The organism is Aggregatibacter sp. 2125159857 (assembly GCF_017798005.1).
In the GTDB taxonomy this organism is placed as follows: domain Bacteria; phylum Pseudomonadota; class Gammaproteobacteria; order Enterobacterales; family Pasteurellaceae; genus Aggregatibacter.
In genome coordinates this window covers 1841615-1956957 of the sequence record NZ_CP072548.1, presented here as the reverse complement: position 1 = coordinate 1956957, position 115343 = coordinate 1841615, and the positions used below count along the sequence as shown (strand labels likewise).

95 protein-coding genes, 7 tRNA genes, 1 pseudogene and 1 riboswitch (2 of these 104 running past the window's edge) are annotated in these 115343 nt (G+C 43.4%); of the genes and pseudogenes, 41 read left to right on the top strand and 62 right to left on the bottom strand.

From position 1 onward, the window contains the following. From fucK to folE, 4 genes are all read right to left on the bottom strand, one after another. Positions 1 to 225, bottom strand: partial view of an L-fuculokinase gene (gene fucK, locus J5X96_RS09505; RefSeq protein WP_209363379.1) — the 5' end (the start) only. 1197 nt of this gene lie to the left of the window's left edge; only the first 225 of its 1422 coding nucleotides appear in the window; its start codon is at positions 223 to 225; its stop codon lies beyond the left edge, outside the window. A gap of 108 nt (positions 226 to 333) precedes the next feature. Beyond that, entirely contained in the window at positions 334 to 2100 is a 1767-nt protein-coding gene (gene fucI / locus J5X96_RS09500; protein WP_209363377.1) for an L-fucose isomerase, read from the bottom strand. A 223-nt stretch (positions 2101 to 2323) separates the two neighbouring features. After that, complete coding sequence (locus J5X96_RS09495; protein WP_209364810.1) at positions 2324 to 3073, bottom strand: DeoR/GlpR family DNA-binding transcription regulator; 750 nt, start codon at positions 3071 to 3073, stop codon at positions 2324 to 2326. A 156-nt stretch (positions 3074 to 3229) separates the two neighbouring features. Then, positions 3230 to 3886: a GTP cyclohydrolase I FolE gene (gene folE, locus J5X96_RS09490; RefSeq protein ID WP_021616663.1), complete on the bottom strand. Its 657-nt coding sequence runs from the start codon at positions 3884 to 3886 to the stop codon at positions 3230 to 3232. 291 nt (positions 3887 to 4177) lie between these two features. Between folE and mazG the strand changes: the two genes are divergently transcribed. From mazG to J5X96_RS09475, 3 genes are all read left to right on the top strand, one after another. After that, a complete protein-coding gene (gene mazG, locus J5X96_RS09485; RefSeq protein ID WP_209363375.1) occupies positions 4178 to 4972 on the top strand; it encodes a nucleoside triphosphate pyrophosphohydrolase in 795 nt (264 codons plus the stop codon). A gap of 44 nt (positions 4973 to 5016) precedes the next feature. Continuing rightward, positions 5017 to 6057: a lipopolysaccharide heptosyltransferase II gene (gene waaF, locus J5X96_RS09480; protein WP_209363373.1), complete on the top strand. Its 1041-nt coding sequence runs from the start codon at positions 5017 to 5019 to the stop codon at positions 6055 to 6057. A 129-nt stretch (positions 6058 to 6186) separates the two neighbouring features. Further along, positions 6187 to 7185 (top strand): iron ABC transporter substrate-binding protein, encoded by a 999-nt coding sequence (locus tag J5X96_RS09475; RefSeq protein WP_209363371.1) that lies wholly within the window; start codon positions 6187 to 6189, stop codon positions 7183 to 7185. A 167-nt stretch (positions 7186 to 7352) separates the two neighbouring features. Here the strand turns inward: J5X96_RS09475 and J5X96_RS09470 are convergent, their stop codons facing one another. The 3 genes from J5X96_RS09470 to gloB form a co-directional block, all read right to left on the bottom strand. Continuing rightward, positions 7353 to 8576 (bottom strand): ROK family protein, encoded by a 1224-nt coding sequence (locus J5X96_RS09470; RefSeq protein ID WP_209363369.1) that lies wholly within the window; start codon positions 8574 to 8576, stop codon positions 7353 to 7355. Positions 8577 to 8638: 62 nt separating this feature from the next. Continuing rightward, on the bottom strand, positions 8639 to 9943 hold the full coding sequence (gene hemA / locus J5X96_RS09465) for a glutamyl-tRNA reductase (protein ID WP_209363367.1): 1305 nt from the start codon (positions 9941 to 9943) through the stop codon (positions 8639 to 8641). 188 nt (positions 9944 to 10131) lie between these two features. Continuing rightward, positions 10132 to 10833 (bottom strand): hydroxyacylglutathione hydrolase, encoded by a 702-nt coding sequence (gene gloB, locus J5X96_RS09460; RefSeq protein WP_209363365.1) that lies wholly within the window; start codon positions 10831 to 10833, stop codon positions 10132 to 10134. 20 nt (positions 10834 to 10853) lie between these two features. Between gloB and J5X96_RS09455 the strand changes: the two genes are divergently transcribed. After that, positions 10854 to 11549, top strand: coding sequence for a class I SAM-dependent methyltransferase (locus tag J5X96_RS09455; RefSeq protein ID WP_209364809.1), 696 nt, complete (start codon positions 10854 to 10856; stop codon positions 11547 to 11549). Positions 11550 to 11670: 121 nt separating this feature from the next. Here the strand turns inward: J5X96_RS09455 and tig are convergent, their stop codons facing one another. The 8 genes from tig to pepT form a co-directional block, all read right to left on the bottom strand. Next, positions 11671 to 12969, bottom strand: coding sequence for a trigger factor (gene tig / locus J5X96_RS09450; protein ID WP_209363363.1), 1299 nt, complete (start codon positions 12967 to 12969; stop codon positions 11671 to 11673). A gap of 164 nt (positions 12970 to 13133) precedes the next feature. Continuing rightward, the gene (gene xerD / locus J5X96_RS09445) at positions 13134 to 14027 is read right to left on the bottom strand and encodes a site-specific tyrosine recombinase XerD (protein ID WP_209363361.1); all 894 of its coding nucleotides are present in this window, start codon (positions 14025 to 14027) and stop codon (positions 13134 to 13136) included. Between the two features lie 2 nt (positions 14028 to 14029). Then, positions 14030 to 15190, bottom strand: coding sequence for a 3-phenylpropionate MFS transporter (locus J5X96_RS09440; RefSeq protein ID WP_209363359.1), 1161 nt, complete (start codon positions 15188 to 15190; stop codon positions 14030 to 14032). Then, positions 15190 to 16005, bottom strand: coding sequence for a pyrroline-5-carboxylate reductase (gene proC, locus J5X96_RS09435; RefSeq protein ID WP_209363357.1), 816 nt, complete (start codon positions 16003 to 16005; stop codon positions 15190 to 15192). Before proC ends, J5X96_RS09440 begins: the two co-directional genes overlap by 1 nt. Positions 16006 to 16017: 12 nt before the next feature. Continuing rightward, positions 16018 to 16656, bottom strand: coding sequence for an MBL fold metallo-hydrolase (locus J5X96_RS09430; RefSeq protein ID WP_209363355.1), 639 nt, complete (start codon positions 16654 to 16656; stop codon positions 16018 to 16020). Between the two features lie 65 nt (positions 16657 to 16721). After that, the gene (locus J5X96_RS09425; RefSeq protein ID WP_209363353.1) at positions 16722 to 17282 is read right to left on the bottom strand and encodes a YcbK family protein; all 561 of its coding nucleotides are present in this window, start codon (positions 17280 to 17282) and stop codon (positions 16722 to 16724) included. A gap of 69 nt (positions 17283 to 17351) precedes the next feature. After that, the gene (locus J5X96_RS09420) at positions 17352 to 18836 is read right to left on the bottom strand and encodes a L,D-transpeptidase family protein (RefSeq protein WP_371812523.1); all 1485 of its coding nucleotides are present in this window, start codon (positions 18834 to 18836) and stop codon (positions 17352 to 17354) included. Between the two features lie 108 nt (positions 18837 to 18944). Continuing rightward, positions 18945 to 20195 (bottom strand): peptidase T, encoded by a 1251-nt coding sequence (gene pepT / locus J5X96_RS09415; RefSeq protein WP_209363351.1) that lies wholly within the window; start codon positions 20193 to 20195, stop codon positions 18945 to 18947. A 286-nt stretch (positions 20196 to 20481) separates the two neighbouring features. Between pepT and pth the strand changes: the two genes are divergently transcribed. Both pth and ychF read left to right on the top strand, forming a co-directional pair. Further along, positions 20482 to 21066 carry an aminoacyl-tRNA hydrolase gene (pth, locus tag J5X96_RS09410; RefSeq protein ID WP_209363349.1) on the top strand — a complete coding sequence of 195 codons (585 nt, stop codon included), beginning with the start codon at positions 20482 to 20484 and terminating at the stop codon, positions 21064 to 21066. A 67-nt stretch (positions 21067 to 21133) separates the two neighbouring features. Continuing rightward, complete coding sequence (gene ychF, locus J5X96_RS09405; RefSeq protein ID WP_209363347.1) at positions 21134 to 22225, top strand: redox-regulated ATPase YchF; 1092 nt, start codon at positions 21134 to 21136, stop codon at positions 22223 to 22225. A gap of 48 nt (positions 22226 to 22273) precedes the next feature. On the opposite strand, the gene J5X96_RS09400 is transcribed toward ychF, so the two are convergent. The 6 genes from J5X96_RS09400 to purH form a co-directional block, all read right to left on the bottom strand. Then, positions 22274 to 22549: a DUF1294 domain-containing protein gene (locus tag J5X96_RS09400; protein ID WP_209363338.1), complete on the bottom strand. Its 276-nt coding sequence runs from the start codon at positions 22547 to 22549 to the stop codon at positions 22274 to 22276. Further along, on the bottom strand, positions 22549 to 23811 hold the full coding sequence (gene glyA, locus J5X96_RS09395) for a serine hydroxymethyltransferase (protein WP_209363336.1): 1263 nt from the start codon (positions 23809 to 23811) through the stop codon (positions 22549 to 22551). Before glyA ends, J5X96_RS09400 begins: the two co-directional genes overlap by 1 nt. Positions 23812 to 23926: 115 nt before the next feature. Beyond that, positions 23927 to 24496: a hypothetical protein gene (locus J5X96_RS09390; protein WP_209363334.1), complete on the bottom strand. Its 570-nt coding sequence runs from the start codon at positions 24494 to 24496 to the stop codon at positions 23927 to 23929. A 63-nt stretch (positions 24497 to 24559) separates the two neighbouring features. Continuing rightward, the gene (locus tag J5X96_RS09385; RefSeq protein ID WP_209363332.1) at positions 24560 to 25783 is read right to left on the bottom strand and encodes a DUF711 family protein; all 1224 of its coding nucleotides are present in this window, start codon (positions 25781 to 25783) and stop codon (positions 24560 to 24562) included. A gap of 24 nt (positions 25784 to 25807) precedes the next feature. Further along, positions 25808 to 27097 carry a phosphoribosylamine--glycine ligase gene (gene purD / locus J5X96_RS09380; protein ID WP_209363331.1) on the bottom strand — a complete coding sequence of 430 codons (1290 nt, stop codon included), beginning with the start codon at positions 27095 to 27097 and terminating at the stop codon, positions 25808 to 25810. Between the two features lie 182 nt (positions 27098 to 27279). Next, positions 27280 to 28881 (bottom strand): bifunctional phosphoribosylaminoimidazolecarboxamide formyltransferase/IMP cyclohydrolase, encoded by a 1602-nt coding sequence (gene purH / locus J5X96_RS09375; protein ID WP_209363329.1) that lies wholly within the window; start codon positions 28879 to 28881, stop codon positions 27280 to 27282. A 246-nt stretch (positions 28882 to 29127) separates the two neighbouring features. Between purH and srmB the strand changes: the two genes are divergently transcribed. The 3 genes from srmB (at position 29128) to J5X96_RS09360 (ending at position 37260) form a co-directional block, all read left to right on the top strand. Continuing rightward, positions 29128 to 30462, top strand: coding sequence for an ATP-dependent RNA helicase SrmB (gene srmB / locus J5X96_RS09370; RefSeq protein ID WP_209363327.1), 1335 nt, complete (start codon positions 29128 to 29130; stop codon positions 30460 to 30462). Between the two features lie 247 nt (positions 30463 to 30709). Then, positions 30710 to 34609 carry a phosphoribosylformylglycinamidine synthase gene (gene purL / locus J5X96_RS09365; protein ID WP_209363325.1) on the top strand — a complete coding sequence of 1300 codons (3900 nt, stop codon included), beginning with the start codon at positions 30710 to 30712 and terminating at the stop codon, positions 34607 to 34609. Positions 34610 to 34656: 47 nt separating this feature from the next. Further along, positions 34657 to 37260, top strand: a complete 2604-nt coding sequence (locus tag J5X96_RS09360) for an SIR2 family protein (RefSeq protein WP_209363323.1) — start codon at positions 34657 to 34659, stop codon at positions 37258 to 37260. Positions 37261 to 37381: 121 nt separating this feature from the next. Here the strand turns inward: J5X96_RS09360 and J5X96_RS09355 are convergent, their stop codons facing one another. The 4 genes from J5X96_RS09355 to J5X96_RS09340 all read right to left on the bottom strand — a co-directional run bounded on the left by J5X96_RS09355 (position 37382) and on the right by J5X96_RS09340 (position 41914). Beyond that, complete coding sequence (locus J5X96_RS09355) at positions 37382 to 38638, bottom strand: O-antigen ligase (RefSeq protein WP_209363321.1); 1257 nt, start codon at positions 38636 to 38638, stop codon at positions 37382 to 37384. A 75-nt stretch (positions 38639 to 38713) separates the two neighbouring features. Then, on the bottom strand, positions 38714 to 39793 hold the full coding sequence (gene fbaA / locus J5X96_RS09350) for a class II fructose-bisphosphate aldolase (RefSeq protein WP_033002671.1): 1080 nt from the start codon (positions 39791 to 39793) through the stop codon (positions 38714 to 38716). Positions 39794 to 39917: 124 nt separating this feature from the next. After that, complete coding sequence (pgk, locus tag J5X96_RS09345) at positions 39918 to 41081, bottom strand: phosphoglycerate kinase (protein WP_209363319.1); 1164 nt, start codon at positions 41079 to 41081, stop codon at positions 39918 to 39920. Positions 41082 to 41218: 137 nt separating this feature from the next. After that, positions 41219 to 41914, bottom strand: a complete 696-nt coding sequence (locus J5X96_RS09340; protein ID WP_209363318.1) for a ribonuclease T — start codon at positions 41912 to 41914, stop codon at positions 41219 to 41221. Positions 41915 to 41980: 66 nt separating this feature from the next. Between J5X96_RS09340 and J5X96_RS09335 the strand changes: the two genes are divergently transcribed. Further along, complete coding sequence (locus J5X96_RS09335) at positions 41981 to 42241, top strand: YfhL family 4Fe-4S dicluster ferredoxin (RefSeq protein ID WP_032997744.1); 261 nt, start codon at positions 41981 to 41983, stop codon at positions 42239 to 42241. Positions 42242 to 42300: 59 nt separating this feature from the next. Here J5X96_RS09335 and J5X96_RS09330 read toward each other — a convergent pair whose 3' ends face one another. After that, positions 42301 to 43374: a tRNA/rRNA methyltransferase gene (locus J5X96_RS09330; protein WP_209363316.1), complete on the bottom strand. Its 1074-nt coding sequence runs from the start codon at positions 43372 to 43374 to the stop codon at positions 42301 to 42303. Positions 43375 to 43545: 171 nt separating this feature from the next. Between J5X96_RS09330 and pssA the strand changes: the two genes are divergently transcribed. From pssA to murQ, 3 genes are all read left to right on the top strand, one after another. Next, complete coding sequence (gene pssA / locus J5X96_RS09325; protein WP_209363314.1) at positions 43546 to 44913, top strand: CDP-diacylglycerol--serine O-phosphatidyltransferase; 1368 nt, start codon at positions 43546 to 43548, stop codon at positions 44911 to 44913. A gap of 100 nt (positions 44914 to 45013) precedes the next feature. Beyond that, positions 45014 to 46144 carry an anhydro-N-acetylmuramic acid kinase gene (locus J5X96_RS09320; protein ID WP_209363312.1) on the top strand — a complete coding sequence of 377 codons (1131 nt, stop codon included), beginning with the start codon at positions 45014 to 45016 and terminating at the stop codon, positions 46142 to 46144. Continuing rightward, positions 46141 to 47055, top strand: coding sequence for an N-acetylmuramic acid 6-phosphate etherase (gene murQ, locus J5X96_RS09315; protein WP_209363310.1), 915 nt, complete (start codon positions 46141 to 46143; stop codon positions 47053 to 47055). The genes J5X96_RS09320 and murQ overlap by 4 nt, the downstream gene beginning before the upstream one ends. 25 nt (positions 47056 to 47080) lie before the next feature. Here the strand turns inward: murQ and J5X96_RS09310 are convergent, their stop codons facing one another. From J5X96_RS09310 to glnA, 3 genes are all read right to left on the bottom strand, one after another. Continuing rightward, positions 47081 to 48601 (bottom strand): iron ABC transporter permease, encoded by a 1521-nt coding sequence (locus J5X96_RS09310; protein WP_209363308.1) that lies wholly within the window; start codon positions 48599 to 48601, stop codon positions 47081 to 47083. Positions 48602 to 48668: 67 nt separating this feature from the next. Beyond that, a complete protein-coding gene (locus J5X96_RS09305) occupies positions 48669 to 49229 on the bottom strand; it encodes a DUF5358 domain-containing protein (protein ID WP_021615205.1) in 561 nt (186 codons plus the stop codon). Between the two features lie 142 nt (positions 49230 to 49371). Beyond that, positions 49372 to 50781, bottom strand: a complete 1410-nt coding sequence (gene glnA, locus J5X96_RS09300; protein WP_209363307.1) for a glutamate--ammonia ligase — start codon at positions 50779 to 50781, stop codon at positions 49372 to 49374. Between the two features lie 307 nt (positions 50782 to 51088). Between glnA and typA the strand changes: the two genes are divergently transcribed. Both typA and J5X96_RS09290 read left to right on the top strand, forming a co-directional pair. Then, positions 51089 to 52951 carry a translational GTPase TypA gene (typA, locus tag J5X96_RS09295; RefSeq protein WP_209363304.1) on the top strand — a complete coding sequence of 621 codons (1863 nt, stop codon included), beginning with the start codon at positions 51089 to 51091 and terminating at the stop codon, positions 52949 to 52951. Positions 52952 to 53074: 123 nt separating this feature from the next. Further along, a tRNA-Ile gene (locus J5X96_RS09290) sits at positions 53075 to 53151 on the top strand. Positions 53152 to 53308: 157 nt separating this feature from the next. Here J5X96_RS09290 and J5X96_RS09285 read toward each other — a convergent pair. The 10 genes from J5X96_RS09285 to J5X96_RS09240 all read right to left on the bottom strand — a co-directional run bounded on the left by J5X96_RS09285 (position 53309) and on the right by J5X96_RS09240 (position 59446). Further along, positions 53309 to 53378 (bottom strand) — tRNA-Cys (locus tag J5X96_RS09285). Between the two features lie 192 nt (positions 53379 to 53570). Beyond that, positions 53571 to 54575 (bottom strand): biotin synthase BioB, encoded by a 1005-nt coding sequence (bioB, locus tag J5X96_RS09280; protein WP_209363302.1) that lies wholly within the window; start codon positions 54573 to 54575, stop codon positions 53571 to 53573. A gap of 45 nt (positions 54576 to 54620) precedes the next feature. Continuing rightward, complete coding sequence (gene thiQ / locus J5X96_RS09275) at positions 54621 to 55268, bottom strand: thiamine ABC transporter ATP-binding protein (protein WP_209363301.1); 648 nt, start codon at positions 55266 to 55268, stop codon at positions 54621 to 54623. Then, positions 55252 to 56895: a thiamine/thiamine pyrophosphate ABC transporter permease ThiP gene (gene thiP / locus J5X96_RS09270; RefSeq protein ID WP_209363299.1), complete on the bottom strand. Its 1644-nt coding sequence runs from the start codon at positions 56893 to 56895 to the stop codon at positions 55252 to 55254. The genes thiQ and thiP overlap by 17 nt, the downstream gene beginning before the upstream one ends. Positions 56896 to 56903: 8 nt before the next feature. Beyond that, positions 56904 to 57908, bottom strand: coding sequence for a thiamine ABC transporter substrate binding subunit (gene thiB, locus J5X96_RS09265; RefSeq protein ID WP_209363297.1), 1005 nt, complete (start codon positions 57906 to 57908; stop codon positions 56904 to 56906). A 21-nt stretch (positions 57909 to 57929) separates the two neighbouring features. Then, positions 57930 to 58739: a bifunctional hydroxymethylpyrimidine kinase/phosphomethylpyrimidine kinase gene (gene thiD, locus J5X96_RS09260; protein WP_209363295.1), complete on the bottom strand. Its 810-nt coding sequence runs from the start codon at positions 58737 to 58739 to the stop codon at positions 57930 to 57932. A 127-nt stretch (positions 58740 to 58866) separates the two neighbouring features. Then, positions 58867 to 58954: riboswitch (TPP riboswitch) on the bottom strand. Between the two features lie 109 nt (positions 58955 to 59063). Beyond that, positions 59064 to 59138, bottom strand: a tRNA-Gln gene (locus tag J5X96_RS09255). 38 nt (positions 59139 to 59176) lie between these two features. Then, a tRNA-Gln gene (locus tag J5X96_RS09250) sits at positions 59177 to 59251 on the bottom strand. Positions 59252 to 59279: 28 nt separating this feature from the next. Further along, positions 59280 to 59364 (bottom strand) — tRNA-Leu (locus tag J5X96_RS09245). Positions 59365 to 59369: 5 nt separating this feature from the next. Further along, positions 59370 to 59446: transfer RNA gene (locus J5X96_RS09240), tRNA-Met, on the bottom strand. Between the two features lie 312 nt (positions 59447 to 59758). On the opposite strand from J5X96_RS09240, the gene uspA reads away from it, so the two are divergent. The 5 genes and pseudogenes from uspA to galU all read left to right on the top strand — a co-directional run bounded on the left by uspA (position 59759) and on the right by galU (position 64754). Then, the gene (uspA, locus tag J5X96_RS09235) at positions 59759 to 60184 is read left to right on the top strand and encodes a universal stress protein UspA (protein ID WP_021615195.1); all 426 of its coding nucleotides are present in this window, start codon (positions 59759 to 59761) and stop codon (positions 60182 to 60184) included. 212 nt (positions 60185 to 60396) lie between these two features. Beyond that, on the top strand, positions 60397 to 63021 hold the full coding sequence (alaS, locus tag J5X96_RS09230; protein ID WP_209363293.1) for an alanine--tRNA ligase: 2625 nt from the start codon (positions 60397 to 60399) through the stop codon (positions 63019 to 63021). Between the two features lie 139 nt (positions 63022 to 63160). Then, the gene (csrA, locus tag J5X96_RS09225; protein WP_021615192.1) at positions 63161 to 63346 is read left to right on the top strand and encodes a carbon storage regulator CsrA; all 186 of its coding nucleotides are present in this window, start codon (positions 63161 to 63163) and stop codon (positions 63344 to 63346) included. A 95-nt stretch (positions 63347 to 63441) separates the two neighbouring features. Further along, positions 63442 to 63707 (top strand): annotated as a pseudogene (locus tag J5X96_RS09860) (phosphomannomutase CpsG); the annotation flags it as partial. 156 nt (positions 63708 to 63863) lie between these two features. After that, entirely contained in the window at positions 63864 to 64754 is an 891-nt protein-coding gene (galU, locus tag J5X96_RS09215) for a UTP--glucose-1-phosphate uridylyltransferase GalU (RefSeq protein WP_209363291.1), read from the top strand. Positions 64755 to 64821: 67 nt separating this feature from the next. Here the strand turns inward: galU and cpxA are convergent, their stop codons facing one another. The 4 genes from cpxA to yejK form a co-directional block, all read right to left on the bottom strand. After that, positions 64822 to 66249 carry an envelope stress sensor histidine kinase CpxA gene (gene cpxA, locus J5X96_RS09210; RefSeq protein ID WP_209363289.1) on the bottom strand — a complete coding sequence of 476 codons (1428 nt, stop codon included), beginning with the start codon at positions 66247 to 66249 and terminating at the stop codon, positions 64822 to 64824. 45 nt (positions 66250 to 66294) lie between these two features. After that, positions 66295 to 66993 (bottom strand): response regulator, encoded by a 699-nt coding sequence (locus J5X96_RS09205; protein ID WP_209363288.1) that lies wholly within the window; start codon positions 66991 to 66993, stop codon positions 66295 to 66297. 31 nt (positions 66994 to 67024) lie between these two features. Continuing rightward, on the bottom strand, positions 67025 to 67441 hold the full coding sequence (gene bamE, locus J5X96_RS09200) for an outer membrane protein assembly factor BamE (RefSeq protein ID WP_021615188.1): 417 nt from the start codon (positions 67439 to 67441) through the stop codon (positions 67025 to 67027). A gap of 65 nt (positions 67442 to 67506) precedes the next feature. Continuing rightward, a complete protein-coding gene (gene yejK, locus J5X96_RS09195) occupies positions 67507 to 68529 on the bottom strand; it encodes a nucleoid-associated protein YejK (RefSeq protein WP_209363286.1) in 1023 nt (340 codons plus the stop codon). Positions 68530 to 68654: 125 nt separating this feature from the next. Between yejK and J5X96_RS09190 the strand changes: the two genes are divergently transcribed. From J5X96_RS09190 to J5X96_RS09180, 3 genes are all read left to right on the top strand, one after another. Next, positions 68655 to 68876, top strand: coding sequence for a YejL family protein (locus J5X96_RS09190; protein WP_021615186.1), 222 nt, complete (start codon positions 68655 to 68657; stop codon positions 68874 to 68876). 6 nt (positions 68877 to 68882) lie between these two features. Then, a complete protein-coding gene (locus J5X96_RS09185; RefSeq protein ID WP_209363285.1) occupies positions 68883 to 70622 on the top strand; it encodes a DUF3413 domain-containing protein in 1740 nt (579 codons plus the stop codon). Between the two features lie 255 nt (positions 70623 to 70877). Further along, the gene (locus J5X96_RS09180) at positions 70878 to 71867 is read left to right on the top strand and encodes an amidohydrolase family protein (protein ID WP_021615183.1); all 990 of its coding nucleotides are present in this window, start codon (positions 70878 to 70880) and stop codon (positions 71865 to 71867) included. Between the two features lie 612 nt (positions 71868 to 72479). Here the strand turns inward: J5X96_RS09180 and J5X96_RS09175 are convergent. Then, positions 72480 to 74324, bottom strand: coding sequence for an ABC transporter ATP-binding protein (locus tag J5X96_RS09175; RefSeq protein ID WP_209363283.1), 1845 nt, complete (start codon positions 74322 to 74324; stop codon positions 72480 to 72482). A 79-nt stretch (positions 74325 to 74403) separates the two neighbouring features. Next, positions 74404 to 75312: an AraC family transcriptional regulator gene (locus tag J5X96_RS09170; RefSeq protein ID WP_209363281.1), complete on the bottom strand. Its 909-nt coding sequence runs from the start codon at positions 75310 to 75312 to the stop codon at positions 74404 to 74406. A 113-nt stretch (positions 75313 to 75425) separates the two neighbouring features. Between J5X96_RS09170 and J5X96_RS09165 the strand changes: the two genes are divergently transcribed. Then, positions 75426 to 75767 (top strand): carboxymuconolactone decarboxylase family protein, encoded by a 342-nt coding sequence (locus J5X96_RS09165; protein WP_033002463.1) that lies wholly within the window; start codon positions 75426 to 75428, stop codon positions 75765 to 75767. A gap of 154 nt (positions 75768 to 75921) precedes the next feature. On the opposite strand, the gene nagE is transcribed toward J5X96_RS09165, so the two are convergent. The 4 genes from nagE to J5X96_RS09145 form a co-directional block, all read right to left on the bottom strand. Beyond that, positions 75922 to 77388, bottom strand: a complete 1467-nt coding sequence (gene nagE, locus J5X96_RS09160) for an N-acetylglucosamine-specific PTS transporter subunit IIBC (protein ID WP_209363279.1) — start codon at positions 77386 to 77388, stop codon at positions 75922 to 75924. Between the two features lie 195 nt (positions 77389 to 77583). Then, positions 77584 to 78717: an N-acetylneuraminate epimerase gene (locus tag J5X96_RS09155; protein WP_209363277.1), complete on the bottom strand. Its 1134-nt coding sequence runs from the start codon at positions 78715 to 78717 to the stop codon at positions 77584 to 77586. Positions 78718 to 78834: 117 nt separating this feature from the next. Continuing rightward, a complete protein-coding gene (locus tag J5X96_RS09150; RefSeq protein ID WP_209363275.1) occupies positions 78835 to 80685 on the bottom strand; it encodes a TRAP transporter large permease subunit in 1851 nt (616 codons plus the stop codon). Positions 80686 to 80753: 68 nt separating this feature from the next. Further along, positions 80754 to 81740: a sialic acid TRAP transporter substrate-binding protein SiaP gene (locus J5X96_RS09145; RefSeq protein WP_209363273.1), complete on the bottom strand. Its 987-nt coding sequence runs from the start codon at positions 81738 to 81740 to the stop codon at positions 80754 to 80756. Positions 81741 to 81986: 246 nt separating this feature from the next. On the opposite strand from J5X96_RS09145, the gene J5X96_RS09140 reads away from it, so the two are divergent. From J5X96_RS09140 to J5X96_RS09110, 7 genes are all read left to right on the top strand, one after another. Beyond that, positions 81987 to 82688, top strand: a complete 702-nt coding sequence (locus tag J5X96_RS09140; RefSeq protein ID WP_209363271.1) for an N-acetylmannosamine-6-phosphate 2-epimerase — start codon at positions 81987 to 81989, stop codon at positions 82686 to 82688. A gap of 17 nt (positions 82689 to 82705) precedes the next feature. Further along, entirely contained in the window at positions 82706 to 83584 is an 879-nt protein-coding gene (locus J5X96_RS09135) for an N-acetylmannosamine kinase (RefSeq protein ID WP_209364807.1), read from the top strand. An 8-nt stretch (positions 83585 to 83592) separates the two neighbouring features. After that, positions 83593 to 84465, top strand: a complete 873-nt coding sequence (locus J5X96_RS09130; RefSeq protein ID WP_209363269.1) for a MurR/RpiR family transcriptional regulator — start codon at positions 83593 to 83595, stop codon at positions 84463 to 84465. Between the two features lie 13 nt (positions 84466 to 84478). Then, the gene (gene nanA, locus J5X96_RS09125; protein WP_021615789.1) at positions 84479 to 85357 is read left to right on the top strand and encodes an N-acetylneuraminate lyase; all 879 of its coding nucleotides are present in this window, start codon (positions 84479 to 84481) and stop codon (positions 85355 to 85357) included. 147 nt (positions 85358 to 85504) lie between these two features. Then, complete coding sequence (gene nagB, locus J5X96_RS09120) at positions 85505 to 86308, top strand: glucosamine-6-phosphate deaminase (protein ID WP_209363267.1); 804 nt, start codon at positions 85505 to 85507, stop codon at positions 86306 to 86308. A 53-nt stretch (positions 86309 to 86361) separates the two neighbouring features. Continuing rightward, on the top strand, positions 86362 to 87507 hold the full coding sequence (gene nagA / locus J5X96_RS09115) for an N-acetylglucosamine-6-phosphate deacetylase (protein ID WP_209363265.1): 1146 nt from the start codon (positions 86362 to 86364) through the stop codon (positions 87505 to 87507). A gap of 8 nt (positions 87508 to 87515) precedes the next feature. Further along, positions 87516 to 87592: transfer RNA gene (locus J5X96_RS09110), tRNA-Ile, on the top strand. Between the two features lie 587 nt (positions 87593 to 88179). Here the strand turns inward: J5X96_RS09110 and hemH are convergent. From hemH to J5X96_RS09095, 3 genes are read right to left on the bottom strand one after another with little or no spacing between them, the layout of a single operon-like run. After that, positions 88180 to 89241: a ferrochelatase gene (gene hemH / locus J5X96_RS09105; RefSeq protein WP_021615783.1), complete on the bottom strand. Its 1062-nt coding sequence runs from the start codon at positions 89239 to 89241 to the stop codon at positions 88180 to 88182. Then, positions 89234 to 89656, bottom strand: a complete 423-nt coding sequence (locus J5X96_RS09100; protein ID WP_209363264.1) for a hotdog fold thioesterase — start codon at positions 89654 to 89656, stop codon at positions 89234 to 89236. The genes hemH and J5X96_RS09100 overlap by 8 nt, the downstream gene beginning before the upstream one ends. 7 nt (positions 89657 to 89663) lie before the next feature. After that, positions 89664 to 92753 (bottom strand): FAD-binding and (Fe-S)-binding domain-containing protein, encoded by a 3090-nt coding sequence (locus J5X96_RS09095; RefSeq protein ID WP_209363262.1) that lies wholly within the window; start codon positions 92751 to 92753, stop codon positions 89664 to 89666. Between the two features lie 421 nt (positions 92754 to 93174). Between J5X96_RS09095 and ompA the strand changes: the two genes are divergently transcribed. From ompA to tsf, 7 genes are all read left to right on the top strand, one after another. Continuing rightward, a complete protein-coding gene (gene ompA, locus J5X96_RS09090) occupies positions 93175 to 94233 on the top strand; it encodes a porin OmpA (RefSeq protein WP_209363260.1) in 1059 nt (352 codons plus the stop codon). 100 nt (positions 94234 to 94333) lie between these two features. After that, entirely contained in the window at positions 94334 to 94915 is a 582-nt protein-coding gene (locus J5X96_RS09085; RefSeq protein WP_209363258.1) for a LemA family protein, read from the top strand. Between the two features lie 20 nt (positions 94916 to 94935). Beyond that, on the top strand, positions 94936 to 95385 hold the full coding sequence (locus J5X96_RS09080; protein WP_209363257.1) for a TPM domain-containing protein: 450 nt from the start codon (positions 94936 to 94938) through the stop codon (positions 95383 to 95385). Next, entirely contained in the window at positions 95378 to 96181 is an 804-nt protein-coding gene (locus J5X96_RS09075) for a YgcG family protein (protein ID WP_209363255.1), read from the top strand. Before J5X96_RS09080 ends, J5X96_RS09075 begins: the two co-directional genes overlap by 8 nt. An 81-nt stretch (positions 96182 to 96262) precedes the next feature. Continuing rightward, the gene (gene grxD / locus J5X96_RS09070; protein WP_033002458.1) at positions 96263 to 96592 is read left to right on the top strand and encodes a Grx4 family monothiol glutaredoxin; all 330 of its coding nucleotides are present in this window, start codon (positions 96263 to 96265) and stop codon (positions 96590 to 96592) included. A 283-nt stretch (positions 96593 to 96875) separates the two neighbouring features. Continuing rightward, positions 96876 to 97598, top strand: a complete 723-nt coding sequence (gene rpsB, locus J5X96_RS09065; RefSeq protein ID WP_209363253.1) for a 30S ribosomal protein S2 — start codon at positions 96876 to 96878, stop codon at positions 97596 to 97598. 142 nt (positions 97599 to 97740) lie between these two features. Beyond that, on the top strand, positions 97741 to 98589 hold the full coding sequence (gene tsf, locus J5X96_RS09060; protein WP_109128854.1) for a translation elongation factor Ts: 849 nt from the start codon (positions 97741 to 97743) through the stop codon (positions 98587 to 98589). Between the two features lie 173 nt (positions 98590 to 98762). On the opposite strand, the gene J5X96_RS09055 is transcribed toward tsf, so the two are convergent. Beyond that, complete coding sequence (locus tag J5X96_RS09055; RefSeq protein ID WP_021615773.1) at positions 98763 to 99095, bottom strand: YegP family protein; 333 nt, start codon at positions 99093 to 99095, stop codon at positions 98763 to 98765. A gap of 194 nt (positions 99096 to 99289) precedes the next feature. Here J5X96_RS09055 and manA point away from each other — a divergent pair, with 194 nt between their 5' ends. Both manA and ycaO read left to right on the top strand, forming a co-directional pair. Continuing rightward, positions 99290 to 100492: a mannose-6-phosphate isomerase, class I gene (manA, locus tag J5X96_RS09050; RefSeq protein WP_209364806.1), complete on the top strand. Its 1203-nt coding sequence runs from the start codon at positions 99290 to 99292 to the stop codon at positions 100490 to 100492. Positions 100493 to 100566: 74 nt separating this feature from the next. After that, positions 100567 to 102330 (top strand): 30S ribosomal protein S12 methylthiotransferase accessory factor YcaO, encoded by a 1764-nt coding sequence (ycaO, locus tag J5X96_RS09045; RefSeq protein ID WP_209363251.1) that lies wholly within the window; start codon positions 100567 to 100569, stop codon positions 102328 to 102330. Positions 102331 to 102435: 105 nt separating this feature from the next. Here ycaO and J5X96_RS09040 read toward each other — a convergent pair whose 3' ends face one another. The 8 genes from J5X96_RS09040 to dnaK all read right to left on the bottom strand — a co-directional run bounded on the left by J5X96_RS09040 (position 102436) and on the right by dnaK (position 113296). Beyond that, positions 102436 to 103821 (bottom strand): Do family serine endopeptidase, encoded by a 1386-nt coding sequence (locus J5X96_RS09040; protein WP_209363249.1) that lies wholly within the window; start codon positions 103819 to 103821, stop codon positions 102436 to 102438. A 182-nt stretch (positions 103822 to 104003) separates the two neighbouring features. After that, positions 104004 to 105134: a class Ia ribonucleoside-diphosphate reductase subunit beta gene (nrdB, locus tag J5X96_RS09035; protein ID WP_005700384.1), complete on the bottom strand. Its 1131-nt coding sequence runs from the start codon at positions 105132 to 105134 to the stop codon at positions 104004 to 104006. A 95-nt stretch (positions 105135 to 105229) separates the two neighbouring features. Beyond that, positions 105230 to 105547, bottom strand: coding sequence for a hypothetical protein (locus tag J5X96_RS09030; protein ID WP_209363247.1), 318 nt, complete (start codon positions 105545 to 105547; stop codon positions 105230 to 105232). Between the two features lie 12 nt (positions 105548 to 105559). Continuing rightward, positions 105560 to 107830: a class 1a ribonucleoside-diphosphate reductase subunit alpha gene (gene nrdA / locus J5X96_RS09025; protein ID WP_209363245.1), complete on the bottom strand. Its 2271-nt coding sequence runs from the start codon at positions 107828 to 107830 to the stop codon at positions 105560 to 105562. A gap of 307 nt (positions 107831 to 108137) precedes the next feature. Beyond that, complete coding sequence (gene dnaJ / locus J5X96_RS09020; protein ID WP_209363243.1) at positions 108138 to 109259, bottom strand: molecular chaperone DnaJ; 1122 nt, start codon at positions 109257 to 109259, stop codon at positions 108138 to 108140. A 270-nt stretch (positions 109260 to 109529) separates the two neighbouring features. Then, positions 109530 to 110798, bottom strand: coding sequence for an O-acetylhomoserine aminocarboxypropyltransferase/cysteine synthase family protein (locus tag J5X96_RS09015; protein WP_209363235.1), 1269 nt, complete (start codon positions 110796 to 110798; stop codon positions 109530 to 109532). Between the two features lie 77 nt (positions 110799 to 110875). Next, the gene (locus J5X96_RS09010) at positions 110876 to 111274 is read right to left on the bottom strand and encodes a GyrI-like domain-containing protein (protein WP_209363233.1); all 399 of its coding nucleotides are present in this window, start codon (positions 111272 to 111274) and stop codon (positions 110876 to 110878) included. Between the two features lie 120 nt (positions 111275 to 111394). Continuing rightward, a complete protein-coding gene (dnaK, locus tag J5X96_RS09005) occupies positions 111395 to 113296 on the bottom strand; it encodes a molecular chaperone DnaK (protein ID WP_209363231.1) in 1902 nt (633 codons plus the stop codon). A gap of 334 nt (positions 113297 to 113630) precedes the next feature. Between dnaK and J5X96_RS09000 the strand changes: the two genes are divergently transcribed. Then, positions 113631 to 115058 carry a YdgA family protein gene (locus tag J5X96_RS09000; RefSeq protein ID WP_209363229.1) on the top strand — a complete coding sequence of 476 codons (1428 nt, stop codon included), beginning with the start codon at positions 113631 to 113633 and terminating at the stop codon, positions 115056 to 115058. A gap of 99 nt (positions 115059 to 115157) precedes the next feature. Here the strand turns inward: J5X96_RS09000 and J5X96_RS08995 are convergent, their stop codons facing one another. Further along, positions 115158 to 115343, bottom strand: the 3' end of a protein-coding gene (locus tag J5X96_RS08995) for a copper chaperone PCu(A)C (RefSeq protein WP_209363227.1). Its footprint extends 225 nt past the window's final position; only the last 186 of its 411 coding nucleotides appear in the window; its start codon lies beyond the right edge, outside the window — the gene reads right to left on this strand; it ends in the stop codon at positions 115158 to 115160.

The window sequence follows — 115343 nt, the reverse complement described above, 5'->3', positions numbered from 1 at the left end:
TTTTAAATCAACCTGTTGTTGCGTTAATTTCGCAATCGTATGATCGGCACATACTGTCAATTTTTGCCAAATTTCTTCAAAATCCCAAATGTGATACTCAGGCGATTCACTCCCTGGTTGGGTATTGTTGGCAAGGTGATGGGACGCCACGATTTTGCCTTTGTCATTCATGGCAATTGTGCGTAAATTGGTCGCGCCGCAATCAAAAATCAGAACGATAGACATAAAAGCTCTCCTAAGTGCGGTCAACAATTCATTTGTTTTTTCAACCGCACTGTTGTTTGAATTTTTATGGGATGATGGCACGCACCGAGGTGCGCGCCGGCCATCGATTTATTTATACAGAGGTCCGAAGTTTTGGCAGGCGCGATAGTCCTGACCTTCCTTGTCTTGACCAAAGCCGTTCCAAGCGCTTGGGCGGAACACGTTGGCATCTTCAACGTTGTGCATGCAAACCGGAATACGCAACATGGACGCTAACGTGATGAGGTCGGCACCGATGTGGCCGTAAGTCGCCACGCAGTGGTTTGCGCCCCAGTTTGCCATCACGGAATAGACATCGGTAAAGGCACCTTTACCTGTTAAGTGTGGGGTGAACCAAGTGGTTGGCCAAGTTTCATTGGTGCGGTGGTCGAGCAAGTCGTGGACGTTCTTCGGTAACTCAATAGACCAACCTTCGGCAATTTGTAACACAGGGCCTAAGCCTTTGATGAGGTTAATGCGGTGCATGGTGAACGGCATGCCACCTTTGGTTAAGAATTGGGAGGATAAACCGCCCCCACGGAAGTATTCGTGTACCGCAGGACACCAACGGGTATGTTCCAAACAACGTTTGCCGTCTTCTTCCGTGACTTCCCACGCCGGTTTCATTGTTGGATTGCCATTGGCATCTTTATGTTGACCTGTGCCGTCAAGAGCGGCTGAACCGGAGTTGATTAAGTGGAGGAAACCTTGTTCCGGACGAAAACCGGTAACGCGTTCCACAGAATCTGGGCTCCAGTAAGTTCGCACGTCGGCAAAAATTTGCGCACGACCGGTGAGTTGATGACCAAGCAACATACAGACGGCATTCAAACTGTCGTTTTCAGTGGCAAGAATGTATGGCGGGCGCACACCGTTCCAGTCGTAAGTAGAATTCAGCATGGCTTCCATAAAGTCGCCATTCGGTAAATGGTCGGTCCAATGGCGTTGACCTTGGAAACCGGCAGCAATGGCATTGTGACCAAGTGCTTCTTCGCCAAAGTTTAATTTCGCTAATTTCGGATTACCCACCATCAAGTCACGGGCGATAATGGTCATTTTCACCACATTTTCCCAAAGTTCGGCGCGTTCTTTAGGTGAGCGTTGATTTTCCGGGCTGTTGACGTCAATTCCGTCTTGGCAATATTGTTTTACCCAAGAAAGCGCTAAATCCACTTCTTCCTGATCGTAAATTTTGCGATCCAAGCGGCGTTTGATTTCGGTCATGTCCACATATTCGTTACGCATGCCGAGGTATTCTTGGAAGAATTGTTGATTGACAATAGAACCGGCGATCCCCATGGAAACAGACCCGATAGATAAGTAGGATTTGCCGCGAATGGCCGCAACAGCAAGGCCGGCACGCGCGAAGCGTAGCAGTTTTTCTTTCACATCGGCAGGAATGCTGGTGTCGTTTGCTTCTTGCACTTCAGTGCCGTAGATAGAGAATGCCGGCAAACCTAGTTGAGAATGACCGGCAAGGGCAGCGGCAAGATAAACTGCGCCCGGGCGTTCGGTGCCGTTAAAGCCCCAAATGGCTTTTGGCATGTGCGGATCCATGTCGATAGTTTCGGAACCGTAGCACCAACAAGGCGTAACGGTAATGGTTAACCCCACGTTATTGAGTTTGAATTTTTCTGCACAGGCGGCCGCTTCTGCCACACCGCCAATACAGGTGTCTGCAATCACGCATTCTACGAAAGTGCCATCGGTATGACGAATATGACTTTGTAATAATTCTGCGACCGATTTCGCCATACGCATGGTTTGATCTTCAAGGGATTCACGCACGCCCAAACGACGACCATCTATGGTTGGGCGAATACCGATTTTGACTGGAATAGATTTGAATTGACTCATTTTTTAACCTCTTTAGTGAATTAAAAATAAAGTACAGCGATGTGACTAAATCTTGCTTAGCTTTATTTTTCATGAAAAAAAGAGATTCGCCTACCGTTTCTGAAATTTTGTGTGAAAAGCGTGAATAGGAACACAAAAGAACGGGCAATTTATTAGGGTAAAAATGACCGAATTGCTATTTTTATCTCTAAAACGGGCAAAACGGTCATTTTTTCAGAAAAAATTAAACGGTAATCAGCACGTTATGTTCTTGGCAATAACGTTGCAAGTCTTCGGAAGGAAATTGATCAATAAATAAGATATCGATTTGCGCCAGTTCGGCGAGTTTAATCAGATTTTTGCGTTGCAGTTTAGAGGTGTCCGCTAATAAAAACTTCTTGTCGCAGACATCCATCATTTTTCGTTTAACCGAGGCGTTAAGTTCATTCGACTCCCAAATATTGCCTTCATTATCAATGCCATTGCAGGAGAATATACCGAAATCGATGTGTAGCCGTTTTAAAAGTTGTTCTGACAACGGCCCATAAAAGGCATCGTATTTCACGGAATACATGCCACCGGTTGCGATGGTGGTGATGTTACTTTTGTTCGTTAACGCCGTGATATTGTGCATGGAATTTGTCACCACCGTGCAAGGAATATCGGGCAACATTTGCGCAAAATGCCAGCTGGTGGAACTGGCATCTAATCCGACAATCGCGCCCTCAAAAAGATATTCAAGGGCATTTTGTGCGATTGCTTTTTTGGCATCGGCGTTGTTTTTCTGCCGATATTGAAATGAACTGCCTAAGTCATTCGTTTTGCAAGTCACGGCGGCACCGTGAATGCGATGTAATAATCCTTTATTTTCCAGTGCGGTTAAATCACGGCGAATGGTTTCTACGGCAACGGAAAGCATTTCCGAAAGTTCCGCCACACTGACTTTCCCTTTTTGATTGACATATTGCAGAATTAATTGATCTCTTTTTTGCATCATAAAAGTCCAATCGGGCAAATAGGGTGTTTGCATTATAGGCACTTTTAAATTATTGCAAAAGTAAAAATAACGAAGAAAGTGACCGCCCTTTTAGCCATGAAATCTAAAAAAAAGAATGCCATAAAAGCATTCTTTTGGGATCATTTGATGGGATTACTTATTAATTAAACTCAAAAATTCTTTTCGGGTTTCACGATCTTCTAAGAACACGCCACCGAAAGCCGATGTCACCGTATAGCTATTAGCATCTTTAATGCCGCGACATTTCACACAAAAATGCGTTGCTTTGACATAGACGGCGACATCTTCCGTTTCTAAGATCGTTTGAAATGCCAATAAAATTTGCTCCGTTAAGCGTTCCTGTACTTGCGGACGTTGAGCAAAAAATGCCACAACACGATTAATTTTTGATAACCCGATGACCCATTTTTTCGGGTAATACGCCACGGACACCATGCCATCGATGGTCACGAAATGATGCTCACAGGTGCTGGTTAACGTCACATCATTGACTAACACCATTTCGCTGACTTTCATACGATTGGCGATATTGGTGATTTTCGGAAAGTTGGCATAATCCAAACCACTGAAAATTTCATCAACGAACATTTTGGCAAGGCGGGCAGGGGTTTCTTCGATGCTGTCGTCACGTAAATCCAAACCGATTAAACGCAACACTTCACGCATATGTTGTTCAATGTGTGTGCGACGTTCATCTTTGCTTTCGTCCAACACAATCATGGGGGTTTCGATTCCTTTCTGACGCAGCGCCTCACGCACTTTCGCTGCTTCAGGTGAAATGTGATTCATTTACTACTCTCAATTAAGGCAGGTCAAAATAATGCGGCATTCTAACAAACTCTCCGATAATAATAAAATGAGAATAATTTTAGCTGAGGATGAAAATCTCTCTCGGTGAGAGGCTGTTTGACTGAGTCGTATTCGGCGTGATGTTGATAAAAACACATGGATTTACGAATCACAAATTTTATCACGCCCATTGTCGCACCGTGATATGATGGTTTCTTTCAATACAGGTAGCAGCTGATTGAATCGGTTGAGCCTAAAATAAATTCGCTATTTAATGAAAAGTGAGCCGCTATGCGTTATTCCATTCATGATTTTGTACAATTAATCGCTCGGCTACGGGATCCGGTGAACGGTTGTCCGTGGGATATTAAACAAAATTACACCTCAATGATTGCTTGCCTCAAAGAAGAAACTTACGAAGTGATTGAAGCCATTGAGCAACATAATACAGAAAATTTGAAAGAAGAACTGGGTGACTTGTTATTGCAAGTGGTCTTTCTTAGTCAATTGGCGACAGAAGATCATCACTTTACCTTTGATGAGGTTGTACAAGCAGTGGCGGAAAAAATCGTACGACGCCATCCTCATGTTTTCGGTAACACACAAGCAAACAACGAAGAAGAAGCCTTACAAAATTGGAATGCGATGAAAGCTTTGGAACATCAACATCAAGGCCATACGTCCTTATTGGATAATATTCCGCACGCATTTCCTGCCTTGATGCGTGCAGAAAAATTACAAAAACGTTGTAGTAAAGTCGGGTTCGACTGGGCGGATGTTTCCCCTGTTTTTGCTAAAGTGGAAGAAGAGTTGCAGGAAGTCAAACAAGAAATCGCACGTTCTCCACAAGATCCGGCAAAAATTGAAGAAGAAATCGGTGATCTCTTTTTTGCCACTGTGAACCTCAGCCGACACTTGAAATGCTCGGCGGAAGAAAGTTTACGTAAAGCCAATCAGAAATTTGAGCAGCGCTTCCGCCGTGTTGAGGCCAAGCTTGGTGCGCAAAATCGGACGTTGGCGGAAGCTTCATTAGAGGAAATGGATAGGTTGTGGGATGACGTGAAACGGGAAGAAAAACACCGTTAAAATCCACCGCACTTTACGATTAATTTGACGTTTATCTTTATTATATGAATATCCTGATTATCGGCCCGTCTTGGGTGGGCGACATGGTGATGTCGCACAGTTTGTATCAACAATTATGTCTTCAATACCCTCAATGCCACATTGATGTCATGGCACAGAATTGGTGTAAACCTTTGCTGGCGCGTATGCCGGAAGTTCGCCAAGCAATCGAAATGCCGTTGGGACACGGCAAGTTTGCTTTATGTGAACGTTATCGTTTAGGCAAAGCCTTACGCCAGCGTTATGATATGGCGATTGTTTTGCCCAATTCATTAAAGTCTGCGCTGATTCCGCTGTTTGCACTGATTAAGCATCGTCGCGGATGGAAAGGCGAATCCCGTTATTTTCTGCTCAATGATTTACGTCATCATAAACAACGTTACCCCATGATGGTGCAACGTTATGTTGCGCTTGCGTTTGAGCGCAATGCGGTTCCCTCTGCGACCGAAATGCCGGTCTTAGCCCCAAAATTAACGGTAAATCCACAACAGCAAGTCGCCACCTTAAAACAATTTGAAAAACAAACCGCACTTTTAGGCACGCGCCCGTTGATTGGATTTTGTCCCGGCGCAGAATTTGGCCCGGCAAAACGTTGGCCGCATTATCACTATGCAAAACTGGCTGAAATGTTAATTGAACAGGGCTATGCCATTATGTTATTTGGTTCGGCAAAAGATGTGGACGTAGGCGAGCAAATTCGCAATACATTGCCGGAGGCGTTACAGCCGTTCTGTGTGAATTTAGCCGGACAGACCAGCTTGGATCAAGCGGTCGATCTGATTGCTCATTGCGCCGTGATTGTGAGTAATGACAGCGGATTAATGCATATTGCGGCGGCAACCTCACGCCCGCTGGTTGCCCTTTACGGTCCGACCAGTCCGACCTATACGCCACCGCTTTCCGACAAAGCCATTATTCTGCGGAAAATAGAAGGCGGCTTACTTAAAGTACGTAAAAGCACGGATAGCGCGGAAGGTTATCATCAAAGTTTGATTGATCTTTCTCCACAAGACGTGATGGAGGCGGTACGTTCTTTACAAGCATAATCCTTGTTTTGATTAATAACTGAGAACTATTTGCATTTTATTTTCGATCACCTAGAATGGCTTCGTTCATGCACAATTTAACATTGTGCAGAACCTATCATTTATCTGAAATTATAAAAGGAGTTTTTTATGAAGATTCGTCATTTCCAACTTGCCACCCTCGCTGCGGCAATTGCCTTCTCCGGCATTGCAGCAGCCGATATCACGGTTTATAACGGTCAACACAAAGAAGCCGCCAAAGCGGTTACTGAAGCATTTACCAAAGAAACCGGCATTAAAGTAACGTTAAACAGCGCCAAAAGTGAACAACTTGCCGGTCAATTAAAAGAAGAGGGCGACAAAACCCCGGCAGACGTATTCTATTCTGAACAAACCGCGCCATTTGCGATGTTATCTGAAGCCGGTTTGCTTGAGCCGCTTTCTGCTGATACTATCAAACAAACACAACATAAAGGCGTGCCGGTTGCACCGAAAAAAGACTGGATTGCCTTAAGTGGTCGTTCTCGCGTGGTGGTTTATGATAAGAATAAACTTTCTGAAAAAGACATGGAAAAATCCGTGTTAGATTACGCGACACCAAAATGGAAAGATAAGATCGGTTATGTGCCGACTTCCGGTGCGTTCTTAGAACAAGTCATTGCTATCACCAAACTAAAAGGTGAACAAGCGGCGCTAGACTGGCTAAAAGGCTTGAAAGAAAACGGCAAACTTTACGCAAAAAATAGCGTGGCATTACAAGCCGTTGAAAATGGTGAAGTGCCGGCTGCGTTAATTAACAACTATTATTGGTATGCGTTGGCAAAAGAAAAAGGCGAAGATAAATTAAACTCCCGTTTATACTTCATTCGCCACCAAGACCCGGGCGCATTAGTGACTTACTCTGGTGCAGCGGTGTTAAAAGGCTCAAAAAATAAAGAAGAAGCGAAAAAATTCGTGGATTTCTTAGCCAGCAAAAAAGGTCAAGAAGCCCTTGTGGCTGTTCGTGCGGAATATCCATTACGCACCGATGTTGTTTCGCCGTTTAATATGGAACCTTACGCAAAATTAGAAGCACCTGAAGTGAGTGCGACAACGGCGCAAGATAAAGAAAACGCGAACAAATTAATTGAACAAGCCGGTTTGAAATAAGCTTGTTATCACGGCATCTCATGCGAAGAGATGCCGTGAGTTCACGCACAAAAGTGCGGTCATTTTACTCTCTGTTTTTGACAAGCCGGAGAATCCAACTGATACAGGGAATGTGATTCTCAACAGGTAACACATATTACGCGTTTGTGCTGTTGGAATGAGAGCCCTTATTCTTCAACTAAACGGCGCAATAAACTGCCGTCAAACAATGCACGTTTCACTAAGGCAAAAGCCCCTATCACATCTTCATTGCTAAGCTCTGATGCGACTAATGGCGTATTTTGGACAAATGCCGGTAAGGCATGGCTTTCCAAAGTACGACGAATGGCAGCAAATAAGACGTTTTTCGCCTGCGTAATTTCACCGGAAATCACGATTTTTTCCGGATTAAACATATTCACACTCATTGCTAACACACGCCCGATTTGCGTACCAACGTGTTCGATGAGTTCTGTGGCTACCGCATCTTGCTTATTGCTGGCTTTGCAAATGGCTTCAATGTCATGGGCCTCCAAAGAAAGCCATTTACTTTGGTAACCGTCTTCCAATAACTCCGACATTTTATTTTCAATCGCTGAATTGCTGACCACCGTTTCCAAGCAGCCCACATTGCCGCACATACAACGTTTTCCTAACGGATCCACCTGAATATGCCCGATTTCGCCTACATTCTTCTTATAACCGGAAAAGAGTTCGTGATTAATCACAATTCCCGCACCAACACCGCGATGAATACGCAATAGCAACGAATCGTAACAATCTTTCGTGACACCAAAATAGTGCTCCGCAAGGGCTAAACTACGCACATCATGGCCAATATAGGTCGGTAAATTGAAACGTTCGGCAACGTGATTTGCCAAGTCCCAAGGCGTAGTTAATTCAAAGTGCGGAACCTGTTCAATCATGTTGCTTTTCGTATCCACAAAGCCTGGAACCGTAATGCCAATCGCAATAAATTCACTGCCACGTTTTTGGTTTTCTTGAATAAATTCATCCAAGCGTTGAAATAAAAACTGTTCAAATGCTTGTGGCGTTGGGTAATTCTCAAGCGTAAAGACGGATTTATTCACTAATTTAGCGGATAAATCCATAATGGCTAAGGTTAAATGTTCCCGCCCGATACCCACTAAAATCGCACGAAAATGTTTATGCTCTGCCACAATCGAGGTTGCCCGACGCCCACCGGTCGATTCTTGTTGTTCTACTTCTTTAATTAAACCGCGAGCAAGTAAATGGCGGGTAATTTTAGTCACACTGGCCGGAGCTAGTTGGCTCATTTCAGAAATTTGAATACGGGAAATCGGGCCTTTCTGATCGATAAGCTTATACACCACTGCGCTATTCATTTGTTTCACTAAATCAACGTTCGCGATTTGAGGACTTTCTCGCATTTTTTTCTCCCGCAAAAGTAAGTTGAGTGATGTTAAACGGCATTTAAACACATTCGGAACGACTATTCATCGTCCATGCCTAAGGCTTTGGAAAAGGTTTGCAGCCCTACCGCATTGCCGGTTTTCACCATGGTTTGCATGGCTTTCGTCGGCGCATGAATTAATTTATTCATTAATTTATAACTTAATTCTTGTAGCACTTGTTCCGCCTCTTCGCCTTGTTGTAAGGAAGCGATCGCTTTTTCCAGTAAATCTTGACGAGTCAACTCCGCCTCTTCACGATAACGACGGATCAAATTAGAAAATTGATGGACTTTCAACCACGCAAAGAAATCCGCGCATTCCGCCTGAATAATTTCCTTTGCCTGCGCAGAAGCTTGTTCCCGTTGGCTTAAATTATGTTGAATAATATTTTGTAAATCATCCACCGTATAGTGATAAACACTGTCTAATTCCGCCGCACTTTCTTCAATGTCACGCGGCACAGCGATATCCACCAACAACATCGGACGATAGCGACGCATGATTTGCGCCTTTTCAACCATGTTGCGGCTCATCAGAATATGCGGACTGCCGGTAGAGCTAATCACAATATCCGCTTGATTTAAGCCCTGCTGTAACTGTTCTAGCGGCAGGATTTGAATATTCGCCGTTGTATCCAATTTCTCCACGAGGGCTTCTGCGCGGGCTAAAGTGCGGTTGGAAATCACCATGTTTTTTACGCCATGACGCAATAAATGACGGCACACCAATTCAATAGTTTCCCCTGCGCCCACTAATAAAATGGTTAATTCGCTCAGCGATTCAAAAATTTGGCGCGCTAAACTGCAAGCAGCGTATGCCACAGATACCGCACTTTCACCGATATTGGTTTCTGTACGCACGCGTTTTGCCGTGGAAAATGTTTTTTGAAATAAACGGGATAATTCGCCGGAAATGGCTTGCTGTTCTTGTTGATAGTGCTGCTCGCTCATTTGGTAAGCTTGCTTCACTTGTCCCAAAATTTGTGGCTCGCCTAAAATCAATGAATCCAAGCCACAAGCCACTTCCATTAAATGATTGACGGCTGGCAGGTTTTCATAAGTGTAAAGGCAACGCTGAAGCTCGGCTAAGTCCAGTTGATGAATTTCGGCAAACCATTGTATGGCTTGGCGAATCCAATGTTGCGTGTCTTGTGGCGGGACAGTTTTATTGTGCAGATAAACTTCAGTTCGGTTACAAGTGGATAAAATCACCGCACTTTCGGCTAATTCAATTTGCCGAATATGACGCAAAGCAAAAGCACGTTTTTCGTCAGAAAAAGCGACTTTTTCCCGTAAGGCAACAGAGGCGGTTTTGTGATTAATACCAAGAACTAAAATCGTCATAAAAAATACATGAAAAAATCACCGCACTTTATTATGTTGACACAACAAATACGGCAACCTTTATCCCACTAAAATATAAAAAATAGACATAAAAACGGGCTATATTCTAGCTGAATTGCCCCTATTTGGGCAAATTAGCGTAAGAAAAAAGCCATTAATCTGCAATTTTATTGCGAAGCATCAAATTTCTAAAACGTATCTTTTGCTTGGCGTAATTGCGTGAATTGCGCCAAGTTGGTTGCCGTTAAAAACGGATTAATGTGTTTTTCCAAGCCGATTGTGGTCGGTAAGCTTGGTTTATTTTCAGCCCGTAACTGCGCCACCAAAATGCGATGATTTTCCACCGCACTTTTGTTTGCCCAAACGCGTTGCACAAACGCTAAATTGCTTAACGTATATTCATGCCCCGGGCAAACAATGGTGTCATCAGGCAACGCCGCAAAACGCTGCATGGTAGCGAACATTTGCGCGTAATCACCGGTAAACACCCGTCCGCAACCGGCGGAAAATAACGCATCACCACAAAACAAATGCCCATCCACCCAATAACTCACATGCTGTGCCGTATGCCCGCCACTGGGTAGCACTTGAATTTGGTAATGTTCGGTGATAAGGTCGCCTTCATTCATCACCTGCGTCAGCCCACAAGCCGCACACTCTGCCGGACCATAAATCGGTACTTGCGGAAAACGTTGTTTAAACGCCGCAACACCGTCCGTGTGATCCGCATGGTTGTGCGTAAGCAACAATGCCTCAACGGAAAAATGTTGTTCTTCCAATAAGTGAAACAGCTTGTCGGTTTCGGGCAAATCAACAATGAGCAACGGTAAATTTTCCCGTGCATAAAGCCAAATATAATTATCGTTTAACGCAGGAATCGGAATTAACATAGAACCTCGGAGTTACCATGATGTGGCGTGCTAAATATGAAAAGTCACTGGCGATGCCCAACGGTTGGCAACAACTGCCAAATGGGCGCGCTTATTGTAACGCATTAAACGCTTATTTCGCCCCTTGGTTTACAAAAATTTGTGGTTATCAGATTCTGAAAATTGGCGGACTTAGCGCAGAAATTCAATGTAATTTGCCCTTGCGCCACCAAATTAGCCTCAGCGAAAAAATCACGGAAAATTTGACCGCACTTTTAGACGATCATCATTCAGTTATACAAGCCAAGCTTACCGAACTCCCCTTTATTCAACAGCAGTTGGATGCTTGTGTGTTGGCCAACACGCTGAATTTTGTGCAAGATCCCCATCAAGTGTTGCGTGAAACTCACCGCGTTCTCAACGATGACGGCTATTTATTCCTCAGTCTGTTTAATCCGTTTAACAGTCTATTTTTTAAATCAAAAACAGGCGACTTCCCTTCGCGTCATTATTGCCTTTGGCGGATCATCGACTGGTTGGAATTACTCAACTTTGATATTTTGGAACAGCGGAATTTGGCGCTATCCCATCAAACCGCCGGTTGGTTTGCCCCACTGACAGTTATCGTGGCGCAAAAACGTACCTACCCGTTGATGCTTAATCCGCAAAAAGTGCGGTCAAAAATCCCGGCATTTTTACAACCGGCAGAAGCGTTAAAACAAGCGGAAGATCTTTAGTCTTCGGAGAAAAAATAACGGTCAGAAATACATTCATTTCTGACCGTTTAAATTATGCCGTAGGAAAATTTCCTTCTTGGCGAAAAGACTTAAAAAATTGACCGCACTTTGCGGAAAATCATTAAGCTTGTGGATTCATGATCTCATCGAAGGTTGCCGCTTTTTCAGTGACTTGCGCTTTCGCTAACACCGCCTCAACAGCTTGTTCTTCTAATACGACATTACGAATATTATTCATTAATTCGTTGTTTTTGCTGTAGTATTCAACCACGTCTGCCGGTTGTTCGTAAGCCGATGCAATATCCTCAATCATGGCTTTCACACGTTCTTCATCTGCTTTTAATTCGTTTGAAGCAATCACTTGGGAAAGTAATAAGCCTACTAACACACGACGTTTAGCTTGTTCTTCAAACAATTCGCGTGGTAATTGTGCTGCTTGTTGTGCATTACCGCCAAAGCGTTGTGCCGCTTGTTGACGCAATACGTCAATTTCGTGCTCAACCGCAGAACTTGGTACATCAATTTGATTTTGCTCTACTAAACCGTCAATGACTTGGGTTTTCACGCGAGTCACTAACGCATTTTTCAACTCACGTTGCATATTTTTACGAATCTCATTGCGTAAATCTGCAACAGATTTGGTGTTCGGACCAAATTTCGCAACAAACTCATCGGTTAATTCCGGTAATACCATCACTTCAACTTTCTTCAACGTAATATCAAATTTCGCTGCTTTACCTTTTAAGTTTTCAGCGTGGTATTCTGCCGGGAAAGTGACATCAATAGTGAATTTGTCACCGGCTTTGTGGCCAACGATGCCCTCTTCAAAGCCTGGAATCATACGACCTTGACCCATGAATAAAACGAAATCGGATGCTTTGCCGCCTTCAAATTCTTCGCCGTCAACAGAACCCACGAAGTCAATCGTTACGCGATCTTCAGCTTTCGCTGCGTCTTGACTTTCTGTCCAAGTGGCTTGTTGTTTGCGTAGCACTTCAACCATCTTGTCAATATCGGCTTCAGAGATTTCAACAACCGGTTTTTCTACTTTGATATTTTCCAAACCTTTTAATTCAACTTCAGGATACACTTCAAAGGTTGCGCTGAATTTTAAGTCTTTACCGTCTTCAAATTGTTCAACGGTGAAACTTGGGCGACCTGCGAGATTGATTTTATTTTCGATAACCGCTTGGAAAAAATGGTTTTGTAATAAATCGCCTAAAATATCTTGACGAACAGAAGCGCCGAAACGTTTTTCAATAATGTGTGGCGGGACTTTACCTTTACGGAAGCCGTCAATACGCGCATTTTTAGCAACGCGTTTTAATTCTTCGCGGATAGCCTGAACAACAGTTTCAGCCGGAACGGTGATGGTTACACGACGCTCTAAACCTTGAGTCGTTTCAATATTTAATGACATTATGATGTTACCTCAAATTGATGCACTCGGCGAATGCTCACACCGAACACGTTATTAATAGAAAATAAGACAATGAATTATAACGAGACAAAGGCTTTCAGTCGAGGAAATGCACGATAAAAGCGCATAATCGATTAAAAAACACTCGATTTATCTATACAAAATTAACCACGTGGATGATAGCGTTCGTGCAAACGTTTCAAGCGTTCTTTCGCCACATGGGTATAAATTTGTGTCGTGGATAAATTGCTGTGTCCTAACAACATTTGCACCACGCGCAAATCCGCCCCGTGATTCACCAAATGCGTGGCAAAGGCATGGCGCAAAACGTGAGGGGACAACATATCGCTGTCAATTTCCGCCAGCACCGCATAATGCTTGATCCGATGCCAAAAAGTCTGCCGTGTCATTTGCGTACCGCGGCGGCTAGGAAATAGCACGTCGGAACTTTGTCCATCCAATAAAATCGGTCGGGCAAACAGCATAAATTGCTTCACCCAATGGGTGGCCTCCTCTCCCATCGGCACAATACGTTCTTTATTGCCTTTGCCGATGACCCGCACCACGCCTTGATTCAAACTAATGCTATCGGTATGCAGTGAAACCAATTCCGTCACCCGCAATCCGGTGGCATACAATAGCTCCAACATCGCCTTATCGCGTAGTTCAATCGGCTGATCTAAACTTTGCACATTGAGCAAATCCGTGACTTGCTGTTCGGTTAAATACTTCGGCAAACGGCTGGGTAATTTAGGCGAACTTAACACCGCACTTGGATCGTCGGTGCGGTATTTTTCTTGATACAAATATTGGAAAAGCTTTCGAATGGCACTCAATAATCGCGCCGTGCTGGTGGCTTTATACCCTTGCTCTACCCGCTCACCGAGAAACGTTTGAAGATCGACAGAATCCAAACCAAGCAACGACAACTTGCGTTCACTAAGCCAATCGCAAAGTGCGGTGAGATCCAAACGATAAGATTGCACGGTATTCGGCGACAAGCCTTTGCCTATCCATAATTCATTTAGAAATAAATCGAGCAAGGTCAGATCATTCATGTTTAGCCCCGATGAAGTAAAAAGGCTTCGACTTTACGTGGCGTCACCACGAACGCCAACGCCGCAATGATCGCCATTAAGACAAACGTCATTGATGCTGAATACGGGTAAATCAAGCCGCTAAGCGCGGTCAAAATCGCCACCATCGCGCTGTTTGATATGCCGTTATACAACGCTTGTAGTTTGGAAATATGCGACTGCGGTTGCGTAGTGATATAGCGCACCATGCCGTAATGCGCCACAGCATACGTTAGACTGTGAAGTAATTGCAAAAGCCCGATGAGCCAAATCTCACTTGTCGCAGCAAGCCCCGCCCAGCGCACAATGCACGCCAAGGTCGCCAAATGAAAAAGGGTACTGACCTTCCAGTTTTGCAGTAAACGGCGAGAAAAGAAAAACAGCAAAATTTCGGCAATCACACCTAAGCCCCATAGCAAGCTGGTCTGCGAGACGGAAATCCCCAGACTGGTCCAATACAATACACTATAAACATAATAGGCGGCATGTGATCCCTGAATTAAAGAGGACGCCAACAAAACCCGCAAGGTTGTGTTGTTTTTTAATAAAGCCCAATACCCCACATCGGTGCCGGACTCTTCCGAAGATTCATCTTGCGGGGGAATCGTCGGTGTCACGCACTGCATCACCGAATACACTAATAAAAGTGCGGTCAAAATCCAGACAATATTTTGCTCGCCGAAAAAGCCAATCACATTGCCAAATAAGGTTACGCCAACCACAAAGGCAAGGGATCCAATGAGCCGAGCCTTACCGTAATCCAACTGAATTTGCCGCTGCCAAGTGGTAGCTAAGGAATCCGTAATCGGCATACCTGCCGCATTGACCATCGCAAATAAGCCAATAGCAGAAAATAGCAACCAAAAATTCTCCGCAACAACACTTAAACCGGCCATAATCAATGCACTGGCAAGCGCCAATACACGCAAAGAATTGATCAACTGTGAAGCGCGTTTAATTAAACCGGAAAACAACAAACCGCCGACAAAGCGAAAGACATAAGCACTTGCCAACACCATGCCGATCAGCTCTTCACCATAATGTTGCGACTTCAACCAAACAGGGAAAAAGGGGATAAAAACGCCATACGCGCAGTAATACCCGAAAAAGCTCAAAGCGAGCCAAGTAAAAGGACGAACAAGCATTAAAATAACGTTTCCATTTCTTTTGAACGTGCCACACAAGCTTGCATGGCTTGTTGCACGACGTCATTAAATTGATGTTGATTAAATACATTCAGCGCCGCCGCCGTTGTGCCGCCTTTGGAGGTCACATTTTGGCGCAATGTTGCTAAATCCACCTGCGGATTTTCCACAACCATTTTGGCTGAACCTAACATCGCTTGCTGAACCAATTCACGGGCATTGTATGCAGACAATCCCATGTCAATTAGGCCTTGTTGCATGGCTTCTAAAAATTGGAAGAAATACGCCGGGCTACTGCCAGACGCGGCTGTAACCGCATGCATATGATCTTCCGACGCCACCCAAAGGGTTTTGCCTACGGCAGACAACAAATCCTGCGCAAAAGTGCGGTCGTTTTCTGAGGTGTTTTTTGCTGCAAATAATCCAGCCATTCCCTCGCCCACTAAGGCTGGCGTATTTGGCATCACTCGCACAGTAGATTGTGCAGTCGGCAAAAGCGCGGTCAATCTTTTCACGGAAATGCCGGCAGCAATGGAAATGAGTAATTTATCAGAAAAATCCACCGAACTTAAAGGGGAACACACTTCGGCTAATACCTGCGGTTTTACGGCCAACAATACGACCTCTGCTTGCGCGACGGAGGCGACATTATCCGTTGAGGTGCGTACGCCTTTTTGCGCAAATAAATCACGTTTTTCTTCATTGGGATCGCACACAATAATTTTATCGGCAGGATAAGCTTGTTTTAATAAGCCGAACACGATGGCTTGTGCCATATTGCCGCCACCGATAAAGGCGATAAGTTTATGTTGCATAGCTATTTCTCGTTACTTTATGTTGACATAAGGATTGGTTTTCTTTTCCTCGCCAATCGTGGTGTAAGGGCCATGACCGGCGACAATAATCATATCATCGCCTAAAGGATACAATTTTTCACGAATGGACGTAATGATGTCCTCGTAACTTCCTCCCGGAAAATCCGTCCGCCCAATACCGCTTTTAAAGAGTACATCACCGGTAAATGCGATACGTTTTTGGTGCTCAATAAAACCAATATGACCTGGCGTATGGCCGGGTAAATGTAACACTTCAAAAGCAAAATCACCTATCGTCAACACTTCACCTTCCTGATCCAACCAACGATCCGGTTCAAAAGCGGCGACATCAAATAAAAGACCGAATTTTTCCGATTGTTGTGGCAAGCTTTTAAACCAATATTCATCTTTTGAATTTGACCCTAAAATTAGCACGTTGAAATGTTGTTTGACTTTTTCTGCCGCACCCACATGATCCAAATGACCGTGTGTCAGCAAAATTGCCTGTAAATTTAATTCCAATGCTTCAATGCGCTTAATCAGTTTATCAGCTTCGCCACCCGGATCGATAATGGCGGCATTTTTATTTTCATCCCAAATTAACGAGCAGTTTTGCTGAAATGCCGTGACCGGAATAATTTCAATATTCATTGTTTTTCCTGTGATTTGAACAAAAAAACCGCAACAAAGTGCGGTTTAAAATTGTGTTGTTTTGACTAGCTACCATTCCATGTACGAACCGGGCCGGTATCCATGTGAATAAAATTACTGCGCGGATAATACCCAACGCCTCCATTTTGGAGCGATTGTACGGAATCACGTAGTGTTGCCAGTGGCACGCCATCAATACGAAAATCAATCGCCTGACCACGAATGTGATAACTATTGCTTGCCACGCCATGACTACGACGATGCATTGCCGCATTACTGGCGGCAGAGCGATAGCCACAAATAATTTGAATTTCCGTATTACGTAATCCTAACTGTTGTTGAACGCGGTAGAATTTTGTAAACAACTGCGGATCCATTTTATGCACCTGATTGGTTCGTTTATCACGCAAGAAGTGATCGAGCAGTCGCAATGTATTGGTGCTAAAACCACGACCAAGTGCAAATTCGGCACCTAATTTTTCGCCGGTATTGATATTACGGAAATTCAATATCCGTGGTTTAGGTGTGGAAACGGCAGCCAAAACGGTATTTGGTAATAGCGTTGCACCTAGCACAATGCCGCCTAAAGATAACCATTTACGGCGACCGTGGTTGATATGATTCATTTTTTCTTCCTACCTTTGTTCAACATTTTACCATTTGACTATGATCGTCTGTGTTAGTTCGACAAAAGATTACTGAACATAGTGTTTTAACACGTTCCAGTCAATATAACTTAAATTTGCCGCTTTGTCATAACCGTAAATATCTGGCAACGTATGCACTTGGTCTTTATCAACCCAGGCGGTGACGTAATATAAAAACACCGGATTGTCAGATTTGATGCTGGCAGATGTTGTTTTTCGGCTTTTCAGCACATTTTGTTTTCGTTCATCGCTCCAACCGGCTTCTTTCAATAAAATAGTTGCCAACTGATCGGACTTCTCAACACGCACGCAGCCGGAACTTAAATCCCGTTTTTTATTGGCAAATAAATTACGTTTTGGCGTGTCATGCAAATAAATGGCATCAGAACTTGGCATATTAAATTTGTAGTTCCCCAACGCACTGTTGTCGCTTGGTGCTTGACGTAAATGATATGGGAATTTATTCGCTGTCATATTTTCCCAATCAATTGTGTAAGGATCGATGGTATTGCCTTTGCTATCAATAATCGTATAACCATTACGATAAATGTAGCTCGGATCTTTTCGTACTTTTGGAATAATATCCTCGTTAATTAAACGCGTTGGCGCATTCCATGGTGGGTTGACAACCACATTGCTTAAACGGCTAAACATGACCGGCGTTTTACGCTCGGGTTTCCCCACAATCACGCGAGAGGTTAATACCGCTTCGCCGTTACGATAATACGTGAGCTGATAACTTGGAATATTAACAAAGATCCCATTTTCAAATGCCGGCAGAATTCTTAAACGTTGCGCATTGATTGCGAAACGGTGTAATTCGGTTGTTTTATTTTTTTCTACCCCTTTTGCAATGAGCGCCTTCACGCGATCCAATGTCTGTTGAAACAAAGGATTATCACTGGAGAGGTTTTTAACAAATGCCAAATGATCGTTATTTTTGACCGCACTTAACCACGCAGCAATTTGATTTTCATCGGGTTTACCGGCTTTATAACTATTTTCTGAATACAACCATTTTTGCGCCGAACGTTGTACGTTGTTGGCATAATATAAATAGTCTAAAAACGCATCGGTTAACAAAATATCTTCGATTAATGCACCATTGCCCGCAATACGATGCGCTGCATTGAGTGCTTCGGCGGAACGTTTGGAAATTCCTGCGGCAACCATCAGCGCATAATCATGGAGAAATTGTTGCTTCGCCTGAACATCCGTCCAAAGTGGGGCGAAATTATTTTCGGCATAAATTTTTGCAATGAGCGATTTAAATTGCAACGGAGTCTCGCCAATACGATCTGCTAGCGCTTGTTCTACTTGTTGCTGCCTTTCCTCGGCTAGGCGCATTTCTTCAGAACCACTTTCAAGCTCTAACTGTTGTGTAGCTAAGTCTGCTTCATTTTTATCCAGTTCCGTTGATAAATTTTGCGTAACCTGTGATTCAACCATTGCTGATGTGTCGGCCTGAAGCAAGCCGCTGTACGACAACATCCCAAGAAAAAAGAGGCTTGGCTTAACGCATTTCCGATTCATTCTTAACGATTCCTAAAATAAATAACAATAATCACCACACATTGTGGTACAAAAAAACGCCTTATTCTAACAAAACATCGCGTGCGAAGGAATGCTTTACCTGCGCCTTTACACTTTTTCCCATGTTCTGCTCAATGTCATGATAGCCACAATGACATTCACCGCATCTTTCATGCCTTCAAGCGTAATCAATTCATGCTTACTGTGAAAGTTATACCCACCGGTGAAAAGATTCGGGCAAGCTAATCCTTTTTCCGCTAACCAAGCGCCATCGCTACCGCCGCGAATGACTTTGTGATTTGGCGTAATTCCGCAGTGTTTCATGGCAAGATCCGCTAATTCGATAGATTGCGGCACGTTTTTTACTGTTTCGTACATATTTTTATAGCTATTGGTCAGCACCAGTTCAATCGGTTTTAGTAGGCGTTTTTGCTGATTAAATTGAGCCACTAAATCACGAATAAACTGTTTCCGCTTTTCAAATTCTGTTCCATCAAAATCGCGAATGAGATAATGCAGTTCTGCTTTTTCAATGTCGCCGGAAAAATGATTTAAATGGAAAAAGCCTTCTCGCTGAGCAGTGTTTTCGGGAGTTTCTGCCGGTGGAAAAGCGTGCTGAAATTCACAAGCCATGGTTAAGGCGTTAATCAGTTTATTTTTTGCCGAACCGGGGTGAATATGACGTCCGTAAAATGTGACTTTGGCAGAGGCAGCATTAAAGTTTTCATATTCCAATTCCCCCACGGCGCCACCGTCGATGGTATAAGTCCAATCGCATGGGAAATCCTCAAAAGGGAAAAATTGCATACCCAGCCCGATTTCCTCATCCGGCGTGAAGGCTACTCGAATATTGCCATGAGGGAGATTTTCCGTTTTTAGGCGATAAAGTGCGGTCATAATTTCTGCAATTCCGGCTTTATTGTCTGCGCCCAACAAGGTATTTCCATCCGTCACAATCAGGGTTTTACCAATGAATTGATGTAAGAAAGGATAATGGACGGGGCTGAGAAATTCCTCGCCGACACCTAACGCAATATCGCCACCTCGATAATTTTCAATCACTTCAGGATGCACGTTTTTGCCACTGCAATCAGGCGACGTATCTAAATGGGAAATAAAGCCAATCGTCGGTGCATTGGAATCCACGTTAGCCGGTAAATATGCCGTGAGAACACCGTGTTGACTCAACACAATGTCTTGCAACCCTAATGCCACCAGTTCCTGTTGCAGGTGTTTGGCAAGGGCAAGTTGACCGGCAGAACTCGGCGAAGTTTTTGCGCCCGGTTTAGATTGGGTGTCATACGTCACATAATTTAAAAAACGTTCCAATACAGGTTCTTGAGAGAATAAATCTTGCATGCGTGATGTTCTTCTTTTTTATTTTTACTAACAGAAACCAAGGTGTGTGTTTATTGGGCCATCAATGGCATAAAGCACCGGCAATAAACACCTTTTGCTTTCTATTTTAAAGCGGTCCACGCTACCACGCAAAACCTTTACATCGCACAATACTTAAGCAGATGCAGGATAAACCAAAATCACAGGAAAGCAGCACCATTATGCACTACACCTTATCGCCTTTTCATTGAGAAAAAACCGACTTTCCGCTACAATACGCCACTATTTTTATTCAAATAAACAGACTATGTCAGAAATTAAGTTAATTGTTGGACTTGGCAATCCCGGCGATAAATACGCAGACACCCGCCACAATGCCGGAGAATGGTTAATTGATCGTTTAGCGCGGCGGTTTAATGTCACATTAAATGCGGAAAATAAGTTTTTCGGGAACGTGGGAAAAACGCTGATGAACGGCAAAGAAATCCGTTTTTTGGTGCCGACAACCTTTATGAATTTAAGCGGCAAAGCGGTAGGCGCATTAGCAAATTTTTATCGTATTAAACCCGAAGAAATTTTAGTCCTGCATGATGAGTTAGATTTACCGCCCGGCAGCGTTAAACTGAAATTAGGTGGCGGACATGGCGGACACAACGGCTTAAAAGACATTGTTGCCGCATTGGGCAATAACAACAATTTCTATCGTCTGCGCATTGGGATCGGTCACCCGGGACACCGTGATTTAGTAGCAGGTTATGTGTTAAACAAACCGTCACCCAGTGAGCGCGAAGCACTGGAAAAAGCCTTGGATGAAGCGACAAGTTGCGTGGAATTGCTTTTCAAAGATGGCATCGTCAAAGCCACTAATCGACTAAATAGTTTTAAAATTTAACCGAAAAGTGCGGTCAAAAAACACGGTCAATTTCAACCGCACTTTTCTTCACCAATAAGGAAAAATTATGGGATTCAAATGTGGTATCGTGGGCCTGCCGAATGTGGGCAAATCCACCCTTTTCAACGCCTTAACCAAAGCCGGCATTGAAGCGGCAAACTATCCGTTTTGCACCATCGAGCCAAATACCGGCGTGGTGCCAATGCCGGATCCGCGTTTAGACGCCTTAGCAGAAATCGTCAAACCTGAACGCGTATTGCCCACCACCATGGAATTTGTGGATATCGCAGGCTTGGTGGCCGGTGCCAGCAAAGGCGAAGGTTTGGGTAACAAATTCCTCGCTAATATCCGTGAAACGGACGCTATCGGCCATGTCGTACGTTGTTTTGAAAACGATGATATCGTACACGTTGCGGGCAAAATTGATCCATTAAATGATATTGAAACCATCAACACCGAACTGGCGTTAGCCGATTTAGACAGCTGTGAACGTGCGATTCAACGTTTACAAAAACGTGCTAAAGGCGGCGATAAAGACGCGAAATTCGAACTTTCCGTGATGGAAAAAATCTTACCGGTGCTTTCTGAAGCAGGCATGATTCGTTCCGTGCCGTTGGACAAAGATGAGTTATTGGCAATCAAAAGCTACAATTTCTTAACCTTAAAACCGACCATGTACATTGCCAACGTGAACGAAGACGGTTTTGAAAATAATCCTTATCTCGACAAAGTCCGTGAATTTGCTGAAAAAGAAGGCTCTGTCGTGGTGCCGGTGTGTGCCGCCATCGAAGCGGAAATCGCTGAACTCGATGATGATGAAAAGCTCGAATTTTTACACGATCTCGGCATTGAAGAACCGGGCTTAAACCGTGTCATTCGTGCAGGCTACGCGCTTTTAAATCTACAAACTTACTTTACCGCCGGCGTAAAAGAAGTCCGCGCATGGACGGTTTCCGTGGGTGCGACCGCACCGAAAGCGGCTGCCGTCATCCATACCGACTTTGAAAAAGGCTTTATCCGTGCAGAAGTGATTGCCTACGAGGATTTCATCCAATTCAAAGGTGAAAATGGCGCCAAAGATGCCGGTAAATGGCGGTTGGAAGGAAAAGATTACATCGTACAAGACGGCGATGTCATGCACTTCCGTTTCAATGTGTAAAACAGTCTAAAAATGAACCGCACTTTAAGACACTAAAGTGCGGTTTTTTTATCTCTTATAAAGAAAATAACAGGTTGGCAAGACAAGCCACAAGATTGCGCTGATGATCACCATCAAGCTGAAATACCAGCGTTGCGTTTTATGACGAAAATGTTGTCTGCCTAAATGAATCCCGATAAACCCACCCAGCAAGCTCAATAGCAATAATGTACGCTCAGGAATGCGCCATTGTTGACGGATAGCGCGTTGTTTATCTTGCCACATCAAAAAATAAGCGGCGATATTCACCGCCGCTAATACTATGACCAAAAGTGAAATTGGCATTAAGCGTAAACCGGAAGACGTTTACAGATTGCTAATACTTTTTCTTTCGTTGCAGCAACCACTTGTTCTTCATTGTCTTTACCAAGTGCGTCTAACACATCACACATCCAGCCGGCAAGTTCACGACAGTCTTGCTCGTTAAAGCCACGACGGGTCACGGAAGGTGTTCCCACACGAATACCGGAAGTCACAAATGGTTTTTGTGGGTCATTCGGTACAGAGTTTTTATTCACGGTAATGTTTGCTTTACCAAGTGCCGCATCCGCCGCTTTACCGGTTAAACCTTGTTGAACTAAATCCACTAAGAACAAGTGATTTTCGGTACTGTTTGAAACCACCTTGTAACCGCGTTGTTTAAACACCTCCACCATAGCTTTTGCATTTTTCAATACATTTTGTTGGTAGATTTTATATTCCGGCTCTAACGCTTCTTTGAAACATACCGCTTTTGCCGCAATGATATGAACTAATGGACCACCTTGACCTGCCGGGAAAACAGCAGATTGAAGTTTTTTATACATCTCTTCATCACCGCTGGCGGATAAAATTAAACCACCACGTGGACCACCTAAGGTTTTATGCGTTGTTGTGGTAACAACATGGGCATACGGAAGTGGATTCGGATAGACGCCCGCCGCAATTAAACCGGCAACGTGTGCCATATCCACGAATAAATAGGCGCCTACTTCATCTGCGATCTCACGCATTTTTTTCCAATCAACCACTTGAGAATAAGCAGAGAAACCGCCCACAATCATTTTTGGTTTCACTTCATGCGCTTGTTTACGCAACGCATCGTAGTCAATCAAACCATCATCAGTAATGCCATATTGTTCTGCATGATAGATTTTACCGGAGAAACTCACGGAAGCACCGTGGGTTAAGTGGCCACCATGTGCCAAGCTCATGCCTAAAATGGTGTCGCCCGGATTCAATAACGCCATATAAACGGCCGCATTCGCCTGTGAACCGGAGTGCGGTTGCACGTTCACATAATCTGCGCCAAATAATTCTTTCGCACGATCAATCGCCAACTGTTCCACAATGTCAGCGTACTCACAACCACCATAATAGCGTTTGCCTGGATAGCCTTCCGCATATTTATTGGTGAATTGAGAACCTTGCGCTTGCATTACGCGCGGGCTGGCATAGTTTTCAGAAGCGATTAATTCAATATGTTCTTCTTGACGACGATTCTCATCTTGAATGGCTTGCCATAAAACCGGATCGTAATCAGCGATGTTCATGCTTTTTTTAAACATTGTGTTTTCCTCGTTGTTTGCATTATTTGCGTATAGTTTACCTGTTTCCAAGTAAAAACTTAATCAAAAATTTCGATCATATTTTTCATTATTACAATGAAAAACATTCATTTATCTAAATCGGGCTTTTTTCTTTCACTAATTTCTCAATTAGTTTAACTTCTTTTGTTTTCTCTCCAGCGCCCAGTTTACGGCATTGGCTGGTTTCTTTCGTATAAGTATTAAAATTGGTCATCCTTGTTGGGCTTTTTATTTTAATCTTCATATCCAAATGATTACCGCAGTTATTACAAGGTGAAACAAATTTCTTATCTAATTCTTTAAATTCTGGAGATTGTTCAATAATTTTCGCAACTAGTGGTGAATGGGCGGTTTTAAATAGACGATCGGTAAAATCATAACTTAACTTACCATCACTCGCCTGCCATTTAGCTTTGGCTTGCAATAAATAGCGCATCCAACCTTCTTTTGTATCAATCTGTGAAATGCCGCGTAGAAGCACAGTTTGATCCGGTCGATAAGTGACGTAATCAAAATGCTCAACAGGTAAAGGGGATTTGGCTGCAGGTTTTACATGGCCAATCCAATCGCCGACTAAGGCTTGTTCTTGTTCAGTTTGCTGATGAGCTACCGTACACCCTGAGAATAATACAGCAACAAGACCACCCAATATTAATTTTCTCATGAGATACTCCTTTTATTGACAGTAGAGATAACATTCATCAATACAAAGTAGGGAAAATTTTTTTTAATCCGGAATATGTAAAAGGCGGCAGTTACATAAATCATCACTCTCAAATTCGGATATTTCACCTGCAACCTTATTCGGAATTGGGAATAAACGCACAGTTAGCGGTTTATTTAAGCGAAATGCCATCGTTCCCGTATCACGCATAATAGCTGCGATGCTTTCAGCCTTAGCATTTCCCGCCACAGGAACCGTATCTAAACCGATACCACATACGGCGCTATAAGTCAGTAAAGCGCGAATATCAAAATAGTGTTTTTGTGTCCCTTCGGCTAAACCTAAATCCTCTGTCAGTGCCAACATTAATCCAGAAAATCCAACCAATGGTACACGCTGGATTGATTTAAAGACTTTTGTCAGTAAAGCAGAAACCTCTACTGAGCCAGCCGCACCAAAATAGGGCAATCCCATTAATTCATACACTTTTGTCATGGATGAACAATTTTTAGATGGTGCCGCCGAACTATCAATACCTGCAAATTCAAATTCACTTGATAATTTGACCGAACTTAACATCTCTAATACTTGATCTACATGATATTGCAGTGCTTGCGACATCGCTTGATAACAATCCGCATAAAATTGATTATGATGTGATTTGGGTACAGATTTTAATACTTCGACTAATAAATCAGGCGTTTCTAAACCAATGACAAAACTATTTGGTAAATGACTTAGATGATAACCGGCAGGGAAATAAGGAATAAATGGCTTGCAGTTAAAATTCACAGTAAAGTTAAAGTTACCTTCGCCACGTGGCGTGATATTTGCAATTCGTTGTACCGCATAAACAGATTGCTCGATAAGTTCATTATCTAACACACCATGTTCATCTAATGGCACATTAACACAAGCATTACACAAGTCGCCATAAGCCGCGATTAACTCTGGCAATAACGCAATTTCCTCTTTATTTCTCGCCGCGCCTATTGCAAATCGAAGACGAATTCCACTTTCATTAAATTTATTCAATAATTCCGTTAAATACTGCAAATCTGCTTTTGCTGTCTGCAAATTGGTTAAATCCAAATATTCACCAAAGGGATTGGTAATCACTCGAATCGATTGCAAGGTATAACCTGCTTTCTGTACAGCTGGCAATAATAAATCCACATCACGTTTTACCGAATAAAGTGCGTCTTCCCATTGCGTTTTATCTTTATGTAATGTCAGAAAAAAACTGATTGTGCGAAGACGACATAATTCCTTATTTTTATAATCCATTCGATCCCTTAACATTAAATGTCGTTATTTTTTCTGCTCACGTGCCACGGCGCGGTAGCCGATATCACGACGATAAAAACGACCGTTCCATTGAATTTGTTCAGCCAGTTTCAGCGCTTTTTGTTGTGCCTCAAATACGCTTTCACCTAATGCCGTAGCACAAAGCACGCGGCCGCCGTTGGTAACTAACTTGCCCGCTTTCGCTTCTACGCCCGCCAAGAAAACTTTCTCATTTTCGACCGCACTTTGAGGCAAACCGCTGATTTCATCGCCTTTGCGATAATCTCCCGGATAACCTTCTGCGGCTAATACGATACCTAAAGAGGCCTTCGGGTTCCATTGGGATTTCACTTCGTCCAATTTGCCATCACAGGCTTTAAGACAAAGCTCCACCAAATCCGACTCCAAACGCAACATAATCGGTTGGGTTTCCGGATCACCGAAACGGCAGTTAAATTCGATCACTTTCGGCTGGCCATTTGGCATAATCATCAAACCGGCATACAAGAAACCGGTGTAAACATTACCTTCTGCCGCCATGCCGTTGACCGTTGGATAGATCACTTCACGCATCACCCGCGCATGAATTTCAGGTGTCACCACCGGCGCAGGGGAATAGGCCCCCATGCCGCCTGTGTTCAAGCCCGTATCTTTTTCACCCACACGTTTGTGGTCTTGGCTGGTCGCCATAGGCTCGACATTTTTGCCGTCTACCATGACGATAAAGCTCGCTTCTTCGCCATCTAAAAATTCTTCAATGACCACCCGACTGCCGGCTTCACCAAAGGCATTGCCGGAAAGCATATCACGCACTGCCTCTTCGGCTTCCTGCAACGTCATCGCCACAATCACGCCTTTGCCTGCCGCCAAGCCATCCGCTTTAACGACAATAGGCGCACCTTTTTCACGCAAGTAAGCCAATGCCGGTTCGACTTCGGTGAAGTTTTGATATTCCGCTGTTGGGATTTTATGACGGGCTAAGAAATCTTTAGTAAAGGCTTTGGAACCTTCCAATTGCGCCGCGGCTTGCGTTGGTCCGAAAATGTTTAAACCGGCTGCACGAAACGCATCCACCACGCCAATTACAAGCGGTGCTTCTGGCCCTACAATCGTCAAACCAATGTGGTTATCTTGGGCAAATTTAACCAACGCTGGGATATCCGTTGCAGCAATATTCACGTTTTCGACCTTTTGTTCTAACGCTGTTCCTGCATTGCCCGGTGCAACGAAAATTTTATCGGCTAATGGAGATTGCGCCGTTTTCCAAGCCAGAGCGTGTTCACGACCGCCGTTTCCGATGATGAGAATATTCATAATGATCCTTGTATCTTTTTGAATTTAATCCCCTCTTTAGCAAAGAGGGGTAGGGGAGATTTGGCAGAAGTTATTTCAACCTCATAGTACATTTAGCCTCGTTTAAATCTCCCCCTCGCCCCCTCTTTACGAAAGAGGGGGGGAATAAGTAAGTCGCTCATTGAGCGAAGTTACGACATAAATTAATGTCTAAAATGCCGCATTCCGGTCAATACCATCACCATATTATGCTCATCTGCCGCATCGATGACTTCCTGATCGCGCATTGAGCCGCCCGGATGAATGACACATTGAATGCCCACTTTCGCCGCCGCATCAATGCCATCACGGAATGGGAAGAACGCATCGGATGCCATCACACAACCGGCTACTTCCAAGCCTTCATCCTGCGCTTTAATACCCGCAATCTTCGCGGAATACACGCGGCTCATTTGGCCTGCACCAATACCGATGGTTTGGTTATCTTTGGCATAAACAATGGCATTCGATTTCACGAATTTCGCCACTTTCCAACAGAATAATAAATCCTTCAATTCTTGTTCGGTCGGTTGACGTTTGCTGACCACTTTTAAGTCATCCAAGCTCACCATGCCTAAATCCGCATCTTGTACTAACAATCCACCATTCACGCGTTTGAAATCTAAACGTTGGGTACGGGCTTGCCATTCGCCACATTCAAGCAAACGGACATTTTTCTTACGTTTCACCACTTTAACAGCTTCTGCAGACACTTTCGGTGCGATAATCACTTCCACAAATTGACGTTCTACAATTTCATTTGCCGTTTTTTCGTCTAATTCACGGTTAAAAGCAATGATGCCGCCAAAGGCTGAGGTTGGGTCTGTTTGATAGGCACGGTTGTAGGCGTCTAAAATGTCTTTGCCTAAGGCCACGCCGCATGGATTCGCGTGTTTCACAATCACGCATGCCGGCTCATCAAATTCTTTTACACATTCAAGGGCGGCATCGGTGTCGGCAATATTGTTATAAGACAAAGCTTTACCTTGCAGTTGGTTTGCTGTTGCTACACTCGCTTCTTTTACATTGAGATCCACATAAAACGCGGCATTTTGATGGGAATTTTCGCCATAACGCATGGTTTGTTTACGTACGAAATTCAAATTTAACGTCCGTGGAAATTGACCGCACTTCGCCTCTGCATTCTCTTCAGCGGCAACATGATAAGGTTTCACCAACTGACCGAAATAGTTGGCAATCATGGAATCGTATTGTGCGGTGTGTTCAAATGCTTTGATGGCAAGATCAAAACGGGTTTCAAGCGTTAAGCTGTTTTGATGTTGATCCATTTCGGCAAGAATGGCATCAAAATCCTGATTATTCACAACAATCGCCACATCTTTATGGTTTTTCGCCGCAGAGCGCACCATGGTTGGGCCGCCGATATCAATATTTTCCACGGCATCTTCTAACGTGCAATTTGGTTTCGCCACGGTTGCGGCAAAAGGATATAAATTTACCACCACCATATCAATGCCTTCAATACCGTGTTGTTGCATGATGGCATCATCCGTACCACGACGACCTAAAATCCCACCGTGCACTTTCGGGTGTAAGGTTTTCACGCGACCGTCCATCATTTCCGGAAAACCGGTGTAATCGGACACTTCGGTTACCGGCAAGCCGTTTTGTTCTAACAGTTTTGCCGTACCGCCGGTAGAAAGCAGTTTAACACCGCGTTTTACGAGGCCTTGGGCGAATTCCACAATACCGGATTTATCGGACACGCTAAGCAATGCTTGACGAATGGGACGAGTTGATTGCATGAATAATTTCCTTTGATTTATGAAGTAAAATTTAAGGTGGCGTATTATAGCGCAAACGTTTGCGTTTAGGTAATCCGTTTTAAGCATTGCAATAGATTGCTTGTTTTTTATTCGTTTTAGAAACCTACTGAGGTAAATACGCCCAATGGCAATCTTGATGATAAAAGTTTTTAGTTAACGCCAACTTTAACGATAAAGTGCGGTATAATTCGGCACAATTTTAATATTAATGAACAACACATACCCATGACAGACTTCACTCAATTTGCCGATTTTGATCTCGCGCCCGAATTACTCAATGCCCTCCAGAAAAAAGGCTACCAACGTCCTACTGCCATCCAACAAGAAACCATTCCTGCTGCGATGGAAGGCTTTGATGTCCTCGGGTCGGCACCGACCGGCACCGGAAAAACCGCCGCGTTTTTGCTACCGGCGATTCAACACTTATTGGATTATCCACGCCGTAAACCGGGCGCGCCGCGTGTGTTGATTCTTACGCCAACCCGTGAACTTGCCATTCAGGTGGCGGAACAGGCGGAAGAACTGGCTTGCTTTACCAAACTCAGCATTGCGACTATCACCGGTGGTGTGGCGTATCAAAATCACGGCGAGATTTTCAATAAAAATCAGGACATTGTGGTGGCGACCCCGGGGCGTTTGTTGCAATACATTAAAGAAGAAAATTTTGATTGCCGCGCGGTAGAAATGCTGATTTTTGACGAAGCGGACAGAATGTTGCAAATGGGCTTTGGACAAGATGCAGAGAAAATCTCGGCAGAAACCCGTTGGCGTAAACAAACTCTATTGTTCTCGGCAACCCTTGAAGGGGATTTATTGGAAGATTTTGCCGATCGCACGTTAAACGAGCCGGTAAAAATTGATGCGGAGCCTAGCCGTCGTGAACGGAAGAAAATTCAGCAATGGTATTATCACGCCGACAGCAATGAGCATAAATTCAAATTATTGGCGCGTTTCATTGAGCAAGAGCAAGTCAGTAAGGGTATTGTATTCGTACGCCGTCGCGAAGATGTGCGCGAACTGGCGGAGAATCTGCGCAAACGCGGCATTCGCAGCACGTATTTGGAAGGCGAAATGGCGCAAACCCAACGTAATAACGCGATCGATAAACTGAAAAATGGCATAGTAACAGTGTTGGTCTCCACCGATGTCTCCTCACGCGGTATCGATATTGATGACGTCAGCCACATTATGAATTTTGATTTGCCGTACAGCGCCGATACTTATTTGCACCGCATCGGGCGTACCGCGCGTGCCGGCAAAAAAGGCACCGCCGTGTCTTTCGTGGAAGCGCACGATTATCGTCTGTTGGGAAAAATTAAGCGTTATACCCAAGAAATTCTGAAAGCCCGTGTGATTGAAGGTTTGGAACCACGCACCAAAGCGCCGAAAGACGGTGAAATTAAAACCGTCAGCAAAAAACAAAAAGCAAAAAAATTAGAAAAACGCGAAGCGCAAAAGAAAGCAACTAAAAAAGCCAAACAACGTCATCAGGATCGTAAAAATATCGGCAAACGCCGTAAACCGAGTGCAACGGCTCACTATGAAGTCGGGGAAAAATAACCCTGTTCTATCAAAAGTGCGGTTATTTAAAAACTTATTTTTTGACTGTCAAGAGGCGCAAGTCGGTTGACTGACTTGCGCCATTTTCTGTTATTTTTTCATTTCACTGTATTTGTCAATTCGCTTTTACGTCAAAATGACCATGCCCATGTCTAAAAAAGAGATGACGCAAACGTTTTCGTCTCTTTGATTTTCCTTTATAATAGCCCGCAATTTTTGTTTCAATTCAACCTTAAAGGTAATCCTCATGTTTCAAACTTTCCGTGGCTCACCTGCCCTTTCCGAATTCCGTATCAATGGCTTAATGCAAAAATTCCAACAGCAACAATTACCGGTGAAATCCGTGTATGCGGAGTATGTGCATTTCGTGGCATTAAATGCCGCCCTTTCTGCTGAACAGGAAGCCAAACTGAAAGCCTTGTTGCATTACGGGCCAACCCTTGCCGAACACGAAGCCAAAGGGGAAAGTTTTATTGTGATTCCGCGGGTCGGCACCATTTCTTCTTGGTCGTCCAAAGCCACCGATATCGCCCATAACTGCGGCTTAAATGAGGTGGAACGTATTGAGCGTGGTTTGGCGTATTACTTTGAATTGACACAGCCGTTAGATGAAAAAACAACGGAAAAACTGACCGCACTTTTACATGACCGCATGATGGAAACCGTGGTGCGCAAGGCAGATGAGGCGGAAGTGTTGTTCCGTCAACAAGAACCGAAGCCGTTCAAAACCGTGGATATTTTAAACGGCGGACGCAGTGCCTTAGAAAGTGCCAACGTAGAACTCGGTTTGGCATTGGCGGAAGATGAAATCGATTATTTGATGGAAAATTTCACCGCACTTGGACGCAACCCACATGACATTGAGCTGTATATGTTCGCGCAAGCCAACTCGGAACACTGCCGCCACAAAATTTTCAATGCCGACTGGATTATCGACGGCAAAAAACAGGATAAATCCCTGTTCAAAATGATCAAAAATACCTTTGAGAAAACCCCTGATTTTGTGCTTTCCGCGTATAAAGACAACGCGGCTGTGATGGAAGGTTCCAAAGCGGGACGTTTCTTCCCTGATCAAGACGGCATTTACCGTTATCACAATGAAGATACCCACATTTTAATGAAAGTGGAAACCCACAACCACCCAACCGCCATTTCCCCGTTCCCGGGCGCGGCAACCGGTTCCGGCGGTGAAATCCGTGATGAAGGCGCGACCGGTCGCGGCGCAAAACCAAAAGCGGGCTTGGTGGGCTTCTCTGTATCCAACTTATGCATACCAAACTTTGAACAACCTTGGGAAGCCCCGCTTTCCAAACCGAACCGTATTGCTTCCGCCTTAGACATTATGCTGGAAGGCCCCTTAGGTGGCGCGGCGTTTAACAACGAATTCGGTCGTCCGGCATTGCTCGGCTATTTCCGTACTTACGAACAAAAAGTGAATAGCTTCAACGGCGAAGAAGTGCGTGGCTACCACAAACCGATCATGTTGGCTGGCGGCATCGGCAACATTCGTGCCGAACACGTGCAAAAAGGCAACATTCCGGTGGGCGCAAAACTGGTTGTGCTTGGTGGCCCAGCCATGAACATCGGCTTGGGCGGTGGTGCGGCCTCTTCTATGGCTTCCGGTAAATCCAAAGAAAACTTGGATTTCGCTTCCGTACAACGGGACAACCCGGAAATGGAACGCCGTTGCCAAGAAGTGATCGACCGTTGCTGGCAGTTAGGCGGCGACAACCCGATTGCCTTTATTCATGATGTAGGCGCAGGCGGGTTATCCAACGCCATGCCGGAATTGGTGCATGACGGCGGCCGTGGCGGTAAATTTGAACTTCGTAAAATCTTAAGCGATGAGCGCGAAATGAGCCCGTTGGAAATTTGGTGTAACGAATCACAAGAGCGTTATGTGCTTGCCATTCATCCGGAAAAACTACCGCACTTTGAGGAACTCTGCCGTCGTGAACGCGCGCCTTATGCGGTGATCGGCGAAGCCACGGAAGAAAAACATTTAACCTTACACGACGAGCATTTCAACAACAATCCGATTGATTTACCGATGGGCGTGTTGCTCGGCAAAACCCCAAAAATGACCCGCGACGTGCAAACCGCTAGCGTTAACGGCGAACCGCTTGAACAAAGCCAAATTCAATTAAAAGAGGCGTTACATCGCGTGCTTCATTTGCCTGCGGTGGCGGAAAAAACCTTCTTAATTACCATCGGTGACCGCACGGTGACCGGCATGGTGGCACGTGATCAAATGGTCGGTCCGTGGCAAGTACCGGTGGCAGACTGCGCGGTGACCACAGCGACATTAGACGGCTACTACGGCGAAGCCATGTCCATGGGCGAACGCACGCCGGTAGCATTACTCGATTTCGCTGCGTCTGCCCGTTTAGCTGTGGCTGAATCCATTACCAACATTGCCGCTACGAACATTGGTGACATTAAACGCATTAAATTGTCTGCCAACTGGATGTCCGCCGCCGGCCATAAAGGCGAAGACGCGGGCTTATACGCGGCGGTGAAAGCCGTGGGCGAAGAGCTTTGTCCGCAATTAGGCTTAACTATTCCGGTAGGCAAAGACTCCATGTCCATGAAAACCACTTGGCAGGAAAATGGCGAACAAAAAAGCGTGACTTCGCCACTTTCTTTGATTATCAGCGCCTTTGCCCGTGTGGAAGACGTTCGCAAAACCGTTACTCCGCAATTACGCACTGACAAGGGACAATCCCGCTTGTTGTTAGTGGATTTGGGCGAAGGCAACAACCGCTTGGGCGCTACCGCATTAGCGCAGGTGTATGCGCAACTTGGCGACAAACCGGCGGATGTGGTCAACGCCGACACATTGAAAAACTTCTTTAACGCCATGCAGGAATTGGTGGCGCAAGAAAAATTATTGGCATATCACGACCGTTCCGACGGTGGTTTAATTGTTACCTTGGCGGAAATGGCATTTGCCGGACATTGCGGAGTGGCAGTGGATATCAGTGCCTTGGGCGACAACGATTTAGCCGTGTTATTTAACGAAGAATTGGGCGCAGTGATTCAAGTGCGCGACAGCGATTTAAGTCTCGTGCGCGATGTCTTCGCTAAACACAATGTGTTGCATTTGGTGAAAGAATTAGGCGCCGTTACCGAAGACGACGAAATCGAAATCACCCGCGGCAACAAAGTGTTACTCAATGAAAAACGCTCAGAATTACGCGGCATTTGGGCGGAATTGACTCATCAAATGCAACGCTTACGGGACAACCCGGAATGTGCCGACCAAGAATTTGCGGCGAAGAAAAATCCGCAGGACAAAGGCTTCTCCGCCTATTTAACCTACGACCCAAGCGAAGACATTGCCGCGCCTTATATTGCGACCGGAAAACGTCCAAAAGTGGCGGTGTTGCGAGAGCAAGGCGTAAACAGCCATGTTGAAATGGCAGCGGCATTTGACCGCGCCGGCTTTGAGGCCATCGACGTTCACATGAGCGACTTGCATAATCGCCGTTATGATTTGCAACACTTCAACGCCTTAGTGGCGTGTGGCGGCTTCTCTTACGGCGACGTGCTCGGCGCCGGTGGCGGTTGGGCGAAATCCATTTTATTTAACCCGCACTTACGGGATCAATTCAGCCAATTCTTTGAACGTGAAGACACGCTCGCACTTGGCATTTGTAACGGCTGCCAAATGCTTTCCACCTTGGCGGAAATTATTCCGGGTACGGAAAACTGGCCACGTTTCGTGCGCAATAAATCCGAACGTTTTGAAGCCCGCGCCGCCTTGGTTCGCATTAATGAAAGCAACTCGCTGTGGTTCCAAGGCATGGCAGGTTCCCACATGCCAATTGCCGTTTCCCATGGCGAGGGCAGAGTGGAATTTAAAACACCCGCAGATTTGACCGCACTTCAAGCACAAAACTTGATCGTTGCGCAATACATCGACAACAACCTCAATCCGACAGAAGTGTACCCGGCGAACCCGAACGGCTCCGCCCTTGGCATCACCGCCCTTTCTAACACCAACGGCCGCGTCGCCATCATGATGCCACACCCGGAACGCGTCTTCCGCACCGTGAGCAACTCATGGCATCCGGAAGAGTGGGGAGAAGATGGCGCTTGGATGCGGGTGTTTAGGAATGCGAGGGTGGTGTTAGGTAAAGCGTAGCTATTAATTCTTATTATCTTAATATATAAAACAATAATGGAGAAAATATGAAAGCCAAGGAACTTCTATTAGCTGGAGGTCAACTAAGCCGTAAAACTAGAACAGTTAAAGATTTAACTCGTTTTATTTCTACAAGAGAGAATAAAGATACATCTAATTATTCTCTTTTTCTTGGTGCGGGAGCTTCAAAGAGCTCTGGAATAAGCACTGCATTAGAATTAATTGATATATGGAAAAGAGAATTATATGAGCGTTTTGAAGATAAGCAATTTGAGCCAACCGATGATTATAAAAACATTGAACAGTATTTCGAGCATAAACATCCTAGTTGGTTTAACTCTGTTAACCCTTATTCATCATTATTTGAAAAAAAATTTGATTTACCGTCTCAACGTAGGAAGTTTGTAGAGCAACAAGTAGGTAATAAATTACCTTCTATAGGTTATGCATATTTAGTTTCTCTTGTTGAGAAAGGTTTCTTTAATACTATTTTTACTACAAATTTTGATGATCTATTAAATGAATCTTTTTATCAGTTATCTAGCACTAGACCAATAGTATGTGCACATGATTCTTCTGTTCATTCTATTTCAATTACTTCAAAAAGGCCTAAAATACTAAAATTACATGGCGATTATTTGTTTGAAAATATTAAAAGCACATTAAGAGAAACAGAATCTTTAGAACAAAATATAAAAGATAAACTAATTGAATTTTGTAAAGAATTTGGCTTAATAATATTAGGGTATTCAGGAAGTGATAGATCTATTATGGATGTGTTAGAATATCTTGTGAAAACAGATAACTATGTAAAAAATGGGGTGTATTGGTGTTTTAGAAAAGAGGATGAGATTAATCAAAGCGTAATGAATCTTTTGTGGAAAGATAAGGTTTATCCAATAATTATAGATGGATTTGATGAATTTTTTGCATCGCTATATAATGAGCTCACTGGTGAGTATGGAAAATTATTTAATTCTGATAAAGAATCTCAACGAGATAAAATAATATCTAAAATTATGGATAATTTTTCAAGATCAGATAATGAGATTATAAAAAGAGAACTAGAAGAACTATATAAAAGTAGAGATAAAGTAGATATATCTAATTTCTTAAATATTAAAAGCAGTGATAAATCTAAGGAAAAAATAAGTCTAAAGAATTTTAGAAATATATTAGAAGTATCGGAGAAAGCAAAAGTCGACCCTAATGAAGCTTATTTATTATGTGAGAGATATTTTAATGATTTAAGTACTAAAGATGATCAGGAAAGATATATAAAAAGACTAATTGATCTTGCATTAATGTCAGATCAAAAGAGTCAGGCTATGCATTGGGCTAATGAATTAATTAATTTAGATGAGTTTTCTGATGAACACTATTTAATAAAACTAAGTTTAATTAATGACTTAAACGAAAAAAATAAATTTCTTAGTAATTCTATAAAAAAATTAAACAAGTCATATTCCTTATTAAATAAACAGAGTGATTTATATTTTTCAATGATGAGAAACGATTCATCTTTAGATTACTTTTCCGATATAGATAAAAATATTAACTTAAGTTTAAAGTTGAATCCTTCTCTTTATAACAAGGCATTTTTACAAAAACATAAATTACTTACAGAGAGGTTAAATAAAGAGGATAATGAAAAAGATAAGAATAAATATGAAGAAGAAATTGATAAATTAATTAAAGATATGAAATCATCAAATAAGAATAATATAAATTATATTATAATTAGATCTCTAGAGGCAGAGAGGATATCCAAGGAAAGTAACGCCATTGAAACTATTAAGGATATTATTTCAACAAGAGATAAAAAAGAAAGATCTTCGAAAGAGAGAATTAATGAAATTATCTCAAGTTTACTTGAGAAAATACTATCATTTGAAGATTCTAACGGATACGGGGAGGCTCATAAAGATTTTTATGACTCTATTAAAGAAGATAACTTAGAAGAGTATACATCAAGAACCTTAATTCATAAATCTTTGTATGATTTCTTTTATCGGAAAGATATTGATTTAGCTCGTAAGTATTTAAGATTTGCGATGAAAAAAGAAGATATAGATGATGAATTAGAATTAATTTTAGATGCATCATCAATCATTGATATTAACTTCTTAAAAGAAATAGAGTCCTATATAGAAGATATTAAATATGGATTAAAACAAAAATATTATTTTAGTTTAAAAGATAAGATTTCTTCTATTAAAGGTGATTTTGATAGCGCTTTATCATTTATTGAACAGGAAAGAAAGTATGATGGAGATTTTAGAGAATATTTAATATCAAAAACATACTATTTATTAAAGCTAGGTAAATATCAAGATGTTATAGATGTTTTTAATAAAAATAAAGGAGAATTCAAATCAAATAATTTTGATATTTTTAAAATAAATTACCTTATTGCAAAAGGAAAATTAGATGGAAAAATTAATGAAGATGAAATTAACAAAATTAACTCAAGAACAAAAGATGAGCATTTAAAAGTGGCAACTTCTATTTTGCTCCAAAACAAAAAAGAACAAGGTTATTCTAATTTGAAAAAACTAATTAATAAGAATCCGAAAGAATATTATGTTGTGAAGAATTGGGTGTTCATTGATGAGAGCAAAATATTAAGTTTCAATCCCGCTCCACAATAGTGCGGTTTCCCCCACGATAGCGCAAGCGTCCACGCTTGTGCTTTTTTATTTTAGTTACAGGCACAAGCGTGGACGCTTGCGCCATCATAGGGGCTATCGTAGAGGATTGTTAATTTTAGGCTTATGACATCTTCTTGATATTACCTTGCTGCGTGGTGAACAAGGCATACCATACAATCGTGAGGAAAAAGTAAAATAAATTCCCTGAATTATGGGCGAAGAAGCTTTGGCTTAGGCAGTAAATCATCACGGCGAGCACATGAAGGGTGCCTAATGTGGCAATTAATTTTGTTTCTGCGGAGTCGCTTTTTAAGCCCGGCATAAAACGGCGTAGCGGTATAACAAAGATTGCTAAAAAGGCGACTAATCCAACGATGCCACGCTTAGAAAGATCATCTAAATATTGATTGTGTGCATGCGTAAATTGCCCGGCGTATTGGCTGATGATGCCTTGTTCGGCTAACTGGTGGCGTTTTTGGGGCGCGCCTTGTGTTCCCCAGCCCAATATCGGCTTTTCTTGTACCATGATGAAGACGGATTTCCACATATCAAAACGTGCGCCGACAGAGGTAGAACCGTTATCCTGTTCTAAATATTGTTGAATATCATCTTGCGCTGCCGCAAAACGCTCACTCATACGATTATTTGGCATTTGCGCAATACCAATGATGGCTATAGCAAACAAACCAATCAAGGTAATAAAAAATGTTTTTGATAAATTACGGCGATACATCCAAAGTAATGCAATCAAGAGAATGGGCAATGCCGGCCAACCGCCACGCGCGGTAGAAAGAATACTGCCCAAAATGCCAAATAAGGCGGCTAGAATGCAAAGCGCGGACTGTTTTGGTTGTGTTTTTTGCCAAAAATACAGCGCAATAGCCATGCTAAATAACCCCAATGACATGGCAATGTCACCGCCTTGAATATACATGATTCGTGAACTAAACGCGGCTTCACTTTGTAATATAAACTTATCATAGATTGCCATGAAACCTGCCAATACACTGCCTAAAGGAACGCTCCATAAAAAGGTCGAAAGTTTAGGTGGTGTCTTAAGCAAAAGAAGAAAAGCAGGAATCAGCAATATTGCCCGGCTTGGATTATCTAATTCGCGTATTTTTCCATCATGAATTAACCAAGAAAGCACAAAAACAGAAAAATAAAAGAGTAACGTCCAAATCAGCCATTTTGTCTCTTTCGTGAGAGCAAAAGGCATTTTTTTGAATAAGCAATAAACGCTATAGCCAAGCCCTAATAGCATCAGCGCCATCGGTGCAACATTGTAGCCGCCTTGGAACGTTAAGGCGGATAAAAAGAAAAAACCGACACAGACGTTGATAAATAGGGCGAGCTTATCATGTTTTAAATCAAACATAAGCCTCTCTTAAACAAGAAATAAATAAAAAACCGCACTAAAAAGTGCGGTTACATTTTAATGTGTTTTTTTCAATTATAAAACGTCAACGCAGTTTAAGTCTTCGAAAGATTGTTCTAAACGTTTAGACATAGATTCTTCCATTTTGCGTAACCAAACGCGTGGGTCGTAGTATTTTTTGTTTGGTGCATCAGGACCTTCCGGGTTGCCTAACTGACCTTGCAAATATGCTTCGTTCGCTTTGTAGAAGTTGAGAATACCGTTCCAAGACGCCCATTGGGTGTCGGTGTCAATATTCATTTTAATTGCGCCGTAGCTAATCGCTTCACGAATTTCTTCACGGGAAGAACCGGAACCACCATGGAACACGAAATTGATTGGTTTTGCCGGAAGGTTGCGTTCTTTCGCGACGAACTCTTGGCTTGCACCTAAGATAGATGGTTTTAATTTTACGTTACCCGGTTTGTACACGCCGTGTACGTTACCGAATGCGGCTGCAACGGTAAAGTTCGGGCTGACCGGATTTAATTGGTCGTAAACATAAAGCACATCAGATGGTTGGGTGTAAAGACGAGATTCATCTGCGCCGGAGTTGTCCACACCATCTTCTTCGCCACCGGTAATACCGATTTCGATTTCAAGGGTCATCCCCATTTTGTCCATACGAGCAAGGTATTCACGGCAGATTGCCATGTTTTCTTCCATTGGCTCTTCGGAAAGGTCAAGCATGTGGGAAGAGAATAATGGACGACCGGTTTCAGCAAAGTGTTTTTCACCAGCTTCAAGTAAACCATCGATCCATGGAAGTAATTTTTTCGCCGCATGGTCGGTGTGTAAAATCACCGGTACGCCGTATTCTTTGGCTAAAGTATGAACGTGTTTTGCACCTGCAATGGCACCTAATACGTCTGGACGTGCACCGCTGGTCGGTTTGATGCCTTTGCCTGCGTAGAATGCGGCACCGCCATTAGAGAATTGAATAATGACCGGCGCTTTCACGCGGGCAGCCGTTTCTAATACAGCATTCACGGAGTCGGAGCCGACGCAGTTTACGGCAGGAAGTGCGAAGCCGTGTTCTTTTGCGTATGCGAATACTTTTTGAACATCTTCACCGGTAAGCACGCCCGGTTTGACGATATCTAATAATTTAGCCATTTTCGTTTTTCCTTTTGTGTTGGGTGGGTTGCTCCCACCATTTGAAGAATTTGTTTTACGTTTTTGATTGATAGCGCGCATCAGCAGACACGTGCTATGACGATCTTATGCAGAAAAAGTGCGGTTAGTTTTTCGCACGTTTTTCGAGGATTTCTACTGCCGGTAACACTTTACCTTCAACGAATTCTAAGAAAGCGCCGCCGCCGGTTGAGATATAGGAAATTTTATCTGCGATACCGAACAGGTCGATAGCAGCAAGCGTATCACCACCGCCCGCAATGGAGAATGCATCGCTGTTGGCAATGGCGTGAGAAATGATTTCTGTTCCTTTGCGGAAGTTCGGGAATTCAAATACGCCCACTGGGCCGTTCCATAAAACGGTTTTCGAATTTTTGATAATTTCGGCAAGTTGTTCCGCAGATTTATCGCCGATGTCGAAAATAGATTCGTCATCTTTCACTTCGGTCACGGATTTTTCTGTCGCAGGTGCGGTTTCAGAGAATTCGGTGCCCACGCGAACATCAACCGGTACAGGAATGTCTGTGCTTGCCGCTAATTCTTTAGCAACCGGGATTAAATCGGCTTCGTATAAGGATTTACCTACGTTGTGGCCGGCTGCGGCAATGAAGGTGTTGGCGATACCGCCACCCACGATAATTTGGTCGGCAATTTTGGAAAGTGAGTTTAACACTTCTAATTTAGTGGATACTTTAGAACCACCCACGATAGCCACCATTGGACGTGCAGGTTCTTTTAATGCTTTACCTAGCGCATCAAGTTCTGCAGCAAGCAATGGGCCTGCACAGGCAACCGGTGCAAATTCTGCAACGCCGTAAGTAGAGGCTTGTGCACGGTGTGCTGTACCAAAGGCGTCCATGATGAACACATCACAAAGTGCGGCGTATTTTTTACCTAATTCAGGATCATTTTTCTTTTCGCCTTTGTTGACGCGCACGTTTTCTAATACCACGATTTCACCGGCGTTCACTTCAACACCATCAAGGTAATCGCGTACTAAGCGTACCGGGACATCAAGATGTTCGTTTAAATAATCAACAACAGGTTGGAGGGAATCTTCAGGTTTGAATTCACCTTCGGTCGGACGACCTAAGTGAGAGGTAACCATCACTTTTGCGCCTTTTTCTAAGGCTAATTTTAAGGTTGGGATGGTGGCACGGATACGCGCATCGGATGTGACTTTACCGTCTTTTACCGGTACGTTTAGGTCGGCACGGATAAATACGCGTTTACCATTCAAATCTAAATCGGTCATTTTAATTACTGACATAATTTACCTCTCTTTACTGGTTAAAATTAAAAATAAGAACTGTTGGCATTATACCTGTAACTGAGTAGCTTGTAACCTGAATTCAAGGGTTCAACTTTAGGATTACACATTTCATTGATCCATGTCGAATTATTGAATTAATAGCCGGTTCGACTACTTGGGCAATCCATAATTTGCCAGTCTAAATCGTAACAAATAAAGAGTTCATTACGTGCGGCGCCCAAGTAAACATTCTTTAATTGCGGGTTGTTTTTTCGCATCCATTTAAACAGTTCGGTACGGCTTAATTCATAGTTCGGTAGCTTTAAAGTGCGGTATAAATTTTTGATTTTTTCAAAATAATCTTGCGCATTGTTAAACATACACGCGCCGTGTTTTTCCCACTCGCCTTGTAATAAGGCGGCGCTCGGTACTTCCGGCAAATAGCGTTCAATCAGGTCTTGCGGTAATTGCGGTAAATCGCCCTGACAAAAACGCGGGTGATCGGAGACTCTTCGGGCTTGTTTGTTTTGTGACCACAACCCATGCACAATCCAACCGAATTGTTGGGTTAAGCCGCATTGATATTGCAAAGAGGTTGGCAAATTATCGCCGTATTGTTGACGTTGCCGTTCACAAAATGCCGGCGACCAAGATAACACGAGGGTGTAATAATCGGTTTGTGCCTGTTTATTTTGCCCGATAGGATCGTTTTTCATGACGTAATCGTAATTACGATCAACAACCACCTCCGCCGCTTGTTTCTGTTGGGAAAAATAATACCAACCGGCAAGTAAAAACATTAAAAATGCCACCACAAAAAAAGACAGTAGCAACATACGTTTCTCGTTCATAAAATTCCTTTCACTTTGTTAATGTATTGATTATAATCCGACCCTTTCATTTTCCCCGAGGACGCTATGGCTCTACTCATCACTGACAAATGCACGAACTGCGATATGTGCTTGCCGGAATGCCCGAATGAAGCAATTTCAATCGGCGATGAGATCTATGTCATCGATCCCGAACTCTGCACCGAATGTGTCGGTCACTACGACACGCCCACCTGTCAAAAAGTTTGCCCTATCAGCAAATGTATTATCACTGACCCGGATCATGTGGAAAGCGAAGAACAGCTGTGGGAACGTTTTGTGTTAATTCACCACGGGGACAAACTGTAACGCGTTTGAAAGTGCGGTGAAAAAAGAGGGCGTTTTTACCCGCCCTAACTTTTCTCGCTTTATCTAAAATACCATTTCGCCAGCAAAATGCCGGCATTGACCGATACGTTTAAGCCATTTTTCAGTGGGCTGGCAAACGCCAAACGAACCTGTTCATCGCTTTTCTCTGATAAAGCCTCTGTCGAACCTTCGCTCAGTACAAAAACCGTTTTATTTTTTAACCGCACTTTATCCAATGCTGTGGCGTTTTCATCGCTGCTCACGTGAAGGATTTGATAACCGGCTTGGCGTAATTGAGAAAGCGCATTGCGGGTGTCATTGGTCTCCAACACTCGCACGTATTCTGCGCCGCCTTCTGCGACACGTAACGTCACGGCAGAATTAAGGCTTTCAGCGTTTTCTACCACCATATTTTTCACCCCGAAAAAGGCACAAGTACGTAAAATACCACCAATGTTTTGTGCGTTGTTCACATTATCTAACAATACCAAGCAATCTTCTTGATGAGGCACATCGAGATAGCCTTGCAACGTAAACGGATGCGCTTTTTTTACCAACATACAAATGCCACCGTGGTGTTCTGTGCCGCTGACTTTGATCATCTCGTCGTTGTCCACAATGTGATACACCTTTTTATTGGTCGCTAAATAACTGCAAATATCCCCAATTTTATGCGCCATTTGTACGGTTGCCCACAAGCGCACCATGCTCCCCGGGCGTTGTTGGAATAAGGCTAAACACGCATTTTCACCATACACTTTCATTTCTTCTGCGCGATTCTTTTTGATTTTTTCCGGTGCGCGTGGTGACAATGGGCCGGTCTTTTTCTCTCTCGGCTTATCATCGAAACGACTGCTTTTGACGGTGACTTTCACGTTGCCTTCCGCACCACCTGCTTTTTTCATGGTGCTTTCGGCAATATGTAAGGTTTTTTCTTGGCTTTCAGCGTGTTTAAATTTTGGCTTAGTATTTCTGTCGTTATCTCGCTCTCTGCGAAATTCTTGGTGAGAATCGCTTTTTGAGGAAAAGTGCGGTCGATTTTTATCGCGTTTTTGACGGTCGTCACCGACAGTGCGTTCGGAAAAAGTACGGTTGTTTGATTTGAAAGTCGGTTTGTTTGAATTTTGGTTCATAGTTGTGTTGCCGATAGGGTGGATGAATGGAATAAATTTGCGCTGTTGGCAATAAATTTGTGAGCATTATAACGAAAACCAGCCTTTTTTCTACCAAGGGGGGCGATAAATATTGTAAACTATTGCCCCAATTAGGTTCCGACTCATTGAGTACAACAGAGAACAGATTTTATGTTTAGAGATAAGATAAAACGGGCTCAAAAGCGTCTTGAAAGCCTGCCATGTTTAGCTTTACAGGCGGAACAAGTTGAATTTATTTACAGCCCAATGGCATTTAAAAATGAAATTATTCAACTGATCAGACAGGCGAAAACGCGTATTTTTGTGACCGCACTTTACTGGCAAAATGACGAAGCCGGGCAAGAAATTCTCGATGAAATTTACCGTGCGAAACAAGATAAGCCTGAACTTGAAGTGAAAATTTTAATTGATTGGCATCGTGCGCAACGCAATTTATTAGGCGCGGAAAAGAGTGCAACGAATGCCGATTGGTATTGCGAACAACGTCAAAAATATCAACTTGCCGATGACCCGAATCTATTTTTCGGTGTGCCGATCAATACGCGCGAAGTGTTCGGTGTGTTGCATATTAAAGGCTTTGTTTTTGATGACACCGTGCTTTACAGCGGCGCCAGTATCAATAACGTGTATTTGCAACAAAATGAAAAATACCGTTATGACCGTTATCAAAAAATCACCCATCCGCAGTTGGCTGACAGCATGGTGGCTTTTATTCGTGACTTTTTGTTGAATAGCGATGTGGTGTTGCCGTTGGATAGCATTAACCGTCCGAAAACCAAAGAAATTCGACAAAATATCCGCTATTTCAGAAAAAATCTTGCGCTTAATGGGCAATATACTTTTGAAAGTGCGGTTGATTTTGGCAACGAATTAACGGTAACGCCGTTATTTGGTCTCGGTGGGGCAGGCAATGTATTAAATCGGACGATCGAAGATTTATTCCAGCTGGTCGATGAAAAGCTCACTATTTGTACGCCGTATTTTAATTTCCCGCGGACATTGCAACAAAAAATCCGCCAGTTGCTACGTAAAGGCAAAAAAATTGAAATTATCGTGGGCGATAAAGTGGCGAATGATTTCTACATTCCACCGGAACAGCCGTTCAAAATGGTGGGGGCGTTGCCTTATTTGTATGAAAACAATTTACGCCGTTTTAGCAAAAAATTTCAACGTGAAATGGAACAAGGTCAGCTGATCATTCGGACCTGGAAAGATGGTACGAACACCTACCATCTAAAAGGCGTTTGGATTGACGATAATTATATTTTGTTGACCGGTAATAATCTGAATCCGCGTGCGTGGCGCTTGGATGCGGAGAATGGCTTATTTATCCATGATCCGAAACAACAACTTTTACCTCAAGTCATTCAGGAGTTAGCCTATATTCGCCAACATACCACGTTGCTTCAACATTACACGGAGTTGGAAGAAATGGCTCAATATCCGGCGCCGGTGCAAAAATTATTGAAAAAATTTGCCCGCATTAAAGCGGATAAGTTAGTGAAGATGATTTTGTAATCTGTCGTTCCGTTCGTTTTGTGGAACATTTCATCACCGGTGGGGAAGAAGTGAAAATCTTCTTCCCCATTTTGTTTTTATCTTCGATGAGGACATCGCCATGCAACAAGAATATTATCTCGGCATCATGTCCGGCACCAGTTTGGACGGTGTGGATATCGCGCTGATGACATTTGGCGAAAAAACGCAATTTATCGCGGCACAATTCACCCCGATGCCGGCAGATTTGCGCCAAGATTTATTGCAATTAATTTCGCAAGGCAACAGCACATTGCAGCGGCTGGGTGAATTGGATCAGCGCTTAGCCTTACTCTACGCCGAGGCGGTCAATCATTTTCTCACCCGTCACCAACTGCAACCACAGCAAATTTGCGCGCTCGGTTGCCACGGACAAACTGTTTGGCATGCGCCGCAAGGTAATTTTCCGTTCACCATGCAATTAGGCGACATGAATCTCCTTGCTGCCCGCACCGGTATTGATGTGGTTGGGGATTTCCGTCGTAAAGATATGGCATTTGGCGGGCAAGGCGCGCCGTTAGTGCCGGCGTTTCATCAAGCGTGGTTTTATGATGACAACTGGGCGACAGTGGTACTGAATATTGGCGGCATCAGCAATATTTCCATCCTCTTTCCCCATCAACCGATTATTGGCTACGACACCGGTACCGGTAATGCGCTGATGGACGGTTGGATCGAGCGCCATCTCGGAAAATCTTATGATGCTGACGGGCAATGGGCACGTAGCGGCAACGTGCGAGCAGAATTATTGGCGGAAATGTTGAAAGATCCTTATTTTCAACTCCCACCGCCAAAAAGTACCGGACGTGAATTATTCAATCTTGCCTGGCTTGAAAAAACATTAGAAAAAACCACCGCACTTTTAGGCGAGATACCACCACAAGACGTACAAGCTACCTTATTAGAATTTACCGCACAAAGCATCGCTCTTGCGTTACATCCCCTGGAAACGTCATTACCACGCCGTTTATTGGTCTGCGGCGGTGGTGCAAAAAACGGCTTGCTGATGGCGCGATTACAAGCGCTATTACCACAATGGCAATGCCGCCCGACCAATGATGAAGGCTTGGATGCAGACTATGTGGAAGCCGCTGCCTTTGCTTGGCTTGCCTATCGTTGTTTACATAACCTGCCGTCTAACTTGCCAAGTGTGACCGGCGCCAAAAGTGCGGTCAGTTTAGGCGCAATTTTTCCTGCGGAGACACAGGCATGAGCGAACAGAATTTATTAAATAGTCTTGAAAAAATGTTAAGCGAACAACGCAACCCAAACACCTTGCATATTGATGCTTTGTCGCCGTTAGAGGTTGTTACGCTGTTAAATCATGAAGACAAACAAGTGGCTTTCGCCGTGGAGAAAAATCTGCCACAAATCGCACAGGCAGTAGAACACATCGTGGCGGCATTTCAGGCGGGCGGACGCTTGGTTTACATGGGTGCAGGCACCAGCGGCCGCCTTGGCGTACTGGATGCATCCGAATGCCCACCAACGTTTGGCGTGTCGTCAAGCATGGTGGTGGGATTAATTGCCGGTGGCGAAATTGCCTTACGCAACGCCGTGGAAGGGGCGGAGGATAATCGCGAAGCAGGCGAGCAGGATTTACGCCATATTCATTTCAGCCGCAAGGATGTACTGGTGGGTATCGCTGCCAGTGGTCGCACGCCTTATGTGATCGGCGGATTGCAGTATGCCAAACAGCTTGGCGCCACCACAATTTCTTTGGTTAGCAACCCGAACGCAGTCATGAGTGATATTGCCGACATTACCATTACCACTGCGGTCGGCCCCGAAGCCCTCACCGGTTCCAGCCGTTTGAAATCCGGCACAGCGCAAAAAATGGTGCTGAATATGCTCACCACTGCCGCCATGATTCGTCTCGGCAAGTGCTATCAAAACCTGATGGTGGATGTACAAGCCACCAATCAAAAACTCAAAGCACGCGCTATCCGAATTGTCATGCAAGCTACCGAGTGCGACCAACCCACGGCAGAACAAACCCTCTTCACGACCCATGGAAATGCTAAATTGGCGATTATGATGCTGTTGAGCGGATTAGATAAAGACCAAGCTGAAGCCGTTTTAGCACAGAAAAAAGGACGGTTACAGGACGCGTTGGCAGGGTAAAATGCCAACACCTCTTGCATAACCTTTATTTAAAGCCATATTTTTTGAGTAAAAACACCGGAATGCCGGAAAACAACACGAGCATAATGGCATAAGGCGTGGCAGCAGCATATTGGGCATCGCTGGTGTATTCCCAAACGGCAATGGATAAGGTTTTGATGTCGTTCGGGGTGAGTAATAAGGTGGCAGTGAGTTCTTTCATCAGGTTTAAAAACACTAACGCAAAGGCAGCGGCAATGCCCGGCAACATGGCGGGAATGGTGAGCGTGCGGAAAATATAAAAATGGCTACGCCCAAGGCTTTGTCCCACTTTTTCGACATTGTCGGAAATTTGTTCCAAAGAGCTACGCAACGTGGTTTGCGCCATCGGCAAATACAACATGAAATAGGCAACAATTACCATAAAGAACGTTTGGTAGAAAGAATACGCATAGTTAATGGTGAAATACACCAGCGACAGCGCAATAACCAAGCCCGGCACGGCGTGCAATAAATACGGCAGGCGATCAATCCACAGGGTAAGGCGGCTACGATAGCGTACGGCGCTCCAAACGAGTGGCAAAGCGCAAAGCACGGTGAGCCCAGCCCCCAAACCGGAAACTAACAAAGAGTTGCTGAAGGCTTCGAAAAAGGCGGAAAAATCTACCGCACTTTCAAGAGAGGTTCCTACGATCATCCAGTAAATCAACATGGTGAGCGGTACACCGATGCTCAGAATAAAAATAGTCAGGAAAAAAATGACCACCAAGCCTTGTTTGCCAACTGTTAAATTTTTTACCGGATAAGGGCGGCTCACGCCTTTGCCACTGTTGTACAGGGTTTGTTGCCCACGAAAGAAAATTTCGCCGAATACAATCAAGGCGCAAATTGCCATTAATACAGCGGACAACAATGCCGCCGTATTGTTGTTAAAGGCCATTTCATATTCTTGGAAAATGGCGGTGGTGAAGGTTTGATAATTCAAAATCGACACGGCACCGAATTCCACCAACATATGCAACGCGATTAATAAAACACTGCTGCCGATGGCGGGTTTTAACTGCGGAAATATGGCGTGCCAAAAGGTGTCTCGACGACTTTTGCCGAGAGAAAGGCTAACTTCTTCTAATGAGCGATCCAGTCGTTTTAAGGTGGCAGCAACCGGCAAATAGGCAAGTGGAAAGGAGCTTAAAGTCATAATGCCGATCGTGCCCCAAAAGCCTTCGACGCGAAAAGTCAGGCTAATCCAAGTGAAACAACTGACGAAGGCAGGAATACACAGAGGCAACGTCATTGCCACTTGAAAAAAGGGCTTACCCCAAAAACGATAGCGTTCCAATAAAAAGGCGCAAACCGTGCCGAGAATAATGGCGCTAAAAGTGACACAAACCATCAGTAGCAGGGTGTTGCGCAACAGCTTCCACATATGCGGTCGCCAAAGTAGTGCAATACTGCGATCCCAACCCACCTCAATGGCTCTCACAATGACGTATAGAAAAGGCAAAATCAGCGGCAAGCTGATGAGAATAATCAAGGCGGTCAGCCAAAATGGGGGATTGCGGTTCACCTGTGTATCCTATTGAAATTGGGGAAATTAGGTTCTCATGTTTGTTATCCGATGAGAATGGCTTTCGTTAAAGCAGGAGTGCTGAACCCCATTTAATAATGTCAAAAAAGAATTTATTTTGATTTGTAGCAACACCATCGGAAGATTTATTTTCTTCGGTTGCTTTTTTCTCTTCTAACATCCCATTTTTATATTGTCCTTTAACCACTTCCAAATCATCTAACGCATTTCTGCGTAAAACGTTACATTGCGCTTTATCTAAGTCATCCACTTTATCTAATTTGAATTTTTTATATTGATAAATGGCGTAATTCATAGATTTTTCATCACTTTGAATAATTTTGACATATTTCTCGCCGATAATTTTTTCAAGCGGATAGAAAAGTACATATTGTGAATGAATATACGCATCTTCTTTCGGAAAATGTTGTTGTAAAATCCGTGTTAAGTTCGGGTAAATACATTGCTCAACCTGTTTGCTGTCAAACGCCCAGCGTTGTGCATCCGCATCTGACAAATAATAACCTGCGCCGGCATATTCCGCTGGGATTGGTGCCTCTTTTGAGGAAAAAAGGCCACAACCGACCAAGCAGAATGACATTGTCAAAATAAGGTATTTCTTTAACATAATGACACCTTTAACGTGAGTTTAATATTGCGTTTCCGTGAAAAAGATCGCCCTATTCGTGGCGATTTCATGTTGTTACGATAATCGTTATTGTCGTTAGAATAAAACGACGCCTCGAAAATATTCAAGGCGCGTTTTCAAATTAGTAGTACATTTCGAACTCGACCGGATGTGGTGTCATGTTCAAACGTTCAACTTCCTTGCGTTTTATGCCAATGAAGGCGTGAATGAAATCTTTTGTGAAAACATTGCCTTGTGTTAAGAATTCGAAATCCTTTTCTAAGGCGTTTAATGCTTCTTCTAATGAACTTGCGACAGCAGGAATATCTTTTAATTCTTCCGGTGGCAAATCATAGAGGTTTTTGTCCATGGCATCGCCCGGACGAATTTTATTCACCACGCCATCTAAGCCAGCCATTAATAACGCCGCAAAGGCTAAATACGGATTGGCAAGCGGATCCGGGAAGCGAGCTTCCACACGAATAGCTTTCGGACTGGTTACGGCAGGAATACGAATGGACGCCGAACGGTTACTTGCGGAATACGCCAATAACACCGGTGCTTCAAAACCCGGCACCAAACGTTTATAAGAGTTGGTGCTTGGGTTGGTAAAGGCGTTTAACGCTTTTGCGTGTTTGATAATACCGCCGATGTAATAAAGTGCGGTCTCTGAAAGACCTGCATATTTGTCTCCTTGGAAAATATTTTTGCCGTCTTTGCTCAAGGACATATTACAGTGCATGCCCGAACCGTTATCACCGGTAATCGGTTTTGGCATGAAACAGGCGGTTTTACCATATTCCTTTGCCACATTACGCACGATGTATTTATAAATTTGGGTTTCATCCGCTTTCAACGTTAACGTATTGAACTTGGTCGCAATTTCATTTTGACCGGCAGTGGCGACTTCGTGATGGTGCGCTTCAATCACCAAGCCCATTTCTTCCATTAACAAACACATCTCGGAACGAATATCATGTGCCGTATCAATCGGCGCCACCGCGCAATAGCCGCCTTTTTTCAGCGGACGATAGGCATTGTTGCCGTTTTCATAACGCTTGTTGGTGTTCCACGCGGCTTCAACATCATCCACTTGATAAGAATTGCCGTTCATCGACACATCGAAACGTACATCATCAAAGAGGAAAAATTCCGGTTCCGGTCCGAAGAACACTTGATCCGCCACACCGGTGGAACGCATATAATTTTCTGCACGAAGTGCGATAGAACGCGGATCACGATCATAGCTTTGCATGGTGGTCGGTTCAAAAATGCTACAACGGAGGGATAAAGTTGGAATCTGTGCAAACGGATCGACAACGGCGGTTTCTGCAATCGGCATTAAAAGCATATCGGCTTTATTGATCGCTTTCCAACCCTCTACAGAGGAACCGTCAAACATTTTGCCGTCTTCAAATAAATCCTCGTCAACCAAACTCACAGGTAAAGAAACACCATGTTCTTTGCCTTGAATATCGGTAAAACGAAGTAACACAAATTTGATGTCATTTTCTTCAATGAGTTTAAACACATTGTCAATCGCGTTAGACATACTAGTAAATCCTCTAAGACGTGGGTTAATTAAGATAAAATGGGAAAAAGAATGCGTATAAAAATAGCATATTCTGGCCTGATTTCATAAAAGTATTTGATTCATTCACTTGAATTTTCTTCATCAAACGCCTTTTTTATTTTTCATAAAACCACCGTTTTATTGTTCAAATTTTCTCCCATTTATTCATAGCAGACCCTCAGAAAAAGTTGTATAATCTGCGCCTTTCGCATTTTTGGCACTAACTAAAAGTGCGGTCAGAAAATTACCTATTTTTTTATTATTAGCTTAGGCTTAAGAATTCTCAATGACAGATCAAATAGACATTAACAAACTGCGTAATATCGCAATCATTGCCCACGTTGACCACGGCAAAACAACTTTAGTGGATAAATTATTACAACAATCCGGCACATTGGAAGCCTCCCGTAGCGGTGATACCGATGAGCGCGTCATGGACTCTAACGATATTGAAAAAGAACGCGGAATTACCATCTTGGCAAAAAATACCGCCATCAATTGGAACGGCTACCGTATTAATATTGTGGATACTCCGGGACACGCAGACTTCGGTGGTGAAGTTGAACGCGTACTCTCCATGGTGGATTCCGTATTATTGGTGGTGGATGCCTTTGATGGCCCTATGCCACAAACCCGTTTTGTGACGCAAAAAGCCTTTGCTCACGGCTTAAAACCGATCGTGGTCATCAACAAAGTTGACCGTCCGGGCGCACGCCCTGACTGGGTGGTGGATCAAGTGTTCGATTTATTCGACAATCTTGGCGCCACTGACGAACAGTTAGACTTCCCGATTATTTACGCCTCCGCCTTAAATGGCGTTGCCGGTTTGGAGTACGACGAGTTAGCTGCCGATATGACCCCTTTATTTGAAGCTATCGTCAAATACGTTGAACCACCAAAAGTGGAACTTGACGCACCGTTCCAAATGCAAATCTCCCAACTTGATTACAACAATTATGTGGGCGTTATCGGTATTGGTCGTATTAAACGTGGTACGGTGAAACCTAACCAAAGCGTGACCATCATCGACAGTTTCGGAAAAACCCGTACCGGTAAAATCGGTCAGGTATTGGGACACCTTGGATTACAACGCTACGAAGAAGACATTGCCAGCGCAGGCGACATCGTGGCGATTACCGGCCTTGGCGAGCTCAACATTTCCGATACCATTTGCGACATCAACAACGTAGAAGCCTTACCGGCATTAAGCGTTGATGAACCAACCGTCACCATGTTCTTCTGCGTTAACACCTCACCGTTCTGCGGTAAAGAAGGGAAATACGTGACATCTCGTCAGATTTTAGAGCGCTTAAACAAAGAGCTTGTGCATAACGTAGCATTGCGCGTAGAAGAAACCCCAAACCCGGATGAATTCCGTGTTTCCGGTCGTGGTGAATTGCATTTATCCGTGTTAATCGAAAATATGCGCCGCGAAGGCTACGAATTAGCCGTCTCCCGCCCGAAAGTTATCCTTAAAGAAGTGGATGGACACAAACAAGAACCGTTTGAACAAGTCACCATCGACATTGAAGAGCAACACCAAGGCGCGGTAATGGAAGCTCTTGGTATCCGCAAAGGTGAAGTAAAAGACATGGTGCCGGATGGTAAAGGACGTACGCGTTTAGAATATGTCATCCCAAGCCGTGGCTTAATCGGTTTCCGTAACGAATTCATGACCATGACTTCCGGTACCGGATTGCTTTACTCCAGTTTCAGTCATTACGATGATGTGAAACCGGGCGAAATCGGCCAACGTAAAAATGGTGTATTGATTTCCAATGCGACAGGTAAAGCCTTGGCTTACGCGTTATGGGGCTTGCAAGAGCGCGGCAAACTGATGATCGATCACGGCGCCGAAGTGTACGAAGGTCAAATCATCGGTATTCACAGCCGTTCTAACGACTTAACCGTGAACTGCTTACAAGGGAAAAAACTCACCAACATGCGTGCTTCCGGTAAGGATGATGCGATTGCGTTAACCACACCAATTAAATTCAGCCTTGAACAAGCCATTGAATTTATTGATGATGACGAATTGGTGGAAATTACCCCGCAATCTATCCGCATCCGTAAAAAATTATTAACGGAAATGGATCGTAAACGTGCTAACAGAACAACAACCAGCACGAGCACACATCAATTCGTTTAAAATCTAAAAAGTGCGGTGCGTTTTTCAAAAGTTTTGTAAAACGCACTGCACTTTTTTCGGCTAAAAATCTTGTCATCCTAGACTTTAACGACAAAATTCTCTATAATCCGCAACGCTTTTTCTGCCCCCATAGCTCAGTCGGTCAGAGCAGTCGACTCATAATCGATTGGTCACAGGTTCAAGTCCTGTTGGGGGCACCACTTTCGCTATACCACATCATTTTATTTCCCTCAAAAACCCAAACGATAGATAAAAAATCTACTGCACGGCATCCCCCGAATCACCGTAGCGTGCAACTTGTTGCACGAAATCGAAGAAAAGGCGATTGACAAAATTATATTGAAACAAAGGTTGTAACGCGCTGTGGTGGGAGTTGAACCCACAATACCGCGATTGCTCGCTGACTTACCATTAGTCTACACAACGCATTACTGTGCACTACCCTATATACCACCTAAAACAAAGTCAAATGCATTTATTAATCTCTATCAACACCACAGGGCGAGTAATCGTCCTATTTTTTGCGATACATAATAAACCTAAACAAATTACCTGTTTTTATGTTTGATTTAATCATATATTGCAGATTGCATGGTATGCGTTAAATCTCTGCGAGTCATTAACGTAAACGCTTGTTCTCTTCCGTCTCCGGCTCTAAATCGAGTTTTTCCATCAATAAACGGTCGCCGTCTTCTTCCGGGTTACCTGTCACAAGCAGTTTGTCGCCGTAGAAAATGGAGTTAGCCCCCGCCATGAAACACATTGCTTGCATTTCTTCACTCATGCCTTGGCGGCCGGCAGATAGGCGGACGTAACTGTTTGGCATGGTAATGCGTGCTACGGCAATGGTGCGTACAAATTCTGTCCAGTCCAAATCTTCTGCATCGGCAAGCGGTGTACCTTCAATTTTGACTAATTGGTTGATTGGCACGGATTCCGGTTGCGGATCCAAATTCGCCAAGCTGGCAATGAGTCCTGCGCGTTCTTTGCGGGTTTCATTCATGCCCACAATCCCGCCGCAACACACTTTTAAGCCGGCTTTGCGTACTTTACCTAAGGTGCTGATACGATCGTCAAAACGGCGTGTACCAATCACTTCGCTGTAATGTTCCGGTGCAGTGTCTAAGTTGTGGTTGTAGTAATCCAAGCCCGCGTCTTTTAATTCTTCCGCCATGCCATCTTGCAATAAGCCAAAAGTCCCACACGTTTCCATACCGAGAGATTTCACCGCTTTGATAATTTCTGTTACTTTCGCGATGTCTTTCGGTTTTGGTCCACGCCATGCGGCGCCCATGCAAAAACGACCTGCCCCACGCGCCTTCGCGATTTTGGCTTTCGCCACTATGTCTTCCACGTTTAATAATTCTTGATTTTGGACGCCTGTATGGTAACGCGCCGATTGCGGGCAATAACCACAATCCTCCGGACAACCGCCGGTTTTAATCGACATTAAGGTAGAAAGCTGAATCGCACGTGGATTGAAATTTTTGCGATGAACTTGTGCCGCACGATAAACCAAATCTAAAAATGGGGTTTCAAATAGGGCTTCTACTTTGCACACCGACCAATATTCTGCGGTTGGATGCGGTGTGATGGAGTAAATTTGTAAGGTACTGGTTGACATAGGTCTCCTTAAGTAAAACAAAGTAAATAAAAAGTGCGGTGCATTTTAAGCGCATTTTTCTTGCTGGCTTATCCGACCATTTTCAATACGAAGCATACGATCCACTTTGCCCGACAGCTCTGACGGTTGATGGGTCACAAGCAACAATGTTAGGTTTTTACTGTGGCAAAGTTCATCAATCAAATTGAGCATTTCCAGTCTCAATTCCGGATCGAGCGCAGAAAACGGTTCGTCCAACAATAAAATCGGTTTGTCGCGCAATAAACAACGCGCTAATGCGACCCGTTGTTTTTGTCCGCCCGACAAACTGTTCGGCAAACGGGATAAAAAGGATGTTAATCCTACCGCATCAGCAACCCGTTCGATCTGATCTTGCTCAAGTGCGGTCAATTTTAAGCTTGTTTTTAACCCCAATGCCAAATTTTGTTGCACGCTTAAATGCGGAAATAAATTATTCTCTTGAAACAACATGGACACAGGCCGCTCATACGGCGCACTACAGGTATGGTTTTCACCGTTTAACCAAATCTTGCCTTGTGTCGGCAACACAAAACCGGCAATTAAATTTAACAACGTACTTTTACCCGCACCGCTTGGCCCAACAATGGCAATACGCTCCCCTGCCGCCACTTGCAAATCAAACCTCATCGGCAGTGCATCATCAGCTAAAAATACGTTATCTAAGCGAATCATGTTGTTCCTTTTGATGTTCAATTAAGGCGAAAATAGCGCCGCATAATAACAGCAAAATACCGGCAGTGACAGCGGCCTCTTGGTGACGATAACTGCCTAATTGTTGATATAACAAATGCGGCAACGAAGTAAATTCTTGGTTACCGAACAACGCAATCGCCGTGAAATCCCCTAAGGAAAGGGCAAATGCCAAGGCAAGCGCATAGTTTATCGGTGTACGAAGTGCATGCCATTCAATCAGACGAAAACGTTGCCAGCCAACAATGCCAAGGGAATTACACAAGCGTTCGTAATACAACATATTGTTGTTGAATGGCTCAGTCAAAATGCGCAGCACGAAAGGCATGGCACTCAAGGCGTTACACGCAACGACAATGGCAAATAAATGGGCATTGGTAAAATCCACGTCACGCAACAATAAAAATAACCCCATCGCCAATACCAAAATGGGAATTGCCAAGATCACCATGCCGGCATTGAGAATAAATTGCGCTGTTTTTACATAATAGAGCCATTGCAAACGGCGTGATAATAACAACAATGCCACCGCCATGAGCAATGCCAGCAAAGCGGACGCAGGCGCAATAGTTAACGAGTAGGTTAAGGCTTTCCACAGTTGCGGATTGTGCCACGCTGTCAGCCATTTGCCTGATGTCAGTGCGCTAAACAAAATATTTAACAACGGTGACAACATAAAACACACAAAAACGCCGAGTAAAAAAACATGGAAAAATTTGACCGCACTTTTCGATGGGCTCAGCCAACGATATGGGCTGCTTAACGTGGTTTGTGAAGCGTTATTGAACAGACTGCTAAACGTAAATAGCAACAAACAAAACACAAACTGCAATAAGGCAAACACAGCTGCTTTCGGCAAATCAAATTCAAATAAAATCGCCTGATAAATCGCCGTTTCTAGCGTGGTATATTGCGGCCCACCACCTAAGGTAAGCACCACCGTAAAACTGGTAAAACAGAGCATGAAAATCAAGCTGAAAGTCGGCAACATCTGCCGACGCAGTGCATACCATTCCACCAATCGCACAAAACGCCAACCACGAATATTCAGTTGAGCTGCCAGCTGATGCTGTTCATAAGGAATGCTTTCCAAACTTTGTAAAAACAGTTTGGTTGCCAGCGGGATGTTAAAGAAAAGATGCGCAATTAAAATCCCCGACAAGCCGTAAATGCTGCCCGTCCAAGTGCGGTCAAAAAAATGCAAGAGTTGTGCAATCCAACCGGAGGCGCCATAAATGCCAATTAAGCCGAAAATCGCCACCAACACCGGCAACACAAAAGTCAGCGACATGATTTTCAGCAAAAAGGCTTTGCCGACAAATTCCACATAATAAAAAGCGCGAGCGAGTAGCACGCCGAAGAACAGGGATAACAACGCAGAAAGCAACGCTTGCCCAAAGCTAAAAGCAATAACATGATGCAAATAGCGATCGGCAAAGAACTGTTGCCACTGAAATTCAGTGCCCTGCGCCAACACGGCACGCATGGCAAAGCCATAAAGCAACGAAATAAGCAAAATAACGCTAACTCCGCCCACATAATGACGCGGGCGGAATTGCGGGCTAGAAAAAAATAAGCGGGTAAACAATGAACGAGACAACCAAAACATCGTTCAAATTATTTAGTTAATGTGGTTTGCCATTGATGAATCCAACTCCGCAACATTTCCGGGCTAACATTGGAGGTATTCAAGAAAGACTGCTTCAACACATTTTCTTTTAGGGCATCAAAGTGCGGTTCAACCGGCGCTTGGATCACCGGGAACATCACGTTTGCCGTGACAATCTGTTTTTGCGCTTCCTGTGTCACCAAAAAATCCATGAAGTGATCAGCACATTGATTTTTATGCTCCGCGATTCGCGCAGCCAATTCCACTTGCATCACATTGCCTTCAGCAAACGTGGTTGCCGCATAATTCTCTTTATTTTCAAATAATTGGTGATATAACGGCGAAGTGGTGTAACTTAATACGACATCCGCCTCCCCTTTCAGGAATGCGCCGTAAGTGTCAGACCAGCCCTTGCCCACTGTAACTGTGTGTTTGGCAAGTTGTTGCCAGGCTTGTGCCACTTGGTCTGCTGAATAAACCGTATTCATCCACACTAACAAACCACGTCCCACGCTGCTGGTGCGCGGATCTTGATAGATCACTCGTAAATCTTCCCGCTCTACCAATTCTTTCAGGCTTTTCGGCGGATTTTTCACTTTATTTTTGTCATACACAAAGGCGTAAGTACCGAAATCGTAAGGCAAGAACGTGTTATCCGTCCATTGATTTGGTAAAGAAAGCTGGCTTAAGTCGATGCTATTTGAATCAAATAATTGGCTTTTTTTCGCTTCATCCAACACAAAATTATCCAAGCCTAAAACGATATCCGCTTTGGTTTTATGCCCTTCCAGACGCACGCGGTTAAACAACGTGCCGCCGCTTTCAAATGGCATATAATTCACTTTGCAAAGTGGGAATTGCTGTTCAAATGCTTGTTTTACTTTCGGGCCGGCGCCCCAATCAGACGTAAAAGAATCGTAAGTATAAATATTCACGGTTTCTTCATAATGATTCGCCAATGCCATACCGGTGTATAAAGAAAGTGCGGTCAAAATTAACGTTGTTTTTTTCATGTGTCTGTTCCTCAGTCTAAATTACATTTTATTTTGATAAGCCCAATGATTGGTCGGCCCATGTCCATGGCCGATATTTAACGGATGGCTAATTGCCGCAGTAATGTAGTCTTTTGCGGTTTTAATTGCCTGTTCGACGGAAACGCCTTTGGCAAGCTCCGCCGTCATACAAGCGGAGAACGTGCAACCCGTACCATGGGTTTGCGCTGTCGCATAACGTGGGCTTTCTAAAGTAAATTGAGCGTCAGGGGTAAAAACCCAATCGCGGCATACCGCACTTTGCGAATGCGCGCTATGCCCGCCTTTAATCACTACGGTTTTCACACCACGTTCCTGTAAAATTTGTGCTGCTTTTTGCGCCGTTTGATCGTCAATGACCTCCACGCCTGTCAGTGCCTTGGCTTCCGGCAAGTTCGGCGTAATCACATCTGCTAACGGCAATAAAAATGTATTCAAAAAATCGACCGCACTTTGTTGCAACAATGGCGCACCGCCTTTGGCGATCATGACAGGATCTAACACCAACGTGCCGAAGTGATACTGCTTTAATGCCTCAGCGACACATTCGATAATCTCTGCTGTGCCTAACATACCGATTTTAAAGGCGCTAATCGTGAAATCATCAGCAATCGCTTTCAGCTGGCTTTGAATGGTTTGAAGAGGAATGGCGTGAATATCAAAGACGCCTAAGGTGTTTTGCGCCGTGACGGCCGTAATCACAGAAGTACCAAACACGCCACGCATTTGAAAGGTTTTTAAATCAGCCTGAATGCCGGCACCACCGCCGCTATCTGACCCGGCAATGGTCAACGCCTGCGCGACTTTACTCATAACGTTCTCCGCCATTTACCGGCACAGAACGACAAAACGCATATTGCATCATTGTTCCTTTTTTAATGAAAAAAGATAATCAGCAATAATGACGAATGAAGAAGATGTGGAGAAAAAGAAAGGAAGTATGATTTTCTCGTTAGTTTCCTACGTCAGTATTAACTGTATCAGGTTCACGGGTATGATCTCAGCACAAAGCACCCCGACTAATAACGGGGTTCAGTCTATCTATTTTGCTAAGGAAGGGCAAGGGATTTATCAAGATCACATCAACGATAGCTTGTTGAAAACTAAGCGTATGGGAAAATAAGATGAAAGTGTGTATGGCTGGGGTACTAGGATTCGAACCTAGGGATGCCGAGATCAAAACCCGGTGCCTTACCGCTTGGCGATACCCCAATAGAATATTAATAAGAAATGAGAGTTTGAAAATAGTATGGCTGGGGTACTAGGATTCGAACCTAGGGATGCCGAGATCAAAACCCGGTGCCTTACCGCTTGGCGATACCCCAACAACTATGTTGATATCAATGAAATAAATGGTGCGGGACGAGGGACTTGAACCCACACACCTCGCGGCGCCGGAACCTAAATCCGGTGCGTCTACCAATTTCGCCAGTCCCGCAACTATGGTGGCTATGACGGGATTCGAACCTGTGACCCCAACATTATGAGTGTTGTGCTCTAACCAACTGAGCTACATAGCCATTCATTTGCATTATCTCATTGACTTTGCGCGGCGTATTATGCGGATATTGCTTTTGCTCGTCAACTCTTTTTTTATGAAAAAAACTATTTTTGGCGCATTCGAATAGAGATTAAGCAAATCGTATTAGTTTTGTTCATTGCAGGCAGATAACTGACCTTATTTTAGAGGAGATTCAAAGCGGTAAGGTTGTTTTTAGTTAATTAAAAATCAATGTTTTTCTCAAAATGTGATCTGACGCATATTTTTTCCTATATGACGGTGCTATTATGTGAATGACAAAAAATAACCCTGATCAGATAAGGAGTCGATTATGTACAAACATGTATTAGTTGCAGTAGATCTTTCAGAAGAAAGTCCGGTTCTTTTGAAAAAAGCCGTTGGTGTTGCACGGCGGCATGATGCGAAATTATCCATCATCCATGTAGATGTGAACTTTTCGGATCTTTATACAGGTTTGATCGATGTCAATATGGTCTCCATGCAGGATCGGATTTCCAGCGAAACTCAACAAACATTGTTGCAATTAGCTGAACAAGCAGGGTATCCGGTGAGTGAGAAATTAAGTGGGAGTGGTGATTTAGGGCAAGTTCTATCAGATGCGATTGAACAATATGATGTGGATTTGCTTGTGACCGGACATCACCAAGATTTTTGGAGTAAGTTGATGTCTTCAACTCGTCAAGTGATGAACTCCATTAAGATTGATATGCTTGTTGTTCCTCTTCGTGAAGAATAATTGTTAAAGCTCACCTGTTATTAAAGGCAGAAAAAAATAACCGCACTTCACGAAGTTAGAGCGTAAGTGCGGTTTTGTTTTCTTCATTTTTAAGAAAAGAGAAATGGTTTCGTAAAAAGTTTTTCTATAAATATAAAAAATATGCAAGAATAGGAAGTTACGCAGTAATTTGTAAATAGTTAAGTAAAGACGTTAAAGTTTAAGGCTTATAAATGAAAACAACAGCACAAATTCGACAAGCATATCTGGATTTCTTTCATAGTAAAGGACATCAGGTTGTAGAAAGCAGTTCTCTCGTTCCGGATAATGATCCGACATTATTATTTACCAACGCCGGGATGAACCAATTTAAAAATGTTTTTTTAGGATTAGAAAAACGCCCTTATACCCGAGCAACCACTGCACAACGTTGTGTGCGTGCCGGGGGGAAACATAACGATTTAGAAAATGTGGGCTATACCGCAAGGCACCATACTTTCTTTGAAATGTTAGGAAACTTCAGTTTCGGTGATTATTTTAAACAAGATGCGATTCATTACGGTTGGGAGTTTTTAACCTCTCCACAGTGGTTAGGGTTACCGAAAGAAAAATTATGGGTGACCGTGTACGAAACCGATGATGAAGCCTATAACATTTGGCATAAAGAAATCGGTATTCCGGCAGAACGCATTATTCGTATCGGTGACAATAAAGGTGCGCCTTATGCTTCGGATAACTTCTGGCAAATGGGTGATACCGGCCCTTGTGGTCCTTGTACGGAGATTTTCTACGATCATGGTGATCATATTTGGGGGGGGCCTCCGGGATCTCCTGAAGAGGATGGTGACCGTTATATTGAAATCTGGAACATCGTGTTCATGCAATTTAACCGCCATGCTGACGGCACAATGGAGAAACTTCCAAAACCATCCGTGGATACCGGTATGGGCTTGGAACGAATCAGTGCGGTATTGCAACACGTCAACTCCAACTATGATATTGATATTTTTAAAACCTTAATTGCCAAAGTGGCAGAGTTAACCGGTGAGAAAGATTTAGCCAATAAATCATTGCGTGTTATTGCCGACCATATTCGTTCTTGCGCTTATTTAATTGCTGACGGTGTCGTGCCTTCCAATGAAGGTCGTGGTTATGTGCTTCGCCGTATTATTCGTCGTGCCGTACGTCATGGGCATTTACTCGGTGCAACAGAAGCATTCTTCTACAAACTCGTCCCAACACTGATTGATGTGATGGCAGAAGCGGGTAAAGAAGTGAAAAAACATCAAGCGACAGTGGAAAAATTCTTGCGCTTGGAAGAAGAACAATTTGCTCGCACCTTAGAGCGGGGTTTGACCTTGTTGGATGAAGCGTTGGCCAACGTAAAAGAGAATATCTTGTCCGGTGAAGTGGCGTTCAAGTTATATGATACCTATGGTTTTCCACTGGATTTAACTGCAGATGTTTGCCGTGAGCGTGGTATTGCGATTGATGAAGCAGGTTTCGAGCGTGAAATGGAATTGCAACGCGTTCGCGCACAATCGGCAAGCCAATTCGGCATGGACTATAACAGTGTAATCCGTGTTGACGGGACAACCCGTTTTGAAGGGTATACCGAGTCAGAAACACTGGCAAAAGTGACCGCACTTTTCCATGAGGGAAATCCAGTGGAATCGATTTCAGCAGGTCAAAGTGCCGTAGTTATTTTAGATAATACGCCGTTCTATGCAGAATCCGGTGGACAAATTGGAGATATCGGTCGTTTAGAAGGCAATGGTTTTTGTTTTGACGTAAAAGACACTCAAAAATATGGTCAGGTATTTGGTCATATTGGTGAACTCACACAAGGGAGTTTATCTGTTGGGCAGTCTGTAAATGCAGTGGTTGACGATGTTCGCCGTCAACGCATTTCGTTAAATCACTCCGCAACACACTTGTTGCATGCTGCATTACGTCAAGTATTAGGTGAACATGTCGCGCAAAAAGGTTCACTTGTTTCCGATACGTTATTACGTTTTGACTTTGCTCAACATGAAGCAATTAGCAAAGCACAGTTAGCTGAAGTTGAACGTATTGTGAACCAGCAAGTGAGAGCAAATAATCCAATCCAAACCGACATTATGGAGTTGGAAGCCGCAAAAGCAAAAGGTGCGATGGCGTTATTCGGCGAGAAGTATTCCGAACAAGTTCGTGTCTTAACGATGGGTGATTTCTCTATTGAGTTGTGTGGTGGTATTCATGCAAAACGCACGGGAGATATCGGATTATTTAAAATCGTCACAGAAACCGCTGTAGCAGCAGGTATTCGCCGAATTGAAGCGATTACCGGCGAAACGGCGATTGAATGGTTACAACATCAACAAACTTTATTGAATCAAAGCGCCGAATTACTGAAATCGGACGTGAATTCCGTTACGGATAAGATTTCTCTGTTGCAAGATAAATGTAAGAAAGTTGAGAAAGAGTTACAAACATTAAAAGAAAAAGCTGCACTTCAGGCCGGTAATGACTTAGCGCAAAGTGCGGTCGAAATTAATGGTGTTTCTGTGATTGTGCAGCAACTTGATGGTATTGAAGCGAAGTCTTTACGCGCAATGGTTGATAGCCTGAAAAATCAATTAGGCTCTGCCGTCGTGGTGTTTGCTTCCGCATTGGATGAAAAAGTTAACTTAATTGTTGGCGTAACTCAGGATCTAACAGCCAAAGTGAAAGCCGGTGAGCTTGTGAATTTAATGGCTCAACAAGTTGGTGGTAAAGGCGGTGGTCGACCTGATATGGCGATGGCTGGCGGTACTGAACCGCAAAATATCAACAAAGCATTATCTGTTTGCTCTGATTGGTTAAAAGCAAATTTATAATCTTTGTTTCCTGTTAATTAATCGTCGGCACTTATGATGTCATAAGTGCCAAAGTACAAAGTATTGTTTAATGTTTTATAGGGATGTTGGAAGCAAAATAGGGAAGTTGGAAATAAACTATAAAAGGTGAGGAGTTTATATGCTGATCTTAACCCGTAAAGTTGGCGAGAGCTTGCTCATCGGCGATGATGTTTCTATCACGATTCTTAATATACGAGGCAACCAAGTAAAAATTGGCGTACAAGCCCCGAAGGATGTTTCTGTTCATAGAGAAGAAATTTACCAGCGTATTCATCAAACTAAGGATGAAAACAAAGTATCGTAAATTTTATTTTATGAGCAGTTGAAGTAAGTCGGTTATAAGTCAATTGACTTACCAAAGGCGTGTAATGCCTATGTTTGTTCAAGTGAACTTTATAGGATATTGTTTATCGTATAGGTCGTGTATATGGGTGGCTTTTTAGGCTCAAAATTGTTGTCGTTGCCGGTGATGTTCGTTTAACGAGTGAAGAACTAAAAAATACGGTAACAAATGGATTATTGAATTCCGGTGTTAATGTAATTGATTTTGGTGAAACGGGGACAGAGGACGTCTATTTTGCTACATCATTTTGAAAAACAATGGCGGTATTAAACTGACTATAAACAACAATCCGACAATGATATCGGACTTAATCGTCATGCGTTAATCGTAGTGTGGATGTATTCCTTTCATAAGGTAAATTAACACTCAACTTGCAAACGAAAGATACGCTTTATTTCGCCAGTAGAAATTCATAAAAAACTTACCGCACTTTTTTGAAGTGGAAAGGTGCGGTCTTTTTATATTAAGGAAAATAAATATGAAAGCAATTATTCCTGTGGCCGGCTTAGGCACACGTATGTTGCCTGCAACAAAGGCAATTCCAAAGGAAATGTTAACGCTGGTGGATAAACCACTTATTCAGTATGTTGTTAATGAATGTGTTGCTGCAGGTATTAAAGAAATTGTATTGGTTACTCACTCTTCTAAAAATGCTATCGAAAACCATTTTGATACCTCTTTCGAGTTGGAAACGATGTTAGAAAAACGGGTAAAACGCCAGCTCTTGGAAGAAGTCCGTTCTATTGTGCCAAAAGATGTCACCATTATGCATGTTCGCCAAGGGAATGCAAAAGGCTTGGGGCATGCGGTATTATGTGGTCGTCCGTTAGTCGGAGATGAGTCTTTTGCGGTGATCTTGCCTGATGTGTTATTGGCGGAATTTTCAGCTAATCAGAAAAAAGAAAACCTCGCGGCCATGTTAAAACGCTTTAATCAAACCAAAGCCAGTCAAATTATGGTCAGCCCTGTTGCACTGGAGGCTGTAAGTAGCTACGGTATTGCTGACTGTGGCGGCGTTGAAATTCCACCGGGTGAAAGTGCAAAAATTAATAGCATTGTGGAAAAACCGAGTGTTGATGATGCGCCATCTAACTTAGCGGTCGTGGGGCGTTATGTTTTCTCTGCAGCAATTTGGGATTTACTGGAAAAAACGCCGGTTGGCGTTGGTGATGAAATTCAATTAACCGATGCGATTGATATGTTAATTGAAAAAGAAACGGTGGAAGCGTTCCATATGACCGGCATTTCCTATGATTGCGGCGATAAAATTGGGTATATGAAAGCCTTCGTAGAATATGGCTTACATCACAATAAACTGGGTGATGAGTTTAAATCTTACTTAAAAGCATTGACTTCATCATTTCAATAAGCCGTCTTGTTTCGTCTAAATTGATTTATCCTGAAGATACTTAACCCAATCTGATGCCCGTTGTCAATTAAGCATCAGATTGGGTTTTGTTATTTGTCGTAGCAGAATTTACTTCGCCGAGCCAAAGAGGAATACTTAAGGTGACGGCCAGTCCACCTAACCGACTTCGATTTGCCCAAACACGTCCATGATGACTTTTAATGGTATGTGCAACAATGGATAACCCTAAACCGGTTCCGCCGGTGGTTCGTGTTCTTGCTTCATCTACTCGATAAAAGGGTTTGAAAATTTTCTCGTATTCTTCTGCGGGTAATCCGGCACCATCATCTTCTGTGAGAATCACTAATTCGTGGTTTTCAATATAGAAATGAATCACGATCTTGGAAGAAGTGTACTTTAAGGCATTTCTAATCACATTTTCGACCGCACTTTGAAGGAGTTCGAGATTGCCGTTGATGCGATAATTCTCCGAATGGAAAATATAGAGATTGCTAAGAAACAGAATCTTTTTCTGTTCGGCTTCAAACTCCGCATCTTCTAGTATGCCTTCCCATAAAGCAGCGATTTCAAAAATTTCTCTACCTAAATGGCTATTGAGTTGTTGTCTTGATAATTGTAATAAGTCATTGATCATTTTATCTAAGCGTTGGGCTTCCGTATCAATGCGCTGGATATTTTCATTTTCGCCTAATCGTCTTCTCAATAAAGCAGTTGCAAGCTGTAAGCGCGTTAATGGTGTTCGTAATTCATGTGATATCGAGGAAAGTAATGTGCGCTGGTTATTTAAAACGTCTTCCAATGATTGTGTCATTCGATTAAAACTTTGTCCAACTTGACGTAATTCCAGTAGTCCTTTCTTCTCTAAGTTTTTATCGATGGTTAAATGTCCCATTGCAACGGCATTTGCGGCTTGCTGTAAATTGCGTATCGGACCGCCGATACTTTGTGAAAGCCACCACAATAGAGGCGAGGAAATCAGAATGACTAAAATAATCAGAAAAATAGGACGTTCGAAAATATAAGTGAGGATTTCTTTTTGTGCACTAATTCGATTAATAAAAAAGCATTGATACGTTGCGTCTTGTTCGCCTAGTTTAATCGGAAAAGGGCCTACGATTTGGGAATTGCCATAAATCCGCTTTAACGGTTTTACTTGAACAGGGTTATTGAACATGAATTGTCTAATGGCTTTTTCTTCGTCCGGTAACATGCCTAGAAGTTGACCGCTATGAGAGACTAATATCGGGTGATCACTAAAAAATTCAGCTGGAAAGATAATATCGCCATTGAGTAATTTTGAAAATTGATCATGCTGAATGGCGGATTCAATTTTATTCTCATATCGATGAATTTCATTTTCTTTTAAATTGGAATAAACATGTGCATCAAAATAGGGAAGAAGAAAAATGAAAAGTAACAAGATAAATAAGGTCAGCCAGAAAAAGAGAAAGATCCGGATAGTCAGAGAATTAAATGTAAACTTTTGCTTTTGCATAATTTTAAAATGAAAAAAGGCTATATCAATATAGCCTTAGAGGATTTATTGTTTTTCAGTGATTAATAAATACCCACGCCCCCTTAAGGTCTTCATCCATTGTAAGCCATCTGAACGGGGAGGTAATTTTTTGCGTAAATTAGACATATGCATGTCAATTGAGCGGTCAAATGAAGCCAGTTTTTTTCCAAGCACTTCAACGCTTAAGACTTCTTTAGGCACAATGATACCGGGATTTTTAATCAAGTGGAGCAGCAAGGCAAACTCTGTTCCGGTGAGCTCTAAATCCTGATCACCGGCGAGCACTTGTTGTCTTCCCGGATATAACGTAATACCGGCAAATTCAATTTTCTCAACATCAGTCTGTGTCGCCATTTTATTGGCTTGATCGACGCGTCTTAAGATCGCTTTAATTCGTGCGATCAACTCACGATCATTAAAAGGCTTAGGAAGATAGTCATCCGCACCAAGTTCTAGTCCCACAATGCGATCAATTTCATCGCCACGCGCGGTTAGCATAATCACCGGCGTCGAAAAGTTTTTTCTGATTTGTTGTAGGGTTTCGATGCCGTTTAGAACAGGCATCATGACATCGAGCAATACTAAGTCGTAGGTTCTATCAAGTGCTGTTAGCGCCTCTCTACCGTTGCGTACGACATTAACTTCAAACCCTTCCAATTCTAATAATTGCGATAAAAGATCCGTTAATTCTGCATCGTCATCAACAAGTAAAATTTTTGCCATAACAATCCCCTGATTCATGGTTTATTGCGAATTATTTTTTGCCGAATTGCCACCAACGTTTTTGCGGCGCTTCAGGCGCATTAATAATTGTGTTATTTGGGGCCGCTTGCTCTTCATTCGGTAATGGTTTATCTAAATCAAAGTGGCTCACGGTGCCTTTTTGATCGAAATTAACTACTAACGTATGTTGCTCCGGCGTTTCGTAGGCTTTTTGTTGTAAGAAAACATAGTACCAAGTATTGCTACTGTATGGATCAACTAACACCGGCGTGCCTAGTAAATATTGAACTTGTTGAGTTGTCATACCGGTTTTGAGTTGTGCTACGCTGGAGGCTTGTAAGTAATTGCCTTGTGGCACATCAATACGATAGACCACTTTGTTAATTCTGGAACAAGCGGTCACGCTCAATGCAAAAATTAATGTAGTGACAATAAATTTGAATTGCATTTTTGCCTTTTATCCTCTGTAAATAATGAAAAATGATGATACCGAAAGTTTAATTAATTGCCAAATTAATTCTCTTCTTTTAGCCGGCGTTGTAATTGATCTCGCAAGTTTGGCGGCAATCCTTTAATCGTCAACGTATCGGTAGTTTCATCCCAAAGAATGCGTTGATTTAATAATTCCGCATCAAAACTGATGGTGATGCCTTTGCCTGAGCCGGAAAATTTGGTTAACGATTTAAGTGCGGTGCGAATTGGTGGAATACTGTCTTCCAATCCATAGTTTTGTTCTTGTGTGAATGCAACAAAAGGTTGCTGATTGAGTGTTGGTAACGTATCGGAAAGTTCCGTCAACGTAATTTCCTCACCGCTATTTATTTGACCTTTACAGTATTCAAACACCTGCTTTTTCACAGCTTGGGTTTGCTCCGAATTGAGTTCGCCTTGTACGCAGTAATCACTCACCGCTTGTAATAAGCATTGGTTTTGTACTTGTGGATTGAGCCCTTCTTCTGCGCCTAAGAAATCCATAAAAAAATCGGCGATCTTGCGTCCTACGCGTCCTTTAATAAAGGTGAGATAACGATTGGAATTGGCATTGAGTTGTAAATCCGTCAAATTAATACGAGCAGCAATGTCAAATTGCGTAATATCGAGATATTCTGTGCGTTGAATTTCCAGCTGATCGTTGACTAACATACTGACACGACTGTCCAACAGCGCAATAAATAAGTAATCGGTCGCCAAGAAATTATATTGGCATAACACTAACGTACCGTTGTCGGCAAAGTGATATTTCCCCAATTCGGCAAGCAATAAATGGGTTGCTTCGTGGCTGAAGGGCAGAAAATCCAGTTCATTTTCCAACAATCGGTTAAGGCATTGGGCAAACACCGAAGATTCTTGAAACACTCCGTATGCTTTGGCTTTATTTTGATAACCCTGATGTAATTGCAACATCATTTGCTCTACTTCAGGGGTGATGGTTAATAATTGTTCACGCAGAACACAGCTTAATGGTGGCAGATTGTCGCCTTCCGGCTCTGCCTTGATAATTTGATGAAGAATAATTTGTTTAACTGTAATGCTCATAAAATCACCTTAAAAAACGCCTGCTATTATAACCGCACTTTTTAACAGAACTAACAAAATATGTTAGGATTAGCCCAATTATCGGTTAATATACGTAACGCTTTACATTAATTGGCTAATCAAACATGGCAATTCAATCAAAATATCAAGATAAACAAATAGATGCAATTTTAAACGACATGATCGCAGTGCTTGAAAAACACCAAGCGCCATTGGATTTATCCTTAATTGTTTTAGGCAATATGACCACCAATTTGCTCACCGGCAGTTTGGGCAAGCAACAGCAAAAGGTGCTGGCACAAGCCTTTTCTGAGGCACTACTCAATTCCATTAACACAGCGAAATAATTGGCAATGTGGAAATTCAACAGCAGACAATATCGTGAAGAAACCTCACAGAAGATTTCGTGGGGGCACTGGTTTGCTTTTTTTAATATTCTTTGGGCAATTTTTATCGGTGCCCGCTATGCGTTTATTATTGATTGGCCGGATACACTCTTTGGCAAAATTTACTTTTTCATCAGCTTATTAGGGCACTTTAGTTTTATTGTTTTCGCCTTTTATTTGTTGGTGATCTTCCCCCTCAGTTTTATTGTGAAAAACCACCGCACTTTTCGTGGACTCACGGTCATTCTTGCCACAATCGGCAATACATTATTATTAGTCGATACGGAAGTTTTTGTGCGGTTTAACCTGCATTTATCTTCCCTTGTTTGGAATTTGTTGGTGAATCCGGAAAACGGCGAATTATCGCGTAACTGGCAACTGTTCTTTACGCCGATGCCGTTGATTCTATTAGTGCAAATGTTGTTTTCTCGCTGGTCTTGGCAAAAGCTGCGTAGTTTGGAACGACAAAAATGGTTAAGAGGCGTTGGCGTCTTTTTTGTTTGCACTTTTATTGCCACCCATCTGATTTATGCGTGGGCGGATGCTTATTTATATCGTCCGATTACGATGCAACGTTCCAATTTCCCGCTGTCTTATCCGATGACAGCGCGCTCTTTCTTGGAAAAACATGGTTTTATCAATAAGCAAGAATATTCCCAACGCCTCGAACAAGAAGGGCGTTTAGATGCATTAGCGATTAACTACCCGAGAAACCCATTGCTTTTTGAGGCACCGCAAGAAAAGACCAATGTGCTGCTGATTACGGTTTCCGGCTTACGTTATGATGCCGTTGATATGGAAACTATGCCGAATTTGGCGGCGTTTGCACAACATTCCACGCAATTTACCAACCATTACAGTAGCGGCAATAATAACAATGCCGGTTTAACCGGGTTATTTTATGGATTGAACGCGAGCTATACCGACAGCCTGCTCAGCAATAAAACCCCTTCCGTTTTGGTTGAACGCGTTGCCCAACAGCAATATATGCAAGGCTTATTTTCTGCGAATAAATTTGATAACGCGATTTTCCGTCGTGCGATTTATCCGAAAGCAAAATTAACCGGTGATAATAGCAACCCAGTTGCGGTGCAGTCTTTTAAACGCTGGTTGGATTCCGCTAAACAACAGGAAAAACCGTTTTGGGGATATTTGAGTTTAAATATTGAACCCAATTTGGCGCAAGATAAGTATCAACAACAGCTTGGCAAACTGGATGAACTCTTAGGTCAACTCTTGCCGGAATTAGATTTGCCGAACACGATTGTGCTGATTACCGCAGAGCATGGGTATCGTTTCAACACGTTGACAGAAAAAGAAGAAATCAATGATTTCTCTCGTGACGAAGTGCAAGTACCGATGATTGTGCACTGGCAGGATTTGCCGGCGACAAAAATCACCAAATTAACTGCCCATGTAGATTTATTGCCGGCGTTGATGAAACACGTTTTCAACGTAAAAAATCCGATCAGGGATTATGCGCAAGGGCGTGATTTATTCGATTTAAAACAAGCCACAGATTGGGTCTTAGTTTCCAATTATCGTTGGAATGTGATTATTCTGCCGGATGGCACGCAATATCATATTGATGCGCGTGGAAACTATCAAAAATATGACCGCACTTATCAGAAGATTTCATCAGAAAGACCGCCGTTAGGTTTGTTCTTAGAAGTGTTCAATAAAGAGCGATCATTTTTAGAAAAATGATTGAAAATGTGCCTGACTAATAGCCAGAATCAATTATATTTTTGTGCCGCCGGGTTTTATACTAGCGCGCAATTTCATTAGGACAAATACGATGTTATTAATTAAAAATCTGCGAATTTTTTATAACATTATCTGTTATTTCAATGCATTGTCATTGAACGCCTGCCTATTTTCAATTAATACAAAATCCTCTTCTATGAGGATTTTTTTCTATTTGCTCCCTGCCTATCCGTTACATTTACTTATGGAGTCACTATGACGAAAAGTCACGTTCGTAGTTTTAAAACTTATATTCGCGATGAAATTATTAAAAAAGGCGGCTGGGTGAATGCGCATGCGCATGCGGATCGTGCCTTTACCATGACACCGGAAAAAATTGGCATTTATCAAAGCTGTAATTTGCAACAAAAATGGGATTTGGTGGATGAGGTTAAACGTACCTCTTCGGTGGATGACTACTATGCCCGTTTTTGTCAATCAATTGAATTGATGATTTCCCAAGGGGTGACGGCTTTCGGGACGTTTGTGGACATTGACCCGGTGTGTGAAGATCGTGCGATTATCGCCGCCCACAAGGCACGTGAAGTCTATAAACATGACATCGTCTTGAAATTTGCGAACCAAACTTTAAAAGGCGTGATTGAACCCACTGCGCGCAAGTGGTTTGACATAGGCTCTGAGATGGTGGATATGATTGGTGGCTTGCCATACCGTGATGAGTTGGATTATGGACGTGGTTTGGAAGCCATGGATATTTTGTTGGATACCGCCAAATCACGCGGCATTATGTGTCATGTTCACGTGGATCAATTTAATTCACCGACAGAAATTGAAACGGAGCAGTTGTGTGATAAAACTATTGAACACGGTATGCAAGGACGCGTGGTCGCTATTCACGGCATCTCCATTGGATCGCATTCCAAAGAATATCGTTATCGTCTCTATGAAAAAATGCGCCAAGCACAAATGATGATGATTGCTTGCCCGATGGCATGGATTGACAGTAATCGTAAGGAAGAACTCATGCCGTTCCACAATGCGTTAACCCCAGCCGATGAAATGATTCCGGAAGGGATTACGGTGGCGATTGGTACGGATAATATTTGTGACTACATGGTGCCGTTGTGTGAAGGGGATATGTGGCAGGAATTGAGCTTATTGGCCGCCGGTTGTCGTTTCCCGGACTTAGACGCCATGGTGAATATCGCCAGTATCAACGGCCGTAAAGTCTTAGGCATTGATTAATCAAATAAAATACCGAGCCATCATGCTCGGTATTTTGTTTTTAAAGTGCGGTCGTTTTTTGAAATGTTTTTAATCTGTATGTTCACTCAAAAAACCACCACTTTGGTGTTGCCATAATTTGGCATAGAATCGTAGCGTGCAACTTGTTGCACGAAATCATGAATGCCCGAAAGAGTTAAATAACGTTCTGTGCGTAATTTGGTCGTGCATCAAGATGCACGCTACGAACGCAATCACGAATTACACATCGAGGTTAATGTTAATCATTTGTGCAATAAAATACCGAGCCATAATGCTCGGTATTTTGTTTTTAAAGTGCGGTCGTTTTTTTAAATGTTTTTAATCCGTATGTCCACTCAAGAAGCCACCACTTTGGTGTTGCCATAATTTGGCATAGAATCGTAGCGTGCAACTTGTTGCACGAAATCATGAATGCCCGAAAGCGTTAAATAACGTTCCGTGCGTAATTTGGTCGTGCATCAAGATGCACGCTACGAACAAAATCACGAATTACACATCAAGGTTCATGTTAATAATCATTTGTGCAATAAAATACCGAGCCATCATGCTCGGTATTTTGTTTTTAAAGTGCGGTCATTTTTTTAAATGTTTTTAATCCGTATGCCCACTCAAGAAGCCACCGCTTTGGTGCTGCCATAATTTGGCATAAAGACCGTTTTGTGCGAGTAATTCGGCATGCGTGCCTTGCTCTACAATTTGTCCGCGATCCAACACAATCAGACGATCCATCGCGGCAATCGTGGATAAACGGTGCGCGATGGCGATAACGGTTTTGTTTTCCATCATTTTATCCAAACTTTCTTGGATTGCCGCTTCCACTTCAGAATCCAGCGCGCTGGTGGCTTCATCCAATAACAAAATTGGCGCATCTTTTAACATCACGCGGGCGATGGCGATACGTTGGCGTTGTCCGCCGGAGAGTTTCACGCCACGTTCACCAACGTGCGCATCATATCCCTTGCGTCCCTGTGCATCGCTTAAAAACGGAATAAAATCCGCCGCTTCGGCACGTGTGGCGGCATCCAACATTTCCTGCTCGGTGGCACTTGGTCTGCCGTACACGATGTTATCACGCACGGAACGGTGCAATAAGGAGGTATCTTGCGTCACCAAGCCAATTTGACTACGCAGGCTTTCTTGGCTGACATCTAACACGTTTTGTCCATCAATGGTAATGGAGCCATGCTGGGCCTCATAGAAACGTAATAATAAATTCACAATGGTAGATTTACCCGCGCCGGAACGTCCAATCAACCCCACTTTTTCACCCGGTTTAATGGTTAAATTAAAATGGCTCAACAAAGGTTTTGCCGGATCATAGGCAAAACTGAGGTCGTTAAATTTAATCTCTCCACGCGTGACATTTAACGGTGGGCAATTCGGTTTATCCAAAATAGTCTGCGGCTTGGTCAGCGTATTCATACCGTCATTTACCGTACCGATATTTTCAAACAAGCGTGCCGATTCCCACATAATCCAACGGGACAACCCATGAACACGCAACGCCATGGCGGTGGACGTGGCAATGGCACCGACACCGACCAGCCCTTGTTGCCATAGCAGAACACCAATGATCGCGGTACTTAGAATCAGCACGACATTATTGATGTAAGTTAAGCTGTCTAGCGAGGTTGCCAAACGCATTTGAGCATGCACCGTGACCATAAATTCCTCCATAGAACGTTTAGCATAACTTGCTTCTCGATCACCATGGGAAAAGAGTTTCACCGTAGCAATATTGGAATAGGCATCGGTGATTCGCCCCGTCATTAATGAACGGGCATCTGCCTGACGTTCGGCAGTTTTGGCAAGACGAGGAATTAACAAACGCAAAATAGTGATAAACAGCACAATCCAAACGAAGAAAGGCACAAGGAACCAACTATCTAATGAAGCCAACACCAAGCCTGAGGTGACAAAATACACTACCACATAAACCAACATATCGGCGATGGTCAGCACCGTATCACGCACCGCTAAAGCTGTCTGCATAACTTTGGCAGATACCCTACCGGCAAATTCGTCTTGGTAAAAACTTAAACTTTGTCCCAACATCAGACGATGGAAATTCCAGCGCAAACGCATCGGGAACACGCCTTGTAAAGTTTGTAAACGCACTGCAGAGGCTAAAAATAACCACATAATGCTAAAGACTAACAAGCCGCCCATCCCCATGAGTAAATGGCCTTTTTCCTGCCATAAGGTTACTGGAGTATAAGCCCCCAACCAATCCACCAACAAGCCCATGAATTGGAACAACATGGCTTCCATCACACCGTTGCCGATCGTCAGCACCGCTAACAGCAAAATCCAACCTTTCATGCCTTCGATGCTCGACCAAATAAAGCGGAACAACCCTTTATCCGGCGTTTTCGGCGATTGGTCGGGATAGGGGTTCAAGCGATGCTCAAACCAACTAAAAATTTTATTTAACATGTCCTCTTTCCTTAAAAACAAAGGGCAACCACGCTGTTGCCTATATGGAATACATTATAGCGTAAAACCTCCACATCGCCTAAACCTGTTCGGCCTTTCGATATTGACTTGGGGTCATGCCATACAGTGCTTTAAAGGCTTTGCTAAAATGCGCTTCCGATTGATAGCCCACCTCCAATGCCACCGACAAAATATTTTTTTGTGTTTTATTTAACAATAATGCCGCTTCTTGCAAACGCAGTTGCGTTAAGAATTTGCCCGGTGCCATACCGATTTTTTGCTGAAATACCCGCATGAAATTCGCCCGTGACATCGCAGCCAACGCTGCCAAGGCATCCATATTCCACGCCTGTTGCGGCGCATTAAATAACTGTTCTAATACCTTGCCTAAGCGCTTGTCTTGTAACCCGGCAAATAATCCGCAATGAAGCAGATTGGCTTGTAGTCCGTGGCGCAAAATATAAATAAACAACACAGTAACTAAGGCATCCATCAGCGATTTTGCACCGCTTTGATGATTATCCGCCTCCTGTTGCATTAAGCGAATCAGCGGTTGCACCGGTGTGTCATTGAGCGATAAATGCAAATATTCCGGTAACGAATCAATAAGCAGGGAGGGTTTGCTGTAATAAAACAAACCGCAGAACATTTTCAAATCTGCCGAATTCTGCCCAATGCTATACACTTTAAACAACGTAGAGCGGTTATCTTGGGCATGAGGCACATTATTTTCCGACAAATTCTGTGCCTGTCCGGCAATTAAGTGCGGTCGATTTTGCGGGAGAAAAAAGATATCGCCCGCTTGCAAATGAATTTGTTTTTTATCTAACGTGAGCCAGCATTCGCCCTGTTCAATCAAGTGAAATGCACCCACATATTGATTTTCGGCGATATTCGGTTGAATTTGCCACTGTCCTTGAAACAGGCAGCGAATATTCACTTCACCGCTCACCTGTGCCAGCTGAATAAGTTTATCTAAACAGTCCATAATGAGATTTTACGAATAAAAGTTAAGACGAATGAGCAAGTATGATAGACGAATTTGCCTATAATTTGTTGCGAAATTTAAATGGATTCCAACCTAAATTAAGGAGAAAAATCATGTTTGCAGATTGGAAAAATGATGTTGCCCACGTAAAAAAATCATTCGGCGAATTAGGTAAAAAACATCCGAAAATGTTACAAGCCTACGGTGCACTAGGCGCAGCCGCAGCAGAAGGCAATGTTTTAGATGTGAAAACCCGTGAATTAATCGCCCTTGCCGTAGCTGTGACCACCCGTTGCGAAAGCTGTATCGGTGTACACGCTGCCGAAGCGGTAAAAGCCGGTGCAACTGAAGAAGAAGTGGCTGCCGCATTAGCGATGTCTATCGCATTAAATGCAGGTGCGGCTTACACCTATTCTTTACGCGCATTAGAAGCTTATAATACGCAAAAAGACTAAGCATTTATTAGGAACTTTATATGATTGGCACCCTTCCGTTAAGGGTGCCATTTTTTTAGAGAGACAGACGCTGATCGTCTGATAAATTGTGTTGCAACATCAATTTAAACACGTTCGTTAATTTAAACACATTCGTTGTTTAATATGATTTGCACTATTTCACTTTCGCCTTAATGGCTTCTGCAACCAATTCCGCTTCTGTTCCCAGAATGACTTGTAAACCATCATTACCTAGTTTCACGTTGCCTTTAGACCCGAGCGATTTTAATTGTTCTTCGTTGATCTTATTGCGATCCACTAAAGTTAAACGTAAACGAGTGATACAAGCGTCAATTGTTTTAAAGTTATCCGCACCGCCTAAAGCGTCAATAAATTTGACCGCTCTTTCTTCGCGTGATTGGTTGGTGGCAGGTTGTGCTGTGGCAGACTCTTCTGTGTTTTCCGTGCGACCGATGGTTTTTAAGTTGAAGGCTTGGATAGCAAAACGGAAAACAACGTAGTAAATGGTGAAGAAGACTAAGCCTTGTACCAATAACATGTACCAGTCAACGGCTAATGGGTTGCGTGAAGATAACACCATATCCACTAAACCTGCGCTGAAGCCGAAGCCCGCAATCCAGTGCATGCTCGCTGCGATAAACACGGAAATACCGGTTAATAATGCGTGTAATACATAAAGAATTGGTGCGACGAACATGAAGGAGAATTCAAGTGGTTCAGTGATACCGGTGAAGAAAGAAGCAAATGCACCCGCTAACATGATAGACGCCACTTTCACTTTTTGGCTTGGTTTTGCACATTGGTAAATCGCTAATGCCGCACCCGGTAAACCGAACATCATGACCGGGAAGAAACCTGCTTGATACATACCGGTCACACCCACAGTGGCAGTGCCTTCAGCGATGGATTTTGCACCACCTAAGAAGTTAGGAATATCGTTAATGCCGGCAACGTCAAACCAGAATACAGAGTTTAACGCGTGGTGTAAGCCAACCGGAATTAATAGACGGTTGAAGAAACCGTAAATACCCGCACCCACAGCACCTAAATCTTTAATGGATTCACCGAAAGAAACTAATGCGTTGAAGATATAAGGCCATACATAAAGCAGAATGAAAGAGAGCGCAATCATGGCGAAAGAGACCACGATTGGAACTAAACGTTTTCCACTGAAGAAGGACAGGGCTTTTGGCAACTCTACTTGATAGAAACGGTTGTAAAGTTCAGCAGAAAGCACACCGATTAAGATCCCGATAAATTGGTTATTGATTTTACCGAAAGCGGCAGGCACTTGGCTTGGATCAAGATGTTGTAATTGTGCCACGCCACCCGGTGCGAGTAGAGTGGTCACCACATAGTAACCTACCAAACCGGAAAGGGCGGCTGAACCGTGTTTGTCTTTAGATAACCCGAACGCCACGCCCACGGCAAATAATAAGCCCATGTTGTCGATGATGGCAGCCCCGGATTTGATGAGCAAGGCGGCAAGTTGGCTATTCGCCCCCCAACCGTCAGGGTCTAGCCAATAGCCGATCCCCATTAGTACGGCGGCGGCCGGCAATACTGCCACCGGCACCATTAAGGCTTGCCCGATTTTTTGGGCATAACTGAGAATACTCATAAGAACTCCTTTAATTTTTTGATTCATAAAATAATTTTTAAGGTCTGCGTAGCATAGCGCGAGAGGATTTCGCTTTTCAAATGAAAACTTTCGTATTTGTGAGAGCTATCACGAATCTGTTGGCACGATGCTTAACTTAAAAACAAAATAACGGATCAAGCACGCTTAATCCGTTAATTTGAAACCAAAAGAAGATTATTCTACTTTTAATTGTTTGCCGTCATAGCTCATGCTTTGAACAGAGGTTAAGGCTTTGCCGCCGTCTGTTTCACCGCCAATGAGCAATACTTTGTTGTCATAAGACACGGCAACACCGTAACCGATGCCTGCCGGCAATTCGCCAATGATGTTCCATTTGCCGTTGTTTAACGTATAAATATCTTTATGCCATGCTTTGCTTAAGCCTTGGTGAGCGTGAAGTTTTCCTTCTTTAAATTGTTTTACGGACCCCGGGAAGTTTGCACCACCGGTAACTAAGTAATGACCGTGGCTGTAACCTGCCATCGCCCCCGCTAAACCATCTTGGCTTTGACCTTTTGGCGCCGGTAAATCAGGCAAGTTTTTCCATTGCACGCCTTTGTTAGTGAATGTACCGGCGTGAGTTTCTGCCGTACGCAAGCCCGGTTTGATTTCACCGTTCACGACAACTAAATCATCACCTTGAATGGTAAATGCCGCACCGGCACGACCGGAGAAGGGTACACGACCTTCGTTGCGCCATTTATTGGTCGACGGTTCATAGCTTAACAATTCGGTGGTGAAGAAGTAATCTTCCGGACGTTGTTCAAAATACGCTTTGGTGATTTCATCTTTTTTCGCTTTGTCTTCCCCAGCCGCAACAGTGTCTTGGAAGAAACCATTGAAAATAGACAAGTTAGAACCGCCCACGATATACACTTTATCACCGTGAGAAGCGCCGCTGGAACCGATTAAACCACGTGGTGAGCGGGTGGGTAATTTGCTCCAAGTGTTATCGGTCGGATCATAGCTGTAGGCATCGTTGACGAATTGTAATTCGCCTTTTTCATTTTTTTGTAATCCGCCGAAGACATACAACTTGCCGTCAACAGCCGCAGCTACCGGTTGGTTACGGTCACCGCCCGGGAATGCGGCGATTTCTTTCCATTGGGCGTTCGGGGTTTTTAAATCTAATGCATAGAATTTATCGCCGCCTGTACCTAAGCCGACATAAACGGTATCGCCAATTAACGCACCGGCACCGCTTTTAATGCCCACCGGTAAATCAGGGTAAGCGGTAGCGTGTGCGGTTACCGCAAAAGTGGTTGCCGCCAAGAAGAGGGTGGCGAATGTTGTTTTTTGAAATCTCATAATAAACCTCGTTTGGAGTGATTTGGGCTATTCGTCAACGGCAGAATAGGTCTTTTATGTGTAGGTAAGAAAGTGCGGTTCAAATTTACTGCATTTTGCAACCGCACTTTTAGTGTCCTAAGGTATTAACAAATTCGGAATGAATGTGATGATACTTGGGAAGATGGTGATTAACACCAAGGTCACGAAAATCGGGATTAAGAACGGCAACACACCTTTCGTCACGGTGGACACGGACATGTTACCCACACGTGCGACCACGAATAACGCCATTCCCATCGGTGGGGTTAAGATGCCGATCATCATGTTCAAGGTTGTCATAACGCCGAAGAATACTAAGTCAATACCAAATTGCATCGCGATTGGAATCAGCATTGGTAACACTAAGAATTGTAGCGCCAACGCATCAATGAACATACCGAGGAACAATAACAAGGCATTGATCATCACCAGTACCATTAGAGGCGAATCCGCCACCGCAACGAAGACATCGGCAATACGCATTGCCACTTGTTCGCGGGCGATCATATCGCCAAAGAAGGTGACGGTCATAATCATTAATGCAACAACACCGGTAATGGACATTGCTTCCACGCAGCTGTTGAAGAGCATTTTCAAGGTTAATTCTTTATACACGAATTTACCGATAACCACAGAATAGGCAGCTGCAACCACTGCAGATTCTGTCGGGCTGAATAAACCGGAGAAGATACCGCCGATAATCAATATTGGGGTTAAAATTGCCCAGAATGCTCTTTTGAATGACGTGCAAAGTTCTTCACGGGTCGCTTTTGGTGTTCTTGGATAGCCACGTTTTTTGGAGACGTAGTAGTTCATTGCCATGAGAGCGATGGTAACTAATATCCCCGGTACGAAGCCGGCAATAAAGAGTTTTGCAATGGATTCGTTCGCGATAACACCGTAAATGATCATGGCAATACTTGGCGGAACCAATGGACCGATGATACAAGAGGCTGCAGTGATACCGCCGCAGATGTCATCATCATAACCTGCATCACGCATGGCTTTGATTTCTAATTGACCTAATCCACCTGCATCGGCAAGTGCAGAACCGGACATCCCGGAGAATAACAAGCTGGCACCGATATTAACGTGTCCCATACCGCCGGTGTAGTGGCCCAGTAAGGCTTTGGCGAAGTTAAAGATACGTTCGGTGATACCGCCGGTGTTCATTAGAATGCCGGTGAGAATATAGAACGGCACGGCAAGGAGCGGGAAGCTATTTAAACTCATGGTGAGTTTGTCAGAAGCCGCATTGACCACATTCCAACGAGTCATGGAGAAGTAGAGTAGGGTAGTGATAAATAATGACCAACCTACCGGTACGCCCAAGAACATGATGACTAACCAGAAGAGCAATGCCACATAGACTGCATTGGAGCCAAATTTGACATATTCGGTTACGCGTAGGGCTTTGTACCAGTCAGGGGCAAGGAATAAAATGCCTAATAAAACGACCGCACTTACGATAAAGAAGGTTGCCGGTAAATAACTTTTGTTTTGTTTGAAGTTGTCTGCTTGCGCTTGGAAGAAGCGAACGAGCATTAATACGGCAATAATGGGTAAGGAAGCATAAATCCATTTTTCAGAAATACCGCCTAAGGCATCAATTGGGAAATTCGCCCCTAAATAGGTTTTGATACCAAAGTGGATAAAGAAAATCACCCCAAGGAAAATCACGATTTGTACGAATGTATTGGTGATTTTTTTGACTGCCGGTGGCATTAAGTTAGTCAAGAAGTCGATATAAACGTGCTCTTGTTTTCTGACGGCAACGCTAATGCCGAGCATACCGACATAAACGAATAGCAATTTGGCAAGTTCTTCACTCCAGATTAATGGAGAATGAAAGGCTTGTCTGAACAGAATTTGTAAAACAAGAATGCAGAATATCACGAGGAATAACGCCCCCCCGATCCATTCTTCGAGTTTATTAAAGATTTTCATATTCAACTCCGTTGAATAATAAAGGAGAGAAAAGCGTGCCTGCCGAAACAGGCACACGAATAAGCGTATTATTTGCTGATAGCTTGAATTTGTTTGAGGGCTTCTTCGCCTTTTGTACCGGTTTGTTTTACAAAGTCAGCATAGAAAGGTTTCATGGCTTCTTTGAATGGCGCAAGATCCGGATGGGTCACGGTGACACCTTGTTTTTCAAAGAAAGTGACTAAGTCTTTTTCACCGTCAACGAATAATTTGGTGTGGTATTCTGCGGCTTTTTGTGCTGCATCACGAACAACTTTTTGTAAGTCAGCCGGTAAGTCTGCAAAGGTTTCGTTACTTACAAGATAAAGTTGGTCGTTCAAAATGTGGTTGGTGATTGCCAAGTATTTCTGCACTTCATAGAATTTTTGTGCTTGAACCGTTGCCAACGGGTTTTCTTGACCGTCAACGGAGTTGGTTTGTAACGCTAAATACACTTCGGAGAATGCCATTGGTGTTGGGGATGCACCCACATATTTTGCGTACGCCAAGTTAGTTGCCGCGTTTGGTACGCGTAATTTTAAGCCCTTCATGTCAGCAATGCTGTTGATGGCACGGTTAGAGGTGGTTTGACGGGTACCGTTATAGGCTTGGGATAATAATGTTAAGCCTAAATCTTTGTTCATTTTTTGGATTAAGTCTTTACCAAATGCGGTGTCAAATAAGGCTTTTTGTGCCACGCTGTAGTCACTGATGACGTAAGGTAACGCAAATACCGCGGCTTCAGGATAGAACAATTGGAAACGGGCGGATTCCGCAAACGTGAAGTCTAACGCACCGTCTTTGAGTTGTTTTAACATGGCGCGGTCATCACCTAATTGAGAGCTTGGATAAAGCGAAATGTCAATTTTGCCGTTAGACTTTTCTTTCACTTCTTTGGCAAACATTTCAGCGGCTTTGTATTCATTAGATGATGTGCCGGCGTTCATACCGAATTTTAAATCGTACTCTGCGGCGTGAGCAGCGGAAGTGACACCTAGTGCAATGGCGGTGGCAAGAAAAAGTTTAGCGAGTTTCATAAGTTACACTCCTGTCATGGTCAGTTAATTGAGGTTAAACACCTGGTTAGATTACAACTTGATTCCATTCTAAAGTAAAAAAATCATTTTCAAATAGATTCTGAAGTTTTATTTCAGAAATGAGAGGTAGATCACATCATTGGAAAAACACTTCAAAAAGATATTTTAAAATGAAGTGTTGTTATCATATAATGCCTAACGACAAGAATGACTGCCAAATGCAGCCGCAAATTAAGAGGAGTTTTTATGTCATTCACTCAACACAAATTATCCCACCAAGCGGTTTTTGCCAAAATTCAAAATGGCTTGATTGCGTCCTGCCAACCGGTTGATGATGGCCCGATGGATAAGCCGGAAATCGTTGCCGCGATGGCGCAGGCTTCTGTTATCGGTGGGGCGGCTGGACTGCGTATTGAAGGCGTGGACAACTTGAAAGCAACGCGTCCAACAGTCAATGTGCCGATTATCGGTATTGTAAAACGCGATTTGCCGGATAGCCCGGTGCGTATCACGCCGTTTTTACAAGACATTGAAGATTTAGCGCATGCCGGTGCGGATATTATTGCCGTGGATGGTACCCATCGTCCGCGTCCTGTTGACATTGAAAGTGCGGTCAAAAAAATTCATGAAATGGGCTGCCTTGCCATGGCGGATTGCTCCAACTTAGAAGAAGGGCTGTATTGCCAAAAACTCGGCTTTGATATTGTGGGCAGCACCATGTCAGGCTACACAGGTGGTGCTGTACCGGATGAACCGGACTATCAATTAGTGAAAGATTTAAAAGCCGCCGGCTGCAAAGTGATGGCAGAAGGCCGTTACAACACGCCGGAATTGGCGAGAAAAGCCATTGAAATCGGCGCGGATTTTGTGACTGTCGGTTCAGCCTTAACGCGTTTAGAACATATTGTGAGCTGGTTCTCAAGTGCGGTTAATTCTGCAAATAAATAATTAAGAGGGGAAACATGATGCGTTGCTTAGCCTTAGATATTGGTGGAACGAAAATCGCCTCAGCCATTGTGTCAGGGAACCAAGTGACACAACGACAACAAATCCACACACCACAAGAAAATGTGGTGGAGGCAATGCATCAAACGCTCGCACAATTACTTTCGGATTATGCGGGGCAATTTGATTATGTTGCGGTTGCCTCCACAGGCATCATCAATAAAGGAATATTGACCGCACTTAATCCGAAAAATTTAGGCGGACTGGCTTATTTCCCTTTAAAACAAAGCATTTCTCAGCATACATCAAAGCCCGTGTATTTATTGAACGATGCGCAGGCTGCCACTTATGCGGAATATCAACTGCAAGATAAAAATAACCTTCAAAACTTTGCTTTTATTACCGTCTCTACCGGCGTAGGTGGCGGGTTAGTTTTAAACCACCAATTACTCACCGAACCGAATGGTGTTGCCGGCCATATTGGGCATACCCTTGCGGATCCAAATGGCCCTGTATGCGGCTGTGGTCGCATCGGTTGCGTCGAAGCCATTGCCTCAGGACGCGCCATAGAAGCGGTTTCCAAACAATGGGACGATCCTTGCGATCCAAAAGAAGTCTTTGCCCGTTTTAGAAAAACGGATGAAAAAGCCACCGCACTTGTGTCTCGTTCAGCAAAAGCGATTGCCAATTTAGTGGCAGATTTAGTGATTGGTATGGACGTGCAACAGGTGGTGATTGGCGGTAGCGTTGGGTTGGCGGAAGGCTATTTGCCTTTGGTGAAACAGCATTTGGCGCAAATGCCGGAAATTTATCGTTGTCCGCTGGAGGCTGCACAATTAGGGCAAGATGCCGGACTGATCGGCGCAGCGGCATGGGCATTGACGCAATGGCATGATTAGGCATCGTTATGGTTAGAAATGGAAATGTACTCAATTCGATTAGCTCGCTTTATCAAAGCCTGACTAAAACAGAGAAAAAAATTGCCGATGTCATCACGCAATCGCCGAATGTTGTTACGCAATATTCGTTAGCCCAACTTGCTGAACGTTTAGATGTCGGTGAAGCGACGCTGGTGCGTTTTTGTCGCACGTTAGGATTTAAAGGATTTAGCGATTTTAAACTGGCATTTTCTATTGATCTTGCAAAAACGCAAGAAGGTCGGGATGACACCGTGCTGGAAACCCAAATCTTGCCAAGCGATGATTCACAGACAATCGCACATAAGTTGCAATCTGCAATTAATGCCGTGATGGATGAAACCATTAATTTGTTAGATTTTCACCAATTAGAAGTGGTGGTTGAAGCGATCCGCAGTGCCAATAAAGTCTTTCTCTTTGGGGTAGGATCTTCCGGTGTAACGGCAGAAGAAGCCAAGAACAAATTGATGCGTATCGGTATGCAAGTGGATGCCAGCGGCAACAACCACTTTATGTATATGCAGGTGGCATTGCTAAGAAAAAATGATGTTGCCATTGGTATTAGCCATTCCGGCTATTCGCAAGAAACCGCGCATGCGTTAAAAATTGCCAAAGAGAATGGTGCAACCACCGTAGCGTTGACCCACAGTATGCGCTCGCCTTTGACTGAACATGCCGATTTCGTGTTGGTCAACGGCAATAAACAAGGCAAGTTACAAGGAGATTCTATCGGAACTAAAACCGCCCAATTATTCGTTCTTGATTTAATTTATGCGTTGTTGGTGCAAGCGGAGCAAGATAAAGCGATCAAGACAAAAGAGAAAACCCTTAATGTGATTTTAGAACAACGTATTAAATACTAAACAGGAGATAACAATGCGTGATTTAAAAGGTATTTTCAGTGCGTTATTAGTGTCATTTAACGAAGATGGCTCTATTAATGAAAAAGGCTTACGCCAAATTATTCGCCACAATATCGACAAAATGAAAGTCAATGGTTTGTATGTCGGCGGATCTACCGGTGAAAACTTCATGCTTTCTACCGAAGAGAAAAAACAAATCTTCCGTATTGCAAAAGATGAAGCGAAAGACCAAGTGGCGTTAATCGCCCAAGTGGGGAGCGTGAATTTACACGAAGCGGTGGAATTAGGTAAATATGCCACTGAATTAGGCTATGACTGCCTTTCTGCGGTAACACCGTTCTACTACAAATTCAGCTTCCCTGAAATCAAACACTACTATGACACCATTATTGCGGAAACCGGTAATAACATGATCGTTTACTCCATTCCGTTCTTAACCGGTGTCAACATGGGCGTTGAACAATTCGGCGAACTTTATAAAAACCCGAAAGTGCTTGGTGTGAAATTCACCGCAGGTGATTTCTATTTATTAGAACGTTTACAAAAAGCGTATCCAAACCACTTAATTTGGGCGGGCTTCGATGAAATGATGTTGCCGGCGGTGGCTTTAGGTGTGGATGGTGCTATCGGCAGTACATTCAACGTGAACGGTGTTCGTGCAAGACAAATCTTTGACTTGACCAAACAAGGCAAACTGGCTGAAGCACGTGAAATCCAACATGTGACCAACGATTTAATCGAAGGTATCTTAGCGAATGGTTTGTATTTAACCATCAAAGAATTGTTGAAATTGGAAGGTGTGGATGCCGGCTATTGTCGTGAACCCATGACGGCAAAAGCGACCGAAGCACAATTAGCCAAAGCAAAAGAATTAAAAGCGAAATATCTCTAATTTAATGGAAAAAGAGACCGCACTTTTCTGGTGTAGGGACAGGCTTTATGCCTGTCCTAAATTCTCTTTATGACATAAATGGGACAGGCATAACGCCTGTTCCTACAAAATGATTGTAAAGCGCGGTCACAATAAAGGAAGTTTATTATGCGCCTCATCCCTCTACATAACGAACAACAAGTTAGCCGTTGGGCAGCACGTCATATTGTTGACAGAATCAATCGTTTTAATCCCACCGAAGAACGCCCGTTTGTATTGGGTTTACCTACCGGCGGAACACCACTTAAAACTTACCAAGAGCTGATCCGCTTAAACCAAGCCGGTGAAGTGAGTTTTAAACATGTGGTCACATTTAACATGGATGAATATGTGGGGCTTCCGAAAGAACATCCGGAAAGCTATCACAGCTTCATGCACAACAATTTTTTCAACCACATTGATATTCAGCCGCAAAACATCAATATTTTAGACGGCAATACGGACGATCATGATGCAGAGTGTCGCCGTTACGAAGAAAAAATCAAATCCTACGGCAAAATTCATTTATTTATGGGCGGCGTTGGCGTAGATGGACATATTGCCTTCAACGAACCGGCTTCTTCGTTGAGCTCCCGTACTCGTATTAAAACCTTAACACCGGATACGATCATCGCCAATTCCCGCTTTTTTGATAATGATGTCAATAAAGTGCCGAAATATGCCTTAACCATTGGTGTCGGCACCTTGTTAGACGCAGAAGAAGTGATGATTTTAGCCACCGGTCATGGGAAAGCGTTAGCCGTACAAGCCGCTGTTGAAGGAGCAGTAAACCACATGTGGACGGTGAGCGCCTTGCAACTTCATCGCCATTTTGTATTGGTGTGTGATGAGCCGGCATTGCAAGAACTGAAAGTAAAAACCGTGAAATATTTCACCGACTTGGAAAGTCACGCTATTCACAGCGTGTTGTAATGTTTAGCGCAAAAGTGCGGTGAATTTTTAGATTATTTTTTTAAGGTACGATAATGAAATATGCATTAATTAATTGTGTTATTTACACAAAATACGAAATCCTACGGGATTATGCCGTGGTGATTAACGGTGAAACCATTGAAGCCGTGATTCCACAAAGCGAATTGGAAAGTGGCATTAAGACCCTTGATTTACAAGGACATAACCTCACTGCCGGTTTTATTGACTTGCAATTAAACGGTTGTGGTGGCGTGATGTTCAACGACCAAACCAGTGTAGAAACCTTAGAAATCATGCAAGCGACTAACCTGAAATCCGGCTGTACCAGCTTCTTGCCAACCTTTATTACGGCGCCGGATGAGGGAATTAAAAGTGCGGTGAAAATTATGCGTGAATATTTGAATAAGCATAAAAACCAAGCACTGGGTTTGCATATTGAAGGGCCGTATTTGAGCGTAGAGAAAAAAGGCGTACACCGTCCGGAATATATCCGTGAAATTTCACCTGAAATGAAAGATTTCTTGTGTGAAAACGCCGATGTGATCACGAAACTCACTATTGCTGCGGAAAACCCGACCATCAACTACACGCCTGATTTTGTGAAAAGTGGCATCGTGGTGTCAGTCGGTCACTCTAATGCGACCTATGACGTGGCAAAAGCGGCTTTCCGTAAAGGTGCGACTTTCGCAACGCACTTACACAATGCGATGTCACCGGTCAGTTCCGGTCGCGCCATGGGCGTGGTGGGCGCCGTGTTGGATTCTGATGTTTACACCGGCATTATCGTGGATGGCGTGCATGTGAATTTCGGTAATGTGCGTTTGGATAAAAAAATCAAAGGTGACAAACTTTGTATCGTTACTGATTCTCTCGCGGCTGCCGGTGCAGGCCCTGAATTAGAAACGTTCACCTTCGTAGGTAAAACCATTTATGTGAAAGAGGGACGTTGCTATGACGGTAACGGCACGATCGCAGGTGCTTCTATCACCATGATGGAATCCATCAAAAATGCGGTGGAATATGTTGAGATTCCACTTGCCGAAGCGATTCGTATGAGTAACCTTTATCCGGCACGCGCCATCGGTGTCGATGACCGTTTGGGTTCCGTTGAAGCCGGCAAAGTCGCTAACCTTGCCGTCTTTACGAATGATTACCACGTCGTTGGTACTGTCGTGAACGGCGAGTGGAAAGCGAATTAATCAGGTATGAGCTTGTTGTCTAATGGGTAGGACAGCGTTTTATAAATAACGCCCTGTGCGATTTCGATACTCGCCAAGCTCACCACGTTTCTTTTTGATGGCGCGCGTTTCCTAACGCGTGCCTTTTTATATCAACGAGTTATCGGCACACGCTATGAAGCGTGCGCCATCAAATGCCCTGAAAATAAAGAATTGTAGCGTGCAACTTGTTGCACGAAATTATGAATGTCCGAAAAGGGTTGAATAACGTTCCTTGCGTGGTCTGGTCGTGCAACAAGTTGCACGCTACGTACGAAATCGTCCGAAAGGGTTGAATAACGTTCCTTGTGTGGTTTGGTCGTGCAACAAGTTGCACGCTACGCACGAAATCGTGAATGTCCGAAAGGGTTGAATAACGTTCCTTGCGTGGTCTGGTCGTGCAACAAGTTGCACGCTACGTACGAAATCATGAATGCCCGAAAGGGTTGAATAACGTTCCTTGCGTGGTTTGGTCGTGCATCAAGATGCACGCTACGTACGAAATATCAACAGGTTATCGGCACACGCTGTGAAGCGTGCACCATCAAATGCGAGCTAGTGGCGAGTTTATTTGTGCCTATAAAACAAAAGTGCGGTGGATTTTCCAAGTGTTTTTAACACCTCAAAAATCCACCGCACTTTTTTATTTTTCTTTTAATGACAACGGCTACTAAGATTGTTTGACGTTGGCACCGTAATGGTTGGAATAATGGCAATGTTTGGTGAAGTGCAGTTGTTGCATTTCATTTTCGCCATTTGATTGATCACTAATCTGCCTAAAGTTTCGATATGTGCAGAGGAGGCGTTCAGTGCCGGAATGTATTGATAACTTTCACCGCCGTTAGAGATGAAATAGTCTTTATTTTCCTCAGCAATTTCTTCCAGGGTTTCTAAACAATCCACGGCAAAGCCGGGGCAAATCACCGCCACTTTCTTAATGCCCTGTGCTGCAGCATTCGACAAAAACTCATCGGTATAAGGCTGTAACCATTCTTCTTTACCAAAACGGGATTGGAAGGTTAAACCCCATTGTTTTTCATTTAAGCCTAACCCTTGTGCCACCGCGGCCGCCGTTTGTTGGCAATGTGTGCGGTAGTAATCGCCGGTGTTTTCATAACGTAACGGAATGCCATGAAAGGAAAACAATAAAAACTCATCCGCCTTTAATCTTGCTTTACAAGAATCAATCAGCGCGGAAATATAGTTTTGGTTGAGCGGATAGGAATGAATAAAATCAAAGGGCACAATGCCACGTTGTTGTTTCAATGCTTCAGCAAAAGAGTCGAACACGGCGCCCGTTGTACTACTGCTGTATTGTGGATAGAGCGGGAGTACGATGATGTGCTCCACTTTTTTATCCATTAATTTTTGCACCGCACTTGGCATGGACGGATTGCCATAAGTCATACCGATTTCGATTTCCACATCCAGTTGCTGTTGTCGGAAAAAGTCGATTAAGCCTTGTTTTTGTTGTTCGGTGAACACCATTAACGGAGAACCTTGTTCGGTCCAAATGGAACGGTAATTTTTGGCGACGCGTTTAGAACGTAACGGCAAAATAATGGCTTTAAGTAACGGATACCATTTACAACGCGGCAAATCGACCACGCGGGGATCCGTTAAAAATTGCCATAAATAACGGGAAATATCCTTAGGACTTGGTGAGTCTGGCGTACCTAAATTGGCAAGAATGACGCCGATTTTTAAATTAGTCATGTGTGATAATAGAAAGAGTTAAACGTGAAACGCAGCACAGTTTATCTTGTGCATCTCGAATGTCAATTTGCCAAACCTGTACATTTTTACCTAAACGAATCGGGCTTGATTTAGCGCAAACATAGCCTTGTTTTACAGGACGTAAATGGCTTGCGTTAATTTCTAAACCAACCACAGATTGATTGGCTTCTACACAGCAAAAACCGGCAGTGGAAGCAACGGTTTCCGCAAGTGCCGCGGAAATGCCACCATGTAAAAATCCCATGGGTTGAGTAGTGCGGTGATCCACCGGCATACGGGCTTCCAGCCAATCATCGCCCTGTGCGATAAATTCAATGCCTAAATGTGCCACGGCACAATTTTGGCAGAAGTCATTCAGTTGTTGCAGCGTGAGGTGTTTCTTCCAAATGCTCATGGTGTCGTTATTTCAATAAAGTTAATAAGGCTTGTACAGGGTGTTTCGGCTGATAATGGGCGAAACGCTTTACTTGGCTGCGACAGGAATACCCGGTTGCTAAGCAGAAGTTCGGATCTTTATGTTGCAGCTTTTTCTCCCATGAGGCTTCATAAATGGCTTTCGACATTTCAATATGCTGGGTTTCGTGCCCGAAAGTGCCTGCCATGCCGCAACAGCCGACACTTTCAACCTGCAACTGCTGGTCGAAGGCAGCAAAAATGTGTTGCCATTCTTTGCCACTGTTTGGCATTGCAGTCGTTTCTGTGCAGTGTGGGAATAAATACCATTGATGCGGCTCAAAAGTGCGGTCGGTTTTTTCGGTGTTTTGTGCGGATAACAAGATACCATTATCCAGCTGTTGTTTAAGCCATTCATGAGCCGTCAGCACATGGAAATCTCCGCGCTCAGCACCAAGAATTTCTTTGTATTCGTCACGATACGACAACACAATAGCCGGATCCACACCCACCAAAGGTATACCCAGTTTTGCCATACGATTAAGGAACTCAGCCTGATTTTTTGCGGTTTTTGCAAAACGGGTTAAAAAGCCCTTAATGTGTTGTGCTTTGCCGTTGGGTTTAAATGGCAATACCACCGGCTTAAAGCCCAGTTTTTGGGTTAACGCCACAAAATCGGCAACGACTTTGGCATCATAATAAGAAGTGAAAGGGTCTTGTACGATAAGCAAAACACGTTGTTTTTCCACCGCACTTAAACTTTCTAATTGCTCTAATGAGGCGTTTTGATGACCAAGTTGAATGAGTTGTTGTTGCAGATTGGGTGTCGAGAGTAACGGTAAATCCGTCATGCCTAAACATTTTTCTGCCACTTTTTGGCTAAATTTAGTCGCTGTAAAATAATTAAAGAGCTTCGCTTGTTTTGCCATTAGCGGCGCAACGTATTCCACGTTGGACACTACGTAATCTTTGATTGGGCGCAGATAACGTTGGTGGTAAAAATGGAAGAATTTGGCGCGGAAGCTTGGTACGTCGATTTTAATCGGGCATTGGCTAGCGCAAGCTTTACACGCCAGACAAGTATCCATTGCCGCTTTCACTTCATGGGAAAAATCGTATTCGCCACGGCGTTTTTGATAGCTGTTTTGGATTTTATGCACAATATCCGTGAGTTTTACCGTGGACTGTTTGAAATCCAATTGCGCCGGGGTAACTTGCTCGTTCGCTAATAAACGCAACCATTCACGCACCATGGCAGCGCGGCCTTTCGGTGAAAAAACGCGATTTTTACTCACTTTCATTGACGGACACATGGTGCTGTGGACATCAAAGTTAAAGCATAGCCCGTTACCGTTACAATTCATGGCGCCGATAAATTCTTCTTTCATTTGAACGGGAATTTGGCGATCGAGGTCGGCTCGCATTGGCGATAAAATCGAATAAAGCTCTTGTTCGCTGTTTAATGGCGTGCAGATTTTACCTGGGTTGAGGCGATTTTGCGGGTCAAATAAGAATTTGATGTAACGTAATTCACGCCATAATTCGGGTGTAAAGAATTTTTCGCCGTATTGCGAGCGCATTCCTTTGCCATGTTCACCCCAAATTAAACCGCCGTATTTACGGGTGAGTTCTGCCACTTCGTCAGAAATCTGTTTGAATAATTTCACTTGCGCTAAATCGCATAAATCTAATGCCGGGCGAACGTGCAATACGCCTGCATCCACATGGCCGAACATACCGTATTGCAGATTATGGCTATCTAATAAAGCGCGAAACTCGGTAATGTAATCCGCCAGATTCTCCGGTGGCACACAAGTGTCTTCCACAAAAGGAATCGGTTTTGCCACGCCTTTGGCATTGCCAAGTAGCCCTACGGCTTTTTTCCGCATGGCGTAAATACGTTCAATGGACGGCAAATGATCGCAAACTTGATAGCCGATAATATGATCTTTGCCTTCAGCAATTTTTTGATCTAATTGTGCACATAACTGCGCCACTTGTTTTTCAATTAATGCCTGATTATTTCCGGCATATTCCACAATATTTAAGCCAAGAATCGGATGTTGTGCATCTTCTGTTAACAGTTCTTTGACGGAGTGCCAAATAATGTCTTGTTTAGCCAAATTCAGCACTTTGGAATCCACGGTTTCTACGGAAAGTGCATTGGCTTTGACCATAAAAGGTGCGTTGCGCAATGCCGCATCAAAAGAATTGTATTTAATGTTAATTAATGTGCGATGTTGTGGCAGCGGCATTAAATCCAACGTGGCTTCGCAAATAAAAGCAAGTGAGCCCTCTGAACCTGTGAGAATACGGGTTAAATTGAATTCGCTTAAATCATCGTTAAACACATTTTTTAAATCGTAACCGGTCAGAAAACGGTTCAATTGGGGTAAATCATTCAGGATTTGTGAGCGGTTATCTTTGCAACGTTGAAAAATCTCTTGATGGATTTTTTTCACATTGGCAGAGAGAGAGCTTTCTTCTGTATAGCGAAAAACGTCGTCAGATTTGACCGCACTTGTCTTTAAAATTTCGCCATTGATGAGTACGGCGCGTAAACCGAGCACGTGGTCGGAGGTTTTCCCGTATTGTAAAGATCCTTGCCCTGACGCATCCGTATTGATCATTCCCCCTAAGGTGGCGCGGTTACTGGTGGAGAGTTCCGGCGAGAAAAATAAACCGTGCGGCTTTAGAAATTGATTAAGCTGATCTTTCACCACGCCGGCTTGCACGCGCACCCAACGTTCTTTTACGTTGAGTTCTAAAATTTTCGTCATGTGGCGAGAGAGATCAACAATAATGTTGTTATTGATAGATTGCCCGTTCGTACCGGTGCCACCACCACGTGGTGTAAACGTCAGAGAAAGGTATTTTTCTTGTTGTGCGAGTTTTGTTAGACGAACCACATCGGCAATGCTTTTCGGAAATAAAATGGCTTGCGGAAGTTGTTGATAAACGCTGTTGTCGGTGGCGAGGCTGAGACGATCGGCATAACTTGAGGCAATGTCTCCTTCAAAATGTTGCAATCGTAGCGCATCTAAATAATCACTGACTAATGGAGAAAGTTGAGGGATATTCGTTAAGCGGGGTAGCATGTTGCACCACTCTTCAGTTAAGGTTAAAGACGTAAAAAGTTGTGAGAGTGTAACATATAAGCGAGGAGACTCGGCACGATATTTATCAGATAAAATTAGAAAAGTGATTAAAAATTGTCAGCAAAAAACGCTTTTTTGTTCAAAAAATAAGCAAAAAGGTGGCCGGTGATTTGATTTTCTATTTTTTAGGTAGGATAATACGCGCACTTTTGGACAGTCCTCCACATAGGATATGAATTTGCCAAAAGACAGAGTAGAGCAAATTTGCTCTATTGATGTAATATCTTTGCCTTGAGATGACTTTTTAGATCGAACAGGTTAAGATAGCAGGTAACACAATTCCTTTGTGTTGGTTTTCAGCTACATCAGCTGATACTTGTTTTAATTTAAATAGATGACTACATTTAAGAGGATCATCAAAATGAAAAAAACTGCAATCGCATTAGCTATCGCTGGTTTAGCAGCAGCAACTGTAGCACAAGCTGCACCACAAGCTAACACTTTCTATACTGGCGCAAAAGCCGGTTGGACTTCTTCTCACAACGGTTTCACCCAATTTCGTAATGCGGGTTATGATGTAAACCGTCACTCTGTGAACTACGGTGTATTTGGTGGTTACCAAATTACTGATAACTTCGCAGCAGAAGTTGGTTATGAATATTTCGGTGGTTCTAAACTAAAAGATCGCCAAGACAAAACTGAAGATAAACATACTGCACACGGTACTACTTTAGCACTTAAAGCAAGCTACCCTGTATTAGCAGATTTAGACGTTTATGGTCGTGTTGGTGCAGCGTTAATCCGTAGCGACTATAAAAAAACGCTTACAGATGGCTCTAAAGAGAAAGCTCACAACTTCAAAGTATCTCCGGTTTTAGCGGCAGGTGTTGAATATGCAATTCTTCCAGAATTAGCAGCACGTTTAGAATACCAATGGGTTGCTCGTGTAGGTAACAATGGTAAAGCTCAAGAGAAAAATGGTCCTGCACCACGTGAACGTGGTACAGAGTTCTCTCCGAACATGGGTACTGTTGCTTTAGGTTTATCTTACCGTTTCGGTCAAGGTCAAGCACCTATGCCGGCACCTGAAGCGAAAGTGGTAAACAAAACTTTCAACTTAAACTCTGATGTGACTTTCGCATTCGGCAAAGCTGACTTAAAACCACAAGCTCGTAACGTATTAGATGGTATCTACGGCGAAATCGCACAAGTTAACAACGCGAACGTTAAAGTTGCAGGTTACACAGACCGTATCGGTTCTGATGCTTACAACCAAAAATTATCTCAAAAACGTGCTGAAAGCGTTGCTAACTACTTAGTATCTAAAGGTGTTTCTCAACACGCTATTTCTGCAACCGGTTATGGTAAAGCAAACCCAGTTACTGGTAACAAATGTGACGCAGTTAAAGGCCGTAAAGCGCTTATCGCTTGTTTAGCTGATGACCGTCGTGTAGAAATCGCAGTTAGCGGTTCTAAATAATTGACTTTTTGTTAATTATTTTTAAATAGATAAAAAAGACCTAAACCTATGTTTAGGTCTTTTGTTTTTTAGCTAAGTTTAATGATTGTAAGGGAAAAAAATGAAAAAATGGCTTGTTCTGATTATTGTTGCCGTTATTGCGGCCATGACCTTAATTCCAAGTTATAACGGCTTGGTTGCCGCGGAAGAGCAAATTAATTCGGTGTGGGCAAATGTGGAATCGACTTATCAACGTCGTTCTGATTTGATTCCAAATTTAGTGAATACTGTGAAAGGTCAGGCAAACTTTGAAAAAGAAACCTTGACCGGTGTTGTTGAAGCGCGTGCGAAAGCCACGCAAACCAAAATCGATCCGTCTAATTTAACGGAAGATCAATTAACCCAATTCCAACAAAATCAAAATGCGGTGGGTTCTGCGTTGTCCCGCTTATTGGTCAGCGTAGAGAATTATCCTGAATTGCGTGCGAACGAAGGCTTTATGAACTTACAAGCGCAATTAGAAGGTACCGAAAATCGCATTAATGTTGCGCGTAATAAATTCAATGAAGCGGCACGTGAATACAACCAAAAAATTCGTACTTTCCCAACCAAAGTGGTTGCGATGATTTTTGGTTTCAAAGAAAAACCTTATTTCAAATCTGTTGCCGGTGCTGAAAACGCGCCGACAGTGAATTTTAACTAAACGGACAATAAGGTGGCGCGATGCCATTATTTGCAAAAATCCCGATAGATAAAAAACAGCTTGAGGCGGCAATCGCCCGCCTTGAGCGACAAACCTCCGCCGAGTTTCGGATTTTTATCGAACGAAAAATACCGTCAAAACCGACCGCACTTTCTGTTTATGAACGTGCGTTGGATGTTTTTTCACAACTGGAAATGCATCAAACGGCGGCGCGTAATGGCGTGTTGATTTATATTGCCTATGATGATCGTCAATGTGCGATTATCGGTGACGTCGGTATTCATCAGTATGTGGGCAATGATTTTTGGCAAACAGAATGTGCCCGCATGATTGCGCATTTTAAACAAAAGCAATATACAGAAGGTATTTTGGCTTCGATGCAGAAAATTGGTGAACACTTAATTCAGCATTTTCCGGTTCAACCGGACGATCAAAATGAACTGGATAACGAGGTGATCATTCATGATTAAACGCGTATTTAGTTTATTGAGCTTAAAAAGTGCGGTCATTTTTTTCTGCATTTTTATGGCGACGACTGTTTCTGCCGTCACCTTTCCTGATACCCCGAAACCTTTCCGTTATGTGAATGACTACACGAAAACGTTATCAGCAAAAGAGTTGGGCGCATTAGAAGCGAAGTTGGCAGCCTATGGCAAAGAAACCAGTTCGCAAATTGCAGTGGTGATTGTGCCGACGACCGGTGAATATGAGGTTTCTCAATATGCCTTTGAATTAGGCGATAAATGGGGAATCGGGCGGAAAAATCTGAATAACGGTGTGTTGTTACTCATTGCGAAAGAGGATCGCAAATTGTTTATTGCGGTGGGACAAGGGTTGCAAGGCGTGTTGACCGATGCGCTGGCTTCACAAATTATTCGCAACCAAATTCGCCCTTATTTCCGCAACGAGCAATATGCTCAAGGCATTGATAACGGCTTGGATTACATTATTGCTGCCACCAAAGGCGAATTTGTGGCACAAGCGGAAGAGGAAAAGGATTTCGGGGATGTTGTGCCCTTTATCATGCTCGCGCTGTTTATTTTGATTGTGGTGATAGCGGAGGTTAACAGTCGTCGCGCTTACGTCAGCCCAACGAATAACCATGTCTTGAATGAAATATTGCGCCAATCAATGTCAGATCGTCGTCGTAATGGCAGAGGCGGTGGCGGTTTCGGTGGCTTTGGTGGAGGCGGTTTTGGCGGTGGCTCCGGTGGCGGATTCGGCGGAGGCGGTTTTGACGGCGGTGGGGCTGGTGGTAGCTGGTAATACCCTTTTGGATTTATTGGTCGGGCACATTGTTTGTGATACAATGCGTGCGTTTTCTCTTCAATGCATATAAGGAACATTATGGAAACGTTAGATAAAATCAAAAAACAGATTAGCGAAAATCCGATTCTGATTTACATGAAAGGCTCGCCAAAATTCCCTTCTTGCGGTTTCTCTGCGCGTGCGGTGGAAGCGTTAATTAACTGTGGCGTGCCATTCGGTTATGTGGATATTTTGCAACATCCGGATATTCGTGCAGAGTTACCGGCTTACGCCAATTGGCCGACATTCCCACAATTATGGGTAGAAGGCGAACTTGTTGGTGGTTGTGATATCGTATTGGAAATGTATCAACAAGGTGAACTCAAAACCTTATTAGAAGAAGTCGCTGCAAGACATCCACAAGCGTAAAATGTTTTCTAAAAAAACCGCACTTTGCTTTTCCCAAGTGCGGTTTTTTTGTGAGTTAATTCTTTGTAAATTGTTTTAATAAAACGATGAAAAATCGAAATCTACTGGAAACCAGCCGCACTTTATGATATAAAGCATGGCGTTATTTTGCTGTTTAAAAGTAACGTTTATTTTTTAATCAATTTACTAAAACACACACATATCAGAAAGGCTAAATCGGGGTGCCAAACGGTCGATTGGCTGGATATGTGGAGGCTAAACCCCAAACAAAAGGAAAATTATTATGGCACAAGTTTCTATGCGCGATATGCTTCAAGCAGGCGTTCACTTCGGTCACCAAACTCGTTACTGGAATCCAAAAATGAAACCATTCATTTTCGGACCACGCAACGGTGTTCATATCATCAACCTTGAAAAAACCGTTCCAATGTTCAACGCAGCATTAGCTGAGTTAACCCGCATTGCGAGCAACAACGGTAAAGTATTATTTGTTGGTACTAAACGCGCAGCGACCGATGCCGTGCAAGCTGCCGCATTAGACTGTCAACAATATTATGTAAACCATCGTTGGTTAGGCGGTATGTTGACCAACTGGAAAACAGTTCGTCAATCCATCAAACGTTTAAAAGATTTAGAAACGCAATCTCAAGACGGTACTTTCGACAAATTAACCAAAAAAGAAGCGTTAATGCGTACCCGTGAGATGGAAAAACTTGAATTAAGCCTTGGCGGTATCAAAGAGATGGGCGGTCTTCCGGATGCATTATTTGTTATCGGTGCAGACCACGAACATATCGCAGTGAAAGAAGCAAACAACTTGGGTATTCCGGTATTTGCTATCGTTGATACTAACTCTAGCCCGGACGGCGTAGATTTCGTTATCCCAGGTAACGATGACGCAGCACGTGCAATTCAACTTTATCTTTCTTCTGCTGCTGCTGCGATCAAAGAAGGTCGTGGTAACGAAGCTGCGGTTGCTGAAGAATTAGCGCAAGCCGCAGAATAATTCAGGCGATTGCGATAAGGCGTAAGCCCTTATTAATCAGACGATTAATGAATAAGCAGGGGGCTAAATAGCTCCCTGTATTTTTTAGAGCTAAAAGTGCGGTCTTTTTCCACCGCACTTTAAACTGACAGAGGATTTTAAAATGGCTGAAATCACAGCATCATTAGTAAAAGAACTGCGTGAACGTACCGGCGCAGGTATGATGGAATGTAAAAAAGCATTAGTTGAAGCAAACGGCGACATCGAATTAGCCATCGACAACATGCGTAAATCCGGTCAAGCAAAAGCGGCGAAAAAAGCAGGCCGTGTTGCAGCTGAAGGTGTTATCCTTGCTCGCGTACAAAATGGTTTTGGTGTATTAGTTGAAATGAACTGTGAAACTGACTTCGTCGCAAAAGATGCCGGTTTCTTAGGTTTAGCTAACGAAGTGGCAGACTACGCAGCAGCACACAAAGGCGCAACTATCGAACAACTTCAAGCCCAATTTGAAGAAAAACGTGCAGCATTAGTGGCGAAAATCGGTGAAAACATGACCATCCGTCGTGTTGCTTACATCGAAGGCGATGTTGTCGGCTCTTACTTACACGGCGCGAAAATTGGTGTATTAGTGGCAGGTAAAGGCGCAGACGATGAATTGTTAAAACACATTGCAATGCACGTTGCAGCAAGCCGTCCAGACTACGTTAACCCAAGCGATGTTCCGGCTGATGTGGTTGAACATGAGCGTAACATCCAAGTGGATATCGCAATGCAATCCGGTAAACCACGTGAAATCGCAGAAAAAATGGTTGAAGGCCGCATGAAGAAATTCACTGGCGAAGTTTCTTTAACCGGTCAACCATTCGTGATGGATCCATCTAAATCCGTTGGCGATTTGTTAAAAGAAAAAGGTGCTGAAATCTCTAACTTCATCCGCTTAGAAGTGGGCGAAGGTATCGAGAAAGTAGAAACTGACTTCGCGGCAGAAGTTGCTGCTATGTCTAAAGCGTAATAGATAATTTAAGTCAAAAATCGCAATAACTCATCTGCGCCTAAACGTGGGATAAAACACCGACAAATTTAGGCGCAGATTTTTTATGAAAACGCTCTAATTCTTTCTGCCTCTTACAAAGCCTAAAGATCCGCATCGAAAATGCCGATAAGCGGAGAGTAAGAAAAAGCAGATTAAATTTCTTTAATCACTTCAGTAGATGCATTATTCATCACCGATTCCATGCCTTTTTGCGCGGCAGCCTGTGAGGAATAATATTGACTACGACCGATTTCTTGGTGATTCGCCGCTTTCAACACAAAATACGGTTGATCACTTTTTGTCATGCGAAACTCAAAATTTTTCTCATCTACGCCATTTTTTTGGACGGAAGCAATACCGTTTTGTGCAGCGGCTTTCGTTTTGTAAAGCTCACTGGTTAAGATCACTTGCCCGTTAGTAGCGATTAAATTGAACATAAATTGACCGTCTTTGGCTGTTTTTAATTCATAATGTCCTTGTGCCATGTACACCTCTTGTTAAGTTAATGTGTTTCGTTATCTAAAATTTCATCAAATAAACGCGACAATCGCGATTAAAAAGAAATTTTAGATAGGGCTAAATGTATAAAAAAAGCCTGTATATCGCAACAGCTAAGCGGAAGAATATGCTAAAATGTCGCCTTTATTTTAGGCAACGCAACGCTAAACGAGAATACATGATGGCAGGCATTTATCCCCTGAACGGGAGTCTTCAATATTACGCGTGGGGGGGTAACCAGTATCTTCCGGACTTCTTGCATATTACAAAAACGCAAGCGCATTATGCCGAATATTGGCTTGGCTCACACCCTTCTGCGCCATCACAGTTAATCACCGCCGATGGCGAACTGTCGTTACTGGATTTTTTACATCAAAATCCCACCGCACTTGGCCGCCAAAGCCGTCAATTATGGGGTAACAATTTGCCTTATTTACTGAAAATTTTAGACGTTGCGAATCCCCTTTCCATCCAGTTACACCCAACCAAAGAACAAGCTGAAATTGGCTTTGCGCAGGAAAATGCGGCAGGCATTGCGTTGAACGATCCCAAACGCACTTATAAAGATGATAACCACAAGCCGGAAATGATGATTGCGCTGTCCGATTTTTGGCTTTTACATGGTTTTAAAACCAAAGCCAAAATTCTCGAAACCCTACGCCAACGCCCGTCACTTACGGAACTGGCAACAAAATTGGCCTCACAGAGTTTAGCGGATTTTTATGCGGATATTATGTTGGCAAAACAGGAACAGCTGGCACAATGGCTGTTGCCGATCATTGATGCGCAACAAAAGGCTTACGAGCAAAACCAGCTTGCCATGCAAAATCCGGATTACTGGGTGCTTTACACATTACACGCCATGAAGATTTCCCGAGACCGGTTAGATGCCGGCTTAATGAGTTTCTACCTGTTCAATATTGTGAATTTGCAGGTTGGCGAAGGGATTTTCCAAGCCGCCGGCGTGCCGCACGCGTATTTACGCGGACAAAATATTGAACTAATGGCCTGTTCCGACAACGTGATCCGTGGCGGTTTAACGCCGAAACACGTTGATATCGAACAATTGCTGAAAATCATTGATTGTAGCGAAATCGTCCCTCAAATCATCGCGCCGGCACCTCAAAATCAGGTTTACATCTACCCGACGGCCATTGCCGATTTTGCTTTGAGCAATATGCCTTATGCTAAAAACACCGAAATTTCCGACCGCACTTTAAACGGCACGATTCTCTTAGTCATGGCAGGCGAAATGACATTGGAAGCCACACAACAAAAACTCACTTTAAAACAAGGACAAGCGGCGTTTATTGAAGCTGACACAGACTATCGCGTGCATGGCATGCAAGAAGGCTATGCCGTGCTGGCCGGATTACCGATTTAACATCGTTTTCATGAAAGAAATACTTAACAACGATTTTTATGACCTCTGATTACATCACAAAAATAGGAACAACAATGACTCAACAAACGTTTATTCCCGGCAAAGATGCCGCTCTTGAGGAAAGTATTGAAAAATTCCAGCAAAAACTGACCGCACTTGGCTTTAATATTGAAGAAGCCTCGTGGTTAAACCCGGTGCCGAACGTGTGGTCGGTACACATCCGTGATAAAGACTGCCCACAGTGTTTCTCTAACGGCAAAGGCGCCAGTAAGAAAGCCGCATTAGCATCAGCACTCGGCGAATATTTTGAACGTCTTTCCACTAACTATTTCTGGACGGATTTCTATTTAGGACAAGACATTGCCAATGGCGATTTTGTGCACTATCCGAACGAAAAATGGTTTCCGATTGAAGACGAGGCGTTGTTGCCACAAGGCATTTTAGACGATCGTTTATTCGAACATTTCGATCCAAATCAGGAGCTGACACCAGAACTTTTGGTAGATTTGCAATCAGGCAACTATGAGCGTGGCATTGTTGCTTTGCCTTATGTGCGTCAATCAGACCAGCAAACGGTTTATATTCCACAAAGCATTATTTCTAATCTCTACGTCTCCAACGGGATGTCCGCCGGCAACAGCCAATTTGAAGCGCGCGTGCAGGGATTATCGGAAGTGTTTGAGCGCTATGTGAAAAATAAAATCATCGCAGAAGCCATTAGTTTGCCATTAATTCCGCAAGAGGTGGTGGCTCGTTATCCATCGATTCAAGCCGCGATTGACAAGCTGGAACAGGAAGGCTTCCCGATTTTGGCATATGATGCTTCTCTTGGTGGCAAATACCCGGTGATTTGCGTCATTTTGCTTAACCCAACTAACGGCACTTGCTTTGCTTCTTTCGGAGCACATCCAAAATTCCAAGTGGCGTTAGAGCGCACCGTGACTGAACTCCTGCAAGGTCGTAGCTTAAAAGATTTGGATGTTTTTTCTCCGCCATCTTTCAACAATGACGATGTTGCCGAACACGCCAATTTGGAAACCCACTTTATTGATTCCAGCGGTTTAATTTCATGGGATTTATTCAAAGACACACCGGATTATGGGTTCGCCGATTGGAATTTTTCCGGCAAAGATACCCATGAAGAATACGACAATCTGATGGCGATTTTCCGTGCAGAAAAGAAAGACGTTTACATTATGGACTACAACCACTTAGGTGTTTATGCCTGTCGCATTATCGTGCCGGGCATGTCCGATATTTATCCGGCAGACGACTTAATTTACGCCAACAGCAACATGGGCATGGACTGGCGCGAAATCCTGTTGGATTTACCGCACTTCCACCACGACCAAGAAACCTACCAAGAATTATTGGATGAACTGGATGAGCAAGGCATTGACGATGCTACCCGCGTACGTGAATTTATCGGCATCGTGGCACCGAAAGCCAGTGGTTGGACAACTTTGCGCATTGGTGAATTAAAATCCATGCTTTATCTTGCCTTAGGCGACTTGGAAATGGCTCTAGATTGGGCGAACTGGACCTATAACATGAACAGTTCCGTGTTCACGGCAGAACGTGCTAACTATTATCGCTGCTTAATCAATAGTCTGGAATTGTTTATGGATAGCCAACGTGATCCGCAGCAATATCGCATGGTGTTCGAAAAAATGTATGGCAAAGACGCCGTGGCATTTGCGTGGAGCGCGATTCAAGGTGGCAATCCGTTCTATAACCTGCCTGCCAGTGATGAAACCCTTGCAAACTTTAGTGAACATCAAAAATTATTGGCGGCTTATGCGAAATTGCAAAAGGCAAAACGTGAAAATTGGCAGTAAAGTGCGGTGGGAAAATCTCGTGGATTGTGAACGTTGGCTTTGCTAAGGTTTTTTAATGCGATTTTAAAGGGCGAAGAGATTCGCCCTTTATTTATGGAAATGAGATTATTGAACCAGTAAATAGAAGTTACTGTCACCGCGAATAATATTTAAGGCGATGGCCGATGGCTTACTCTCTAAAATTTTGCGTAACTGACCTAAGTTTTCAACTTTTTGACGGTTAATCCCAATGATCACATCACCGGATTTCAATCCGCGTTGTTCCGCAAGGGAATTTGGTTTGATTTTGGTGATAGCAACACCTTTCACACCTTTTTCGTCATAGTTATTTAACTCTGCACCGTCTAACGCCGGTAATAATCCATTGGCACGTGTTTGCGTTTGGTCATCTGATTGAAGGGTCACTTTGGCGTTATTTGATTTACCGTCACGCAAATAAGTTAAATCAATTTCTTTGCCTGCACCGGACGTGGCAATTTTGGCACGCATTTCAGCAAAGCTGGAAATAGTTTGACCGTTTATTGCGGTAATCACATCACCGGCTTTGAGGCCGGCTTTATCGGCAGCAGAACCCGGCATCACTTCACTAATAAAAGCGCCTTTCTTCGCTTCAATATCAAACGCTTGTGCTAAATCTGCATTTAATTCGCCACCTTTAATACCAAGCATACCACGACGCACTTCGCCGAATTCAAGAATTTGTTGTACTAAATTATTGGCCATATTGCTTGGAATCGCAAAGGCAATACCGGCATTGCCGCCGCTTGGGGAAAGAATGGCGGTGTTGATGCCGATTAATTCACCGTTTAAGTTAATTAGCGGACCGCCGGAGTTACCACGGTTAACCGCTGCGTCTGTTTGAATGTAGTTTTCATAGGTGCCACTATCGGATCCCATGGAACGACCCAATGCGGATACAATGCCCGATGTCACGGTTTGACCTAAACCGAATGGGTTGCCGATAGCCACGGTGAAATCGCCTACGCGTAATTTGTCGGAATCCGCGAGTTTAAGTGCGGTCAGATTTTTAGGTTTTTCCACTTGAATGAGTGCCACATCAGACATTTCATCGGCACCGATGACTTTCGCTTTAAATTCACGACCGTCATGGAGCTGAACGGTAATTTTATCTGCATCTTTAATCACGTGATTATTGGTTAACACATAACCTTTTTCAGCGTTAATAATTGCGCCTGAGCCAAGGCCCTTAAAGTTGCGTGGTGCACGATCACGATCGAACATATCCGGACCAAAAAAGAATTTAAATTCTTCCGGAATGTCGTCATCCATTTGAGCGGCATTGCTTTTTTGTTTGCCTTCCACAGAAATGGACACCACCGAAGGCAACACTTTTTCTAACATAGGCGCCAAACTTGGCATGACTTGACCGGCGCTCACCTCTGTTGGGGTTTCTGCCACGCTCATCATCGGGGCAGTTAATACGCTTAATCCGAGTGCAATACTAGTTAAAACAAAATTGCGTTTTTTCATTCAATTTTCTCCAATTAAAAACAAATAACACGAAATCTCGTCGAGTTTCGGTAATGCTTATGACAAATAAATGGCTTGAATGTTCTGCAATTTTGGGAGCGAATAAATAAAAAAGTGCGGTAGAATTTATCGGCATTTAAAAACACCCGAAAAATCCACCGCACTTCTAGCGACATCAAAGATTACAGATCGAAATCGTCGAAATCTTTGGTGTCCACTTTGGAGTCAATTTGACCCACAAGATAAGAACTCACTTCCACTTCTTGCGGCGCCACTTGTACGTTGTCGGAAACCAACCACGCGTTGATCCAAGGAATCGGGTTAGAACGTGCTTGGAATGGCAATGGCAAACCGACCGCCTGCATACGGATATTGGTGATGTACTCCACGTATTGCACCAAAATGTCTCGGTTCAAGCCGATCATGGAACCGTCTTTGAACAAATAATCCGCCCAGTCTTTTTCCTGTTCTGCTGCCGCTAAGAATAAATCATAGGCTTCTTGTTTACATTCTTCCGCAATTTCTGCCATTTCCGGATCGTCTTGACCTGCCGCCATGATGTTTAAAATGTGCTGCGTGCCAGTTAAGTGTAACGCTTCATCACGAGCGATGAATTTAATGATTTTCGCATTGCCTTCCATTAATTGACGTTCAGCAAAGGCAAAGGAACAGGCGAAAGACACATAGAAACGAATAGCTTCAAGCGCGTTCACGCTCATTAGGCAAAGGTAAAGTTGTTTTTTCAAATTACGTAAGGTGACGACACATTCTTTGCCATCCACGGTGTAAGTGCCTTCGCCGTACAGGCTGTAAAGTTGGCTATCGCGAATTAAATCGTCGTAGTAAGAGGAAATATCGCGTGCACGTTTGATGATTTCTTCGTTGGTCACGATGTCGTCAAACACGATAGACGGATCGTTCACAATGTTACGAATAATGTGCGTGTAAGAACGAGAGTGGATAGTTTCAGAGAACGTCCACGTTTCGATCCAGGTTTCCAATTCCGGAATCGATACCAATGGCAACAACGCCACGTTTGGGCTTCTGCCTTGAATGGAATCTAACAAGGTTTGATATTTTAAGTTGCTGATGAAAATGTGTTTTTCATGTTCAGGCAACGCGGCGTAGTCGATACGGTCTTGTGACACGTCCACTTCTTCCGGACGCCAGAAGAAGGAAAGTTGTTTTTCAATGAGCTTTTCAAAGGTCTCATATTTTTGTTGATCGTAACGCGCAACGTTAACGTTTTGACCAAAGAACATCGGTTCCTTTAACTGGTCGTTTTTGTTTTGTGAGAAAGTGGTGTATGCCATTTTTTTGTCCTTTAATCTTATGAGTAAAGTGCGGTCAGTTTTTAAAATGTTTTTTCATTCTGGCGCAAGCGTCTTCGCTTGTGCCTTTAGTTTATTTACTTAGCACAAGCGTGGACGCTTGCGCTATCGGAGTATGCCATTTTAGTCTTAAATTTATTCCAATGATTTCTTATTTCCATCTCAATCATGCGATCTTGTATAGGAGTCAGATCACCACTGTATGATAAAAGAATAGAAATATTGTTTATATCTCTTATTGCAAGCATTGCTGTGTAGTCAATTAACTCACTAGGCTTTAGCTCATTATCATTTTGTATAAAATTTAAATTAGTAATTTGCGCATTCTTTAGATATTCTAAGAACTTTCGTAAAGTTGCATCTTGTTTATCTAGGCAACCAATTTTTACATTCATAATATACCTCAACTAAATCTTACACGCCCCACCAGCACAGCCATCATCTAAATCTTCTTGGCTGTCTTCGGCACCGTCACGGGTGTTTTGATAGTAAAGGGTTTTTAAGCCGTATTTGTAAGCGGTTAAAAGATCTTTTAACAACACTTTCATTGGTACTTTACCGTCTTCAAAACGTTTTGGATCGTAGTTGGTGTTGGCAGAGATCGCTTGATCCACGAATTTTTGCATAATGCCGACCAAGTGCAAGTAGCCGTCGTTGCCCGGGATGTCCCAAAGCAATTCGTAGTTTTCACCCAAGTTTTCATAATCCGGCACCACTTGTTTCAAAATACCGTCTTTTGAGGCTTTCACGCTCACATGGCCACGTGGCGGTTCGATACCGTTGGTGGCGTTGGAAATCTGAGAAGATGTTTCTGACGGCATGAGGGCGGTGAGGGTAGAGTTGCGCAAGCCGAATTCTTGGATATCGCGGCGTAGGCTTTCCCAGTCGTAATGTAACGGCTCGGAAGTTAAGCTGTCGATGTCTTTTTTGTATGTATCGATTGGCAAAATACCTTGTGCGTAAGTGGTTTCGTGGAAGTATTCACACGCGCCTTGTTCTTTCGCCAAGTTCATGGAGGCTTTCAATAAGTAATATTGAATGGCTTCGAAAGTGCGGTGGGTTAAATCGTTGGCGCTGCCGTCAGAATAACGCACGCCGTGTTTCGCCAAGTAGTACGCGTAGTTGATAACGCCGATACCTAAAGAACGACGGGCAAGGGAACTGCGTTTTGCCGCAATCACCGGATAATCTTGGTAATCCAATAAAGCATCTAATGCACGCACCGCAAGATCCGCTAAATTGTCTAGCTCGTCTAAGTTGTCCAATTTGCCTAAGTTAAAGGCGGAAAGAGTACAAAGAGCGATTTCGCCCTGTTCATCGTTAATGTGGCTTAACGGTTTGGTCGGTAAGGCGATTTCCAAGCACAGGTTGGATTGACGCACCGGTGCCACTCTTGGATCGAACGGCGAGTGGGTATTGCAGTGATCCACGTTGTGAATGTAAATACGGCCGGTGGACGCACGTTCTTGCATTAATAAAGAGAACAATTCAACAGCTTTCACGGTACGTTTACGAATGGACGGATCCTGCTCGTATTGTACGTAAAGTTCTTCAAACTTGTCTTGATCCGCAAAGAACGCTTCATAAAGTCCCGGCACGTCGGACGGGCTGAATAGGGTGATGTCACCGCCTTTGATTAAGCGTTGATACATTAATTTGTTCAGCTGTACGCCGTAGTCCATATGACGCACGCGGTTGTCTTCCACGCCACGGTTGTTTTTCAACACCAACAGGCTTTCTACTTCTAAGTGCCAAATCGGGTAATACACGGTTGCCGCACCGCCACGCACGCCACCTTGAGAACAAGATTTCACGGCAGTTTGGAAATATTTATAGAACGGAATACAACCGGTATGGAATGCTTCGCCGCCACGAATTGGGCTACCTAGCGCACGAATCGCACCGGCATTCACACCGATACCGGCTCGTTGAGAAACGTATTTCACGATGGCAGAGGCGGTGGCGTTAATGGAATCCAAGCTGTCGCCACACTCGATCAACACACAAGAGCTGAATTGACGGGTTGGTGTACGCACGCCTGCCATGATTGGGGTTGGCAAGGAAATTTTAAAGGTAGAAGTCGCGTCATAGAAACGACGGATATAATCCAAACGGGTTTCTTGCGGGTATTTGGAGAACAGACTTGCCGCCACTAATAAATAGAGGAATTGTGCGGATTCGTAGATCTCGCCGGTCACGCGGTTTTGAACTAAATATTTGCCTTCTAATTGTTTCACTGCTGCATAAGAGAACGTCATGTCGCGCCAATGGTCGATAAAACCGTCCATTTCGTCCCATTCTTCACGGGTGTAATCATCTAATAAGGCGTGATCGTATTTGCCCATGCGCACGAGTTTTTTCACATGATCGTATAAACGCGGTGGATCGAAATGGCCGTAAGCCTTTTTGCGTAAATGGAACACCGCAAGGCGTGCGGCAAGGTATTGATAATCCGGTGAATCTTTGTTGATTAAGTCCGCAGCCGCTTTGATAATGGTTTCGTGAATGTCAGAGGTACGAATGCCTTCATAAAACTGAATGTGAGAACGCAATTCCACTTGCGACACGGACACATTGTCCAGCCCTTCTGCGGCCCACGTAATCACGCGGTGGATTTTATCGAGGTTAATCGGCTCCAATGTGCCGTCACGTTTGGTGACCATTAATGCTTTATTCATGAAAGACGCTACTCCTTTAAGACAGACTCAAAACACAACATCTAGTTGTAAGCTGAAAAATTGAGCACAAGATAATGTGTTGAAATGAAGAATTCAAGCAATATATTTTTTTGTCGCTTAGTTGACATTAAATAACTGGTTATTAATTAAAGGAAATTTTGTGTGAGCTAAAAATTTGCTTGATTAAAATGTATAAATTGGTGCCAAGGTTACACACAAGGAAAAAAGATAAAAAAAGTGCGGTGAAAAAATACCTTAAATTTTCACCGCACTTCTCAACGTTATTGATGAGCGTTATTTATAGACATTACTTCGTTAAATCATCAAAGAAACGTTTTACCCCGTCTAAAAAACTAGAGGATTTCGGGCGCTGTTTAGTTTGTCCTTCTAAGCTTTCTTCAAGCTTGCGTAGCAATGCTTTTTGCTCTTCGTTGAGTTTTACCGGCGTTTCTACCACAATTCGGCAGATTAAATCCCCGGTGTAACCGCCACGTGAGGTAACGCCTTTGCCACGCATACGGAACAATTTGCCGGTTTGGGTTTCTTCCGGAATTTTTAATTTAACGCGTCCATCTAATGTCGGCACTTCAATTTCGCCACCAAGAGCAGCCATGGTGAAGCTAATCGGCACTTCACAATAAAGGTTGTTGCCATCACGCTCAAAAATGTGATGTGCTTTTACATGAATCACCACATACAAATCGCCTGCCGGTGCGCCGTTTTCACCTGCTGCACCTTCTCCTGATAAGCGTAATTGATTTCCTGTGTCCACGCCTGCCGGGATTTTTACGGAAAGGTTTTTCGGTTTATTCACTCTGCCGTCACCGTGACAAACCTTACACGGTTTCTCAATTTTCTTACCGCTGCCATGACAGGTTGGACAAACGGTTTCGGTCATAAAGAACCCTTGTTGACGACGCAGACGACCGGAACCGTGACATTGTGGACAGGTTTCTACTTTAGAACCGGCTTCTGCGCCTGATCCGTGGCAGCTATCACAAGGCGCAAGGGTATAAATTTTAATGTCTTTGGTCGTGCCTTTGACGGCCTCTTCAAGAGTGATTTCTAGGTCATAACGTAAGTCATCGCCACGCACGACACGTTGGCGACCACGTCCGCCACCACCGAAAATATCCCCGAACATATCGCCAAAAATATCGCCAAAATCCGCACCACTAAAGCCTCCGCCGGCACCGAAACCTTGTTCAAAGGCGGCATGGCCGTATTGATCGTAGTTAGCGCGTTTTTGCTTATCGCTTAATACTTCATAAGCTTCTTGAATTTCTTTAAATTTTTCTTCTTTCGCTTTATCCCCTTTGGTTCTGTCCGGGTGATATTGCATCGCGAGCTTTTTATAGGCGCGCTTAATTTCTTTTTCATCAGCGGATTTAGAAACGCCGAGAAGTTCGTAGTAGTCTTGTTTTGCCATAATGTTTCAATTTTCCGTTTAAAATATCAAATGCTACTTTTATGATTGTCTATTGTATTACATGAACAATATCGCTAAAGACTAAAATGATACCGAAAGGCAGAAATATCAAGAGCCAACACATGAATTTATTAAGGAATGGCTCGGCTTATTTTCGTTTGTTTACAGCCAAACGAAAGTTAACAAACCAAAATGAGCCGTCTATATTTCTGTTACGATATGATTTTGTCGTGTTCAAAGAGGCAGGCCGATTGCCTGCCTTGAATGCCATTATTTTGCCGCATTGAAGGCTTCTTCTAAATCCGCCAAAATATCTTGAACACTTTCAATACCACAAGAAAGGCGAATTAATCCTGCGGAAATCCCTGCTTTTTCTAATTCGGCTTCACTTAATTGGCGATGCGTTGAGGTGGCAGGATGTAACGCACAAGTACGAATATCCGCCACATGCACTTCACGCGAGGTCATTTGTAAGGCATTTAGCCATTTCGCCGCAGCGTCTTTGCCTCCCTTGATTTCAAAAGAAATGATACCGCACAAACCGTTTGGTAAGTATTTTTGTTTGAGTGCGTAATCCGTGGAACTGATTAACCCCGGATAGCTTACTTTTGCTACTTGTGGGTGTTTTTCTAAAAACTCAGCGACAGCCTGTGCATTTTCATAATGACGTTGCATGCGCAACGCAAGGGTTTCCATGCCGACATTCAATAAAAAACTGTTTTGCGGTGCAGGTGTTGCGCCTAAATCACGCATTAACTGCACGCGCGCTTTAACAATATAAGCGGCAGGGCCAAATGTTTCCGTATAGACTAAACCGTGATACGTTTGGTCCGGTGTGCTTAATTGCGGATATTTGCCGTTATTCCAATTAAAGTTGCCACCATCCGTAATAGATCCGCCAAGTGCAATGGCATGGCCATCTAAATATTTAGATGTGCTATGAATAACCACGTTTGCGCCAAATTCGATTGGGCGGCAAAAATAAGGCGTGGCAAAGGTGTTGTCGATTAGTAACGGTGCCTGCGCAGCTTGGGCTAAGGCAGCGAATTTTTCAATATCTAGCACTCGTAACGCCGGGTTTGCAATGGTTTCAGCGAAAATGGCTTTGGTATTTGGGCGAATGGCTTTTTTGAGTTCTTCGAGTGGCAAATCTTGATCCACAAAACTGACTTCAATCCCCATTTTTTTGAACGTGTGTGCAAATAAATTGTAGGTGCCGCCATAGACACAAGAGGAGGAAATAAAGTGATCGCCGTCTTCTAAAATATTCAGCATGGCATAAAACACCGCAGATTGTCCTGACGCGGTACACATTGTCGCCACACCACCTTCAAGTGCGGTAATTTTTTCTTCTGCGGCATTCGTGGTTGGATTTGCCAGGCGAGTATAGAAATAGCCAGCCGCTTGCAAATCAAATAATTTGCCGATTTCTTCCGCAGAGTCGTAAGTGTAAGTTGTGCTTTGTACGATGGGTTGAACGCGCGGTTCACCATTTTTAGGGCTATAGCCGGCATGGAGACATTTTGTTGCAAATTCCATTATGTTTTCCTTGGGTTACATGTTTTTTTGGGGAGTAAAGTGCGGTCATTTTTTATAAATTTTTACGCACTTTGAGCTTAGCAATGTGGTACAACAGCGATATAAATTTCTACTAAACCATCAGGGTGGTATTTTTCAAAATCCACAGAATAAGCCCGCTTAAGTAAGCCTTGTTGTTCTTTTTTCCAGATCAGTTGCCATGTTTGATAAATTTCATCTGCTTGGCAACGAAAAACTTCGTAGAAACTCAAATCTTCAACTTCAATCACTGGGATATCTGTCTCTAATACTGCTTCACTTGCAATCGCAAAATCATAGTCTGCTTGGTGATTCGTCGCATAATTAAAATAAATGCCATAACAACAGTGGCCTTGTGGTAGTTTATCGAAATTGTTTTGCCAAAGGGTTGGGATCATCTCATTTGCTATATCATTATTTAAGCGTTGTTGTACGATGGGGTAGAGTTTTAACGCCATTTATCCTCCTGGTTTATTTTTCCTGACTTTACTTTTTTAAATAAAGTCAGGAAAAATTGTGGTTGATGAATACACCAAAAGGGCGTATTGCTACGCCCTTCTATTTTAGTGAGAGTGAAATTACTTATTATCTTTCACTTCTTCAAACTCGGCATCAACAACATCATCGTTGGGTTTGCCGTTGCTTTGCGCTTGTTGTGGCTCACCTTGCGGTTGTGCTGTTTGTGCAAGTTTTTGTGCAACTTCGGCAAGGGCTTGAAGTTTGGCTTCAATCACTGCTTTGTCTTCACCTTTTGCAGCCGCTTCTAAGTCGCTTAATGCGCTTTCGATAGCAGCACGATCTGCGGCTGGCACATTGTCACCGGCTTCACTTAATTGTTTGCGGGTGCTGTGTACAAGGTGATCTGCTTGGTTGCGAGCTTGTACTAATTCTTCAAATTTACGGTCAGACTCTGCGTTCGCTTCGGCATCGCGTACCATTTGTTGAATTTCTTCATCACTTAAACCGGAAGATGCTTTAATGGTGATTTGTTGTTCTTTGCCTGTGCCTTTGTCTTTCGCAGAAACATGGATGATACCGTCTGCGTCGATGTCGAAGGTCACTTCAATTTGTGGCATACCGCGTGGAGCAGGGTTGATGCCTTCAAGGTTAAATTGACCTAAAGATTTGTTGGCAGAAGCCTGTTTACGTTCACCTTGTAACACGTGAATGGTTACCGCACTTTGGTTATCTTCCGCCGTTGAGAACACTTGCGATTTTTTGGTTGGAATCGTCGTGTTTTTCTCAATTAAAGTGGTCATCACACCACCCATGGTTTCGATACCCAATGATAATGGGGTAACGTCTAACAACAATACGTCTTTCACATCACCGGCTAACACACCGCCTTGTACCGCTGCACCAATCGCAACAGCTTCATCTGGGTTCACATCTTTACGTGGTGCTTTGCCAAAGAATTCTTCCACTTTTTGTTGAACAAGTGGCATACGGGTTTGACCGCCCACGAGAATAACGTCATCAATTTGAGACGCTGTTAATCCGGCATCGTTTAATGCAACTTTTACCGGCTCAAGGGATTTCGTCACTAAATCTTCAACTAAAGATTCTAATTTCGCACGGGTTAACTTGATGTTTAAGTGTTTAGGACCGGTTGCATCCGCTGTGATGTAAGGCAAGTTCACATCCGTTTGTTGGGCGGAAGAAAGCTCAATTTTCGCTTTTTCACCAGCTTCTTTTAAACGTTGCATTGCAAGCGGATCTTTACGCAAGTCAATGCCTTGTTCTTTTTGGAATTCATTGACTAAATAGTTGATCACTCGGTTATCGAAGTCTTCACCACCTAAGTGAGTATCACCGTTGGTTGCCAACACTTCGAATGTTTTTTCGCCACCCACTTCATCAATTTCGATGATGGATAAGTCGAATGTACCGCCCCCTAAGTCGTAAACCGCGATGGTTTTGTTACCTTGACCTTTATCCAAGCCGTAAGCTAGTGCGGCTGCAGTTGGTTCGTTGATGATACGTTTAACTTCTAAACCAGCGATACGACCTGCATCTTTGGTTGCTTGACGTTGTGCATCGTTAAAGTATGCCGGTACAGTAATAACGGCTTCAGTAACCGGTTCGCCTAAGAAGTCTTCGGCGGTTTTTTTCATTTTTTTCAACACTTCGGCAGAAATTTGCGGAGGTGCTAATTTGTCGCCTTTCACTTCAACCCATGCATCGCCATTATCGGCTTTTGTAATAGTAAATGGCATGATGTCGATATCACGTTTTACTTCAGCATCTTCAAAACGACGACCGATTAAACGTTTGATCGCGAATAATGTATTTTTCGGGTTAGTTACCGCTTGGCGTTTTGCCGGTTGACCGACTAATGTTTCGTTATCATTTGTGTAAGCAATAATTGACGGGGTGGTGCGATCGCCTTCTGCGTTTTCAATTACGCGAGGTTTATCGCCATCCATCACAGCCACACAAGAGTTTGTTGTACCTAAGTCAATACCAATAATTTTTCCCATTTGTTTTCTCCTAATGAAATTTTAAATTCGGTGTAACGATTTACGGATTATAAAATGTGGATTGAATTTTGCATTTCAAGGCATTTATTTAAAAATTTTTTCAATGCTTGCAAAGTGCGGTTCAAAAATTAGATGGATTTTCTTCACTAGCGTTACCAAAACGTATTGCGATGAAAGCACCTTGGCAGCTCAATCCTGATTCGTTTTGTAAAATGAGGATAAAAATAAGAGATTCAAGAGGAGAATAAAAATTTCGTGGTCTTTTTTCTAAAAAACTAAATTTATGCTAGATTAGCCGAATCATTTTACTTTGATTAATTTAAGGATAGAGGATATGAAAAAATCAACGTTAGCGGCCAGCGTGATTGTGGCATTAGGTGCAGTTTGGTTGGGGGGCGCATGGTATACAGGAAAAGTCGCCGAAGAAGAGTATGTCCATCAATTTGACTTGCTCAATCAAAACATACAGCAATCGTTTTCTGCAAAAGGATTGTCCGTTGAATTTAGCCAGGTTGCCATTGAACGTGGTTTATTGAGCTCAAAAACCCGATATGACATTGTGGTGAAAGATCCGAATAAGCCTGAATCTGTCTTTACTTTACCGTTTGAAGGCACCTTATATCACGGCCCGTTGCCGGTTAATCAATTATCTCAGTTGAATCTTGTACCAACGATGTTTACCTCCGTTGATAATCTTGTTCAAAACGACACCACAACCTCATGGTTTAAGGCAGCCAAAGGGGAAAATCCTTTATCCATTAATACAACAATGAATTACCAACGCCAAGGTGCAGCCAAAATGCATTTTGCGCCTGTGGATATTTCAGATGAAAAAGACACATGGCACCTGGGTAAAACGAATTTAACGCTTGATTTTACGCCACAGGGCATTCGTCAAGCCGATATGACGGCTGACAAGCTGGTTTATCAAGAAGCAGAGACGAAAACGCAAGTACAGTTTAACAATATTAAAGCCATGGCTGAATATCAACCAATCAAAGAGTGGGATCTTCTCTCTACCGGACAACAATGGATCGCTGCCGGTGAGACAAATATCGAAGAAACCGATGAGCAAGGTAAAACCAATCTGCTCACGGTGAAAAACTGGAAAATCGATTTGAATACGGTCAGAAAAGAGGCGTTTCTTGATTTTGCAATGAATCTGAAACTGGAGGGGACACAGTTAAATCAAATTCATTTTGGTGATCTGAATTTGAATATGGCATTCAATCATCTTGATGGCGAGACATTAAACCAAGTGTTACATGCAAAATTCGCTCAAACTGAAGATGCACCATTAACTGATGCAGAGATTGCACTCCTTCGAAAATTCTTTGATAAACAACCACAATTCGCTTTTCATCCGATGCTAACAACGCAAGCGGGAAAACTGGCTGCGGATATTGATGTGGCGGTGGCGACATCGGATCTTGCTACATTATCCCGAGGAAAAATCTTTAACTTATTCCAGCACTTTATTTTTAAAGTGAATGTCGATAAGGCTGCCTTAGTTGAGGTGGCAAGTGCAGCGGAACAAATCTCTGAGAAAGTAGAAAAAGCACAAGCGGATCGCATTGCTGAGATGAAAGTCAATGACGGTCTAAAAAACCCTATTCAACAAGGCATTTTGGTGGATGAGGGGAAACACATAAAATTGGATCTTGTGCTTGAAAATGGCGAACTCAAACTTAACGGAAAAGTCATTCCGGAAGAACAAGTAGCGTCCATCCTATTTTTAGCCGCAATGTCGATGGGATATTAATCGGCATTTTGATTCATCAAGATCTTAGCGCCTGTTCGTCTTTCTTATTTTTTGTAACAAGTCTTACGCTATTGCGCCAGAGGATCAGGAAAACGATGACTAATGGTGAATAATGGTGGCATCTGTAGCCACTTTTTCACCATTATCAAACATCAAGGTCAATGGAAAACGTTCTCCAGCGTGCAACGCCTTGGCAGAATCAAACACCATAATATGCAAACCACCCGGTTTTAATTGCACGTTGCCATTAGCGGGAATTGCAATGCCATCGGTAGTAATCATTTT

What these genes read in the sequence shown, in the direction of transcription:
- fucI (WP_209363377.1), bottom strand. Translation starts at nt 2,100, where the DNA reads ATGAGTCAATTCAAATCTATTCCAGTCAAAATCGGTATTCGCCCAACC.
- J5X96_RS09495 (WP_209364810.1), bottom strand. Translation starts at nt 3,073, where the DNA reads ATGCAAAAAAGAGATCAATTAATTCTGCAATATGTCAATCAAAAAGGG.
- folE (WP_021616663.1), bottom strand. Translation starts at nt 3,886, where the DNA reads ATGAATCACATTTCACCTGAAGCAGCGAAAGTGCGTGAGGCGCTGCGT.
- mazG (WP_209363375.1), top strand. Translation starts at nt 4,178, where the DNA reads ATGCGTTATTCCATTCATGATTTTGTACAATTAATCGCTCGGCTACGG.
- waaF (WP_209363373.1), top strand. Translation starts at nt 5,017, where the DNA reads ATGAATATCCTGATTATCGGCCCGTCTTGGGTGGGCGACATGGTGATG.
- J5X96_RS09475 (WP_209363371.1), top strand. Translation starts at nt 6,187, where the DNA reads ATGAAGATTCGTCATTTCCAACTTGCCACCCTCGCTGCGGCAATTGCC.
- J5X96_RS09470 (WP_209363369.1), bottom strand. Translation starts at nt 8,576, where the DNA reads ATGCGAGAAAGTCCTCAAATCGCGAACGTTGATTTAGTGAAACAAATG.
- hemA (WP_209363367.1), bottom strand. Translation starts at nt 9,943, where the DNA reads ATGACGATTTTAGTTCTTGGTATTAATCACAAAACCGCCTCTGTTGCC.
- gloB (WP_209363365.1), bottom strand. Translation starts at nt 10,833, where the DNA reads ATGTTAATTCCGATTCCTGCGTTAAACGATAATTATATTTGGCTTTAT.
- J5X96_RS09455 (WP_209364809.1), top strand. Translation starts at nt 10,854, where the DNA reads ATGTGGCGTGCTAAATATGAAAAGTCACTGGCGATGCCCAACGGTTGG.
- tig (WP_209363363.1), bottom strand. Translation starts at nt 12,969, where the DNA reads ATGTCATTAAATATTGAAACGACTCAAGGTTTAGAGCGTCGTGTAACC.
- xerD (WP_209363361.1), bottom strand. Translation starts at nt 14,027, where the DNA reads ATGAATGATCTGACCTTGCTCGATTTATTTCTAAATGAATTATGGATA.
- J5X96_RS09440 (WP_209363359.1), bottom strand. Translation starts at nt 15,190, where the DNA reads ATGCTTGTTCGTCCTTTTACTTGGCTCGCTTTGAGCTTTTTCGGGTAT.
- proC (WP_209363357.1), bottom strand. Translation starts at nt 16,005, where the DNA reads ATGCAACATAAACTTATCGCCTTTATCGGTGGCGGCAATATGGCACAA.
- J5X96_RS09430 (WP_209363355.1), bottom strand. Translation starts at nt 16,656, where the DNA reads ATGAATATTGAAATTATTCCGGTCACGGCATTTCAGCAAAACTGCTCG.
- J5X96_RS09425 (WP_209363353.1), bottom strand. Translation starts at nt 17,282, where the DNA reads ATGAATCATATCAACCACGGTCGCCGTAAATGGTTATCTTTAGGCGGC.
- J5X96_RS09420 (WP_371812523.1), bottom strand. Translation starts at nt 18,836, where the DNA reads ATGAATCGGAAATGCGTTAAGCCAAGCCTCTTTTTTCTTGGGATGTTG.
- pepT (WP_209363351.1), bottom strand. Translation starts at nt 20,195, where the DNA reads ATGCAAGATTTATTCTCTCAAGAACCTGTATTGGAACGTTTTTTAAAT.
- pth (WP_209363349.1), top strand. Translation starts at nt 20,482, where the DNA reads ATGTCAGAAATTAAGTTAATTGTTGGACTTGGCAATCCCGGCGATAAA.
- ychF (WP_209363347.1), top strand. Translation starts at nt 21,134, where the DNA reads ATGGGATTCAAATGTGGTATCGTGGGCCTGCCGAATGTGGGCAAATCC.
- J5X96_RS09400 (WP_209363338.1), bottom strand. Translation starts at nt 22,549, where the DNA reads ATGCCAATTTCACTTTTGGTCATAGTATTAGCGGCGGTGAATATCGCC.
- glyA (WP_209363336.1), bottom strand. Translation starts at nt 23,811, where the DNA reads ATGTTTAAAAAAAGCATGAACATCGCTGATTACGATCCGGTTTTATGG.
- J5X96_RS09390 (WP_209363334.1), bottom strand. Translation starts at nt 24,496, where the DNA reads ATGAGAAAATTAATATTGGGTGGTCTTGTTGCTGTATTATTCTCAGGG.
- J5X96_RS09385 (WP_209363332.1), bottom strand. Translation starts at nt 25,783, where the DNA reads ATGGATTATAAAAATAAGGAATTATGTCGTCTTCGCACAATCAGTTTT.
- purD (WP_209363331.1), bottom strand. Translation starts at nt 27,097, where the DNA reads ATGAATATTCTCATCATCGGAAACGGCGGTCGTGAACACGCTCTGGCT.
- purH (WP_209363329.1), bottom strand. Translation starts at nt 28,881, where the DNA reads ATGCAATCAACTCGTCCCATTCGTCAAGCATTGCTTAGCGTGTCCGAT.
- srmB (WP_209363327.1), top strand. Translation starts at nt 29,128, where the DNA reads ATGACAGACTTCACTCAATTTGCCGATTTTGATCTCGCGCCCGAATTA.
- purL (WP_209363325.1), top strand. Translation starts at nt 30,710, where the DNA reads ATGTTTCAAACTTTCCGTGGCTCACCTGCCCTTTCCGAATTCCGTATC.
- J5X96_RS09360 (WP_209363323.1), top strand. Translation starts at nt 34,657, where the DNA reads ATGAAAGCCAAGGAACTTCTATTAGCTGGAGGTCAACTAAGCCGTAAA.
- J5X96_RS09355 (WP_209363321.1), bottom strand. Translation starts at nt 38,638, where the DNA reads ATGTTTGATTTAAAACATGATAAGCTCGCCCTATTTATCAACGTCTGT.
- fbaA (WP_033002671.1), bottom strand. Translation starts at nt 39,793, where the DNA reads ATGGCTAAATTATTAGATATCGTCAAACCGGGCGTGCTTACCGGTGAA.
- pgk (WP_209363319.1), bottom strand. Translation starts at nt 41,081, where the DNA reads ATGTCAGTAATTAAAATGACCGATTTAGATTTGAATGGTAAACGCGTA.
- J5X96_RS09340 (WP_209363318.1), bottom strand. Translation starts at nt 41,914, where the DNA reads ATGAACGAGAAACGTATGTTGCTACTGTCTTTTTTTGTGGTGGCATTT.
- J5X96_RS09335 (WP_032997744.1), top strand. Translation starts at nt 41,981, where the DNA reads ATGGCTCTACTCATCACTGACAAATGCACGAACTGCGATATGTGCTTG.
- J5X96_RS09330 (WP_209363316.1), bottom strand. Translation starts at nt 43,374, where the DNA reads ATGAACCAAAATTCAAACAAACCGACTTTCAAATCAAACAACCGTACT.
- pssA (WP_209363314.1), top strand. Translation starts at nt 43,546, where the DNA reads ATGTTTAGAGATAAGATAAAACGGGCTCAAAAGCGTCTTGAAAGCCTG.
- J5X96_RS09320 (WP_209363312.1), top strand. Translation starts at nt 45,014, where the DNA reads ATGCAACAAGAATATTATCTCGGCATCATGTCCGGCACCAGTTTGGAC.
- murQ (WP_209363310.1), top strand. Translation starts at nt 46,141, where the DNA reads ATGAGCGAACAGAATTTATTAAATAGTCTTGAAAAAATGTTAAGCGAA.
- J5X96_RS09305 (WP_021615205.1), bottom strand. Translation starts at nt 49,229, where the DNA reads ATGTTAAAGAAATACCTTATTTTGACAATGTCATTCTGCTTGGTCGGT.
- glnA (WP_209363307.1), bottom strand. Translation starts at nt 50,781, where the DNA reads ATGTCTAACGCGATTGACAATGTGTTTAAACTCATTGAAGAAAATGAC.
- typA (WP_209363304.1), top strand. Translation starts at nt 51,089, where the DNA reads ATGACAGATCAAATAGACATTAACAAACTGCGTAATATCGCAATCATT.
- bioB (WP_209363302.1), bottom strand. Translation starts at nt 54,575, where the DNA reads ATGTCAACCAGTACCTTACAAATTTACTCCATCACACCGCATCCAACC.
- thiQ (WP_209363301.1), bottom strand. Translation starts at nt 55,268, where the DNA reads ATGATTCGCTTAGATAACGTATTTTTAGCTGATGATGCACTGCCGATG.
- thiP (WP_209363299.1), bottom strand. Translation starts at nt 56,895, where the DNA reads ATGTTTTGGTTGTCTCGTTCATTGTTTACCCGCTTATTTTTTTCTAGC.
- thiB (WP_209363297.1), bottom strand. Translation starts at nt 57,908, where the DNA reads ATGAAAAAAACAACGTTAATTTTGACCGCACTTTCTTTATACACCGGT.
- thiD (WP_209363295.1), bottom strand. Translation starts at nt 58,739, where the DNA reads ATGAGTAAAGTCGCGCAGGCGTTGACCATTGCCGGGTCAGATAGCGGC.
- uspA (WP_021615195.1), top strand. Translation starts at nt 59,759, where the DNA reads ATGTACAAACATGTATTAGTTGCAGTAGATCTTTCAGAAGAAAGTCCG.
- alaS (WP_209363293.1), top strand. Translation starts at nt 60,397, where the DNA reads ATGAAAACAACAGCACAAATTCGACAAGCATATCTGGATTTCTTTCAT.
- csrA (WP_021615192.1), top strand. Translation starts at nt 63,161, where the DNA reads ATGCTGATCTTAACCCGTAAAGTTGGCGAGAGCTTGCTCATCGGCGAT.
- galU (WP_209363291.1), top strand. Translation starts at nt 63,864, where the DNA reads ATGAAAGCAATTATTCCTGTGGCCGGCTTAGGCACACGTATGTTGCCT.
- cpxA (WP_209363289.1), bottom strand. Translation starts at nt 66,249, where the DNA reads ATGCAAAAGCAAAAGTTTACATTTAATTCTCTGACTATCCGGATCTTT.
- J5X96_RS09205 (WP_209363288.1), bottom strand. Translation starts at nt 66,993, where the DNA reads ATGGCAAAAATTTTACTTGTTGATGACGATGCAGAATTAACGGATCTT.
- bamE (WP_021615188.1), bottom strand. Translation starts at nt 67,441, where the DNA reads ATGCAATTCAAATTTATTGTCACTACATTAATTTTTGCATTGAGCGTG.
- yejK (WP_209363286.1), bottom strand. Translation starts at nt 68,529, where the DNA reads ATGAGCATTACAGTTAAACAAATTATTCTTCATCAAATTATCAAGGCA.
- J5X96_RS09190 (WP_021615186.1), top strand. Translation starts at nt 68,655, where the DNA reads ATGGCAATTCAATCAAAATATCAAGATAAACAAATAGATGCAATTTTA.
- J5X96_RS09185 (WP_209363285.1), top strand. Translation starts at nt 68,883, where the DNA reads ATGTGGAAATTCAACAGCAGACAATATCGTGAAGAAACCTCACAGAAG.
- J5X96_RS09180 (WP_021615183.1), top strand. Translation starts at nt 70,878, where the DNA reads ATGACGAAAAGTCACGTTCGTAGTTTTAAAACTTATATTCGCGATGAA.
- J5X96_RS09175 (WP_209363283.1), bottom strand. Translation starts at nt 74,324, where the DNA reads ATGTTAAATAAAATTTTTAGTTGGTTTGAGCATCGCTTGAACCCCTAT.
- J5X96_RS09170 (WP_209363281.1), bottom strand. Translation starts at nt 75,312, where the DNA reads ATGGACTGTTTAGATAAACTTATTCAGCTGGCACAGGTGAGCGGTGAA.
- J5X96_RS09165 (WP_033002463.1), top strand. Translation starts at nt 75,426, where the DNA reads ATGTTTGCAGATTGGAAAAATGATGTTGCCCACGTAAAAAAATCATTC.
- nagE (WP_209363279.1), bottom strand. Translation starts at nt 77,388, where the DNA reads ATGAGTATTCTCAGTTATGCCCAAAAAATCGGGCAAGCCTTAATGGTG.
- J5X96_RS09155 (WP_209363277.1), bottom strand. Translation starts at nt 78,717, where the DNA reads ATGAGATTTCAAAAAACAACATTCGCCACCCTCTTCTTGGCGGCAACC.
- J5X96_RS09150 (WP_209363275.1), bottom strand. Translation starts at nt 80,685, where the DNA reads ATGAAAATCTTTAATAAACTCGAAGAATGGATCGGGGGGGCGTTATTC.
- J5X96_RS09145 (WP_209363273.1), bottom strand. Translation starts at nt 81,740, where the DNA reads ATGAAACTCGCTAAACTTTTTCTTGCCACCGCCATTGCACTAGGTGTC.
- J5X96_RS09140 (WP_209363271.1), top strand. Translation starts at nt 81,987, where the DNA reads ATGTCATTCACTCAACACAAATTATCCCACCAAGCGGTTTTTGCCAAA.
- J5X96_RS09135 (WP_209364807.1), top strand. Translation starts at nt 82,706, where the DNA reads ATGCGTTGCTTAGCCTTAGATATTGGTGGAACGAAAATCGCCTCAGCC.
- J5X96_RS09130 (WP_209363269.1), top strand. Translation starts at nt 83,593, where the DNA reads ATGGTTAGAAATGGAAATGTACTCAATTCGATTAGCTCGCTTTATCAA.
- nanA (WP_021615789.1), top strand. Translation starts at nt 84,479, where the DNA reads ATGCGTGATTTAAAAGGTATTTTCAGTGCGTTATTAGTGTCATTTAAC.
- nagB (WP_209363267.1), top strand. Translation starts at nt 85,505, where the DNA reads ATGCGCCTCATCCCTCTACATAACGAACAACAAGTTAGCCGTTGGGCA.
- nagA (WP_209363265.1), top strand. Translation starts at nt 86,362, where the DNA reads ATGAAATATGCATTAATTAATTGTGTTATTTACACAAAATACGAAATC.
- hemH (WP_021615783.1), bottom strand. Translation starts at nt 89,241, where the DNA reads ATGACTAATTTAAAAATCGGCGTCATTCTTGCCAATTTAGGTACGCCA.
- J5X96_RS09100 (WP_209363264.1), bottom strand. Translation starts at nt 89,656, where the DNA reads ATGAGCATTTGGAAGAAACACCTCACGCTGCAACAACTGAATGACTTC.
- J5X96_RS09095 (WP_209363262.1), bottom strand. Translation starts at nt 92,753, where the DNA reads ATGCTACCCCGCTTAACGAATATCCCTCAACTTTCTCCATTAGTCAGT.
- ompA (WP_209363260.1), top strand. Translation starts at nt 93,175, where the DNA reads ATGAAAAAAACTGCAATCGCATTAGCTATCGCTGGTTTAGCAGCAGCA.
- J5X96_RS09085 (WP_209363258.1), top strand. Translation starts at nt 94,334, where the DNA reads ATGAAAAAATGGCTTGTTCTGATTATTGTTGCCGTTATTGCGGCCATG.
- J5X96_RS09080 (WP_209363257.1), top strand. Translation starts at nt 94,936, where the DNA reads ATGCCATTATTTGCAAAAATCCCGATAGATAAAAAACAGCTTGAGGCG.
- J5X96_RS09075 (WP_209363255.1), top strand. Translation starts at nt 95,378, where the DNA reads ATGATTAAACGCGTATTTAGTTTATTGAGCTTAAAAAGTGCGGTCATT.
- grxD (WP_033002458.1), top strand. Translation starts at nt 96,263, where the DNA reads ATGGAAACGTTAGATAAAATCAAAAAACAGATTAGCGAAAATCCGATT.
- rpsB (WP_209363253.1), top strand. Translation starts at nt 96,876, where the DNA reads ATGGCACAAGTTTCTATGCGCGATATGCTTCAAGCAGGCGTTCACTTC.
- tsf (WP_109128854.1), top strand. Translation starts at nt 97,741, where the DNA reads ATGGCTGAAATCACAGCATCATTAGTAAAAGAACTGCGTGAACGTACC.
- J5X96_RS09055 (WP_021615773.1), bottom strand. Translation starts at nt 99,095, where the DNA reads ATGGCACAAGGACATTATGAATTAAAAACAGCCAAAGACGGTCAATTT.
- manA (WP_209364806.1), top strand. Translation starts at nt 99,290, where the DNA reads ATGGCAGGCATTTATCCCCTGAACGGGAGTCTTCAATATTACGCGTGG.
- ycaO (WP_209363251.1), top strand. Translation starts at nt 100,567, where the DNA reads ATGACTCAACAAACGTTTATTCCCGGCAAAGATGCCGCTCTTGAGGAA.
- J5X96_RS09040 (WP_209363249.1), bottom strand. Translation starts at nt 103,821, where the DNA reads ATGAAAAAACGCAATTTTGTTTTAACTAGTATTGCACTCGGATTAAGC.
- nrdB (WP_005700384.1), bottom strand. Translation starts at nt 105,134, where the DNA reads ATGGCATACACCACTTTCTCACAAAACAAAAACGACCAGTTAAAGGAA.
- J5X96_RS09030 (WP_209363247.1), bottom strand. Translation starts at nt 105,547, where the DNA reads ATGAATGTAAAAATTGGTTGCCTAGATAAACAAGATGCAACTTTACGA.
- nrdA (WP_209363245.1), bottom strand. Translation starts at nt 107,830, where the DNA reads ATGAATAAAGCATTAATGGTCACCAAACGTGACGGCACATTGGAGCCG.
- dnaJ (WP_209363243.1), bottom strand. Translation starts at nt 109,259, where the DNA reads ATGGCAAAACAAGACTACTACGAACTTCTCGGCGTTTCTAAATCCGCT.
- J5X96_RS09015 (WP_209363235.1), bottom strand. Translation starts at nt 110,798, where the DNA reads ATGGAATTTGCAACAAAATGTCTCCATGCCGGCTATAGCCCTAAAAAT.
- J5X96_RS09010 (WP_209363233.1), bottom strand. Translation starts at nt 111,274, where the DNA reads ATGGCGTTAAAACTCTACCCCATCGTACAACAACGCTTAAATAATGAT.
- dnaK (WP_209363231.1), bottom strand. Translation starts at nt 113,296, where the DNA reads ATGGGAAAAATTATTGGTATTGACTTAGGTACAACAAACTCTTGTGTG.
- J5X96_RS09000 (WP_209363229.1), top strand. Translation starts at nt 113,631, where the DNA reads ATGAAAAAATCAACGTTAGCGGCCAGCGTGATTGTGGCATTAGGTGCA.